Here is a 115,343-nt window from a genome sequence, read left to right as displayed (position 1 = left end):
CGCCGACCACCTTGCCGACCCCGCCCTGCACGGCCGCCCCGCCGATGAAGGCGGCGGCGATCGCGTCCAGCTCGAAGGTGTTGCCGGCGGTCGGTCCGGCCAGGTTGAGCCGGCCGGCGAAGATGATCCCGGCCAGCGCGGAGAGCACCCCCATGTTCACGAAGATCCAGAACACGACCGACTTGACCTTGACCCCGGACAGCACTGCGGCCTGCAGATTGCCACCGACCGCGTAGATCTGCCGACCGAACACCGACCGCTTGGTCAGCAGCGAGTAGCCGAGCACCAGCGCCGCCAGCAGCACCAGCACCCACGGCAGATTCTTGAACCGGGCCAGCTGCACGATCACGAACAGCACCGCCGCCGAGGCGCCGACGATCTTGAACAGGAAGACCGGCATCGGGTCCACCGCCTGGTCGTAGCCGAGCCGGGCCACCCGGGCCCGCCACTGGCTGACCGCGATACCGCCGACCGCGACCAGACCGACCAGCAGGCTGACCAGATCGGCGCCGCCGAGCGGGCCCAACCCGATGTTGCCCAGATAGCCCTCGGTGAAGCCGTTGGCGAGGGTACGCACCGGATCCGGGAACGGCCCGATGCCCTGGTTGCCGAGCACACTCAGGGTGAGTGCCCGGAACAGCAGCATCCCGGCCAGGGTGACAATGAACGCCGGGATGCCGAAGTACGCGATCCAGAAGCCCTGCCAGGCGCCGATCGCGGCACCGGCGATCAGGGTGATCAGCAGGGCCACCGGCCAGGGCAGGTCGTGCTCGACCATCAGTACGGCGGCGATCGCCCCGGTCGCGCCGACCACCGAGCCGACCGACAGGTCGATATGCCCGGCGATGATGACCAGGATCATGCCGATCGCCAGGATCAGCACGTACGAGTTCTGCACGATGATGTTGGACAGGTTCTGCGGCTGCAGCAGTGCCCCGTCGGTCAGCACCGCGAACAGCACGACGATCAGCCCGAACGCGATGTAGATGCCGCTCTCGCGGACGTTGATCCGGGCGACGCTCACCGGTCGGCCCCCGATCCCTGCTCCTGTCCCTGCACCATGTGCTGCATGAGTCGCTCCTGGGTGGCGTCGGCCCGCCGCACCTCGCCGGTGATCCGGCCGGCCGACAACGTGTAGATCCGGTCGCACAGCCCGATCAGCTCGGGCAGCTCAGAGGAGATGACCAGGACCGCCGTACCGTTGTCGGCGATCTGGTTGATGATCGAGTAGATCTCGTACTTGGCGCCGACGTCGATGCCCCGGGTCGGCTCGTCCAGGATCAGCACGTCCGGCTCAGTGAAGATCCACTTAGACAGCACGACCTTCTGCTGATTACCGCCGCTGAGCTTGCCGACGATGCTCGCCACGCTCGGCGCCTTGATGTTCATGCTGCGGCGGAACTCCTGCGCCGTCCGGTGCTCGGCGCCCTCGTTGACCCAGCCGCGGCGGGCCAGCCGGGTCAGCCCGGCCGCCGACACGTTGCGCTGGATGTCCTCGATCAGGTTCAGCCCGTACCGCTTGCGGTCCTCCGTGGCGTACGCGATGCCGTGGTCGATCGCCTCGCGGACCGAGCGCAGCTGGATCTGCCGGCCGTCCTTGTAGACCCGGCCGCTGATGTCCCGGCCGTACGCCCGGCCGAAGACGCTCATCGCGAGCTCGGTGCGGCCGGCTCCCATCAGCCCGGCCAGCCCGACGACCTCCCCACGGTGCAGGGTGAGGTTGGCGTCGGCGACGACCACCCGGTCGCCGTCCGGGGACCGCACCGTCCACTCCTCGATCCGCAGCGCCTCGGTGCCGATCCTCGGGGTGCGCGGCGGAAACCGGTGCTCCATCGACCGGCCCACCATGCCGGAGATCAGCCGGTCCTCGGTCACCTCGTCGGTCGCCAGGTCGAGCGTCTCGATCAGTTCGCCGTCGCGCAGGATGCTGATCGTGTCGGCGATGGCGAGGATCTCGTTCAGCTTGTGCGAGATGATCACACAGGTGATGCCGGTGTCCCGCAGCTCGCGGAGCAGGTCGAGCAGGTGCGCGGAGTCCTCGTCGTTGAGCGCGGCGGTGGGCTCGTCCAGGATCAGCAGCTTCACCTGCTTGGACAGCGCCTTGGCGATCTCGACCAGCTGCTGCTTGCCCACCCCGATCTCGGTGACCAGGGTGGTCGGATTCTCCGTCAACCCGACCCGGCGCAGCAGCTCGGCCGCCTGGTGGTTGGTGTGGTTCCAGTCGATCAGCCCACGGCGGGTCTGTTCGTTGCCGAGGAAGATGTTCTCGGCGATCGTCAGCTGCGGGCAGAGCGCCAGCTCCTGGTGGATGATCACGATGCCCCGGTGCTCGCTGTCCCGGATCCCGGCGAACCGGGCCGGCTGGCCGTCGAAGGTGGTCTCTCCGGCGTACGACCCGTGCGGGTAGACGCCGGAGAGCACCTTCATCAGGGTCGACTTGCCGGCCCCGTTCTCGCCGCAGATGGCGTGGATCTCGCCCCGGCGTACGGTCAGGTTGACGTCGTGCAGGGCACGCACGCCGGGGAACGTCTTGGTGATGCCCCGCATCTGCAGGATGGCGTCGGTCGGCATGATCGTGGACTCAGCCCAGCTGCTCGGCCGAGTAGTAGCCGCTGTCGATCAGCACTTCGTAGTTGCTCTTGTCGATGATTACCGGCTCGAGCAGGTAGGACGGGACGACCTTCTCCCCGTTGTCGTAGTCGGTGGTGTTGTTGACCTCCGGCTCGTCGCCGCTGAGGACGGCGTGCGCCATCTCGACGGTCTTCTTCGCCAGCTCGCGGGTGTCCTTGAAGATCGTCGAGTACTGCTCGTCGGCCAGGATCGACTTGACCGAGACCTCCTCGGCGTCCTGCCCGGTCACCACCGGGTAGGGCTGGCCGGCGGTGCCGTATCCGCTGCTCTTGAGCGCGGACAGGATGCCGATGGAGAGCCCGTCGTACGGCGAGAGCACCCCGTCGACGGTGACACCGCCCTGGTAGGTGCGGGTGAGCAGGTCCTCCATCCGCCGTTGTGCGGTCTCCGGGTCCCAACGCAGGATCGCGACGGTGTCGAAGTCGGTCTGGCTGCTGCGGACCACCAGCCTGCCCGAGTCGATGTGCGGCTGCAGCACCGACATCGCGCCGTCGAAGAAGAAGGTGGCGTTGTTGTCGTCCGGCGATCCGGCGAACAGCTCGATGTTGAACGGTCCGTCGGCCTCGCCGGCGGAGCCGTCCGCGTTGAGCATGCCGAGTCCGACCAGCAAGGACGTGGCCTGCTGTACGCCAACCTTGAAGTTGTCGAAGGTGGCGTAGTAGTCCACGTTCGGGCTGTTGCGGATGAGTCGGTCGTAGGCGATGACCGGGATGCCCTGGTCGGCGGCCTGCTGCAGCTGAGTGGTCAGCGCGGTGCCGTCGATCGAGGCGACGATCAGCAGCCGGGCGCCCCGGGTGATCTGGTTCTCGATCTGGTTGACCTGGGTCGGGATGTCGTTCTCCGCGTACTGCAGGTCGACCTCGTAACCCAGCTCCTCCAGCGCGGCCTGGACGTTGTCGCCGTCGCTGATCCAGCGTTCGGAGGACCTGGTGGGCATGGTGACACCGACCAGGGCACCCGTGTTGTCGCCGTCGCCGGTCTCCTGGTTGATGGTCTTCTCGCTGGAACCGCAGGCGGCCAGGCTGGTCGCCAGGGCAGCGGCCGCGCCGATCGTGGCCAGCCGTCGGATCATGGTGCTGGTGCGCAGTTGCACGGACGTCTCCCTCTTCTGGGATGGGCTGCGGGCGGTGGCGCCGCAGGCGGGAGGTTGTGGTGCCGTGGGCGATGAGGTGCCGGGCCGCTGGGCGGTGACCCGGTACGGCGGACGGCCACTGGCCGCGCGGCCCGTCACGCTGTCGGGTTGCTGCAACTATCGGTGGCTAAGTGAGTCGCAGTGTTATCGCTCACAAGATCGCTGTCAAGGGGCCCTACGCGATCCTTGGGAAACCGATGCGAAACATCCGACCGCCCGCGCCGGCGTCGCCCCGACGCCTCCGGTGCGGGACGTTTCCACAGCTCCAGGGCTGGATGTGGAGCGCCGCCGGCTCGGCTGGCGGGCCGGTTCAGCTGGGCGCGGCGACGCTGCGCCGGTGCACCAGGGTCGGCTCGATGGTGTGCCGCTCGTCGCTGCGCGCGCCCGACTCGATCTGTCGCAGCAGCAGCGCCAGACTGGCCTTGGCCACCGCGTCGAAGTCCGGCCGGACGGTGGTCAGCGGTGGGGTGAAGTAGGCGGCCTCCGGCACGTCGTCGAAGCCGACGATGCTGACCTCGTCCGGCACCCGCCGGCCCCGCTCGCTCAGGGCCCGCAGGATGCCCAGCGCGAGGTGGTCGTTGGCGGCGAAGATGGCGGTGACGTCGCGCATCCGGGCCAGCATCTGCCCGGCCCGGTAGCCGGACGCCGCGCTCCAGTCGGCCGGCACCAGTGGTGGGACCTCGGCGCCGGCGTCCCGCAGGGTCTGCTCCCAGCCGTGGATTCGCCCGGCGCTGTCGAACCAGTCGCCGGGCCCGGAGACGTGCCAGACGGTCGGGTGACCCGCGTCCAGCAGGCACCGGGTGGCGGCCCGGGCCCCGGCCGCCTGGTCGACGGTGACCAGCGCGGTGTTGCGCTGCGGGTCACCGTCGATGGTGACCAGTGGCACCCCGGCCGGCACCTGTTCCACGGCCTCGCCTGCGGAGACCACCGGTGCGATCACCACCAGGCCGGCGACCCGCTGGTCGAGGTGGCGGTCGACGACACCGGCGATGGACTGCCGGTCCAGGCTGCGGACGCTGCCCACGTTGACCGCGAACCCGGCGGCCCCGGCGGCCTGCTCGAACGCGGCGAGCAGGGACGCCGGGCCGTAGAGCGTCGAGTTCTGTGCCACCACTCCGATCACCTGTGACTTGCCGGTGACCAGGGCGCGGGCCGCTCGGTTCGGCCGGTAGCCCAGCTCGGCGATGGCGGCCCGGACCCGCAGCCGGGTCTGTTCGCGCACGTTGGGGTGACCGTTGAGCACCCGGGACACCGTCTGGTGGCTCACCCCGGCCAGCCTGGCCACATCCGTCATCGCTGGTTCCCGGACGCTTCTGCTGCTCACCGCTGCCCACCTCAAGTCCGGCCGGGACGTGCCGGCACTGCCGATGATCTGGAAACCCGGCGTGGTGCCAGGGCTGCGGAACTGGACCGGCCGGGTGGGCCGGGCTGTCTTCCGGTGCCCGTGCCAGCTCCGTCAACAGCGAGGTTAGCGGTCACCCGCCGGGAGCCGCCATGGGCTGGCGGCGAGCCGAGGGGAGAACCTGGCTCCACCGATCCGGCAGCGGTTGCCCACTGCGGGCACCGGACCGGATATCCTTGTCTGCGACCGTTGTCGATGTTATCGCTCATCTGAACGTCCAGCTCCACTCGGCGCTGCCGGGGAAAGTTGTCGCAACAGAGCGGTAACGGCCGCGATCCACCCCCTTGACGTGCTTGATGAGAACGGTAACACTCCTGAAACGCGGCGGTTGAGCCCCAGCCGCCGATGGCATCCCGACCAGTCTGGCCACCTGGGAAGGGTGTCGGTAGGTCGGAAGCTCGGCGCACACCGGGTGTTTGACCAGGCCACAAAGTTAACGCTAACAATCGGTCCACCGCATCCGTGGGCCGTTTCGACCGCCGGTCGTCCGGCCAACCGGCGGACGACATCAGCCTCAGCGGGAGGTAGGCAGTGTTCAGACGTTTTTCCGCCGTCATGATCGCGGCGATGATGGTGGCGACCACCGCCGCCTGTGGTGACTCGGGCGCGGAGGGGGGTGGCGGGGGCGACGACCAGATCGTCCTCGGCTTCTCCCAGGTCGGTGCCGAGAGTGGCTGGCGTACCGCGAACACCAAGTCGATCCAGGAGTCCGCGGCCGAGGCCGGGATCGACCTGAAGTTCGCCGACGCCCAGCAGAAGCAGGAGAACCAGATCAAGGCGATCCGCAACTTCATCGCCCAGCGGGTCGACGTGATCGCCTTCTCCCCGGTCGTGGAGTCCGGCTGGGACACGGTGCTCAAGGAGGCCAAGGACGCCGAGATCCCGGTGATCCTGACCGACCGGGCGGTGGACTCGCAGGACGAGACGCTCTACGAGACCTTCATCGGCTCCGACTTCGTCCTCGAGGGTCGGCTCTCCGGGGAGTGGCTGGTCGAGGAGTTCGCCGACGAGTCGGGACCGGTGCGGATCGTCGAGCTGCAGGGCACCACCGGCTCGGCCCCGGCCAACGACCGCAAGCAGGGCTTCGGCGAGGCGATCGCGGCCGACCCGAAGTTCGAGATCATCGCGTCGCAGACCGGTGAGTTCACCCGGGCCAAGGGCAAGGAGGTCATGGAGGCCTTCCTCCAGGCCCACGACGACATCGACGTGCTCTTCGCACACAACGACGACATGGGTCTCGGCGCGATCGAGGCGATCGAGGCCGCCGGTCTGGTGCCCGGCCAGGACATCACGATCATCACGATCGACGCGGTCCGCGACGGCATGCAGGCGCTCGCCGACGGCAAGATCAACTTCATCGCGGAGTGCAGCCCGCTGCTCGGGCCACAGCTGATGGAGCTGGTCGAGCAGGTGCACGCCGGTGAGTCGGTGCCCAAGCGGGTGGTCACCGAGGAGACCACCTTCACCCAGGAGCAGGCCAAGGAAGCGCTGCCCACCCGGGAGTACTGAGCCGATCCGTCGTCCTGCCCGGCCACCACGCCGGGCAGGACGACGGGGCAGGCGCCGGCCGCCGGCCCGGTCGGCCCCCGCAGGCGCCGACCGGGCCGGCGGTGGCCGGCCGCAGCGACAGCAGTGAGAGGTACGGATGACCGACGCGGCGCCGATCCTGGAGATGACCGGGATCGGCAAGACCTTCCCCGGCGTCGTCGCGCTCGACGACGTCGATTTCCGGATGTTCCCCGGCGAGGTGCACGCCCTGATGGGCGAGAACGGCGCCGGCAAGTCCACCCTGATCAAGGTTCTCACCGGGGTCTACGGGATCGACCGCGGCGAGATCCGGCTCGCCGGCCGGCAGGTGCGGTTCGCCGGTCCGCTGCAGGCCCAGCAGGCCGGCGTCAGCACCGTCTACCAGGAGGTGAACCTCTGCCCCAACCTGTCGGTGGCGGAGAACATCTTCATCGGGCGGGAGCCCCGTCGGTTCGGCGCGATCAGGTGGGTCACGATGCGGCGCCGCTCGGCCGAGCTGCTGCACCGGCTGCACCTCGACATCGACGTGACGGCGTCGCTGTCCAGCCACTCGCTCGCCGTACAGCAGATGGTCGCCATCGCCCGCGCGGTGGACATCTCGGCCAAGGTGCTCATCCTCGACGAGCCGACCTCCAGCCTGGACGCCTCCGAGGTGGAACAGCTGTTCGCGGTGATCCGCCAGCTCAAAGAGTCCGGCGTGGCGATCCTGTTCGTCTCGCACTTCCTTGACCAGGTCTACGAGATCGCCGACCGGATGACCGTGCTGCGCAACGGCCGGTTGATCGGTGAGTGGCCGGTCGCGCAGCTGAGCCAGCTGGAGCTGGTGGCCAAGATGATCGGCAAGGACCTCAGCGTGCTGGAGCAGCTCGACGGTGAGTCCAAGCCGGACCTGGCCACCCTGGAGGGCGGCCAGCCGGTGCTGGAGGCCACCGGACTCGGCCGGTCCGGGGCGATCGCCCCGTTCGACCTGACCATCCACGCCGGCGAGGTGGTCGGCTTCGCCGGGCTGCTCGGATCGGGGCGTACCGAGGCGGCCCGACTGCTGTTCGGCGCCGACCGCGCGGAGCGGGGCCGGGTGAGCATCGCCGGCAAGCCGACCGCGCTGCGCGGCCCGCGCGCCGGGATGGCCAACGGCATCGCCTTCTGCTCCGAGAACCGGCGGGCCGAGGGCGTCGTCGAGGACCTGACCGTACGGGAGAATCTGGTCCTCGCCATGCAGGCCGCCCGGGGGTGGGCCCGACCGATCCCGCGTCGCCGCCAGGACGAGCTGGTCGCCAAGTACATCGCCGCGCTGCAGATCCGCCCGGCCGACCCGGAGCTGCCGATCCGCAACCTGTCCGGCGGCAACCAGCAGAAGGTGCTGCTGGCCCGCTGGCTGATCACCGAGCCTAAGCTGCTCATCGTCGACGAACCGACCCGGGGGATCGACGTCGGTGCCAAGGCGGAGATCCAGCGCCTGGTGGTCGAGCTGGCCGGCGGCGGCATGGCGGTGCTGTTCATCAGCGCCGAGCTGGAGGAGGTCCTCCGGCTCAGCCACAAGATCGCGGTACTGCGGGACCGGCAGATGATCGACCAGCTCGCCAACGGCGCGGGCGTCGACGTGGACCGGATCATGCGGACCATCGCCGGGGAGGCGGCAGCATGAGCGACACGCATCGACGACTGACCGGCCTGGTCCGGCAGCGGCTGTTCTGGCCGGTGCTGATCCTGGTGCTGCTGCTGGTCAGCAACCTGTTCTTCACCCCGAGCTTCTTCTCCATCACGGTTCGCGACGGGCACCTGTACGGGTCGTTGATCGACATCCTGCGGGCCAGCACCCCGCTGGTCCTGGTCGCCGTCGGGATGACCGTGGTCATCGCCACCGGCGGCATCGACCTGTCCGTCGGCTCGGTGATGGCCATCTCCGGCGCGCTCGCCTGCCTGCACATCAGCGGTCTGGCCGACCAGAACAGCGTCGGCGGCGTACTGTTCGCCGTCGTCCTCGCGCTCGGGCTGTCGGTGCTGCTCGGCCTCTGGAACGGCACCCTGGTCGCCGCGATCGGCATCCAGCCGATCATCGCCACGTTGATCCTGATGGTTGCCGGCCGAGGGCTGGCCCAGCTGATCACCGACGGGCAGATCATCAACGTCAACTCGGCGCCGTACAAGGTGATCGGCGCCGGCTACGCGCTCACCCTGCCGGTGTCGGTGCTCATCGTCGTCGCAGTGGTCACCGCCGCGGCGCTGCTGATCCGGCGCAGCGCGCTCGGCATGCTGGTCGAGTCGGTCGGCGGCAACCCGACCGCCAGCCGACTGGCCGGCATCCGCGCCCGGCAACTCGTCATCCTGGCGTACGTCTTCGCCGGACTCTGCGCCGGCATCGCCGGTCTGATCTTCAGCTCCAACGTCTCCAGCGCCGACGGCAACAACGCCGGCAACCTGATCGAGCTCGACGCGATCCTCGCAGTCGTCATCGGCGGTACCGCGCTCACCGGCGGCCGGTTCTCCCTCGCCGGCAGCGTCCTCGGCGCGGTGATCATCAAGGCGCTGGACATCACCATCTACACCATCGGCATCCCCAGCGAGGCGACGCTGCTGTTCAAGGCGGTCGTGGTCATCGTGCTGTGCCTGGCCCAGTCGTCGGCGTTCCGCGCCCGGCTGGCCGGGATCACCCGCCGGGGCGGCCCGGACCGCCCACCCGGCTCCCCGCCCGGTTCGCCGTCCGGGAAGCGACCGGACGGCACCGGTGGCGGGCTGCCCCGGCAGGCCGGCCCGACGGCGCAGGCAGAGGCGGAGGTACGGGCATGATCGACGTCAGCGACCCCCGGCAGGCGACGGCCACCGCGCCGACGCCGACCGTCCGCCCCCGGCGGTACCTGCCGCAGCAACGGCACCTGCCGGTGCTCGCCACGCTCACCCTGCTCGCCACCATGTACGGCCTCGGCGCGCTCAACTACACCGGGTTCGCCCAGCCGCAGATCCTGCTGAACGTCTTCGTCGACAACGCCTTCCTGCTGGTCGTCGCGGTCGGGATGACCTTCGTGATCCTCACCGGCGGCATCGACCTGTCGGTCGGCGCGGTGGTCGCCCTGACCACCGTCTGCGCCGCCGTGCTGCTGCGCGAGGGCTGGCCGGCCGGTGTGGTACTGCCGCTGGTCCTGCTCATCGGCACCACGCTCGGGCTGCTGATGGGCCTGATCATCCACTTCTTCGACATCCAGCCGTTCATCGTGACCCTCGCCGGGATGTTCTTCGCCCGTGGGCTCTGCCACCTGATCACCAGCGACTCGATCCCGATCACCGACGCGTTCTGGACCGCGGCGGCGCAACACCGGATCCGCTTCGGCGACGGCTACTTCATCTCGATCAGCGTGGTCATCGCGCTCGTCGTCGTGCTGATCGCCGCCTTCGTGCTCGCGTACACGCCGTTCGGCCGCAACGTGTACGCGATCGGCGGCAACCCGCAGTCCGCGTTGCTGATGGGGCTGCCGGCCGGGCGGACCCGGATCGCCGTCTACACCGTCAGCGGGTTCTGCGCGGCCCTCGGCGGCGTGCTGCTCAGCTTCTACATGCTCTCCGGCTACAGCCTGCACGCCCAGGGAATGGAACTCGACGCGATCGCCGCGGTGGTGATCGGCGGCACGCTGCTGACCGGCGGATCGGGGTACCTGCTCGGCACCGTCCTCGGCGTCGGGGTGCTCGGTCTCATCCAGACGATCATCGCCTTCCAGGCGAATCTGAGTTCCTGGTGGACGAAGATCGTCATCGGGGTGCTGCTGTTCGCCTTCATCATTCTGCAACGCCTGGTCACCCGGCGGCGCAGATGACTCACCATAGTGGCCAGGCCAGAATCCACCACAGGGAGAACGGGTGAACACCGACCAGTACACCATCGGCATCGACTTCGGCACCCTGTCCGGGCGGGCCGTCGTGGTCCGGGTCGCCGACGGCGCCGAAGCCGGCTCGGCGGTGCACGAGTACCGCAACGCCGTCATCGACCGGGCCCTGCCCACCAGCGGCAAACCGCTGCCGCCGGACTGGGCGTTGCAGGACCCGGAGGACTACCGGGACGTGCTGCGGTACGCCGTACCGGCGGCGCTCGTCGAAGCGGGGGTGGATCCGACGCAGGTGATCGGCATCGCCACCGACTTCACCGCGTGCACCGTGCTGCCGACCCTGGCCGACGGCACCCCGCTGTGCCAGCTGCCCGAGCTGGCCGACCGGCCGCACGCCTGGCCGAAGCTGTGGAAGCACCACTCGGCGCAGCCGCAGGCCGACCGGATCAACGCCCTCGCCCACCAGCGCGGCGAGCCGTGGATCGGCCGGTACGGCGGCAAGATCTCCGCCGAGTGGCAGTTCGCCAAGGCGCTGCAGGTGCTGGAGGAGGACCCGGAGGTCTACACCCGTACCGAGCGGTGGATCGAAGCCGCCGACTGGATCATCTGGCAGCTGTGCGGCGCCGAGACCCGTAACGCCTGCACCGCCGGCTACAAGGGCATCCACCAGGACGGCCGGTATCCGGACCCGGCGTACCTGGCCGCGCTGCACCCCGACTTCGCCGACTTCGCGGTCACCCGGCTGGCGCATCCGATCCTGCCGCTGGGCGCCCGGGCGGGCGGGCTGACCGCCGAGGCCGCCGGCTGGACCGGGCTGCCGGTCGGCATCGCGGTCGCCGTCGGCAACGTCGACGCGCACGTCACCCCACCGGCCGCGCGGGCGGTCGCACCGGGCCAGCTGCTCGCCGTGATGGGCACCTCCACCTGCCACGTGATGAACGGCACCGACCTGGTCGAGGTCCCCGGCATCTGCGGCGTCGTCGACGGTGGCATCACCGCCGGGGCGTACGGCTACGAGGCCGGCCAGTCCGGCGTCGGCGACATCTTCGCCTGGTTCGTCGACAACGGCGTACCGCCGGCGGTGCACGACGAGGCGGCGCGTCTCGGACTCAGCGTGCACGACCTGCTCACCCGGCAGGCCGCCGAGCAGCCGGTCGGCGGGCACGGGCTGGTCGCCCTGGACTGGCACAGCGGCAACCGGTCGGTCCTGGTCGACCATCACCTGTCCGGGCTGATCGTCGGGCTGACCCTGGCCACCCGGCCGGACGAGATCTACCGGGCGCTGATCGAGGCGACCGCGTTCGGCACCCGCACCATTGTGGAGACGTTCGAACGGGCCGGGCTGCCGGTGACCGAGTTCGTCGTCGCCGGCGGGCTGAAACGAAACAAGCTGATCATGCAGATCTACGCCGACGTGCTGCGCCGGCCGGTCAGCGTGGCCAGCTCCGACCAGGCACCGGCGCTCGGTTCGGCGATCCACGCGGCGGTCGCCGCCGGGGCCTACCCGGACGTGGTCACTGCAGCAGGGGTGATGGGCGCGGTGGAGACCGCCGTCTACCGCCCCGACCCCGACGCCGCCGCCGGCTACGACCGGCTGTACGCCGAGTACCAGCTGCTGCACGACCACTTCGGCGCCGGTGCCGACAAGGCGATGCACCGGCTGCGGGACATCCGCAACGCCGCGCTCGCCCGCTCCGACCGGGAGGCTTCCGCGTAATGACGACGACAACCGCCATCCACTCCGCCGAACTCGCCGCCGAGATCACCCGACTGCGTGCCGAGGTGTGCCGGCTGCACGAGCACCTGACCCGCTGGGGGCTGGTCACCTGGACCAGCGGCAATGTCTCGGCCCGGGTACCCGGCGCCGACCTGCTGGTGATCAAGCCGTCCGGGGTCAGCTACGACGAGCTGACCCCGGCGCACATGGTCGTCACCGACTTGGACGGCACGCTGGTCGAGGGCGACTACGCGCCGTCGAGCGACACCGAGGCACACGCGTACGTCTACCGGCACATGCCGTCCGTCGGCGGGGTGGTGCACACGCACAGCCCGTACGCCACCGCTTGGTCGGCGCGCGGCGAACCGATCCCGTGCGCGGTGACCGCGATGGCCGACGAGTTCGGCGGCGAGATCCCGGTCGGGCCGTTCGCGTTGATCGGCTCCGACGCGATCGGCCGTGGCATCGTCGCGACGCTCACCGGACACCGCTCACCGGCGGTGCTGATGCGCCAGCACGGCCCGTTCACCATCGGCGCGACCGCGAAGGCGGCGGTGAAGGCGGCGGTGATGTGCGAGGACGTGGCCCGCACCATCCACCTGGCCCGCCAGCTCGGTCCGGTCGAGCCGCTGCCGCAGGCGGCGGTCGACGCGCTGTACGAGCGCTACCAGAACGTGTACGGCCAGCGGTGAACCGCAGCCGGCAGAGATTGTCTAGATGGGACCGAGAAGTGTGGCACAGGGGGGATCCGTGGTGATGGAGGCATCGATGCGGTCGGCGCAGGTGTGGTTTCTGACCGGCAGCCAGGGGCTGTACGGTCCGGAGACGTTGCAGCAGGTGGCTGAGCAGTCCCAGGAGATCGCCCGGCGGTTGGACGACGCCGACGGGCTGCCGGTCAAGATCGTCTGGCGGCCGGTGCTGACCAGCCCGGAGGAGATCCTGCGGGTCTGCCTCGCCGCCAACGCCGAACCCGGCGTGGTCGGGGTGGTCGCCTGGATGCACACGTTCTCCCCGGCGAAGATGTGGATCTCCGGTCTGGACGCGCTGCGCAAGCCGCTGCTGCACCTGCACACCCAGGCGAACGTGACGCTGCCGTGGGCCGAGATCGACATGGACTTCATGAACCTGAACCAGGCCGCGCACGGCGACCGCGAGTTCGGCTACGTGCAGACCCGGCTCGGGGTGGCCCGCAAGACCGTCGCCGGCCACGTCAGCGACCCCCGGGTCGTCGGTCGGATCGCCGGCTGGGCGAGGGCCGCGATCGGCCACACCGAGCTGCGGTCACTGAAGCTGGCCCGGTTCGGCGACAACATGCGCAACGTCGCGGTCACCGAAGGCGACAAGGTGGAGGCGCAGGTCCGGTTCGGCGTCTCGGTCAACACGTACGGTGTGAACGAGCTGGTCGAGGCGGTCGACGCGGTACCGGACCCCGACGTCAAGGTCCTCGTCGACGAGTACGAGCAGCGGTACCGGGTGGACCCGGCGCTGCGGGCCGGTGGCGACCGGCACGACTCGCTGCGCTACGCCGCCCGCATCGAGCTGGGTCTGCGCGGCTTCCTGACCGAGGGCGGCTTCCGGGCCTTCACCACCAACTTCGAGGACCTGGGCGGGCTGCGGCAGCTGCCCGGTCTTGCGGTGCAGCGGCTGATGGCCGACGGCTACGGCTTCGGTGGTGAGGGCGACTGGAAGACCGCCGTACTGGTGCGCACCCTCAAGACCATGTCCGTCGGCACCTCCGGTGGTACGTCGTTCATGGAGGACTACACCTACGATCTGACCCTTGGGCAGGAGCGGATCCTCGGGGCGCACATGCTGGAGGTCTGCCCGAGCATCGCCGCCGACACCCCGTCGTGTGAGATCCATCCGCTGAGCATCGGCGGCCGGGAGGACCCGGTGCGGTTGGTCTTCGATGCCGCACCCGGCCGGGCCGTCGTGCTCGGCATGGTCGACCTGGGCGAACGGTTCCGTCTGGTGGCCAACGAGATAGAGGTCGTGCCGCCGGCACAGCCGTTGCCGAAGCTGCCGGTGGCCCGGGCGGTGTGGCGCCCCGAGCCGGACCTGCCGACGTCGGCGGAGGCATGGCTGACCGCCGGCGGCCCGCACCACACCGTCCTCTCCCAGGCCGTCGGGGTGGACGAGTTGCACGACCTGGCCGAGATGACCGGCACCGAACTGGCGGTCATCGACGCCGACACCACGGTCCGGCGGTTCGCCGCCGAGCTGCGCTGGAGCCAGGCGTACCACCGGCTGGCCCGCGGCTTCTGACGCTGCCGGTCCCGCTGCCCGGGTGCTGGCGCCCCGGGCAGCGGGACCGGCAGCTCCACGGTCCGGGCCGTCGAGGGACCGTCATCGCCGTCAAATCGGCTCCAGGACAACCAGGTGGGTTCCCTCGCCGCCGGGCAAGGCTCAGCGGGCGGCCGGACGGCTCAGCGGCGGGCGCGGACACCGCGGCCGGCCCACCAGACGACGGCACCGACGGCGAAGACCGCCAGCCCGGCGAGCACCGCCGTGCCGGGCAGGGTGGCGGCCAGCAGCAGACAACCGGAGATCCCGACGACCGGCACCGGCTTCGGTAGCGCGCCCTCGTCACGGCGCAGGGTCAGCGCGGCGGCGTTGGCCACCGCGTAGTAGATCAGTACGCCGAACGACGAGAAGCCGATCGCCTCCCGCAGGTCGGCGACGCAGACCAGGGCGACCACCGCGACCCCGACCGCGATCTCCGCCCGGTGCGGCACCTGCCGACGTGGGTGTACGGCGTCCAGCCCGGCCGGCAGGTGCCGGCCCCGGGACATCGCGAACACTGTCCGGGACACCCCGAGGATCAACGCCAGCAGCGCGCCGAGCGCCGCCGTCGCCGCGCCGATCCGTACCACCGGGGTCAACCAGCCGGCGCCGGCCTGCGACACGGCGGCGGCCAGTGGCGCCGGTGCGCCGGCAAGTCCGGCCGGGCCCAGGGCCCGCAACGCGGCGATCGCGACCAGCGCGTACACCGTCAGGGCGATGCCCAGCGCGATCGGGATCGCCTGCGGGATGGTGCGCCGTGGGTCGCGGACCTCCTCGCCGAGGGTGGCGATCCGGGCGTAGCCGGCGAAGGCGAAGAAGAGCAGCCCGGCGCCCTGCAGCACCCCCCAACCGTCGACGGGTGCGCCGCCCGCCGCGCCGACGACCGGCCCGGTGCCGCCGAGCAGGCCGGCCACGACCACCGCCGCCAGCACCACCAGTACGACACCGATGATGATCCGGGTGGCCAGCGCCGACCGGTGTACGCCGAACAGGTTCAGCGCGGTGAGCGCGACCACCGCCGCGACGGCGACCGGCCGGGCGTACCCCGGTGCCAGGTAGCTGCCGACAGTGAGTGCCATCGCCGCGCACGAGGCGGTCTTGCCGACCACGAACCCCCAGCCGGCGAGGTGGCCCCAGAGGTCGCCGAGGCGTTGTCGGCCGTACACGTAGGTGCCGCCGGACTCCGGGTAACGGGCGGCCAGCCGCGCTGACGACATCGCGTTGCAGTAGGCCACCACGGCGGCGACGCCGAGCGCGGCGAGCAGCCAGCCGCCGGCGGCCGCCGCCGCCGGGGCGAACGCGGCGAACACCCCGGCGCCGATCATCGCGCCGAGACCGACGACCACCGCGTCGCCGGTGCCCAGCCGGCGGGCCAGGCCGCCGGGCGACGGGTCGGTCGGGCTCACCGCACGGTAGTCGGACGCCGGTCGACCGGGTCGGCATCGCCTCCGATGGCGTCGGCCCGGTCACCGTCACCGGCCGGCCGCCGCCGGTGGTGTGCCTCGCGCCGGGCCAGCCAGCCGAAACCGACCAGGGTCATCGCCGCGAAGATCCACCACTGGGCCACATAGCCGCCGTTCTGCCAGCTGTTCTCGTGCCGGATCGGTACGGCGACGAAGACCGGGTCGGCCGGCGGATCCTGCTCCTGCAGCAGCACGTAGCCGCCGTAGATCGGATAGGGCAACTCGGCGGCGAGCACCGGGGTGGCGATCCGCCGGGTCTGCAGCGTGCCATCCTGGCGGGTCACCGAGCCGGACATCGGCTCCGGCTGGCGCAGCAGCCCGGTCACCCTCACCTCGCCGGTCGGCGCCGGCGGCACCGGCGGCGCGACGGCGAGCCCGCTGTCGTCCGGCGGGATCCAGCCCCGGTCGACCAGCACCGCGGAACCGTCCGCCAGCACCAGCGGGGTGAGCACCTCGTAGCCGACCCGGCTGTTCACCGTACGGCTGCGGACCAGCACGTCGTTGTCGCTGTCGTAGTGTCCGACGGCGGTCACCCTGGTCCAGGTCGCCGACTCCGGCGGAGCGTCGCCGGCCTGGCCGGGTGCCGGGCCCGGGTGGCCGGCGGCCCGGGTCAGCTCGGCCGGGGTCTGCTGCCCGGCGGCGTCTATCCGGTCGTTGACCGCGCTGCGCTGGTGGTAGCGGTCGAGCTGCCAGTTTCCCAGCTGCACCATCACCGCGGCGGCGGCCAGCGCCACCACGAGGTAGCCCAGCCACCGGGGCGTCAGCAGGAACCGGTACACATGGCGGAGACTACCGGGTATCGTCTTGCGGCTGTTCCACCGATGCCGCCGGTGGCGGTCCGGCCGACCCCACCGGACGTCCGTCGGGCCCGGGACCGTCCGCCACCCGTACGTACAGAGGAGTCGTAGATGCCGTCCCTGCCCCGCCTGGTGGTGAGCGCCCCCGCATCCGGCCACGGCAAGTCGTCGGTGGCGATCGGCCTGCTGGCCGCGCTGCGGCACCGAGGGCTGAACACCGCCGGGCTGAAGGTCGGGCCGGACCACACCGACGCCGCGTACCTGGGTGCCGCCGCCGGGCGTCCGGGCCGCAACCTGGACCCGATGCTGGTCGGCTCCGGGCGGATCGGTCCGTTGCTGGCGCACGGTGCGGCCGGCGCCGACATCGCCGTGGTCGCCGGGGCGATGGGGCTGTTCGACGGTCTCGGCAGCCGACCGGACAGTCCGTCCACGGCCACTGTCGCCACCGCCGTGCGTGCCCCGGTGCTGCTGGTGGTGGACGCGGCGACGATGGGTCAGTCGGTGGGCGCGCTGGTGCACGGCTTCCGGGCGTACGACGAACTGCTCTGGCTCGGCGGGGTGATCCTCAACCGGGTCAGCTCGGCGCGGCACGAACAGGTGCTCCGTACCGCGTTGGACGAGATCGGCGTGCCGGTGCTCGGCGCGCTGCACCGGGGTGAACTGCCGGCGGGGATCCCGCGCCCGGCCGGGGTGGTGCCGGTCGCGCATCACAACATCGACACGGTACGGCTGATCCGTCGGCTCGGTGAGGCGGTGGACGCGGCCGTCGACCTGGACCTGGTGCTGGCGATGGCCCGGTCGGCGCCGCCGCTGCCGGTGCCGGAGTGGACCGCCGGCGACGCGTTGGCCGCCGAGGCCGAGGCGGCCGGGGTGCCGCCGGCGCCGCCGCCGGCCCGGCGTCCGGTGATCGCGGTCGCCGGCACCGCTGAGCTGATCTACGGCTACGCGGAGACCGTCGAACTGCTCACCGCCGCCGGTGCCGCGGTGGTGCCGGTGGACCCGCTGCGGGACGAGTCGTTGCCGGAGGCGACGGCGGCGCTGGTGCTGCCCGGCGGGCTGCCGGAGACCTACCTGCCGGAGTTGTCGGGGAACCGGGCGTTGACCCTCGCGGTGGCCGACCTGGCCCGGTCCGGCCGGCCGGTACTGGCCGAGGGGACCGGGCTGCTCTGGCTGGTCCGGGAGTGTGACGGGCGGCCGATGGGTGAGGTGTTCGACGCGGCGGCGTCGACCACCGACCGGATGATCGTCGGCTACCGGGAGGCGACGTCGCGGGCGGCCACTCCGGTCGCGCCGCTCGGTGGTCGACTGATCGGTTACAAGCAGCACCAGGCGGTGGTTTCCCCGCGTGCCGGCCACACCCCCGCGTGGACGTGGGGCAACGGGGTGCCGGAGGGTTTCGTCTGGCGTCGGGTGCACGCCTCCCAGTTGACGCTGCACTGGGCGGGGGCACCGGAGATCGCCCGGCGGCTGGTGGTCGCCGCCGCCGACGGCCGGCCGGGGGCGGGCGACGGCCGGGTCGGCCCGCCGCCCGGTGAGCCCGGCCCGCCGGTGCCGCCGGGGCCGGCCGCACCGCACCCGGCCGCACCGCACCCGGCCGGGCCGCGGCCGCCGTCGGTCGGCGACGACGAGGACACCGAGCCGGTGCTGGTGGCCTCAGCCGACGATCTCGGCTGACGGCGGGGTGAACTGGCGTGGCGGCTTGCCCTTGAGGGCGTTCTTCAACGTTCCGGCGGCCGAGTCCACCGGCTTCTGCGACTGCCAGTCGCCGACCGCGTTGAACGGGTTGTCCGGGTCGGCGATGAAGCTGGCCACGGCGAGTTCCGGGGTGTAGCCGGTGAACCAGGCGGACCGGGTGCTGTCGGTGGTACCGGTCTTGCCGGCAACCGGCCGCCCGACCGCCTTGGCGACCCCTTCGGCGGTGGCCCAGCCGCCACAGCCGCCAGCGGCCGGGCGGTCACCGACCGGGCAGCGGGCGGCGTCGGTGGCGGCTCGGGCCACGTCCGGCGAGAAGGCCGCCCGGCAGCGCGGGGTGGCCACCTCGACGTCGACCCCGGTCAACGCCCGGTAGGTGACCGGGGTGCCGTCCGGGTTCTCCACCGCCAACACCGGGGAGTCCTCGCAGTGGCTGCCGTCGGCGGCGATGGTGGCGTACGCGTTCGCCATTTCCAGCGGGGTCACGTCGGAGACGCCGAGGGTGAACGCACCCCACTTGCTGGCGTACTCGGGTGAGGCGTTGCGCCGGTCGACGTCGGTACGCCAACGCAGCCCGAGCCGCTCGGCCATCTGCACCGCCTTCTCCGCGCCGACCTGCTGCAGCAGCCAGACGAAGTAGGTGTTGACCGACTTACCGAACCCGGACCACATGTAGTGGAAGCCGGCCATCGACCCGTCGGCGTTGCTCGGGCACCACCGTCCGCCGCAACTGCTGCTGCCCTGGCCGCCGTCGTAGATGGAGTTGATCCGGTGCGGCGCGTTGAATCCGGAACGCAACGGCATTCCGGCGTCCAGCGCGGCCAGCATGGTGAACATCTTGAAGGTCGAGCCGGCCTGGTACCCGGGCAGGTCGCCGCCGCCGAGCAGCGGTGTCACCGTGTTCGGGTAGTTGCCTTTGACCTTCTCCCGCAGGTTGGGGTTGGAGTGCTGGCCGTTGCCGGTCTGGTCGAGCGAGTAGACCCGGTTCACCGCCATCGCCTTGACCTGTCCGGTGCCGGGTTCGACCGCCACCAGGCCGTGCGCGAACGGGCTGCCGATCGACTCCCGGGAAGTGACCTGTTCCTGGGCGACCTTCTGGATGCCGGGGTCGAGGCTGGTGACGATCCGGTACCCGCCGGTACGCAGGTTGGCCAGCCGCTCGGACGGGCTGTCGCCGAACGCCTTCTGGCTCATCCACCAGGACTTTAGGTAGTCGCAGAAGAAGCCCCAGTCGTTGTGCTCCTGCGGCACCGACACGCACTCGTTCGGCGGGGTGCTCAGGTTGAGTCGGATCGGTTCGGCCTTGGCCTGCTCGGCCGCGACCGGGGAGAGGTAGCCCAGGTCGGCCATCCGGTCGATGACGTAGTTGCGCCGCTCGGTGGCCGCGGCCTGGTCCGATGTCGCCGGATCGTACTCCGACGGTGCCTTGACCAGTCCGGCGATCAGCGCGGCCTCGCTGGCGGTCAGCGCCTTCGGGTGCTTGGAGAAGAAGATCTCCGCGGCGGCGTAGATGCCGTACGCCCGGTGACCGAAGTAGGCGGCGTTGAGGTACCGCTCCAGGATCTCCGGTTTGGACATCTGCTTCTCGAGCTCCATGGCGATCCGGATCTCCCGGATCTTGCGGCCGGGGGTCTGTGCCGTGGCCGCCTGCAGCTCCAGCGGGTTCTGGGCGGTCTGCTGCAGGGCGAGCCGGACGTACTGCATGGTCAGGGTGGAGCCGCCCTGGGACACCCCGCCGGCTTGCTGGTTGGCGACGAAGGCCCGCGCGACGCCCTTCGGGTCGACGCCGGAGTGCTGGTAGAACCGGTTGTCCTCGGAGGCGACGATGGCCTGCTGGATGAACGGCGACATCTCGGTCAGCGGTACGTACTTGCGGTGCTCCTCGTAGAACATCGTCACCAGGGTCTTGCCGTCGGCGGCGTAGACGTATGACGTCTGGGCGGGCTGGGCGTCGCGCAGCTCGCTGGGAATCTGGTCGATCGCCCTGGTGCTTGCGATGACGCCGAGACCGGCGACGGCGGCCATCGGGTACGCGGCGGCGGCGACCACGACACCGGCGATCAGACCGGCCCGGAGCAGTTGGACGAGGCGGCCACTGCGAGCGGGGTGGCGGGTGCGTTTCCTCACGGCCCAAAGCTAAGCTGGACAGCCACAAAAAGTGACCAAAAGGATTAAAACCATAAGACGAATCGTGTCACAAGCGTCACCCTTCGTCGATTCCATCCCGCTCGCCCGGCATGATCGCCACCATGCAGGAGTACGATCTCGGGCACCACGGCGACGTCGAGGCCACCCCCGGCCTGATCGACCTGGCGGTCAACGTCCGCGTCGGCGAACCGCCACGCTGGCTGACCGAACCGGTCTCTGCCAGCCTGCGCGATCTCGCCCGCTACCCCGACCAGCGGGCCGCCGTCACGGCCGTCGCCGACCGGCACCGCCGGCCCGCCTGCGAGGTGCTGCTCACCGCCGGCGCCGCCCAGGGCTTCGTCCTGATCGCCCAGGCGCTGCGCGACGCCCGCCGCCCGGTAGTGGTGCACCCGCAGTTCACCGAGCCGGAAGCCGCCCTGCGTAACGCCGGGCACCGGGTCGACCGGGTGTTGTTGTCCGCCGACACCGGGTTCACCCTCGACCCCGGCCTCGTCCCGGCCGACGCGGACCTGGTGCTCATCGGCAACCCGACCAACCCGACGTCGGTGCTGCACCCCGCCGAGACGGTCGCCGCGCTCACCCGACCGGGCCGGGTCGTCGTCGTCGACGAGGCGTTCGCCGACACCACCTGCGCCGCCGGCGTACCTGGTGAACCGCAGTCGCTGGCCGACCGGCGCGACCTGCCCGGACTCGTCGTGGTGCGCAGCCTGACCAAGACCTGGGGACTGGCCGGGTTGCGGATCGGCTACCTACTCGGCCCGGAGCCGCTGCTGCGCCGGCTCGCCACCGCGGCGCCGCTGTGGCCGGTCGCCACTCCGGCGCTGGTCGCCGCCGAGGTGTGCGCCAGCCGCCGGGCGGTGGGCGCCGAACGCCGGTTCGCCGCCGCGCTCGCCACCGAGCGCGCCCACCTGGTCCGACGGCTCGCCGAACTGCCCGGGGTCACCGTGGCCGGCACCCCGGCCAGCGCGTTCGTCCTGATCCACGTCGCCGGTGCGCAGCGGGTGCGGCACCGGCTGCGTGAGCGGGGCTACGCGGTACGCCGCGGCGACACCTTCCCCGGGCTGGGTGTCGACTGGCTGCGGATCGCCGTACGGGACACTGCCACCACCGACGCCTTCGTCTCCGTGTTGTCGACCACCCTGGAGGACTGATGCCCGACGGCTCTGGAGGTCCTGCGCCCGACGGCCCGACCGGCTCACTGGTCGAGGCGACCCTGGCGCGGATCCGGCCACCTGACGGTGACGCGATGACTCAGGCCCGCGCACTGCACGCCCGGCTGACCAAACCGGCCGGCTCACTCGGCGCGCTGGAGGAGCTCTCGGTACGGCTCGCCGGCCTCGCCGCGGCCTGCCCACCACCGCTGCCCGAGCCCGGCGCGGTGGCCGTCTTCGCCGCCGACCACGGGGTGCACCGGCAGCGGGTCACCCCCTGGCCGCAGGAGGTCACCGCGCAGATGGTGGCCAACTTCCTGGCCGGCGGCGCGGTGGTGAACGCCTTCGCCCGCCAGATGGGGGCCAGCGTCACCGTGGTAGACGTGGGTGTGGCCGCGCCGCTGGAGCCCGCCGACGGGCTCGTGTCGGCCCGGGTACGCCCCGGCACCGCCGACCTGTCCAGCGGGCCGGCGATGACCGTCGACGAGGCCCGTACCGCCGTCGAGGTGGGCATCCGGGTCGCCGGCGACCTGCACGACGGTGGCGCCGCCAGCCTGCTCACCGGGGACATGGGGATCGCCAACACCACCGCGGCGGCGGCCCTGATCGCCGGCTTCACCGGTGCGACGGCGGCTGACGTCACCGGCCGGGGCACCGGGGTCGACGAGCCGACGTACCAGCGGAAAGTGTCCGTGGTGGAGGCGGCGCTGCGTCGGCACCGGCCGGACCCGGCCGACCCGGTCGGTGTGCTGGCCGCGCTCGGCGGGCTGGAACACGCGGCGCTCTGCGGCTTCCTGCTCGGCGCCGCCGCCCGGCGGATCCCGGTGATCCTGGACGGGGTCAGCGCGGTGGCCGCCGCGCTGGCAGCGGCGGCCCTGGCCCCGCACTGCACCGCCGCGATGGTCGCCGGGCACCGCTCGGTGGAGCCGGGGGCTACCGTTGGGCTGCGCCAGCTCGGCCTGCATCCACTGGTCGACCTGGAGCTGCGCCTGGGAGAGGGCACCGGCGCCCTGCTCGCCTGGCCGATGGTGGCCAGTGCGGTCCGGGTCCTGCACGAGGTGGCCACCTTCGACGCGGCGGGAGTTTCCGAGAAGTGAACCTCTACCCACTGGGGCTGCGGCTGGACGGCCGGCGGGTGCTGGTGGTCGGCGGCGGCACGGTCGCCACCCGGCGGGTGCCGGCGTTGCTGGACGCCGGAGCCGACGTGCTCGTCGTGTCACCCGAGCTGACCCCGGCATTGCACGGCCTGGTCACCGCCGGTCGGCTGGGCTGGCGGCAGCGGCGGTTCCAGCCCGGTGACCTCGACGGGGCCTGGCTGGTCCAGGTCGCGGTCGACGACCCGGCGGCGGCGGCCGAAGTCAGCGCCGCCGCCGAGCCCCGGCGGGTGTTCTGCGTACGGGCCGACGACCGGACCGAGGCGACCGCCTGGACCCCGGCGGTGACCCGGCACGGCCCGGTGACCGTGGCGGTGCTCGGCGGCGGGGACCCGCAGCGGGCGGTCCGGGTCCGGGACGCGATCGACCAGCGGCTGTCCGACGGCACCATCCCGGTCGCCGGCACCGCCGGGGAGGCCCCGGCCACCGCCGGCCCCGGCCCGACCGGCCGGGTGGTCCTGGTCGGCGCCGGCCCCGGCGACCCGGAACTGATCACCGTGAAGGGCCGCCGCGCGCTCGCCGAAGCCGACGTGGTGGTCGCCGACCGGCTGGTGCCCGGGCTGCTGCTGGACGAGCTGCCCGCCAGGGTCGAGCTGGTCGACGCCGCGAAGATCCCGTACGGCCCGGCTGCCGCCCAGGAGGAGATCAACCGGATCCTGGTGGCCCGGGCCCGGGCCGGGTCCGTCGTGGTCCGGCTCAAGGGCGGTGACCCGTACGTCTTCGGCCGGGGCGGCGAGGAGCTGCTGGCCTGCGTCGAGGCGGGCGTACCGGTGTCGGTGGTGCCCGGCGTGAGCAGTTCGGTCGCGGCACCCGCTGCCGCCGGTATCCCGGTCACCCACCGGGGGGTGGCCCACGAGTTCACCGTGGTCTCCGGCCACCTGCCGCCGGGGCACCGGCTGTCGCTCGTCGACTGGCCGGCGCTCGCCCGGCTGCGCGGCACCCTGGTGGTGCTGATGGGGCTGAAGAACCTGCCGGCGATCGCCGAGACGCTGCTCGCCAACGGCCGTGACGCGGACACCCCGGCGGCGGTGGTGCAGGAGGCGACCACCGGTGCCCAGCGGGCGCTGACGTCGACCCTGGGTGCCGTGGCCGGCGAGGCCGCCGCCGCCGGACTGCGGCCGCCGGCCGTGGTTGTCTTCGGCGACGTGGTCGGCACGCTGGACGTGCCGGCCGATCGAGCCGACCGGCCGGCCGGCCGAGCCGCCCGGACCGAGGACTGACTGGTCCGGCGCGCCGGGGGAGCGGCGCGCCGGACCAGCCCCGGTTTCAGAGCTTGAGCATGTCGTCCAGCAGCAGCGCGCACCGGATCAGCCCCAGATGACTGTACGCCTGGGGATGGTTGCCCAGCCCGCGTTCGGCGAGCGGATCGTACTGCTCGGGCAGCAGACCGGTCGGGCCGGCGGTGTCGATCATCTGCTCGAACAGCTCCTCGGCGTCACCGCGCCGCCCGGTGCGCAGGTATGCCTCGATCAGCCAGGCGGTGCAGATGTGGAACCCGCCCTCCCGGCCTGGCAACCCGTCGTCCCATCGGTAGCGGTACACCACCGGGCCGCTGCGCAGGTCCGCCTCCACTTTGAGCACCGTGGCGAGGAACCGCGGGTCGTCGTCGGGCAGCAGCCCGGACAGCCCGATCCACAGCGAGGAGGCGTCCATCTCCTCGTCGCCGTAGGCGACCGTGTACGCGCCGGCCTTGGCGTGCCAGCCGTGTTCCAGCACGTTGCGGCCGATCCGGTCGCGCAGCTCGACCCAGTCCGGCCGTTCGCCGCCGCCGTGCCGGCCCGCCATCCGCAGCGCCCGGTCCACCGTCATCCAGCACATGACCTTGGAGAAGACATGGTGCCGGGGAGCGAGCCGGGCCTCCCACAGGCCGTGGTCCGGCTCGTGCCAGCGGCGTTCGACCGCCTGCACCATCGCCTCCAGCACCCGCCACTCGTCGTCGTGCACCGAACCACGGGCATCGGCGACCACCGCGAGCAGGTCGGCGATCGGCCCGAACACGTCGAGCTGCAGCTGGTGGTTGGCCAGGTTGCCGACCCGCACCGGGCGGGAGCCGGCGTAGCCGGGGAGGGTGTCGATGACCGCCTCCGCGCCCAGCTCCAGTCCCTCCACCGTGTAGAGCGGGTGCAACCGCTCCGGGTGGCCGCCGGTGCGCTCGACGCAGCCGTCCACCCAGCGCAGGAACGCCTCGGCCTCGGCCAGCGAGCCGAGGTCGACCAACGCCCGGGCGCTCATCGCCGCGTCCCGCAGCCAGCAGTACCGGTAGTCCCAGTTGCGTACCCCGCCGAGCTCCTCGGGCAGTGAGGTGGTTGCGGCGGCGAGGATCGAGCCGGTCGCCTCGTGGCACAGCCCCCGCAGGGTGAGCGCGCTGCGGGCGACCAGCTCCCGGCCGGTGTTCGGCAGCTTCAGCTGCCGGACCCACTCCCGCCACGGCTGTTCCGCGGTGGACTGGCGCTGCTGCACGGTGACGGTGTGGTGTTCCAGGCTGTGCGAGCCGAACCGCAGCTCCATGGTGAGCATGCCGTCGAGCGCTGCCAGGTCGACCAGGGCACGGGCGGTTTCCCGGCCGCCGTCGTCGACGACCTTCCACTCCACCCCGGGGGAGTAGAGCGCCACCGGCTCGTTGGACCCGAGCACCAGCAGCCCGTCACCGAGCGGCTGCAACTGCACGGCCACCTGGCCGAACTCTGGGCGCGGCGCGAACTCCAGCTGTGCCTGCCCGGTGCCGGTGAGCACCCGGACCAGGGTGGAGTCGGCGCCCGGTAGCACCGTGTCGCCGGCGGAGGACTCGGCCGGCGGATGGTCCAGCCAGTCGGTGACGGTCAGCCCCGACCAGCGGGTCTCCACGGTCATCGTGCCGGGCCGGTAGCGCTGGCCCAGCGGGAACCCGCCGCGGGCCGGTGCGACGGCGAAGTGCCCGGCCGGTGCGCCGCCGAGCAGATCGGCGAAGATCGCCGACGAGTCCGGCTTGGGATGGCAGAGCCAGGTCACCTTGGCGTCCGGGGTGAGCAGCGCGATGGTCCGGCCGTTGGCCAGCATCGAGTGGCGCTCGATCGGCACCGCGTGCTCGCCGTAGAGCCAGTTGCGCCGGGTCTCCAGCAGGACGCCGAGCACCCGCGCGGCGTCGATCGGTTCGGCGACCCGGAACGCTGCCCGGGTGTCGCCGTCGCCGATCTTGATACCGACGTCCGGGCCGTGCAGGTTGGCGAAGGCGCTCTCGTCGGTGATCGAGTCACCGATGAACAGCACGCCGCTGGCCGATGTCTGGGTGCGGATCTGGTCCAGGGCGGTGCCCTTGTCGGTGGCGACCACCGACAGTTCGACGACTTCCTTGCCCTGGGTGACGGTGACGTCGGGCCAGGCGGCCGGTCCAGTGTTGACCCCCGCGACGACCGCTTCGGCGACCGCCGGATCGGCGCCCCGGGTGTGCACCGCGACGCTGGCCGGCTTGACCTCCAGCCGTACCCCGGGCTGGTCTTTGATCAGCTGCCGTAGCTCCCGCTTGAGCTGGGAGTGCACCTGCAGTTGCTCGGGGGCCAGCCGTTCGACGAAGCCGATGTCGAACTCGGACCCGTGGCTGCCGACCAGATGGACCTCGCTGGGCAGTCGGGAGAGCGCGGCGAGGTCGCGCAGCGCCCGGCTGGAGACCACCGCGACGGTGGTCTGTGGAAGCGCGGCCAGCGCCCGCACCGCCGCGACCGACTCCGGTAGCGGCACGGCTCTGGTCGGGTCCTCGACGATCGGTGCGAGGGTGCCGTCGTAGTCGCAGGCCACCAGCAGTATCGGCATCCGGGCGATCCGCCCGATCGCCGCGCGCAGCTCGGGATCGATCTGATCCGCGGCCGCGCGTACGTCCCCGTCAAGGACGGACGTTCTCATTCATTCCTCCGTCTCGGGCACACCGAGTTCTGTGAGGAAGGAGCGGGCCCAGTGGCCGACGTCATGGGTCCGCAGATGGCGCTGCATGATCCGCATCCGCCGCCGGGCCTCGGAACTGTCGACGTGCACCGCCCGCAACAGGGCATCCTTGACGCCGTCCGGGTCGTGCGGGTTGCACAGGAACGCTTGACGCAGCTCCGTTGCCGCGCCGGCGAACTCACTGAGCACGAGGGCGCCGCCGGTGTCGGCGCGGGCCGCGACGTACTCCTTGGCCACCAGGTTCATTCCGTCTCGCAGTGGTGTCACCATCATCACATCGGCCGCGCGGTAGAGCGCGGCGAGTTCACTGCGACTGTACGACTGGTGCAGGTAGTGCACGGCGGGCACACCCACCCGGCCGAATTCACCATTAATCCGGCCAACTTCGCGCTCAACCTTGACCCGAAGTGCCTGGTAGTGCTCGACCCGCTCGCGGCTGGGGGTGGCAACTTGCACCATAACCGCGTCCGGAACTGTCAGCTTTCCGTCAGCAAGAAGTTCCCGGAACGCTTTCAGCCTGAGTTCGATCCCCTTCGTATAGTCGAGCCGGTCCACCCCGAGAATCACCGTCTTCGGATCCCCCAGCTCGGCGCGGATCTGCTTGGCCCGCGCCTCCACCGTCGCGTCGTGGGCCATCCGTTCCATCTCCGGAACGTCGATCGAGATCGGGAAGGCGCCCGCCTTGACCTTACGGCCGTCGACCTGGATCATCTGGCCCTCGTACCGCAGCCCGAGCAGGTGGCGGGCCAGCCGGACGAAGTTCTGCGCGGCCAGCCGCTGTTGGAAGCCGACCAGGTCGGCACCGAGCAGCCCGCGCAGGATCTCGGCGCGCTGCGGCATCTGCATGAACAGCTCGATCGGCGGGAACGGGATGTGCAGGAAGAAGCCGATCCGCAGGTCCGGGCGGATCTCCCGGAGCATGGCCGGCACCAGCTGCAGCTGGTAGTCCTGCACCCACACCGTCGCACCCTCGTCGGCGACCTCCGCTGCAGCCTCGGCGAACCGGGCGTTGACCACCCGGTACGCCTCCCGCCAGCGGCGCTTGAACGCCGGCGTCTCGACCGCGTCGTGGTACAGCGGCCAGATGGTGGCGTTGGACTGCCCTTCGTAGTACCGTTCCAGCTCTTCGGCGCTCAGCGGGACGGGGTGCAACCGGATGCCTTCGAGGTCGAAGGGTTCCGGTGCCGCACCGGCGCCACCCGCCCAGCCGACCCAGGTGCCCTGGTGCGCGGCGAGCACCGGGTGCAGGGCGGTCACCAGACCGCCGGGGCTGCGCCGCCACTGGCGACCTTCCGGCGTGGTCACCTCGTCCACCGGCAGGCGGTTGGCGACCACTACGAACGAGCTCCGAACCGTCACGTTCCGTACACCTCCGGTGATTACGGGACCGCCATGAGCGTACTGTGCGGGCCAGACGGGCGGACCCCCGTCCCCCTCTTGGTGCCCAGCTGATCAGGACATCGAAACCCGGCCGGGCGCAATGAGGCAGGTAACACTGGCGCGAAGATCCCGGTCGTTCGGTGGGGTGAGGTGCGGCCGGGGCGTCGGACCTGTCAGGATTGACAACGGCGTACGCACCGATCGGGATCGTCGTATTGCGCACGACCGCGTACCGCGTACCACCCGCAGCCGCTCCGGTCGGTGCCGGCGGCCGGTACGCGGGGTCGTGACCTGCCCGTACTGACGGGTCCCACGAGAGTTCTGGAGGTAGGCCGCACCGTGGCCCAGTTCATCTACGTCCTGGAAAAGGCGCGCAAGGCGCACGGCGACAAGGTCGTGCTGGACAACGTGACGCTCAACTTCCTGCCGGGTGCCAAGATCGGTGTGGTCGGCCCGAACGGCGCCGGCAAGTCCAGCCTGCTGAAGATCATGGCGGGCATGGACCGGCCGAGCAACGGCGATGCCCGGCTGATGCCCGGCTACACCGTCGGCATGCTCGCCCAGGAACCGCCGCTCAACGACGCGAAGACGGTGCTCGGCAACATCGAGGAGGCGGTCGCCGAGACCAAGGCGAAGCTGGAGCGGTTCAACAAGATCGCCGAGCAGATGGCCACCGACTACTCCGACGAGCTGATGACCGAGATGGGTCAGCTGCAGGAGGAGCTGGACCACGCGGACGCCTGGGACATCGACTCCAAGCTCGAACTCGCGATGGACGCGTTGCGCTGCCCGCCACCGGACGCCGAGGTGACCCAGCTCTCCGGCGGTGAACGGCGTCGCGTCGCGCTGTGCAAACTGCTGCTCGAGGCACCGGACCTGCTGCTGCTCGACGAGCCCACCAACCACCTGGACGCGGAGAGCGTGCACTGGCTGGAGCAGCACCTGGCCAAGTACGCCGGCACCGTCATGGCGATCACCCACGACCGCTACTTCCTGGACAACGTCGCCAACTGGATTCTCGAGCTGGACCGCGGCCGGACCTATCCGTACGAGGGCAACTACTCCACGTACCTGGAGAAGAAGGCCGCCCGGTTGGCGGTCGAGGGTCGTCGCGACGCAAAGCTGAAGAAGCGCCTCGGCGAGGAGCTGGAATGGGTCCGGTCCAACGCCAAGGCGCGCCAGACCAAGTCCCGGGCCCGGCTGGACCGCTACGAGGAGATGGCCAGCGAAGCGGAGAAGACCCGCAAGCTGGACTTTGAGGAGATCCAGATCCCGCCGGGGCCGCGGCTGGGTAACACCGTCATCGAGGCGGTGAGCCTGAAGAAGGGCTTCGGCGACCGGGTCCTCATCGACGACCTGAGCTTCTCGCTGCCGCGCAACGGCATCGTCGGCATCATCGGTCCGAACGGCGTCGGTAAGACCACGCTGTTCAAGACGATCGTCGGGCTGGAGCAGCCGGACAGCGGCCAGGTCCGGGTCGGCGAGACCGTGGAGCTGTCGTACGTCGACCAGAACCGCTCCGGCCTGGACAGCAGCAAGACGGTCTGGGAGGTGGTCTCCGACGGGCTGGACCACCTGATGGTCGGCAAGGTGGAGATGCCGTCCCGGGCGTACGTGGCCGCGTTCGGCTTCAAGGGACCGGATCAGCAGAAGCCGACAAAGGTGCTGTCCGGTGGTGAACGTAACCGGCTCAACCTGGCGCTCACCCTGAAGATCGGCGGCAACGTCATCCTGCTCGACGAGCCGACCAACGACCTCGACGTGGAGACGCTGTCCAGCCTGGAGAACGCGTTGCTGGAGTTCCCGGGGTGCGCCGTGGTCATCTCCCACGACCGGATGTTCCTGGACCGGGTCGCCACGCACATCCTGGCCTGGGAGGGCGACGACACCAACCCCGCGAAGTGGTTCTGGTTCGAGGGCAACTTCGAGGCGTACGAGAAAAACAAGATCGACCGGCTCGGCGCGGAAGCGGCCCGGCCGCACCGGGTGACCTACCGCAAGCTGACCCGTGACTGATGCGGCACTGGCCGGGGCCTCGCCGACGACCGGCGAGGTCCCGGCCGCCGGCGGTGGCCAGCGCTACACGTTCCACGCTGCGCTGCGCTGGTCCGACCTCGACGCGTACGGGCACGTCAACAACGCCCGGTTCCTGACGCTGTACGAGGAGGCCCGGGTGGCGTTGATGTTCTCCGGCGGGCGGGCCTGGGGAGTCGGTTCGTTCGCCGACGGGGTGCTGATCCACCGGCACGAGGTCGACTACCTGCGCCCGGTCGACTACCGGATGGGCCGGTCTACTGCCGACCAGGCACCGACCGTCCGGATCGAACTCTGGATCGAACAGGTCCGTCCGTCGCGGTTCACGGTCGCCTACGAGATGTTCGACGGCGACCTGCTGGTCAGCCGGGCCCGTTCGGTGCTGGTGCCGTTCGACCTGGAGCGGGGGCGGCCGCGTCGGCTGACCGAGGCGGAGCGGGCCTTCCTGCTGCCGTACGTCCGACCGGCCGACGCCGCCGAGGCATGATGGCCAGCCGTACACCCCGGGCTGACCCGGCGTCGGCCGGTCACCGGCTGACCGGGCTGACCGACGCCGGCGCGTTCCTGGCCCGGCTGGTCCGACTGGACCCCGACGCGCCGGTGCGGCTGCGGTCGGCCGGCCGGGACCGCACCGAGCTCTGGGCCCGCCTGCCGTGGGCGGTCCTGGTGCAGCGGACCGTGGCGGGGCCCGGCCCGGGGGACGCCACGGTGTCCGCCGCGGAGCTGCTGGCCCGGCTGACGGCGGTCTCCACCGGGTTGCCGCCGCGCCGGGACAGCGCGTGGCGGTGGCCGTTGCCGCCCGGCCCGGCGCGGGCCGTCGAGGTGGTGCCGGCGGCCGATCTGCGCCGGGTCGCGGTGGCGGCGGCCGGCACCCTGCGGGCCGCCGAGACGCAGGGCGTCGGTGGACGGGCGGTGGGCCAGCGGGCGGTACGGGACGCCCTGCTCGACCACGTGGCCGTGGTGGTGACCGACGACGGTCCGACCGGCGAGCGGATCGAGATCCGCCAAGGGCTGGTGCAGGCGGTGGCCCGGATGGGCTTCCTCGGCACGACTGTGGAGCCGGTCGGTCGGCCGGAGCCGGTCGACTGTCGGGACCGGACCGACCTGCCGGGCAGCCCCGTGGATCCACCTCAAGCGGTGGTACGGGTCAGGACAGTAGGCAATTGGGTAGCACTTGATGCGCCGTTCGGGGTTGCCTGGACACAAAGAGTTAACAATCTTGCACTCACGCCGACGATCACTCAGCCGAAAGTATGATGCTCCCTCATCCCTCTGGTTCGGGGGGTCCGTTGGGGGGGTGCCTAGGAACGGCTATCCGGGTACCGTCGGGCCTCGGATCCGACGCAACGTAGGCACCCGGATCCGCTGGGGAGTGAGGTGCGGATAATGCCATGGTGGTCGTGGCGCTCCGGTCACGCAGATGGTGGTGAGCCGGATACCCGAAGCAGGACCGGAGTGGACAGCGGTGTCCGGCTTGGCCCGCCCGCGCCACGAACGCCGGAGCAGACGCCCCGGTCGTCGACCGAACTCGGGCCGACCAGATCTGCGGGGCCGTCCTGCCCGATGCCGTCGCCGGCCGCGGCGGCGGGCAAGGAATTATCGCCGCAGGTGGTGCCGGTGACCCTCCGCCGGATCGGCACCGCACTGGACATGTTGGACATCCGGTATCTCGCGGACGGCGACGGCAGCCTGCTGGCGATGTGGGAGCGGCACGCTGTCCTGTTCACCCTCGAAGGGCCGGAGGACGAGATCCTGGTGGTCCGCGCCCGACCGCACTCCACCGTGCCGCCCGACTGGGCCGACCGTGCCTACCGGGTGGTCAACGAGTGGAACCACACCAGACGGTTCTGCAAGGCGTACGTCGGCGACCCCACCGACCGTGGCCAGTTGCCCATCTACGCCGAGCTGCAGGTCCCACTCGCCGCCGGAGCCAACGACGCGCTGCTGGTCGAGCTGCTGGACTGCGGAGCGGCCGTGGCGACCAGTTTCGTCGACTGGCTGCACGACGAGGGCGCCCTGCTCTGACGGCCGGTCAGCCGCCGGCCAGGTCGCGCCGGGGCGGATCGGACGGGTCCAGCTCGTTCACCATGAAGTAGGCGGCCCGCTCCAGGTAGTCCCAGAGCATCCCGGCGAGCTCCGGATGCAGGTCCAGCCGGTCGACCGCCCGGCGCATGTGGGTCAACCAGGCGTCCCGCTCCGCCGGACCGATCCGGAACGGTGCGTGCCGCATCCGCAGCCGGGGGTGCCCACGCTGCTCGGAGTACGTGCCGGGGCCGCCCCAGTACTGCATCAGGAACAGTGTCAGTCGCTCCGTAGCCGGCCCCAGATCCTGCTCCGGATACATCGGGCGGAGCAGCGGATCAGTGGCGACGCCGGCATAGAACTCGTCAACGAGCTGGCGGAAGGCAGGCTCGCCGCCGATGGCGGCGAAGAAGGTCGGGGCGGGACCGCCGGCCGCGGGCGTCGCGCCGGCCGGGCCGTTGGCAGGATCTGACGCTGTCACCACTCCATCCTGCCAGCCGGTCCGCGCCCGGCGGTCCCCGGTGCGGCACGGTGCGGGCATGATGTGCGCCAGCGCGCGCTCAGGCGCTGCCGACCTCGTCGGCCTGCTGCGCGTCACGGGCCTGCGGTACAGGGTTGCCGTTACTGGCCGCACCACCATCGGTCGCGGCACCGGGAGCGGCTGCGACGGCGGCGATCGCCGCGTCGAAGCGCTCCTCGGCCGGCCACCGCAGCAGCGCCAGGGAGATCACCACCGCACCGGTCAGGCTCCACAACCCGACCACGGTCGGGATGTCGAACCGGTCGGCGAGCAAACCGGTGACCAGCACGGCGGCTCCCTGGCCGACCTGGATGCCGGTAGCGATCACGCCGAACGCGCGGGCCCGGTAACCGTGCGGCAACGCCTGGACGAACAGCCCGTTGGTCACCGGCAGCAGACCGGCCACCGCGAAGCCGCAGATCCCGGCGAGCACCGCCACCACCGGCGGAGACGGGTCGAGCAGAGTGGGGACCAGCGCCAGCGGGGCGACCACCGCGAACGGTCGGATCAGTCTGCGTCGGCGGCCTGGACGGACCAGCCGGCCGATCAGCAGCCCGCCGACGATGTAGCCGGTCGGACTCGCCGCCATGATCATCGCCTGGGCGAGACCCCGCTCGGAGTCGGACACCCCCGGCTCGGCCGCCCAAGCGGCGGCCAACCCCTCCGGCACGATGGCGAACAGCGGGACCGTCCAGACCAGGATCGCGATGGCCCGCAGCACGTCGGTACGCCACACCAGCTGGAAGCCCTCGGCGGTCTCGCGGAGCAGGTGTTGACGGCGGTCCGGGGTGGTGGCCGCCGGCCGGGCCCGGACCCCGAGCCGGATCACCAGGGCCGAGACGGCGAAGGTGGTCGCGTTCAACAGCAACGCCGCCCGTGGGTTGACGGAGGCGATCGCCGCGCCGGCGATGTAGCCGCCGACCTGGGCGAGCTGGCCGGTGCTGGCGATCAGCGACAGCCCCACGATCAGCCGGTCACCGGTCAGCACGGTGGGCATCAGCGCGGACCGGGCGGCCTGGTTCGGCGGATTCGCCAGGGTGGTGCAGAACAGCAGGCTGATCATCGCCCAGACCGGCAGGCCGGGGATGGCGACCACGGCGATCAGGGCCATCCGGATCAGATCGGTGGTGATCATCACCCGGTGGTACGGGTGCCGCTCGGCGACCGTGGTGAGCAGCGGGCCGCCGATCAACCAGGGCAGGAAGCTGACCGCGAAGGCGGCGGCCGACAGGGCCACCGACTCCGTCTCCCGGTAGACCAGGACGGTGACCGCTGCCTTCGCGATGTAGTCGCCGATCCAGGACAGCGCCACCGAGACAAAAAGAAAGCGGAACTCATCCGCCGCGAAGACCTCGCGGAAGGTCGCCGGACTCCCGGCGGTTTGTGCCTCGTCGGACACGGACGGCGCCTCCATCGTTCTCGGCGGCACCCGCTCGTGGCGGGTGCTACCGGGGAACGTCCCGGACGTACGGCTGAGCGAAGTGGTGGTGACACTCCGATGACACTCGTCCCGGATCATGCCCGATCGGGTGACATCTGGCTAGTGTGAACGGCTGGTTTGTCGTCACTCCGACTAAACATTCGGATGACAACCACTTCGCCATACGGTGCATAGTCCCTGCTAGTCGGCCGAGGTGGACACGTCGTCCCGGTACTCGGACACGCCGTCCCGGTGACCGGTCAAGTCGTTCCGCCCTGGCCGGGCTCCTCCTGCCCACCTCCCGACCCACGGGTGACGAACATCCGCCCGGCCACGATCTGTGCCGAGATCCCGGAGGTGTGCAGTGCCGCGGCCAGTTGACGGCGCAACTCGCGGCCCACCACGAACTGCCCCTCGGCGGTGGTCTTGGCGACGGTACGGATCACCGCGCCGTCGACCGTGACCTGCTCGACGCCGAGCACATCCGGCGGCTCCACGAAGTGACCGGCCATCTCCTCGTCGGCGGCCACCCTCAGGGCGGCGGTACGCAGCACCGCGGTGGCCTGCTCGGTGTCGGCGAAGCCGATCGGCATGTCGACCACCACCATGGCCCAGCCCTGGCTCTTGTTGCCGACCCGGATGATCTCCCCGTTGCGGATGTACCAGAGCACGCCCCGGGCGTCCCGTACCGTGGTGATCCGCAGACCCACCGCCTCGACCACGCCGGTGGCCTCGCCCAGGTCGACGATGTCGCCGACGCCGTACTGATCCTCCAGCAGCATGAACAGCCCGGCGAGCAAGTCCTTCACCAGGGTCTGCGCCCCGAAACCCAGCGCGATGCCGGCGATGCCGGCGCTGGCCAGCAGCGGTGCCAGGTTGAAGCTCAGTTCGCCAAGCACCAGCAGCACGGCGATCCCGAACACGGTCGCGCTCACCGTGCTGCGCAGCACCGAGCCGATCGCCTCGGCGCGTTGCCGCCGCCGTTCCGGCATCACCAATGTCCCAGCCGGCGGTGTCCGTTCCCGCAACGGCCGCAGGATGGTCGGCCCGGCGACCGTCGAGGTACTGGTCACCAGCCGGTGGATGGCCCGGTGCAGCAGGTACCGCAGCACCACCGCCACCACGATGATCAGCACGATCCGCAGGGGTTTGACCAGTAGCCAGAAGCTCCCCTCCGCCAGCCACGGCAGCCCGGTCCAGTCGAGCACCTGGCTGCAGACCGGGTCGTCGTCGGGGCACACCGGGCTCACCGAGGGCTGCGGCTCCGGTTGGGCCCACTGGTACGGCGGGTCGGTCGCCGCTGCCCCGGTCGCCGGGTCGGGAGGCTCGGTGTCAGCGCGGGCGGGCGATCGTGCGGTCACCGTCAATTCGTACCGTACCGCCCTGCCCGGTCGGCGGCCGACCCACACTGTCGGCCTGACCAGGCGGAACAGGCCAGCGACCAGCCCTCGGCCGAACGCCCGAGGGGTCAGGCCCGAATAGTACGTGCATTTAGGTCATCTATCGGGGACTATTGGCGCACGGGCGCTGGCGATTCGCCAGCGCCGGTCGCGGTCCGACCGTCGGTCCGCGTCGAGTCGTAGTCGGCACTAGGAGCGGGTGGGAACACAACCGAGAGGGTGAGCGGGATGCCTGACATACGACCCACGGTGGGCTCCGGTTCGTTGGTGCTCAACGCGACGTATGAGCCGCTGTGTGTCGTATCCGTACGCCGGGCCGCGATCCTGGTCCTGTCCGCCAAGGCGGTCTGCGTCGCCGACGGCGAGGGCATGCTGCACAGTGCCCGGCACTGCCTGCCGGTGCCGTCGGTGGTGCGGCTCACCCGCTACGTACGGGTGCCCTACCGGACGCACGTCGGCCTCTCCCGCCGGGCGATCTTCGCCCGCGACGGCTGGCGGTGTGCGTACTGCCGGGGCCCGGCGGAGACCATCGACCATGTCTTTCCCCGCAGCCGTGGAGGCCGGCACATCTGGGAGAACGTCGTCGCGGCGTGCGCCCGCTGCAACCACAGCAAGGGCGATCGGACCCCGGCCGAGCTGGGCTGGCGGCTGCCGTCCCCGCCGGCCGCCCCGAAGGGCACCGCCTGGCGGGTGCTCGGGCACCGTGCGCCGGATCCGCGCTGGGCCGACTGGCTCGACCTGTCCGAATCCGAAGCCGCCGCCTGAGCCGGCTAGGCGCTGTCCTGAGCAGGCCGGTCCTCCGCCCGAGCCGGCTGCGGAGGTCAGCCGTGCTCGGCTCCGACCAGTGATGCGAAGACGACGACGTTGTCCGCGTACCCGGTGGAACCACCGACCCACTGACCACCGCAGGTGATCAGGCGCAGCCCGGGGTGACTGAAGTCGTCGTACACCCGGTCCACCGGCAGGGACGACTTGTCGAACTGCTCTACCGAGGTGACCTCGAACAGCGCCACCGACCGGTCCATCCGGCGGACCTGGATCTGCGCGCCCGAGTGCAGCGTGGCGGCCCGGTGGAACACCGACGGACCGGTACTGGTGTCGACGTGGCCGACGATGACCGCCGGGCCGTTCTCACCCGGCGTCGGGCTGGCCACGTACCAGCCGGCCTCGTTGTGCCGGTTCAGTTCCGGAACCGCGATCGTGCCGTCCTCGGTCAACCCGACGTCGTGCACCGCGGCCTGCAGGTGCAACGCCGGGATTGCGAGGCTGACCGGGTCGCTGGCACCCAACGGCGGGTGTGTCTCGGGCGTCGCGCGGTGTGCTCCGGGCAGCCACTGCCCGAGCGGGGTGCCGGTCACCCGTTCGAAGCCGAACCCGGCGACGAAGACGCCCGACACGATCAGCACCAGCGCGACCGGACTCCACCGTGACGGCGCGTCCGGACGTCCCCGGTAGCCACCCACCGCCGCCCGTTGAGCGGCAGCCGTCTCGGCCCGGCGTCGACCCGGGCGCAGCGACCCGAACCCGGGCCAGCCCCGCCGTTGCCGGGGTGGGCCGTGCGGTGCACGACGGTTGGCGGCGGGCCCGTTGACGCCGCGGTGACCGGCGGCACCCGGCACCGCGGCCACCCCACGCAGCGGGGCACGGGCCACCCCGCGGGCCGTGCCGGGGATCGCCGGGTACGCCGCCCCGACCGTCGGCTGATCCGCCAACCCGTCGGCCGGCGGATCCCCCACTTCGTCCGTCGGCCGATCTGGCGGTGTCGGCCTCGGCTGACCGTAGGTCGAGACCCGGGGCGCCACCGTGTGCGCCGTGGTACCCGCCGCCGTTACCTGGGTCAGGAACGGCAGTACCCAGCCGCCCGGGCGGCCGCCAGCCGGGGTAGGACGGACCATCTGGCCGCCCGCTGGCTACGCGCCGGAGCCGGCGCGTCGACGGCGCATCGCGAACAGCCCGATCCCGGCGCCCAGTCCGATCGCGGCGATACCGCCGACCAGCAAGGCCGAGCCGCCGGAGCCGGCGCTGGCCGACGCGGTGCCGCCGCCTCCGGCGTCCGGGCCTCTGGTCGGGTGCGCAGTGCCGGTCACGGTCAGAGTGGTTGTCGCCGTGTTCCCGTTCTGACACTGCAGGTCCACCGGGTAGCGCCCGGGACGCTTGCTGCCGGGCACCGTCACCTGGCCGGTCAGCACATCCTGGTCCGGCATCACGATCACCCGCCCGAACGCGTCCGACTCGACCGTCGCCTGGCTGGTGTTGTCATCCCCGCAGCTGGCCCGGATGGTCACCCGGCCACCGGCGTTCACGGTGCTCGGATCGGCCTCCACGTAGGTGCTGCCCGCGTACGCCGGCGACGCGTCGACCCCGGCCGCCACCGTGCCGATCAGCACGGCGGCGGCGAGCCCGGCCAGCGTGCGGACCGGATGGCTCACTCCTGGCATGATCTCCCCCCGACTACGCTCCGGCCGGCCGGTATGCCGGCTGCGTCGGCGGCGACCGGTGTGCCGTGCCGACGGCCGGAGTCCGCTGGTCCGACTTCCCGTCCCGGCGCCGGCTATGCCTCCCTCTCCCGGGTGAACCAGCGCCCGGTCAGGTCGCCCGTACCTGGCCGCTGCGGCCAACGGGCGACCTGCCAGGATCGGTCAATGTCGCAGATCCATGATCTGACCGCGTTGGAGCAGGCCGCCGCGATCCGCCGGGGCGAGCTGAGCGGCACCGAGATCGTCGAGCACTACCTGGCCCGGATCGACGCCCACTCGGACACCGTCGGGGCATTCGTCACGGTCACCGCCGACCACGCCCGGGAGCAGGCCCACGCCCTCGACCGGGTCCCGTCGGGCACCCGGACCCGGCAGCACCCCGGCCCGCTGTACGGCGTACCGGTGGCGATCAAGGACCTCACTCTCACCGCCGGGGTCCGGACCACCTTCGGCTCGGCGGCGTTCGCCGACTACGTGCCGAGCGTCGACGCGGACGTGGTCCGCCTGCTGCGTGCCGCCGGCACCGTCAGCCTCGGCAAGACCACCGCCGCCGAGCTGGGCTGCTCGCTCTACACCGAAGGGGAGGTGGCACCGCCGGCGCGTAACCCGTGGGACCTGGCCTGCACCGCCGGCGGCTCCAGCGGGGGAGCGGCGGCGGCGGTGGCCGCCGGGCTGGTGCCGTTCGCGCAGGGCTCGGACGGCGGCGGTTCGTGCCGGATCCCGGCCGCCCTCTGCGGCCTGGTCGGCTACAAGCCCACCCGGGGGGTCGTCTCCGGCGGCCCGCTCGGTGCCGGCGGGTTCGGTCTGCCCAGCCACGGACCGATCGCCCGGACCGTCGCCGATGCGGCCGCGATGCTCGACGCGATCGCGGTGCCGGTGCCCGGTGAGCCGTACCTGGCACCGCCACCGCCGCCCGGCGGCTATCTGGCGGCGGCCCGTCGCGCGGACCCCGGCCGGCTGCGGATCGGCCGGTTCACCACCCCGATGCTCGCCGACGAACCGGTGCATCCGGACTGCCTGGCAGCGGTGGACACGGCGGCCGCGCTGCTCGCCGACGCCGGCCACGAGGTGGTCGACGTCCCGGCGCCGCTCGGCCCGGACCTGTGGCCGCTGTTCGAGACCGTCTGGTACGTGCTCGCGCTGGCCCCGGTGCCACCGGAACGAGAGGCGCGGCTGCTGCCGTTGACCCGGCTGCTGCGTCGCCGGGGCAACGCGGTCAGCGCCGCGACGCTGGTCGCCACCCTGGCCGAGCTGCAGGTCCAGGTACGCCGGGCGATGCACGCGGTGGTCGGGCTGGATCTGCTGCTGTGCCCGACGTTGAGCGCTCCGCAGGCCCCGGTCGGCTGGTTCACCGAAACGGGTGACCCGGCCGAGGACTTCGACCGGCAGCGGCGCTTCTCGCCGTACTGTGCGGTGTTCAACGTCACTGGGCAACCGTCGGTGTCCGTCCCGGTGGCGCAGAGTACGGCCGGGCAGCCGGTGGGGGTTCTGCTGACCGGCTGCGGTGGCGCGGACGCCACCGTGCTGGCCGCGGCCGCTCAGCTGGAGGAGCGGACCGGCTGGCCCGGTCGGCACCCGGAGATCTGGCGGGCCGGGCCCTCCGCTACCGTGAAGGCGTCTGAGCCGGAACGGGCTGGCGGTGTGGCCAGGTCCACCACTCCAGACATCCGCTGAGTCCCTTGAACCGATGCCGGGGGGCGTTGAGATTGTCTGTTACCAACACGGTGCTCTTCTTCGTCGTGATCCCGGCGGTCATCGTGCTCGTGGTAGCCGGTCTGGCGATGATCGGCGGGCGTGGCGGCGCGGACCGCCGCTACCGGCCCGGCCGGCAGTTCGACTTCAGCCCGGTCTGGTACGTCTCGTCCGGCGACCGGTCGACCGGGACCCCGGCGGCGGCGCTGCCGGCCGGCACCGAGCCGACGGCGATCGAGTCGGCCGACCTCGGCGGCGGGCAGCCGCGTCCGGGCGCGACGGGAGGCGCAAGTGACCGTTGGTGAGCAGGCCCACGAGCAGTCCAGCGAGTCCACCCGGACGAGCGCTACCCTGCCGGGGCCGTTCGGCACCCGGCAGCTGCTCCGGCTCGACGAGGCGTTGCGGCTGGCCGACTCGGCCACCGGACTGGCGTTCAGCATCTACGTCGGCGAGCTGGAGGAGCCGACCCGGGAGTACGCGGTGACGCTGCACCGGCAGCTCACCGACCCGGACGACGCGGTGCTCATCGCCGTGTCGCCGAATCAGCGGGTGCTGGAGGTCGTCACCGGCGCCGAGGCCCGTAAGCGGATCCCGGACCGGGACGCGAAGCTCGCCGCGCTGTCCATGGTGGCGTCTTTCGGCGGCGGTGACCTGGCCGGCGGCCTGGTCAGCGGGATCGACCAGCTGGCGTCCCGGGCCGGCCGCGCCTGACAGATCCAGCCTTACCGGATCTCCCAGTCACCGTCGCCTGGTCAGGGGACCAGCACGGCGCGGCCGTGGATCTTCCCGTCCCGCAACTGCTGGTACGCCTGCACCGCCTCGGCCAGCGGAAAGGTCTGCACCTCGGCGCGGAGCAGACCCTGGCGACCGAGGGCGATCACCTCGGCCAGCTCGGCGCGGGTGCCCCAGAACGGGATGACCGCGCTGGTCTCCATCGGCACCGGCGGCGGGCCTTCGACGGTCGCCGCGATCCGCAGCGTGCCGCCGCCCAGGCCGACCATCGTCAGGTGACCGCCGGTGGACACCACCTGCCGGGCGGTGTCCAGGGTGGCGTCCACGCAGACGAAGTCGAGCACCACGTCGGCGCCGTCCGGGGCCGGGCCGGTGAGCTCACGGATCTGGTCGACCGCCGCCGGACCGGCCGGCACGGTGTGGTGCGCGCCCATCCGTTTGGCCAGCCGCAGCGCGGCGTCGCTGGTGTCCACCGCGATGATCGTGACGGCGGTGGTCACCGCCAGGATCTGCACCGCCATGTGGCCGAGGCCGCCGACGCCGATCACCACCGCGTGGGTGCCGGGCCGCAGCGCATCGCGGCTGAGGGAGATCGCATGGTACGGGGTGAGCCCGGCGTCGGTCAGCGGTGCCGCCTGTACCGGGTCGAGCCCGCCGAGCGGCAGCAGCCGGTCCGCCGGCACCACCACGTGGTCGGCGAGTCCGCCGTCGCGGCTGATGCCGACCCCGCCGACCGGTACGGTGCGGCACTGGTTCTCCAGCCCGCGCAGGCAGGCCCGGCAGCGCCCGCAGCCGATGATCCCGTACACCGCCGCGGTGTCCCCTTCGGCCCATCCGGTGACCCCCGGACCGAGCTGGGCGACCCGGCCGGCGATCTCGTGGCCGATGGTCATCGGGGTCGGGAAGACCCCGGCGGGCGCGTCGAGGATGTGCAGGTCCGAGTGGCAGGCGCCGACCGCCACCGTGGCCAGCAGGATCTCGCCCGGGCCGGGCTTCGGTGTCGGCACGTCGACGAGTTCGAGGGTGCCGGGCGCGGTGAGTTGGATGGCACGCATGCCCACAGCGTCGGCCAGGTCCGCGCATCGCGTCCGCCGAACCGCCCCGGATCACCCCCTGCGGCTGAACCGCCGCATGCGGAGGCCCGGCCGGCAGCCAGCGACGTGCTCGGGCTTGCTTCGGGGAACCTGATGGCGCTCCGGGGACGTGATGCCGCAGGTGCATCTTGATGCATCTCTGGCATCAAGCTCGACCGGTACTCCCCGCCAGGCGGGGTGACATTGCGTCTAAGCTTCCTCGCTTCTGGTGGTCGCCGCTGCATGCAGCCCGGCCCACGCCCGGCCCGCGGGGTAGGTCAGTCACGGCGGGCACCAGGAGGCCAGATGACTGTTACCGGGATGCCGTTGGTTTCGGCGTAGGCGACGACGTCGGCGGTGCCGCCGTATCCTCGGGCGGGCATGCCGTCCCATACGGCGAAGAGCCGATCCGAGTTGTCGACCATCAACCTGCTGGCCGCCATGTGGGCGTCCGAGTCGGAGGTGCGGTAGTCGCAGCGGTGGACCGTCGCGGCTTGACTGATCAGCTTGTCGTACGTGGCGTGGGCGGTCTCGGGCAGGCCGTCGCGGTACTCCCGGGCGGGTACGACGACTTCAAGCCGACCGCCGTGCCGGAGCACCGCCTCAGCGAAGAGTTGATCCGCCCCGTCAGCGAGGCAGGTGACGCCGACGATTTCCCCCTGAACCAGGGACAACTTGTCGTCGATAGCTTTGATGACCTTGGCTGTTACTTTGTCGTTGAGCCCGCGATGCCCGGTGATAGCGATCCGCAACTTATCGATCCTCCTGGTATCTGCTGTAAAGTCGCTCATCGAGACTGAGTGTCAGTTTCCCTGTCTGTCCTCCTAGGTTTTTGCGGAATCGAGCTACTGATTGGAGGATCTTCTCTGACTCGTATTTCTTGCCTGCGTCGAAAGCCTGGCAGGCGATGTTACAAGCCTCGTCGAGGTGTCCGGACTTTGCCAGGATCTCTGCTTGAAGGACGTCGGAAAGGGCCTTTGCTTTCGGGCTCTGAGCTGGACCACTGGCTGCAATGGAAAGCGCTTGGCTGGCGGCGCTTGGCTGATTCAATTTGCTTGCGACCTGCGCTCGAAACGATGCTAGTTTTTGGTGATCGAAGCGGAAAATCCAAGGCCAGATGGGTTCATCGTTCCGAGACTTCGCTAGCCGATCATCGGCCTGGCCTAACAGGAAAATTGCCTTCTTGTCGCCGGCCTCGGCGAGTGCAAGCGACTCGATCGCGTCTATCCAAATCGTGGAGATAGTGGGAGCTGAGCGAGGTAGGGCATGCCTGGCGGAGGCAACAAGCCGGATTGCGTCGTGTGCGTCGCCGCAGTTTGCCGCAAACTGGCCCAGGCTGGCCCGCATGTACGCAAGTAGCAGTGGGTGTCCTGACCGCTCCGCCGCATGGACCGCCAGCTTGTAGTGGCGGCGGGCACCGGCTTGATCGTCGACATCGACGTACAACCAGGCGGTCAGCCCCGCGGTTTCGCTGAGCACCGAGTAAAGCTGACGGGTATGTGCAGGTGAGCGTTCATTCCGCGATGCGAGTTGGCGGGTGAGCGCGAGGTGCGCGCTGACAGGTGGAAGGAGGCTGCGTGCAGGCAGTCGCTGCTCCAACCTGCGGTAGGTGGTCGAGGGGATAGTCAGCAGTTGTTCGTCGTCGCGTGATTCGAGGGGAACATCTCCTGCGGCAGTGCCGATCAGCGTAACCCCTGTGGCCGCTGCCGCTGCGGCGACGAATTGGCGGCGGTTCGTGTCATCCTCCTGTTCACTTAGCAAGCCGGCCAGGGATCGAGGTATCCCCAAACCATCGCAGAGCGCCCGTACGGTGCGAAGCCCTGGATCTCGGCTCCGTCCGCTGAGCAGCCGAGAGACATGGGGCTGCGATATGCCGACAGCTTGCGCAATCTCCGTCTGCGACACCCGAGCTTCTGCCGTGACGACCTGCAGGACGGTCGCCCAGTCGCCGGCTCTCAACGCCTGGCGAACATCTGCGCGATCCAGGACCTCGGGCGGCAGTTTGATCATCTGCTTATGCCTGCGCAGCTTGGCGTTGAACCAGTTCTTGCATCTACGGCCCTCCGTGCCTGCTGGGCATCCGTCCAGCCCGGGGAGCGAACTGGACCCCTCTACTATGCCGTCTCGTCGTCCCAGGCGTATGCCTGGAGGTATAGATCTTGGCCCCTATGCCGGCGTGAGTGGCGCTGACTATCCGTGATCGCAAAGCTGCGGGTCGTCGCGTTTCGTGACAGGAATTACCCAAACGCTCAAGAGCGCGCCGGGCGGAGCACGACTACATCGGCGTGGATGGGAGGACCAGGAGTGTTGACCTTGGTGGGAGTCGTGTTGGCGGCGCTGGGTGGGTTGTGCGTCGGCTTCTTCACGTTCCGGTTGAAGCAGCGGTGGTGTCTGAGTGGTCGAGCGGATGACCGGGGCGGCGTTCGACCTGCCCGACGTCACGGCGGCGGAGTTGTTCGACCGGTTCCTGCTGTGGACGTGGCGGCCATGCTGACCGTACGGCCGGCCACGGCCGCCGACGTCGAACCCCTGGCCGAGTTGTTGGCGCAGTCGTGTGTGCTGGATCCGGTGGTGGCCTGGCTGATCAATGATCACGCACTGCGCTACCTGACGATGCACCAGTTCTTCACCGCCGAGCTGGAGTTCGGCGTCCGGCATGGCATCGTCGACGTGGTCGGGCACTGCGACGGGGTCGCGATCTGGTACCCGCACCCGTTCGATCGGCTGCTCGGGGCGGAGTATCAGCGGCGGCGGTTGCGGGCCTGCGGTGACCGGCACGGCCCGTACGCGCACTACACCTTCACCGCCGGCCGGCTGGAAGCGACTGGCCGGCATCATCATCTGGCGTTCCTGGCCGCCGCACCCTGGCTGAGACGCCAGGGCATCGGATCGGCGCTACTCGCCGCGCATCACGCCCGGCTGGACCGGATCGGCATGCCGGCGGTGGTCGAGGCGAGTAGCCCACGCTCCCAGGCGTTCCACCTGCGCAACGGCTACCGGATCGTCCGGGTGGCGTACCTGCCGGCCGGTGGCCCGCCGCTGTGGGCGATGCGCCGGGGCGGCGCACCACCAGACCAACCACCCATGACCGCCGCACTGCGCGTCGGCTGACCAGGTGACCGGAGAGCCGCATCGAGGTGAGGCTGATATACCTCGAATCTGCGTCGTAAGGTGTCTCAGCCTCACCTCGATGATGCCCGGGACGGGAGTCGCTCAGCGGGCGGCGGCCGTGTCGGTGGCCCGCGCGGTCAACGCCCGGACCACCCCGTCGCGGCCCTCAGCGACCAGCCGGCGCAGCGGAGCCGGGTGACCCTCGCCGGCCAGCCACTCGTCCGTCGCGTCGACCGTCTCCTGGGAGACCAGGTACGCCGGGTAGGCCAGCATGACGAACTCCTGCGCCGGCTCGCTGTCCCGGGTGGCCCAGATCCGGCCCAACACGTCGAAGTACGCCGTCCGGTACGGCTCGGTCAGCTCCACCTGCGTCGAGTGCTGGAAACCCTGCAGCAACGCCCGGTGCTGCCAGTTCGGCAGGCTGTCCGGCCCGGTCAGCTTGGCCCAGACGGCGGCCTTGTTGGCCGGGTCCGGCAGCAGGGCGCGGGCCAGGGCTGCCTCCCGCTCACCGCTGGCGGTCCGGTCCCGGGCCAGCTCCGCGTCGATCTGCTCGCCGGTGGCGGCGCCGTTGGCGGCCAACGACTGCAGCACCGTCCAGCGCAGCTCGGTGTCGATGGTCAGCCCCGGCACCACGTCTGCCCCGTTGAGCCAGCCACGCAGCACCGCCAGGTCGCCGTCGGAGCGGGCCGCCATGGCGTAGCTGCGCGCCCAGGCCAGCTGGAAACCGCTGCCCGGCTCCGCCGCCTGCAGCGCCGCCCGGGCCGTCCGGGCCAGGTCGGCCCAGCCCTGCGCCGCCCAGCCCGGCTCGGCGTAGAAGGTCAGTGTGTTGGTGGCCTGCCGCAGGGTCGCGGTCACCAGGTTGATGTCGGTCTCGTTGGGCAGCCCGGTGAGCACCAGGGCGACGTAGTCGCGGGCGGCGAGCTCCCCGTCCCGGACCATGTCCCAGGCCGCCGCCCAGCACAGCGCCCGCGCCAGCGACGACTCGAACGCGCTGATGTGCTGCACCACGTTGGCCATCGACGCCGGGTCGAGCCGCAGCTTGGTGTAGCTCAGATCGTCGTCGTTGAGCAGCAGCACGTCGGCGGCGGGCAGCCCGACCAGGCCGACCAGCTCGGCGCGCTCGCCGCTGATGTCGACCTCGGCCCGGTGCCGGCGGACCAGCCGACCGTCGATCAGGTCGTAGAGGCCGACCCCGATCCGGTGGGTACGCAGTGTCGGGTGCCCGGCCGGTGCCTCCTGAAGCACCGCGACCTGCTGGTAGGTGCCGTCCGGGCCGACCGACAGCTCCGGCCGCAGCGTGTTGACCTGGGCGGTCTCCAACCACTGGGCGGCGAACTTGCGCAGCTCCCGGCCGGAGGCGGCCTCCAGCTCGGAGAGCAGGTCGTCGAAGGTGGCGTTGCCCCAGGCGTGCCGCTGGAAGTAGGTGCGCAGACCGGCGAGAAAGGGTTCCAGACCCACGTACGCGACGAGCTGCTTGAGCACGCTGGCGCCCTTGGCGTACGTGATGCCGTCGAAGTTGACCTCGACCGCCTCCAGGTCCGGCATCTCGCAGTAGACCGGATGGGTGGAGGAGAGCTGGTCCTGCCGGTAGCCCCAGTTCTTGCGGACCGACAGGAAGGTGGTCCAGGCGTCGGTGAACCGGGTCGCCTCCGAGTTGCACCAGTGACTGGCCCATTCGGCGAACGACTCGTTCAGCCACAGGTCGTTCCACCAGCGCATGGTCACCAGGTTGCCGAACCACATGTGGGCAAGCTCGTGCAGCACGGTGTTGGCCCGCTGCTCGTACTCGAAGTCGGTGACCTGGGAACGGAAGATGTAGTGCGCCTCGGCGTGGGTGACCGCGCCGAAGTTCTCCATCGCGCCGGCGTTGAAGTCCGGCACCCAGATCTGGTCGTACTTGGGCAGCGGGTAGCGGACCCCGAACTGGGCCTGGAAGAAGTCGAAACCCTGTGCGGTGATCAAATGCAGGTCGTCGACGTCGAGGTGCTCGGCCATGCTGGCCCGGCAGAAGTAGCCCAGGTCGACGCCGTCGTGGCTGCGTCGCACCTCGTGGTACGGGCCGGCGCACAGCGCGGTGATGTAGGTGCTCATCCGGGCCGACTCGGCGAAGTGGACGGTCTTGGTGTCCGGCCCGGCCGGCTCCTCGGCGGCCACCGGCATGTTCGAGATGACCCGCCAGTGGGCCGGTACGACGGCGTGCCAGGTGTAGACGCTCTTCAGGTCCGGCTGGTCGAAGCAGGCGTACACCCGCTGCGCGTCGGCGGTCTCGAACTGACTGTACAGGTAGGTCTCTCCGTCGACCGGGTCGACGCTGCGGTGCAGCCCCTGCCCGCTGGCCGAGTAGATGAAGTCGGCCTCGACGACCAGCGTGTTCTCCGCAGCCAGGTCCGGCAGGGCCAGCCCGGACTCGGCCGACCAGCCGGACGGGTCGAGTCGCTGGCCGTTCAGCGTCGCCGAGTGCAGCTGGTCCGCCGCCACCTCGATGAACGTGCTGGCTCCGGGCTCGGCGCAACGGAAGGTGACCGTTGTCGTCGAGCGGAACACCCGGTTGTCCGTTGCGCTGCCGGCGGCGGACAGGTCGAGGTGGATGTCATACCCGGTCACGTCGAGCAGGCGGGCGCGTTCGGCCGCCTCGACCTGGGTCAGATTGCGCACTCCAGCCACCGTGTGCCTCCGTCCAATCGTTCAACCGCCGACGTCGACGTCGGCGGCGTCGGGGACAGCTGGGAATGACCCCGTTCGGCCAAGTCTTTCACGTCGTGGGGGCCTGGCGAGGCCGGCCCAGATCCTGGACTTGGTGGGTTGGGGCGGTATCTGACGAGGTGACCCGGACAATGGCGGCGGAAAGCCGCCGGACAAAAAGAAGGAGAGTCTGATGTCGGACCGTCAGACCGTGGACATGTACTTCGATCCGTTGTGCCCGTGGGCCTGGATCACCTCACGTTGGTTGTTGGAGGTCGAACAGATCCGGCCGGTCGACGTGCGGTTCCGGGTGATGAGCCTGGCCGTGCTCAACGAGGGCCGTGACCTGCCGGACAGCTACCGGAAGCTGCTCGACGGGGCCTGGGGGGCGGTCCGGGTCGCCGTCGCGGTCCAGCAGGACCACGACGACGCTGCGGTACGAGCGCTCTACACCGCGCTGGGCAACCGGATCCACCTGGAGAAGCAGCCGACCGGACCGGAGCTCTACACCGCCGCGTTGACCGAGGCCGGGCTGGACCCGGCGCTGGCCGCCGCCGCCGACGATCCGGCCTGGGACGGCCCGCTGCGGGCCAGCCACGCCGCCGGGATGGCCCCGGTCGGGATGGACGTCGGTACGCCGGTGATCCACGCCCCGGGTCCGGAGGGTGCCGGCCAGGTCGCGTTCTTCGGCCCGGTGATCACCCCGGTGCCGCGCGGGGAGGCCGCAGGGCGGCTCTGGGACGGTGTGCTGCTGGTCGCCGGGACGCCGGGATTCTACGAGCTGAAGCGGTCCCGCGAGGTGGATCCCACGTTCGACTGACCAATTCGTCGGCGTCGGGGACGAGTTCGACGTCGCCCGGCGTGTCGCTGCGCGGCGCACGTGACGCGTCCCAGGCCACGTCGTTGCCCAGGATGTTCACCCCGCCGGCCCGGTAGGAGACCGGGCCACACCGACGCATCGGAGGTCAACATGCTGGTCGACATCGACTCCGACTACTGGGATCTGCCCGTGCTGCGCGAGGCGATCGCCGCCCAGGTCTGGGGCGCGCCGAGTGACGGCAGCCGGCACCGGCGGGAACCGTCGGTCCACGAGGTGGAGCGGGTGCCCGTCGCCGTACCGTCGGGGCTGCCGGCGGCGACGGTCGGCGCGGTCCCGGCGGCCCGGTCCGGCGGTGGCCGGCACCGGCGCCCGACCCCGGTCGGGTGATCCGGTCCGGCCGGTCACTGCGACCACCGCCGTCGACAGCGGCCCGGGCGACCGGGCCGCTGTCCGTTTCACCTGCCCGGGCGACCGGGCCCGCGTCCGTCGGGCTGGTCCGGCGACCAGGTCGGCGTCCATCCGGTGGACACGGCCGATGTATCGGTCGTCACAGCGGACCCCGCCGGTAGCGTCCGCGCCATGACGGTCGTTCACCCGATTCCCCGCGCCTGGATCACCACCGGTGAGACCGGTGCGCAGAACTACGACGAGTTCGCCGACGACGCCGAGATCACCGCGATCATCGAGGCGAATCCCCGTAGCGCGCTGGCGGTGGAGATGCCGCACCGGGCGCCGGACAGCCTCGGCCGGTCGTTTCTCGATTGCCTGCCGGCGGCCGCCCGTCGGCTCGCCGAGGCCCGCGCCGACGGTAGCTACACGCCGGCCGAGCAGGTCGCCGTGCTCTACCGGATCACCGAGCCGGCTAGCGACGCGGCTGCGTACGGCCTGTTCGTGATGGTCGACACTGACCAGATCTCCACCAGCGCCGACGAACCGGGCCTGGTGATCCGCAATGAGGACGTGTTCATCGCCAAGGTCCGGGAGCGGGTAGCGCTCGCCGAGGCGGTCGGCCATCTGCTCTCCCCGGTACTGCTGCTGCAGACCGGGCGCGGCGACGATCTGCACGCCGCGCTCGCCGAGGCAGCGGAGGCCGCCGGCGCGCCGGCGGCGACCGACCTGGACCAGGCCGGCCGTACCCATGCGATCTGGCCGGTCGGTCCGGGAGAGCTGCAGCAGCGGCTCTGTGCCCTGGCCGGTGGCGGTGAGCTGGTCGTCGCCGACGGCAACCACCGCAGTCTGGCCGCGCAGACCGGCGGCCTGTCCCGGTTCCTGGCAGTGGTCACCACTCCCGCGTCGGTGGCCATCCAGCCGTACAACCGGCTGGTCAGCGAGCTGACCCTGAGCCCGGACGAGACGCTGGCCGGGCTGCGGGCCGCCGGTGCGGCGGTGACCGCGCTCGACGGCGCGCCGACAGTTCCGGCTGCCGGCGGCGAGGTACGGCTCTACCTGGCCGGACGCGGCTACCAGGTCACCCTGCCGACCGGCGGCGGTGACCGGGTGGACAACCTCGACCACGCCCTGGTGGAGCGGGTGCTGCTGCGTGGTGTGCTCGGCCTCGACCCGGGCGACAAGCGGATCACCTACGTCGGCGGCGACTACCCGGCCAGCTGGCTCACCGGGGAGGTCGACGCCGGTCGGGCCGAGCTGGCTGTGCTGATCGCCCCGGTCACCGTCGACGATTTCGTCGCGGTGAACCTGGCCCGGCAGAAGCTGCCCCGCAAGAGCACCTGGTTCACCCCGAAGGCGCGCGGCGGCCTGGTGCTGGCCGAGATCGGCTGAGCCGTTACGCAGGACCGGCTGACCCGGCTGTACGGCCTGCCTGCCGGCGCTGAGAGACTGCAGGTATGCGCGTCTACCTGGCAGCCGACCACGCCGGCTACGAGCTCAAGGTGCATCTGGTCAACCACCTCGCCAAGCAGGGGTACGAGGTGACCGACGTCGGGCCGCACGAGTTCGACCCGGACGACGACTACCCGGCGTTCTGTCTGCACGCCGGGACCCGGGTGGTCGCCGACCCGGGCAGCCTCGCAGTGGTGATCGGCGGCTCCGGCAACGGCGAGCAGATCGCCGCCAACAAGGTGCCCGGGGTGCGGGCGGCCCTGGCCTGGAATTTGGAGACCGCGCAGCTGGCGCGCACCCACAACGACGCCAACGTCGTTGCGATCGGCGCCCGCCAGCACACCCTCGACGAGGCGACCACGCTGGTGGAGGCGTTCCTGGCCACCGGCTTCTCCGGCAACGACCGGCACGCCCGCCGGATCGCCCAGGTCGCCGCGTACGAGGTCGACCGGGAGTTGCCCGCGCTGCCCTGACCAGGGACGCCACGGCGCTGCGTTCCGGCGTTCGGTGGTTCGCGGGGAACCGGCCGGTTCACCGCTCCCGGCGGGGCAGTTCCTCCCGGGGTACCCAGTGCCGGCGGACGATGGTCAGGGTCTCCTCGGCCCAGGCGAGGTCGTCCTCACTGGGGCGGGACGCGTCCCGCGCCCGCAGCGCGGCCGAGGTGCTGACCTGCGAGGTGCCGGAACCGACCAGCCCGCGCAGGCCACGGTCGGCTTCCCGGTCGTCGCCGCCGCCCCCGCCGCCGGCGGAACGGCCCGACGTCTGCCGGCGCTGACGGTGCGTCGGCGGTGGCTCCGGGACGCGCTGCGACGGCTCCGGAGCACGCGGTCCCAGTGACTGCGGACGTGGCCCCGGCCCTGGTATTGGCCTGCCGTCCGGCTCCGGAGTGCGCGGAGTGCTGTCCGGCTCCGGATCGTGCACCTCAGCGGTGCTGGCGCTGGCCGGTCCGCTGTCGGGGCGTTGCGGCGGGGCACCGTGCCGGTGCCGTCGCCTGCGCCGTTCGAAGTCCGCCATCCGTCGACCGTACCGCGACCGGCTCAGAAGATCTCGATGCCGGCGGGGGCGCGGTCCCAGCCGAACGCGGTGTTGGCCTCGGCCACCGCACCGTGACGCAGCTCGCGTACCCGACCGGCGTCGGCCAGCGACCGCAGCGCCGGGCCGCCCAGGTACACCGCCGCCAGATCGGCCACCCCGCAGGCGAGGTCCGCCGGTTCGTCGGTGGGTACGCAGCAGGCCTGTTCCCGGTCGCCGGTCAGCCGCCAGCGGCCGGAGTTCTCCGGCAGCAGCGGATCGGAGACATCAACGACCACGTCGACCCCGGTGGCGTACCGGCGGGCGGACAGCGCCGCCGCGACGTCGACCAGCCGCACCCAGAGGCTGTCGGCGAGCGCTGCACCGAGTTGCCGGGGCTCGTCGACCAGCTGGAACAGCGGCTCGTCCAGCGCCGCGAACCGGAAGGAGAGCGCCCGGCTGAGGTCGATGCCGGTGAGGAACCGCCACAGGGCCCGGTATCCGTCGACGCTGCCGGCGACCGCCTCGGTCACCCGTACCCGGCCCTTCGGCCCACGGGCGTCCCAGCCGCCCACCGTGCGCCACAGGGCGTAGCCGTCCGGGCCGGTCGGACCGTCGTGCAGCACCACCCGCAGCGCGGTCTGGCCGGACTGGCGGGCCGGGCTGTCGGCCAGCACGTTCCGCCACCACCGGTCGTCCCGGCCGGACCAGCCGGGACGGCCGGGGCGCAGCCGTTCGTACACCGCCGCCAGCTCGGGCCGCAGCTGCCCGGGGTCGCCGACGCGCAGCGACCCGACGCCAGGGCCAGCGGACGGGTCGGCGCCCGCGCCCGCGCCCGGGCCGGCCGGGTCGAGCACCCGGGTCTCCCGTAGGTCGACATCCAGTTCCAGCCGCTGCGCGGCCATCCCGTAGCCGTACCGCGGGTAGATGCGGCCCTCGCTGGCCCACAGCACCGCGACCGATTCGCCGCCGTCGCGTAGCTCGCGCAGCTGGCGGTGCATCAGCCGGGTAAGCAGCCCGCGCCGACGGTCGGTCGGGGCGACCACGACCATGGAGACGTGGGCGGCGGGCAGCACCGCGCCGGGCACGGTCAACTCCCTGGTGTACGCCCCCGCGTGCCCGACCACCCGGTCGCCGTCGGTGACCACCAGCGACCGGTCCGGCTCGAAGACGCCCCGCTCGACGTCGTGCAGGTCCGGGTCCGGGTTCTGATGAAAGGCCGCGAGCAGCAACTCCATCACCGGGTCGAAGTCCTGCGGCATGCCAGCCCGGATCGGAAACGGTGCATCCATCTGCTCTGTCTAACCGATCGGTGGCGGGGTCGGCGACCCATTTGCCGGCTCGCTACTCTCGGATGTGAGCGTCTAAATGGTACGGGGGTCCGCCCGCACCCGTGGGGAGGAAAGATGGCAGATCGGCATACACCCTGGGCCGAGCGGACCGTGGAGGTGCCGCCGCAGCGCACGGCTCCCGGCGCAGCGGACGCGGACCAGCCGACGGCACCGGACGCGGACCAGCCGACGGCACCGGGTGTCGCCGGCCTTTTCCGGCGCGGGGTGGCGCAGGTCGGCCGGGGCGGGCCGCCGCCGACCGCCGAGTTCACCGCGCCGCACGAGCCGACCGGCACGGGCTGGCCGTCGGAGGTCGGGCCGGGCTGGTCGGACGGCCGGATCCGACCGCCCCGGCCACCGCTGAGTCAGCAGCTCGCCCAGCTGCGTCGCGGTGGCGAGTGGAGCGTGCTGGGTGGCCTGTTCGCCTTCGTCTGTTGGGGGGTCTGGGCCATCTCCGCCAGGGGGAACCTGGCCAGCCCGGTGCTGACCTTCGTGTTGACGATGCTGGTCGGGGCGGGTCTGTTCGCGCTGTGCCGGGTGATCGGCCGGGTGGTGCTGGAACGCCAGCTGGGTCGGGTCCGACACGGTGCCCGTGCCGCGCACATGGTGACCGGGGCGTACCTGATCGTTGTCGGGTTCGCCTACCTGCGGCAGACCGAATGGGTGGTCAGCGTCTGGAACTGGTTCGCTGGTTGGTTCTGACGTGCTGAGATTCCGGGTTCCCACGTCGTGACCGGGCGCGGGACGTTCTGACCGAGCGCGGGAGCCGGGCCGGGCGGCTACCGTGACGGCATGCGCAGTCGCGGCGCGGTGCTCCTGGGCGTCTGGTGCCTTCTGCTGGCCGCCGGCCAGACCGCGGCCTTCGGCGTGGTCTGGTGGGTCTTCGTGCGGACCTGGCGCGGCCAGTGGCTGGACACCATCGCGCTGACCGGCAACTCGATCGGCCAGGACGAGGCGTACGGGCCGGCGAACACCGTGCTCGGTGTGGTCTCGGTGGCCTCGCTCGCCCTGGCCACCGGGGTGATCGGGTTCATCGCGCTGATCCGGGGCCGGGTCCTGCTGGCGGTGGTCGCCACCGGGGTGATCGCCGGCTCCAACCTGACCACCCAGTGGGTCAAGTACGCCGTCGCCCGGCCGTCGTTCGGGGTCGACCCGGTCGACGCGAACCTGGCCAACAGCCTGCCCAGCGGGCACACCACGGTTGCCGCCTCGGTCGCGGTGGCGCTGGTCCTGGTGCTGCCAGCGGCACTGCGCGGCATCGGCGCCCTCGCTGGTGCCGGTTACGCGGCGGCCGCCGGGGTCGCCACCCTGTCCGCCGGCTGGCACCGGCCCAGCGACGCGGTGGCGGCGCTGCTGGTCGTCGGGGCGTGGGCGGCGGCCGGGATGCTCGCGCTCACGCTGGCCCGGTCGCCGGACGACGAGCTGCGCCCTAGCGAACACCACCCGATGTCGCTGGCGCTGCTGCTGCTCGCCGGGGTCGGACTGCTGGCGGCGGCCGGGGCCGCGATGGCGGTGACCGACCAGGTGACCGGGCTGCCGCTGGAGGCGCTGAGCCGTCGGCGGCTGTTCGTGGCGTACGCGGGCAGCGCGGCGGGGATCGCCGGAACGGCAGCGGTCACCCTGGCCCTGGTGCTGGGGACGGCCGGCTACACCGTACCGGCCCCGGCGTCCACCAACCCGGATCCGGCGGGTGGGAACTGAACCGGTTGGGGTGGAACCGATCGGGATCGAGCGACGTCTCAGCAGACATGACGATTTTTCGAGGCGTACGGGCGGCGGCCACCGCCGCCTCCCTGTTGCTGCTCACCGCCGCGTGCGGACAGAACCCGGGCACCGACTCGTCCACCGACGGCGCCGCCGGCGGGTCGTCGCTGCCGGCCGACACGCTGGTCCTGCGGGTGGACCACACCGGCGGCTTCACCATGCCGGCGGCGTTGCTGACCCGGCTACCGGTGGTCAGCGTGTACGCCGACGGCCGAGTGATCACCCAGGGCCCCACCATCCTGGTCTACCCCGGTCCGGCCATGCCGAACCTGCAGGTGCAGACGATCAGCGCGGAGCAGGTCGACGAGCTGGTCAAGCAGGCGCTGGCCGCCGGGGTCGGCACCGAGCAGGACCTGGGCCGGCCGCCGGTGGCCGACGCGACGTCGACCCGGTTCACCGTGCTGACCGACAACGGCGTCGAACAACTCGAGGTCTACGCGTTGTCCGACGACGCCTCCGGTGACGCCGGGCTGACCGAGGAGCAGGTCGCCGCCCGGGACAAGCTGCGGGACTTCGCCGACTCGCTCACCGAGCTGTCCGGCGGTGTCGGCGCGGCACCGGAGGACTCCGAGCCGTACGTCGCGCACGCGATCGCCGCGGTCGCCGAGCCGTGGGTGGCGGTCGACGAGTCCGTCGACGCCAGCCAGCCGGAGGTGGCCTGGCCCGGCCCGGAACTGCCCGGCGAAGCGCTGTCCGAGACGCTCGATCTCGGCTGCGTGACGGTCACCGGGGAGGCGTTGGAGAAGTTGCGGTCCGCAGCGGCGGACGCGACCACCGCCACCCCGTGGACGTCGGCGGGTAAGCGGTGGACGGTGACCCTGCGCCCGCTGCTGCCGGACGAGACGGACTGCTCGGACCTCACCGCCGCGGGCTGATTCCTCCCCAGCCCGCGCTGTGCGGACTCAGTCGGTCTCGTAGCCGAGGTTGGGGCGCAGCCAGCGCTCCACCTCGGCGAGCGGCATCCCACGCCGGGCCGCGTAGTCCTCGGCCTGGTCCCGGCCGATGCGTCCGACAGTGAAGTACCGCGACGCCGGGTGGGCGAAGAGCAGACCGCTGACGCTGGCTGCCGGGGTCATCGCCCCGGACTCGGTCAGCTCGATGCCGGCCCGCCCGGCGCCCAGCAGGTCGAACAACTGCCACTTCTCACTGTGGTCCGGGCTGGCCGGGTAGCCCAGCGCCGGTCGGATGCCGCGGAACCGCTCGGCGTGCAGGTCGGCCACGTCCGGGTCGGCGTCCGGCTCGTACCAGTCCCGTCGGGCCCGCAGGTGCAGGTGCTCGGCGAACGCCTCGGCCAGCCGGTCCGCCAACGCCTTCACCATGATCGCCCGGTAGTCGTCCTGAGCGGCCTCGTATCCGGCGGCCAGCTCCTCCGCGCCGTGCACGGCCACCGCGAAACCACCGAGATGGTCCCCGGCCGGTGCCACGTAGTCGGCGAGGCAGCGGTTCGGCCGCCCGGCGGGTTTGGTGGTCTGCTGGCGCAGCATCGGGATCCGTACCGGCCGGTCGGTGTCGGTGCCGCCGCCCGGCGGGTCGGCCTGTCCGGCGGCGACAACCAGGTCGTCGCCCTCGGAGTGGGCCGGCCAGAAGCCGTAGACGCCGTGGGCCCGCAACGATCCGTCGGCGATGATCTGGTCGAGCATCGTGTTGGCGTCGTCGAACAGTTCGCGGGCGACCGGCTGCTCCAGAATTGCCGGGTACTTGCCCTTGAGCTCCCAGGCGAGGAAGAGAAACTGCCAGTCGATCATCGGTCGCAGCTCGTCGAGGCCGGGCTCGACGTACCGTACGCCGGTGAACGCCGGTACCGGCAGATCCTCGAAGGACACCGGCTCCGCGTTGGCCCGGGCCTGGGCGAGGGTGAGCAGCGGCTGCCGCCGGTTGGTGTGCTGCTCGCGCAGCCGGTCCTGCTCGGCCCGGTTGTCGCTGTCGAACTGCTCCACCCGGTCGGCGCTGAGCAGGTCGGAGACCACCCCGACCACCCGGGACGCGTCGAGCACGTGCACGGTGCTCCCGTCGTACGCCGGTGCGATCCGCACCGCGGTGTGCTGCCGGGAGGTGGTGGCCCCGCCGATCAGCAGCGGTAGTTTCAGCCCACGCCGCTGCATCTCGCCGGCGACGGTGACCATCTCGTCCAGCGACGGGGTGATCAGGCCGGACAGCCCGACCGCGTCGGCGTTCTCAGCGACCGCGGTGTCCAGGATCTTCGCGGCCGGCACCATCACTCCCAGGTCGATGACCCGGTAGTTGTTGCAGCCCAGCACCACCCCGACGATGTTCTTGCCGATGTCGTGCACGTCGCCCTTGACGGTGGCCAGCACCACGGTGCCCGGTCCGCGTTCCCCACCGCCCTCGGCGGCGGTCTCCTGCCCGGCCGGTGCGTTGGCGGCGTCCTGCCGGGCCTGTTCCTTCTCCGCTTCCAGGAACGGCTCCAGGTAGGCCACCGACCGTTTCATCACCCGGGCGCTCTTGACCACCTGCGGCAGGAACATCTTGCCCGAGCCGAACAGGTCGCCGACGACCTTCATGCCGTCCATCAACGGCCCCTCGATCACGTCGAGCGGCCGGGCCGCCAGTTGGCGGGCCTCCTCGGTGTCTGCCTCGATGAAGTCGACGATGCCGTGCACCAGCGCGTGCGACAGCCGGTCGGCGACCGGGGCGTCCCGCCAGGACAGGTCGACGGCGCGCTTCGTGCCGGAGCCGGAGACGGTGCCGGCGAAGGTCACCAGCCGGTCGGTGGCGTCCGGGCGGCGGTCGAACAGTACGTCCTCGACCAGCTCCAGCAGGTCGGCCGGGATGTCCTGGTAGACGGCGAGCTGCCCGGCGTTGACGATGCCCATGTCCAGCCCGGCCCGCACGGCGTGCAGCAGGAACGCCGAGTGCATCGCCTCGCGGACCACGTCGTTGCCCCGGAACGAGAACGACAGGTTGGAGATGCCGCCGCTGGTGCGGGCACCCGGGCAGCGCTGCTTGATCAGCGGCAGCGCGTCGATGAACGCCTTGGCGTACCCGTTGTGTTCGCTGATCCCGGTGGCGACGGCCAGCACGTTCGGGTCGAAGATGATGTCGGTGGGGTCGAACCCGGCTTCCCCGGTGAGCAGGTCGTACGCGCGGGCACAGATGTCGACCTTGCGTTCGGTGGTGTCCGCCTGGCCCAGCTCGTCGAAGGCCATCACCACCACCCCGGCCCCGTACTCGCGGATCTTGCGGGCCTGGTCGAGGAAGACCTCCTCGCCCTCCTTCAGGCTGATCGAGTTGACCACGGCCTTGCCCTGTACGCACTTGAGGCCGGCCTCCAGCACGCTCCACCGCGAGCTGTCGATCATGATCGGGATCCGGGCCACCTCGGGCTCGGTCGCGATCAGATTGAGGAAGGTCACCATCGCCTGCTCGCTGTCGAGCAGGTCGGCGTCCATGTTGACGTCGAGCAGGTTCGCCCCGCCCCGGACCTGGTCCAGCGCCACGTCCACGGCGGCCTGGAAGTCGCCGGCCTCGATCAGCCGGCGGAACTTCGCCGACCCGGTCACGTTGGTCCGCTCACCGATCATCACGAACCCGGTGTCCGGGCCGATCTCGAACGGCTCCAGCCCGCTGAACCGGCTGGTCCGCGCCGGCTGCGGCACCGGCCGCGGCGCCTTCCCGGCGACCGCCTCGGCGATTCGGGTGATGTGCGCCGGCGTGGTGCCGCAGCACCCGCCGACCAGGTTGACCATCCCGCTGTCGGCGAAGTCGGCCAGCATCGCGCCGGTCTCGTCGGGGGTCTGGTCGTAGCCGCCGAACGCGTTCGGTAGACCGGCGTTCGGGTGGGAGGCGACATAGCTGTCCGAGATGCGGGCCAACTCGGCCACGTGCGGGCGCATCTCCTCCGCGCCGAGCGAGCAGTTCACCCCGACGACCAGCGGCCGGGCGTGTTCGACGGAGCGCCAGAACGCCTCGACGGTCTGCCCGGACAGGGTCCGCCCGGACAGGTCGACGATGGTCACCGAAATCCACAGCGGCAGCTGCGGCACCACCTCGCGGGCCGCCGCGATCGCCGCCTTCGCGTTCAACGTGTCGAAGATCGTCTCGATGAGCAGCAGGTCGACGCCGCCCTCGGCGAGCGCCGTCAGCTGCTCGGCGTACGTCGCCTTCACCCGGTCGAAGGTGACGGCGCGGTAGGCCGGATCCTCCACCCGGGGCGACAACGACAGCGTGACGTTGAGCGGGCCGACCGAGCCGGCCACGAACCGGCCGCCGAACTCGTCGGCTGCCTGCCGGGCCAGCTGCGCGCCGCGCAGGTTCATCTCCGGCACGTACGCCTCCAGACCGTAGTCGGCCTGGGCGATGCTGGTCGCGGTGAACGTGTTGGTGGTGGTGATGTCCGCGCCGGCGGCCAGATACTGCCGGTGCACGTCGAGGATTACGTCCGGGCGGGTCAGGTTGAGCAGGTCCGGGTCGCCGGTGACGTCGCGGGGGTGGTCGCCGAACCGGTCGCCACGGTAGTCGGCCGGGGTGAGACCGGCACCCTGCAACATGGTGCCCCAGGCACCGTCGAGCACCGCGATCCGCTGACTAAGCAACTCCCGCAGCGCCCGCTCGCTGTCGCTGGCGCGTGACAAATGCTTCACCTGACACCTCCGCTGGTAGCTCGGAGGCGCCCTTGTCTGGTGGTCACGCCCGATCAGGGGCCGTGATCGTGGCCGAGCGTGGCGGGCTTCTCGCGGCCCGTCGCAGCGCCTCTCGACCTCGTGGTGATCCTACCCGTGGCCCGGTCCGGGCACCCGGATGATTCTAGCCGGCCCGGTCGGACACACCAGTGACCCGGCTGTTGCGGTCTTCGCACACCTGTCGGGTAGCTTCGGTGACCGGCTCCGCCGCCAGCGGACGCCCGGCAGCCATCCGGACCGACGGGAGATCTATCGACATGGGCAGGAAGACGGTGTACGTCTCCGATTTCAGCGGTGCCGTGCTGGACTCGGCGGACGAGCTGGTGCGGATCGTCGTCCTCGAACATCCCGACCTGGTCGCCGGTCCGGTGCGGCTGGAGGCCCGGCCGGACGAGGTGGAGAGCATCGACGACGCGGCGCTCGACGTCGCCGTCGTGGAGATCCACGACGGACAGGGCGATGGCGAACCACGTCGGGTGGTACTGACCGCCAGCGAGTTCGACTCGCTCGCCACCGACGTGCCGATGGCCCAGCTGCTGCGTACCGCCGAGCGGGTCAAACCGGCCAAGGCCAGCCGCAAGGCCGCCGAGCGGGTCGACTACGCGACCCTGGAGCACGCCGGCAAACCGCACCGCGGCAAGACCACCGACGATGAGGCCAGGCTGGTCCGCGACCACCTCGACGAAATCAATAAGCGGTTGGCCGACGAAGGGCTGCGCCAGATCGATCCGGCCGATCCCGACCACGCCGAGCGGTACGGCTTCGCCCGCACGGCCGATCCCGGCTGACGTCGAGCTCGCCACCCCAGCTGACCTGACCTGAATTGTCGGTCCGCCTCGGCATACTCCGGTTCGGGCCGGCGACGTCGCCGGCCGGTGACCAGAGGTGACCAGGAGGGATCGATGGGGACACCGCACACCGGGGCGCTGCTCGCGATCGGCACGGAGAAGGGTCTGTTCCTCGCGACCAGCACCGACGACCGGCGCGGCTGGCAGGTCAGCGGCCCGCACTTCCCGATGACCGCGGTGTACGCGGTGGCGATCGACAAACGCCGGGCGGCGCCCCGGCTGCTCGCCTCGGTGGCCAGCTCGCACTACGGGCCCAGCGTCGCGACCAGCGACGACCTCGGGCACACCTGGTCCGAGCCGGAGCAGCCGCCGGTCGCCTTCCCGGCCGACACCGGGGCCACCCTGGAGCGGGTCTGGCAGCTCACGCCGGCGTCGGCCGCCGAACCCGACGTGGTGTACGCCGGCAGCCAGCCCTCGGCGCTGTTCCGGTCGACCGACGGTGGGGCCAGCTTCGAGCTGGTCCGGCCGTTGTGGGAGCACCCGCACCGGCCGCAGTGGGAGGCCGGCTTCGGCGGCCAGGCGATCCACACCGTCCTGCCCGACCCGCGGGACCCGGCGGCCATGCTGGTCGCCATGTCCACCGGCGGCGTCTACCGGTCCGCCGACGCCGGGGCGAGCTGGGCACCCGGCAACACCGGCATCCGCGCGTACTTCCTGCCCGACGAGTGGCCCGAGTTCGGCCAGTGTGTGCACAAGGTGGCCCGGGACGCCGTCGACCCGGACCGGCTGTACGCGCAGAACCACCACGGCGTCTACCGCTCCGACGACGCCGGGGCCACCTGGTCGTCGATCGCCGACGGCCTGCCCAGCGACTTCGGCTTCCCGATCGCCACCCACCCGCACCGGTCCGGGGTGATCTACACGTTCCCGCTGGTCGCCGACTCGCGGCGGTTCCCGGTCGACGACCGGTGCCGGGTGTTCCGGTCCGCCGACGCCGGTGCCACCTGGCAGCCGCTGACCGCCGGACTGCCGCAGCACCCGTACTATCCGGCGGTGCTGCGTGACGCGCTGACCACCGATGACGCGTCGACCGCCGGGGTCTACTTCGGCACCCGCAGCGGGGACGTGTTCGCCAGCCGTGACGAGGGCGATTCCTGGCAGCCGGTCGCCACCGGCCTGCCGGACGTGCTCTGTGTCCGGGCCGCGGTGGTGTGAGGTGGTGACGCTGCTGGTGCCGGGCGCGCTGCGGGCGGACAGCGGTGGGCAGGCCCGGCTCTGCGTCGACGCCGACGGCACGCTGCGGGCGGTCCTCGACGAGGTGACCCGCCGCTGGCCACGACTCGCCCGCCGGATCCGCGACGAGCAGGGCCAGATCCGGCGGTACGTGAATGTCTACGTCGACGGTGCCGACCACCGGCACAGCGGCGGTCTGGACACCCCGGTCCCGGCCGGTGCCCAGGTGCAGGTGATCCCGTCGGTCGCTGGCGGGTGACCCGGCACACGTCATTCCGGGCGGTGGCGCGGGGCATGATCCGATGGTGCCCAGTCTCCTGATCGACCTCGGCCCGTTGCGGGCCAGCGCGCCGTACCGCCGGATGTGGCTCGGCGCCTCGCTGTCCGGCATCGGCACCAGCCTGACCACGGTGGCGGTCGGTCTGCAGGTCTACGCTCTCACCGGTTCCACATTCAACGTCGGCCTGGTCGGGTTCTTCGCGCTGGTGCCGCTGGTGGCGCTGGGCCTGTACGGCGGTGCGGTGGTCGACGCGTACGACCGGCGGCGGGTGGTGGTTGCCACCTCCACCGGCCTGTTGCTGGTCGGGGTGGGTTTCACCGGGCAGGCGCTGTTCGACGTCGGCAGCGTCGGGCTGCTGTACGGCCTGGTCGCGGCGCAGAACGGGCTGTTCGCGATCAACAATCCGGCCCGTACCGCGATCGTGCCGAGGCTGCTGCCGATCGGCCTGCTGCCGGCGGCGAACGCCCTGTCCAACCTGTCCATGGGTGTGGCCTACACGGCCGGGTCGTTGCTGGCCGGGGTGCTGGTCGGCTGGTGGGGCTACCCCGGGACCTACCTGATCGAGGTGGCGTTGGTGGCGGTGGCCCTGGCCACCCTGGTGGCGTTGCCGTCGATCCCACCGGAAGGCGAGGTCCGCCGGGCCGGGCTCGCCTCGGTCTGGGAAGGCCTGCGGTTCCTCGGCACCCGGCCGAACGTGCGGATGACGTTCCTGGTCGACCTGGCGGCGATGGTGCTGGCCATGCCCCGGGTGCTGTTCCCGGCGATCGGCGCGACCGCGCTCGGCGGCGGGGCCACCACGGTGGGGCTGCTCACTGCCGGCATCGCCGGCGGCACCCTGGCGGCGAGCCTGCTCTCCGGGCCGCTGGGTGCGGTGCGCCGGCAGGGCCTGGCGGTGCTGGTGTCGGTGGCCGGCTGGGCGGTGGCGATCACCGTGTTCGGGCTGATCGTCGTTGCGGCGCCGGGGCCGGCACCGGGCGGTGGTGCGCATCCGCTGCTGTGGGCGGCGGTGGCGGTGCTGCTGCTGGCCGGCGCGGCAGACGCGGTCAGTTCGGTGTTCCGGATGACGATCCTGCAGGCGGCGACGCCGGACGCGCTGCGCGGTCGGCTGCAGGGGGTGTTCATCGTGGTGGTCGCCGGTGGCCCGCAGCTGGGCCAGTTGGTGCTCGGCGCCACCGCGCAGTTGACCGGTGAGGCGGTCGCGGCGGTCGCCGGTGGCCTGGCCTGCCTGGTGGTGCTGGCGGCGCTGGCCCGCCACCAGCCGACGTTCGCTCACTACGACGCCCGGGATCCCACTCCGTGAGCGACCGTCCGGCACCGGGCACAATGGTCTGCGCCGACCCGAGGGTCCGCACCGGCGAACACCCCCCGCCGGTTCACCCCAGCGCCGAAGGAGCCGCTTCGATGGACAGATTCGCCGACCGGGTCGCCCTGGTCACCGGAGCCGCGCAGGGTATCGGGGCAGCCACCGCCCGGCGGTTGGCCGCCGAGGGTGCCACGGTGGCGGTGGTCGACCTGACCGCCGAGCGGGCCGGTCCGGTGGTCGACGAGATCGTCGCGGCCGGCGGCAGCGCGGTCGCGGTCGGCTGTGACGTGACCGACCCGGTCGCCGTCGACGCGATGGTCGACCAGACAGTCGACGCGCACGGGCGGCTCGACATCCTGGTCAACAACGCCGGGATCACCCGGGACAACCTGCTGTTCCGGATGCCGGCCGACGACTGGGACGCGGTGCTGCGCACCAACCTGTCCAGCATGTTCCACTGCTGCCGGGCGGCGCAGCGGCACATGGTGCCGGCCCGCTACGGCAAGATCGTCAACCTGAGCAGCCGGTCGGCGCTGGGCAACCGTGGTCAGGTCAACTACGCCGCCGCCAAGGCCGGCGTGCAGGGGCTCACCGCCACCCTGGCGATCGAACTGGGGCCGTACGGGATCAACGTGAACGCGGTCGCACCCGGCTTCGTGGCGACGTCGATGACTGCGGCGGTGGCCGCCCGGATCGGGGTCGACCCGGACGAGCACCGCCGGCAGGTCGCGGAGCAGACGCCGCTGCGCCGAGTCGGCCAGCCGGCTGAAATCGCCTCGGTGATCGCCTTCCTGGCCAGCGAGGACGCGTCCTACGTCAGCGGGCAGACGCTGTACGTCAACGGTGGTGCCCGGTAACCCGGCCCGCCGCTCACAGCTCCCGGTAGGTGGCGTGGTCGAAGTCGGCGTACCCGCCGTCGTTGCCGATGTCCTGCACCCACAGTCCGACGAAGGCGCCGGTGAAGCCCCAGGCCTCCGGCTCGCCGTCGGTCATCCGGGCGGCGTACTCGTCGGACAGGATGGTGGCGTCCAGCTCGACCGGCAGCTCGCGCCAGTGGTCGCCCCGGTGGTAGCCGAACCTCAGCACCGGGCCGTCGAACACCACCCGCAGCCCGAGCCGTGCGACGTCGGTGACGTCGACGCTGGCCTGCGGGTGGGACTGTCGGCGGCCGCTGTCGCAGCTGAGCAGCTGCAGCTCCTGGCGCCCGTCGTCGGTGCGGGTCAGATAGGCGTAGTGCCAGTTCTCGGTGTTGTAGTAGCCGGTGACCCCGGCGAGCTGGCGGGGGGTGGCCGCGCGGAACTCGACGAGCGTCTCGAGGACGCAGTTCGGTGCGGTCACCCGGCGGGCGACCAGGCTGGGGCGTTGCCGTCCGACCGGAGACTGGCCGCCGACGATGCGCAGGTGTGAGGGGCGGCTGGTCAGGTCGGTCCAGTCCGGCCCGGCCGGTCGGCGCAGGGTCGACCAGCGCGGGCCGAGGGTCGCGGCGTCGAAGTGGTCGGTGGACGGCTCGGCGGGCCAGGGGTGCGCCGGCAGGTCGGGGGCGGGCACCTGCTCGGCCGGGATCTGGCCGGCGACCCGCGGCCAGCCGTCGGCGGACCAGTCGACCCGCTGGATCGCGGTTTCCCGGCCGAGGACGCACCGCCCGAGTGGGCTGTAGGGCCGACCGACCAGGTGGGCGAGGTACCACTCGCCGCGCTGGGTCTGCACCAGGCTGCCGTGCCCGGCCTTCTGCAGGGCCAGCTCGGGGCGGCCGACGGAGGTGAGCATCGGTCCGGCCGGGTCGGCCTCGTACGGCCCGAGCAGGGCGCGGGACCGCGCGACGGTCACCTGGTGCTCCCAGCTGGTGCCGCCCTCCGCGGTGACCAGGTAGTACCACCCGTCGTGCCGGTAGATGTGCGGGCCTTCGGTGAGCCCGGTCGGCGTACCGGTGAAGATGGTGACCGGGTCGCCGACCAGCCGCCGGGCGTCGCGGTCGTAGCGCTGGATCTCGATGCCGCCGAACCGGTCGCGCCCCGGCCGCCAGTCGGCGGTCATCGCCAGCAGCCAGGTGCTGCCATCGTCGTCGTGGAACAGCGACGCGTCGAAGCCGTGGGCGTGCAGCGGCACCGGGTCGGACCACGGGCCGTCGATCGACGGGGCGGTGATCAGGTAGTTCTGCGGGTCCCAGTAGCCGCTGGCGAAGCTGGCGACGTCGCTGTAGACCAGGTGGAACAGTCCGTGTGCGTACGTCAGGTCGGGTGCCCACACCCCGCACGAGTCCCCGGCACCGGTCAGGTCCAGCAGCCGTCGTTCGGTGAGGATCCCGTCGAGCGGGCGCCAGTGCACCAGGTCCCGAGAGTGGTGCAGGGTCACCCCCGGGTACCACTCGAAGGTCGACGTGGCCAGGTAGTAGTCGTCGCCGACGCGCAGCACCGACGGGTCGGGGTAGAACCCGCGCAGCACGGGGTTGGTGATGACCCGGGCCGAGGTGGCCACGTCGGTCGTGTCGGTCGGCATCGGTGGTCCTCCGGGCTTGGCTGGCGAAATCTTCGGCAGTTTTCCGGAAAGTATGCCACTCGAGGAGGCTTCTGCGGCCCGTTGACGACGGTCGTTGTGTGGAAACCGGGTCTTGACCGGGCGGTAACGCCGCCGTAGCGTGCGCAACGTCACCAATTCATGGCGTTCCGCAGGTGAAATTTTCGGTGACACCGGTCGATTGCTCGGCATTCAGCGGTGGGTGGGACCACGCTCGCCGCTTACCTGAGGGGACGGCACATGGCGACACCGATCCACTTCTCCCGCCGTACGCTGCTGAGCCTCGCCGGCCTCGGAGCCGGCGCGGTCGCGCTCGGCGGGTGCGGCGACTCCGGAAGCGACAGTGCGGGCATCGAGTGGTGGCACATCCAGAACACCGACCCGATGCTGCCCGTCTGGGCGGCGTTCGCGGAGGAGTTCCAGGCGCAGAACGAAGGCGTCGGCATCACCATCACCCCGCTGGAGAACGAGGCGTTCAAGGCCAGGCTGACCACGGTCACCCAGGCCGGCGACCCGCCGGACATCTACCACACCTGGGGCGGCGGCGTGCTCCGGCAGCAGGTCGAGGCCGGGCTGTGCCAGGACATCACCGACGCGGTCGCCCCCTGGCGGGACATCCTGCAGCCGGCCTCGACGCTGCCGTACGAGATCGACGGACGGCTTTACGGCGTACCGTTCGACATCGGCATGGTCGGTTTCTGGTACAACAAGGCGCTGTTCGCCGACGCTGGCATCACCGCACCGCCGCGGACCTGGGCCGAGTACCTCGAGGTCGTCGGCCGACTCAAGTCAGCCGGGATCACACCGATCGCGCTGGCCGGCGGCGAGAAGTGGCCCGGCCACTACTACTGGGCCTACCTCGCGATGCGCATCGGCGGCGTCGAGGCGCTGAGCCAGGCCGGCGAGGACAACAACTTCACCACCCCGGCGTTCATCGGCGCCGGCGAACGGCTCGCCGAGCTGGTCGCCCTCGAACCGTTCCAGGAGGGCTTCCTCGGCGCGTCGTACGGTGAACCCGACGGCCAGGCCGCGGCGATGGGCAACGGTGACGCGGCGATGGAGCTGATGGGCCAGTGGGCCCCGGCTGTCCAGGAGGAGGCGTCCGGCGTCGAGGGCGGGATCGGCACCGACCTCGGCTTCTTCCCGTTCCCGGCGGTCGACGGCGGTCAGGGATCGGCCTCCGACGCGTTCGGCGGTGGCGGCGGGTTCGCCATCGGCCGCGACGCCTCGCCGGTCGCGATCCGGTTCCTGGAGTTCATCAGCCAGGTGGACAAGCAGCGCCGGGCCGCCGCAACCGGCGCGTTCCTGCCGGTCACCATCGGCGCCGAGGACGCGATCGAGGACCCCAACCTCGCCGCCGTCGCCGAGACCCTGGCCGACGCCAGCAACTTCCAGCTCTACCTGGACCAGGCGTACGCACCGGCGGTCGGCCAGGAGGTCAACGACCGGGTCGCCGAACTGATCGCCGGGCAGATGACCCCGGAGCAGGTCGCCGAGGCCGTCACCGTCGTCGCTCAGCGCTGACCGGCGACGATGGACCGCAACCTGAGACGTCGCCGGATCAGCGACCGGATCACCATCGGCCTGTTCCTGCTGCCGGCGCTGGTGCTGTTCGGCGTGCTGGTCGTCGTCCCGATCCTGGTCGCGGCGTACACCAGTCTGTTCCGCTGGAACGGGTTCGGCGGCCTACCGACCGACTTCATCGGCCTGGACAACTTCGTCCGGCTGCTCGACGACCCGGTCTTCATCGGCGACCTGCGACGCGGGGCCCTGCTGGTGGTGCTGTCGGTCACCGTCCAGCTGCCGCTCGCGTTGGGGCTGGCCCTGCTGCTGAACCAGAAGCTGCGCGGCCGGGCGGTCTACCGGGTGCTGTTCTTCGCCCCGTACGTGCTGTCCGAGGTCATCACCGCGGTCCTGTTCACCATGGTCTTCAGCCCGAACCGGGGCCTGGCCAACCACGTGCTGGGCCTGGTCGGCCTGGAGAGCCTGAGCTCGACCTGGCTGTCCGACCCGGCGACCGTGCTGTACTCGGTGTTCCTGGTGATGACCTGGAAGTACTTCGGCTTCCACATGATCCTGCTGCTCGCCGGCAGACAGAACATCCCCCGGGAACTGCACGAGGCGGCGGCGACCGACGGCGCCGGCGGCTGGCAGATCTTCCGGCACGTCACGCTGCCGCTGCTGGCCCCGACCATCCGGATCTCGATGTTCCTGGCCGTGATCGGCAGCATCCAGCTGTTCGACCTGGTCTGGGTACTCACCGGCGGTGGTCCGCTGAACGCGTCGGAGACCATGGCGGTGACCATGTTCCAGTACGGGTTCCGGCGCTTCGAGGTGGGTTACGCCAGCGCGATCAGCATCGCGATGTTCCTGATCAGCCTGACCTTCGCCGTGCTGTACCAACGCTTCATCCTGCGCCGCGACCTCGAAGGAGCGATGACCACCATGGGGGACCAGCGATGAGCGCCCCGACCCGTACCGCACGGCCCCGGCCGCAGCGGGCCGACCGGGTTGCCGGCCGGGTGTCGCGGCTGCCCGGCCCGGCCCGGTCCCTGTCGTTGCACACCGTCTCGATCATCGTCGGGCTGATCATCGTCGTCCCGATCGCCTTCGCGCTGCTCGGCGGGTTCAAGGACAACCGCCAACTGTCCAACGATCCGTTCGGTCTGCCATCGCCGTGGATACCGGAGAACTACCTCGAGATCCTCGGCTCCGGATCGTTCTGGCGGCAGCTGTTCAACAGCACGCTGATCGCGCTGGCCACCGCGGTGATCGTGGTCGGGGTGGCGGCACTGGCGTCGTTCGTCTTCGCCCGGTACGCGTTCCGGGGGCGGGAACTGCTGTTCCTGTTCTTCACGATCGGGCTGATGTTCCCGTTCGCGGTCGCCATCCTGCCGCTGTTCATCCTGCTGCGCACCATGGGTCTGCTGGACAACCCGCTCGGGGTGATCCTGCCGCAGGCCGCGTTCGGCCTGCCGGTGACGATCATCATCCTGCGGTCCTTCTTCCGGGCCATACCGGGGGAGCTGGAGGAGTCGGCGATCCTCGACGGCTGTACGCCGTTCGGCTTCTTCTGGCGGATCCTGCTGCCGATGGCCCGGCCGGCGATCGCCACCGTGTCGGTGCTCGCCATCGTGGCCAGCTGGAACAACTTCATGCTTCCGCTGGTGGTGTTCAACGACCCGAACTGGTGGACCATCCCGGTGGGCGTGCAGGAGTTCCAGGGCCAGTACGCCGACGACAGCGCCAAGGTGCTGGCGTACGTCGTGCTGGCGATGGTCCCGGCGCTGGCCTTCTACTCGATCGCCGAACGTCAGCTGATCGGCGGGCTCACCGCCGGTGCCACCAAGGGCTGAGCTGGTGCCACCAGGGTTGACCGGGCGACCAAGGGCTGACCGGGCGACCCGGATGAGCGTCGCGCGGTGACGACAGTCCCGCCGAGCTGGCCGGTCGGCGGGACAAGCCGGCCCGGGGGTGGTTGTTCCGGCCGCCGGCGGTTGGTGAGACTGCGTGATCATGAGTCGTCGCAGTCTCGTGGCCGCCGTGGCCACCGTCCTCGCCGTGGCGGTCACCATCACCCTGGTGGTGCTGCACCGCCCCGGCGAGCCACTGACCGCGAGCGACCCGGCGGCCGGGGTGACCGTCCGGGTGGACGGCTCGTCGGTCGACGGCCGCGGCGCCCGCCTGCGGGTCGGCGTCGCCGACGACGCGCCGGGCTTCCCGGAGCCGAGCATGATCACCCCGCTCGGTGAGGTGACCAAGGTCGAACTCGACGGCGGCGAACTGACCGGGCCGGCCACCATCACCTTCGACTACCCGGCGGACGCACCGGTCGACGACATGTTCATCGCCGTCTACGTCGACGACTGGGGGCAGTGGCTGCCGCTCGGCGGCGACATCGACGCCGACGCCGGCACGATCACCACCCAGACCCGGCACTTCTCCCACTGGGTGCTCGCCGCGTGGGACGAGGAGGAGACCGCCGCGCAGGCGGCCCTGGCGCTGCAACGCGAGATCAACGCTAATCGTTACGTCGCCGGAATCGCCGGCATCCTGTCCGTACCGCCGCCGTCGGAGTGCCGCTACCAGGCCCTGCCGGTCCGGGTGGAGCTGGACAACTTCGTCCCCGGCCTGGACACCTGCGTGACCTTCCACCCCGACCGCGACGGCACCTACCAGTTCAGCATCGGCAACACCGTCGGCTACCCGCTGCTGCTGGATTTCCCACCGGCGTTGACCGTCGAGACGGCCCCCGACTCGGGCACCGGACCGACCGGGCGGGACAACATCTACACCGCGCTGATCGAGGACGTCCGGACGCTGATGGGCGACACGGCCGTGGTGCTCAGCTCCGGCACCCGGGTCACCTTCCGGCTCGACCCGGCCAAGCTGCCCGAGTCCGGCACGATCACCCTCAGCGCCCGGCTCGACTACGGCCACGTCCTGCTGGACGCCTCCGGTCTGCTGCTGCAGTTGCTGCTGCCGTTGAGCCCGGACAGCAGGGCGCTGCAGATGTGGCGGCAGTCCGAGAAGTACCTGCAGACGGCCGAGTGCATCCTCACCGAGAGCATCAAGCTCGGTCGGATCATCGGCAACCCGACCGGCAACGACATCACCGGTTGGGTGCTGTCCGCCGCGAACGCCTACTACGAAGGCGTGGTGCGGTGTGCCGAGCAGATTGTCGACTTCGTACTGAGATTCATGGAGAAGCCGGCGGAAACGTACGTCGAGGGGATCTTCAACGCGATCAGCAACAGCCTCGGTGGTCTGGTCAAGCGGCGGTTCGACGCGGTGCTGGCCGTCTGGCGTAACGCCGGGGCGATCCGGGAGCTGCTCTCCGGCACGGTGGAGCTGGCCCGGCAGAGCTTCACCGGCGACAGCGGCCGCCGGTCGGCGCGGCTGACCGTCACCGATCCGCCGCTGGACCGGCTGCACGAGGTGGTGCCGAGGCCGGGTGACGGCAACTACCGGGCCGGCACCGGACCGACCGACTTCGTGGTGACGCAGGAGAGCCAGTTTGCTCCGTTCGGCCCGTTCCGCGGCTGCCCGGGGGACCCGCAGTGGCAATTGGACTGGAGCTCGACCCCGCACGGTGTCGGCTACCTGTACCTCGGCGGGGCCAGCGACCTGATCAGCGCCCAGGTGCAGGTGTCGCACGTCCCGGCCGGGCAGCGGGCCGCCGTCGAGGCCTACCTGCGGCAGCTGGGGTCGGCCCAGTGCCGTGCCGAGCGCGCCGCCGCCGACTACACCGACTACGGGCCGGTGGTGACGGCCAAGGACTACCCGGCGGTCACCCTGGTCTGGAACGCGCTGGAACAGACCCCGGACTACCAGGCGGCCGGCAGCATCTGGTGGGGCTTTGACCCGCGTACCGGTTATCTGCTCAAGTTGCAGACCCAGCCGTTCGACAATCTTGAGATGCCGATCGGTGAGGTGACCGAGCACAGCGAGACCGCCTGGTACTACCTGGTGAAACGGGCCGAGGCGATGCTCGGGACCGGGCTGGCGCCGGCATCCTGACCGGTCAGGTCCCCTGTGGAGGGGTGGTGTCCACGGTAGTCTCGGCGGGGTGACGAGCATCCTGGTGCCCTACCATCTCGACGAGTACCTGCCCGAGCTGGACGTTCCGGGGTCGGCGGAGACGACTGTGATGCCGTCGCTGCCCGACGGCACCCGGTGGGCGCGGATGGCCTGGCTGTACGGGGCGGTCGCGGTGACCGTCGCCGGTACGGTGTCCGCCGGGCACCGCCCGCTGGTCCTCTCCGGCGACTGCACCACCGCCCTCGGGGTGGTGGCCGGTCTGCAACGGGCCGGCGTCGACCCGACGGTGGTCTGGTTCGACGCCCACGGCGACCTGCAGACCCCGGAGACGACCAGCAGCGGCTACCTGGGCGGCATGCCGCTGCGGCTGCTGACCGGCCACCGCCGCGACCTGATCGCGACGGCACTGGACCTGCGGCCGGTCGCGGAGGCCGACGTCGTGCTCTCCGACGGCCGGGACCTCGACCCGCCGGAGGTCGACCATCTGCGGCGGGCGGCGATCCGGCACCGCCGGGTCGGCGATGTCGCCGACGCGGTCGGCCAATTGCCGGACCGGCCGATCTACCTGCACCTGGACGCCGACGTCGTCGACCCGGTCGACCTGCCCGGGCTGCGCTTCCCGGCGCCGGGCGGCCCGCACCTGACTGAGGTCGCCGACGCGGTGACCGCCGTGCTGGACACCGGGCGGGTGGCCGCCGTCGGCGTCGCCTGTACCTGGGATCCGGGCCACGGGGCCGCCGCCCGGCTCGGCCCGCTGGTCAAGGAGATCCTGCGCCGGTTGGCCTGACCGCCGGCGGGTTCGGCAGGCCGGCGAGGGCGGCCCGACAGCAGTGCCGTGGTGCTGTCCACCGGCCCCGCCACGGCGGTCACGACGACGGCCTTGTCTCGACGGCCATCATCCGGGTCAGGGCCTGCGCGGCCCGTTGCTCGACGACAGCGACGGATTCCCCCAGATGCATCGTGAATTCCCGGTGTGCGGTGTCGAGGTCGCCACCGAGGACGGCCTCCAGGATGCCGAGGTGCTGCGTGATCGTCCGGTCGATCCGCTCGGCGGAGAGGAAGTCGTGCATTCGTACCACCCGGATGCGTTCGTTGACCACGCCGAGCATCCCGGCGAGGGCGTTGTTGCCGGCGGCCTCGGCCAACCGGACGTGGAAGCTCTCGTCGAGCAGCACGAAGCCGGGATCCGGCTCCGGGGTGTCGCGGCGCAGCGCCAGCCAGTCGTCGCGCAGCGGCTCGACGACCGACAGGTCGTGCGGTTCACCAGTCTCGGCCGGCCGGTGCAGCGCGGCCAGCTCCAGCGCGCGGCGCACCTCGTACAGCTGCCGGACCTCGACCAGGTTGGACGCCGCCGGCACGTAACCGCCGTCCGGCAGGCGTTCGACGAGCCGCTCGGCGTGCAACCGGGCCAGGGCCTGGCGGACCGGGGTACGCGACACCGACAGCAGGGTGGCCAGCCGCTCCTCGCCGAGCCGGATCCGCAGCGGGAAGTGACCGACCGACAGCCGCCGCTTCAGCTCGGTGTAGGCATGCTCACCGGCCTGTGCTCGCGGAGGTGTGTCCAGTCCTGTATCCAACGCCGGATCCATGCACGGACCGTAGGGGCGTCGTGCTTCTGCGGTGTTTCACGGCGGTAACCAGCCCGACGCGACAGCGGGCAAACCCGATCGATCCCGTGCATGGCCGCGCCTCGGTGGCCGGTGGCCCTGCTGATGGTCGCGGTGCGGGTGGCATCAGCCAATCTCTCCGTCGCGCCGGATGAGCAGCACGTTGTCGGTGACCATCGCGGTCTGACCGGCCGGCCCGGTGTCCCGCCGGTGCGGTCTCGACGAGCAGTGAATTGGTCGGTCGGTCCGAGGCGGTCAGGCTGCGTTGCAGCCCCTCCCAGAACGACTCGGGGTCGGCGCCCAGCTGTGGGCCCTGCGCCGGGCACGGGCCGGCCTGGCCGCCGAGACCAGTCTGACCACGAGCACGCTGTCCCGCCTGGAGAACGGCAAACTCCGCCCGACGTTGGAGCAGCTGCTGCCGCTGGCGCGGGCCCACGGCGTACCGCTCGACGACCTGGTTGCGGCCCCACCCACCGGCGACCCGCGGATCCACCTGCGGCCGATCCGACGCTCCGGGCTGACCATCGTGCCGCTGACCCGGCGGGCCGGCGGCGTCCAGGCATACAAGGTGGTCTACCCGTCGGCTGGCCGGTCACCCACCGTGAGACAGCAGACCCACGACGGGTACGAATGGTTCTACGTGCTCAACGGGCGGGTCCGGTTCGTCCTCGGCGACCAGGAGTTCCAGCTCGACCCGGGTGAGGCCGCCGATTTCGACACCCGTACGCCGCACTGGATCGGCAGTGCCGACTGACATCAGGGTCATCGAAGGCGCATCGGGTTGCCGCCCAGCGCAGCGGCACTGGTCTCATCGTCGGGCTCGATCAACTCGCGCGGGACGCCCGCGCCCGCTTCCATCTCTGCGATCCGGCGGCGTAGCTCACGACCGTTGGCACCCCGGGACAGGTACTCCGTCTCGCACCAATCGTCATCGTTCGGCGTGAACAGCGTCAACAGCCGATCGACGTTGAGGTACGTGGTGATGCCGGCGACCTGGCCGTCCAGCACGTCCAGCAGGACCAGGGCGAACGGTACGTGCCCGGCCGGGCCAGGACGGGTCTGCCAGAACGCCGGCGAGCCGTTCGCGGCGGTCGGCAGCAGCCGCGCGCCGGCACAGCCCGCCCGTGGGTCGAGCAACGCGGCCCGGATGTGCTCGCGACCCCGCAGCGACCACCGGAACGGCGGCATGGTCATCGTGGCGTCCTCGCGCAGCAGCGCGACGAGGGCCGAGACGTCGTGCTGCTCGAACGCAGAGCAGTAGCGGGTGAGCAGGTCGCGTTGCCGGCTGTCGGCCGGCCGTAGCGGTTCCCCCGGATCGGGCGCGGCGGTACGCAGCGTGGCCCGCGCCCGTTGCAGCGCGCTGGTCACCGACGCGACGCTGCTGTCCAGCAGCTGCGCGACCTCGTCGGCCCGCCAGCAGAGCACGTCGCGCAAGATCAGCACCGCCCGCTGCCGGGGCGGCAGGTGCTGCAGCGCGGCGACGAACGCCAGCCGCAGCGACTCACGCTGCAGCACCACGCTCTCCGGGGACGCGTCGACCGGCACGACCAGGCTGTCCGGGACCGGCAGCACCCAGGCCCGTTCCGGTACCGGCGGGCCGAGGCCGCCACCGGCCTGCGCCGCCGAATCGAGATCCATGGTCAACGCCCGCCGCTGCGCGCTGCGCAGCATGTCGACGCAGACGTTGGTCGCGATCGAGTAGAGCCAGGTGCGCAGCGAGGCGCGCCGTCCGTCGTACCGGTCGAACGAACGCCAGGCGCGGACCATCGTCTCCTGGACCGCGTCCTCGGCCTCGAAACCGGAGCCGAGCAGCCGGTAGCAGTAGCCGGTCAACTCGACGCGGAACGGCTCCAGCCGCTCCGCGTCGCTGGTCGAGGTCGGTGCCACCCGCCCGACGATACGGGCCGCCGCCAGGCCGGGCAGATCCGGCGACGACCGATGAGTTCCGCCGGCCCGCGCCGTACACCCTCCCGGAGGGCGCGATCGTCGCGTCGGTCACGGAGGGACGGATCATGGAATACACCGACGAGGTACGGGCAGCGGTCGTCGCGCACCGCCGCGACCTGGTGACGCTGCTCGCCGAACTTGACCCGGGTCAGTGGGACGGGCCGACCCTGTGCGCCGGCTGGCGGGTACGTGAGGTGGTCGCCCACATCACCATGGCCTTCCGTACCTCACCGGGCCGGCTGATGCTGGACCTGGTCCGCGCCGGTGGCCGGTTCGACCGGATGGCCGACCGCAGCGCCCGACGCGACGCCGCCGCCATGTCGCACGAGCAGTTGCTGGCCGCGCTGCGGGACAACATCACCCACCCGTGGACACCGCCCGGTGGCGGCCCGGCCGGGGCGCTCGCCCACGAGGTCATCCACGGTCTGGACGTCACCGTCGGACTCGGGCTCGGCCACCGGGTGCCGCTCGACCGGCTGTCCCTGGTGCTGGTCGGGCTGCGGCCCCGCAACATCGCCTACTTCGGCGCCGACCTGACCGGCGTCCAGTTGCAGGCCACCGATCTCGACTGGCGGCACGGCACCGGGACGCCGCTGCGCGCGACGGCGCAGGACCTGCTGCTGGTCCTGTCCGGCCGCCGCCTCCCGCCGGGCCGGCTCGTCGGAGACGCCGCCGACCGGTTCACCGACCGGTCGGCGGACCGGCGCTGACCGGGTAGGAATCAGGGGCGTCGGGGCCCCGGAACGCGGACCGATCCGGGTTCAGGTCCGCGCCCCGGGGAGCTTCAGGTCCGCGTCCAGCGGTGCGGGTAGTGCTCGCGGTTGCGGCGGGCCAGCTCCACCAAGCCGGGGTACGGGCCCGGCGGCTGGCCTCTGGCGACGACGCCGGGGCGGCGTAGCGCCTCCTTGAACACGCGGGCGCTGACCGGCATGCCGTCCCGGTCAGGGCGGTCGCTGGCTTCGGCGCCGACAATGAGGATCCAGTCGCACCAGGGCATGTCGGGGTTGACCTTGGCCACGTCGATGGTGAGCGGCCGGCGTCCACCCAGGTGGTCGGTCGGGGCGAGGGTCACCCGGTCGCCGGCGCGGACCAGCGGCTCCGACTCCGGTTCAGGCACCGTCGGGTGACTGGTCCGGTCGGGTGGCTACACCGTCGTCGGCGTCGGGCTCGTGTTCGTCGTCGTCATCGGCCTCGTGGCCGTCACCGGTGGGCCACAAGCCGGACAGCTGCAGGACGGCGCGGATCCGTCGGGCGCTGGACGGGTCCCAGCGGTCGAGGATGGCCATGGCCCGGAGGAACGGTCGGCAGGGTGCGACGATGCCGCCGCACCGGTGGCATTCCCCGGTGGTGCGGTTGGGGATGTGGGTGCGGGCGGTCGAGTTCGCGTCGTGGACCGCCCGGGACAGCTCAGGGGAGCGGGCTGGGCCGTCGTAGGTAGGACCGTTGCGGGCACCGGCCGGGGCCGGGGCGGTGGCGCGGGCTCCGGTGAGCTGGAAGCGCTGGTCCTGATGGTGAGCTGGAAGCGCTGGTCCTGATCCGGGTCGGTCTCGCCGGGGTTCCGCTTCGGCAGCGGCGGCCGGTTCGGCGTCGGGTCGACGTCGTACCGTGCCCCGTCGCGCGGTGTGCCGATAGATGTGTACCGGGCGAGGCGAGGTGTTCCGCCGATCCCATCGTTCCTGATCACTGATCCCCCTCGAATGGAGAGTTGCCGAGGTATTCGTAGAACTCCACCCTGGACTGCCAAGCCGTGTTGGCGGAAGATGAAAAACAACCCGGGGTGACGTGGTGGTCACCGATATCTGCCCAGAGTGGGGTTGAGGAGAGAACCACACGGCGGTGTGGTGTCGCGTATTGAGATGGGGGACGTGAAAGGCTATGAGTGGAAGCGAGTATCTGGTAGAGGAACTTCGTCGATTGCGGAACATCGTCGGCCTCACGCAAGAGGCGTGGGGCGAGCGCATCCACTTCTCGGCGAGCCATGTCGGCGCCGTCGAGCGTGGTGAGCGACCAGTGCTGCCGGACTATCTGAAGGCAGTAGATCGTGTCTTCGGGACCGCCCTGGTGAAGTTCTACCGCGAGTTCGTCGTGGGCGAGCTCGCTCCTACATGGCTACGACCCTGGTTGGAGTACGAGGAGCGGGCGAGTGCGCTTCGGCTGTACCAGCCTCTGATCGTGCCAGGGCTGCTACAGACCGAGGACTATGCGCGAATGGTTCTGTCCAGCGGCGGCCTGCTCGCGAACGAGGTTGAGCGGCAGGTGCAGCTTCGGTTGGGTCGTCAACTGGCCCTCGCCAGGGAGACGCCGCCCCGGGTCGTGGCGATCTTCGACGAGTTGGCACTGCGTCGAGGCGAAGCGGAGGTGATGGCGCCGCAGCTGGAGCATCTGATCTCGCTCGCGCAGCGGCCGATGATCATCATTCGCGTGGTGCCAGCAGACGCTCCACCGCACCTCGGATGGGGTGGCCCGGTGGATATCGCTAGCTTCGACGACGCGGAGGATGTTGGATACCTTGACAACCACCTCCAAGGGCAAGTGGCCATCGGGCCGGGGCCAATGACCACGCTCCAGGCGGTCTGGGACTCTGTCAGCGCTGTAGCGCTCCCCGCTCATCAGTCCGTAGCCCTCATGAAGGAAGTGACAAAGAGATGGACATCCTGATGCCACAATGGCGCAAGAGCAGCCGGTCCACGCCCAACGGTGGGTCTTGCGTCGAGGTGGCGGACAACCTTCCTGGGCGGGTCCTGGTCCGGGACACGAAGGACCGCGACGGTGGGACGTTGACCTTCGGTTCGGCGGCCTGGTCGGCGTTCGTCGAGCTGGCGAAGGCCCGCTGACCCGACCATCACCGCGACGGCCCCGTACCGGACGCGGTGCGGGGCTCGTCGCTGAGCGACGTGCCTCGGTGCCGGCTCCCGGGGTACCTAGTGCCGTCGACGGCTTGATGCCAGAGGTGCATCTTGATGCACCTCTGGCATCAGACTCGACCGGCAGCCCTGATCCGGCAAGGTGATGCTGGTGCGTGAAATATTACTCAACGTCACCGATGACCATGTGCTGGACGTCTGCGCTGGGCGGCCGTCGGCTGATCATCTGATTGCAGTGGCGAGGCGACGGATGGCCTCGTCCATCTGGTCGGGCGGGGCGGCGGCGTAGGTCAGGCGCAGGTGCGGTGCCGGTGGTTCGGCCGCGTACCAGGGACGGCCGGGGAAGACGACCACGCCCTCGGCTGCGGCTGCGGCAGCCAGTGCGACATCGTCGGTGCCGGCGGGCAGCGCCACCCACAGGTGCAGCCCGCCACCGGGCACTGTGGTCGGAACGAGCTCGGGTAGATGCCGGCGCAGCGCGGCCAGCAGCGCGTCCCGCCGGGCCCGCAGGGCGGTACGTAGCGCGCGCAGGTGCCGTGGCCAGGCCGGGGCGGTCACCAGCTCCACAGTGGCCTGCTGCAGTGGGCCGGTGACGAAGAGGTCGTCGAGCAGTCGGGCGACCCGCAGCCGGGCACCGGCCGGGCCGCGCGCGCCGAGCGCGGCCACCCGCAGGCCGGGCGCGGCCGACTTGGTCAGCGACCGCAGGTAGACCACGTGCCCGTCGGCGTCGTCGGCGGCCAGCGGCGGCGGGGCTTCGCCGTCGATGGTGAGGTCGCGGGCGTAGTCGTCCTCGATCAGGAACGCTCCGGCGTCGCGTACCGCCGCCATGACCGCCGCCCGGCGGTGCGCGGCCAGCGTCGCTCCCGTCGGGTTGGCGTGCAGCGGCTGGCAGTAGAACAGCCGCGCGCCGGTCCGGGCGAACGCGGCGGCGAGCTGATCCGGGCGTACGCCATCGGGGTCGGCCGGCACCGGCACCACCCGCAGCCCGTTCGTGCGCGCGGCGGCCAACGCTCCCAGGTAGGTCGGGGATTCGACGAGCAGCGTGTCACCGGGCGCGGCGAGCGCTCGCAACGCGGTGGAGAGCGCGGCCTGCCCGCCCGAACAGATGATCATGTCGTCGGCGTGCAGCCGGGCGCCGGCCGCCCCGGCGAACCAGGCACGCAGGTCCTCCCGCCCCTCGACCGGGCCGCGTTGCCAGGCGGCGGGCTGGCGGGCGGCCCGCGCGAGTGCCGCGCCGAGCGCCGCCGCCGGCTGCAACTGCGCGTCCAGGTAGCCGCCGGTCAGCGCGATCGCACCCGGCCTCGGCAACGCCAGCAGCGCATGCATCTCGTCCTCACCCGGTCGGCGGGCGCCGAGTGCCACGGTCTGCCAGGCCAGGTCGGGTGCCGTCGCCGGTGAGGGCCGGTCGTCGGGGCGGGCGGCGACGAAGGTGCCTCTGCCGGGGCGCGCCTCGATCAGCCCACGCGCCACCAGCCGCCGGACCGCCTCTGCGACGGTCACCGGTGAGGCTCCGTGCCGGGCGGTCAGCTCGCGTACCGAAGGCAGTTGCGTCCCAGGGGTCGCCCCGGCGACCAACCGGAGCAGATCTTGGATAACGCGATCGGCTGCGTTACCGTCATTCATGAAAGTCAAGAGTAGCGTTACTGTAGCCCGGCCGGTAACGGCGGACCGGCTCACCGGGCTCATCCTCGGCGCGCTGGGGGTGCTCGCGTTCAGCATGTCGCTGCCGGCCACCAGGGTCGCCGTGCAACAACTCGACCCGTGGTGCGTCGCCTTCGGTCGGGCCGTCGGCGCGGCGCTGCTCGCCTGGGCGTACCTCGGATTCACCCGCGCCCCGCGCCCCACCCGCAGCCAGTGGCGGCGACTGTCGGTCGTCGCCCTCGGCGTCGTCGTCGGGTTCCCGCTGTTCACCTCGCTGGCGTTGACCACCCAGCCGTCGGCGCACGGCGCGGTCGTCATCGCCGTACTGCCGGCGGTCACCGCCGTGTTCGCGGTGGTACGTGCGGGTGAACGCCCACCTGCGCTGTTCTGGGCCGCCGCGGGCGGCGGGCTGCTCGCGGTGCTCGGCTTCCTCGCCGCCGGCGGCGCGGTACGCGGCGCGCTGACCGCCGCCGACCTGTTCCTGCTCGTCGCGGTCGTCCTGTGTGGTCTCGGGTACGCCGAGGGCGGCGCGCTCGCCCGCGAACTCGGTGGTGCCCGGACGATCTGTTGGGCGCTGCTGCTGTCGCTTCCCGCCACGGTGGCCGTGACGCTGGCGGTCTGCGTCGTCCGGCCGCCGCGCGCCGACGCGCTCACCTGGTCGGCGTTCGGCTACCTCACCGTGGTCTCCATGTTCCTGGGCTTCTTCGCCTGGTACGCCGGGCTGGCCCGGGGTGGCGTCGCCCGGGTCGGTCAGGTCCAACTGGCCCAGCCGGTGCTCACCCTGCTCTGGTCCGCCGCGCTGCTCGGCGAGACGGTCGGCTCCACCTCGATCATGACCGCGCTGGGCGTGCTGGCCTGCGTGGTACTGACCCAGTACCAGCGGGGCCGCGTCGGCTGAACCCCGGCGACTGCCGTTGGTTGCGGTGCGTTCGGATCACGCTGCGTCGGCGTGGCCCTCGCCGGTGCGTTCGGTGACGATGCGGCGGAGCACGTCGAGGGCCTGCTCGGCCTCCTGCTGGCCGACGGGTGCGGTGCGGGCGGCCACGTATCCCGTCAGGGCCTCGCGGATGACGTCGGACCGGCGGGTCGTTGACTCCTCGGCGATGCGGTCGAGCTGCTCGACGAGTGCGACGGGCAGCCGGATGCTCACCAGCATCATCGGCGCCTCTGGCGCGGGACCGGTTGCTTGCGCAGGGGTGATCGATCTAATCACCGGTGCCAGGCTGTCGGTGTTCTGGAACCAGGTGATGACCTCGTCCTTGGTCATCCGGTCGAAGTCCGGGTCGCTCATAGGATCCGCCTCCTCCACTCGTCCAGGTCCGCGCCGCCCAAGGCACGCACTCCCATGATGTTGTACGTCCGCGTGCCACCGATCCGGTCACACAACACAGCGATAACACGCCCGCTGCCGGCCATACCCATGACGATGAGCATCAGGTCCCCGATCACCCGTTCGTAGCGCAGGCCGGATGGGGCGTACAGCGCCTGGGTCGCCTCGTCGACACCGACGTCGTTGCGGCGAGCGTTGGCCAGGCCCTCGTCGGTCCACACGTACTCCCGTTCCCCCACCGAGCGACCGTAACACATCGTAATACGCCGCACTGGCAGGGTCCAGCAGCCGGTGGCACCGGACTTGTCAGGGCCTGCTGGTACGCCGCGCGACCGTGGCGATCTCGGATACCGACTCGCTGGACAGGCACCGAGAGCTGACAGCCGACCTGCTCCGCCGCAACTGGGTCGACGCGCGCTGCCCTGGACAGTGACGGACGTCGCTCTCGTTCCCGAATTCGCCGCCGTGGCGGTCCACCAGACCGCGGTCATGCTGCTGAAAGTAGTGGTGGCGGACGCTGATCGGCTCCGCCGTCCCGGCGACCTGACGGTACGCCCGCGTGGTGGCCCTCGACGAGGCCGGCGGCTGCTGGTCAGGTGTTGCGACAATGCGTCCATGGGCGACGGTTCACGCGGGCTGGCGATCGTACGTGCCGTTGCATGGTGGACGGTGCTGCGGCTGGTGATCGTCCTGCTGTGGCTGGTCGCGGCGGCGACCGCCTGGTGGACGGCCCCCCGGCAGCACGACTACGACCAGGCAAGGGCGGACGTGGCGGCGGGTCGGGTGGTGGCGTACCAGTGGGGTGACGGCTGGGACCGCAGCCGACGCGGATGGTTCGACGTCGCCGAGCTGCGCTCGTCCGGTCAACTCGGCCCGCTGTTCGGCTGGCGTACCGCCGACGGCAGGGTGCGGTGGACCAACACCGCGACCTTCGGTGCGGTGACCGCTGCCGCCGCCGACGGCGGCGGCAGCTACGCAGGACCGGGCGCGGCCGCCCTGGCCCGTGACCTGCGCGCCGCCGGCCTGGAAGAGCGGGTCGGCGGCGTGCAGTCCGTCGTGCGGGTCGGTACCCAGATCGGTTTCGTGCTGCTGGTGACCTTCTTGGTGGTGCTGGTCGGTGGGCCGGCTCCGGCGCTGGGCACCCGGTGGTACTGGTTTTGGCTGGTCTACCTGACCCCGTTAGGGCTCGGCCTGCTGTGGTGGCTGGGTCTGGAGCGTCCGTGGTCCGGCAAGGCGGCGGCGTTGCCTGGCGTGGTCGGCGTCGACCAGCGTCGGTACACCGGCCTGCTCGGCTTCGCGTTCGGGTTGCTTGCGGCCCTCGGGATCAGCCTGCTGACCATGGTGCTGCACATTGTGCTCGGCGGCTGGTGGGTGCCTCAGCCCGGCGGTTAGCGGCGGTACGCGCGTTCGCAGGTGGACGGTCAGGGAGTCAGGACGACCTTGCCGGCGATGGTGCCGGACTCAGAAAGCCGCAGCGCCTCGGCGACGCGGGTGAGTGGCAGTTCGGCGGCGATCTGGGCGGTGACGTCGCCGCGCCGCAGCGCGGCGAGGACCTGAGTCAGGTCGGCCCGCAGCCGGGCCCGGAACCGCTCCTTGGCCAGTGCCCGGCCGGCCCAGATGTTGTAGAAGTAGGCGTGCCGGCGGTTCGGCAGCGCGTTCCACAGCCGCACCCGGCCGAACAGCTTCAGCACCGGCCACTGCTTGTTGCCGGTGTCGTCGCGGGTCGACGCGCTGCCGTACGCCACGAGGGTGCCGCCGGGGGCGACCAGGCTCCACGACCCGACGATGCCCGGCCCGCCGACATGGTCGAAGACGGCGTCCACGCCGTCGGGGGCGATCTCGCGGACCCGGGCGACCAGGTCCGGGGTGCGGTAGTCGATCGGGATGACGCCGCGCTGGCGCAGGGCGTCGTGGTGGCGGGCGGACGCGGTGCCGATCACCGTCGCGCCGGCGCCGGCGGCGAGCTGCACCAGGATCGAGCCGACGCCGCCGTTGGCGCCGTGCACCAGGACGGTCTGTCCGGCCCGGATCCGTGCCTTGCGGTGCAGCATCTGCCAGGTGGCGATCCCGTTGAGGACGACGGTCTCCGCTTCGGTGGCGCTGATCCCGTCGGGCACCGGCACCAGGCGCCGGCCCGGTCGACGACGACGTGGCTGGCCCAGCCGCCGGTATTGACCAGCGCGGCGACCCGGGTCCTGGTCAGCGACTGTTCGACACCGGGCCTGACCGTGTGGACCGTGCCGACCAGGTCGTAGCCGGGGACGAACGGGAACGGCGGCTGGTCGAAGTACCGGCCCCGGCACATCTGCTGCTCGGCGAAGGAGACCCCGGTCGCCTCCATCTGAACGACGACCTGACGCGTACCGCAGCCTCGCCGACACGTTCCGCGCGGCGGCCGACGCCGGCGCCGATCTGGCCGCGCTGGCGCACACCCTGCGCGGCTGGGCGCTCGTCGACCCGCACCGCTACCTGCTGATGTACGGTACCCCGGTGCCGGGGTACCACGCACCCGATGGAATCACCGGGATCGCCGCCGAGATCATGGCGGTCCTGCTCGATGCCAGCGCCGCGGTCCCGTCCGACGGTATGGGGACTCCGCTGGAGGCCCACCTGGCCGACCATCGGCAGTGGGCCGGCGAGCATCCGGCTCCACCAGCTGCGATGCGGCGAGCATTGGCGTTCTGGACCCGGCTACACGGGGTGCTCTCGCTGGAACTCGCCGGCCACTTCGACGGGATGGGCATTGACCCGGCGCAACTTTTCGCCGCCGAGGTGGACGAAGTTCTGGCGCTGTGACGGCGCACCATCCGGAGGCAGTGACGTAACCAGCGGTGTTGCGATGGGCTGGCATAGTGGTCGCACGATGGTAGTCGACGACTCTCGATGGGAAACTGGTGGACGTAGATCCGTTCCTCGAACGCGTATCATGGATCTCCGCAGCCATCGGCGTCGTCCCGGTCGGGATTCTGGTGACCTCGCTGATTCGGAAACGGACGCGATCGTCGGCTAGAGAGCTCGTCGAGCCCGGACCGGACTGGGCCGCGTCGCCGGGTGCCTCGCTGGCGGCACCGATCGGCAGTTTGCCTGTCAGGGTGCGTGGCCGTAGCGAAGTGCTGCGGTCGTTGCGTAGTTGGCTACGGCGGCCGCCGGGTCGGGTGCAGGTCCTGGCCGGACCAGGGGGTGTGGGTAAATCGACAGTCGCGCTGGAAACGTTCCGGTGGGCGACTGAGAACCGACGCAATAATTCGGCATGGTGGGTGCGGGCACATGATGCACGGAGCCTCAGCGATGGATTAGTCAGCCTGGCCCGGGTTCTCGGGGCGAACGATGTTGACGTGGCGGCGATTCGAGCCGGCACAGGGGCTGCAAAGGATCGGCTATGGGATCTTCTGGAACGGGCTGATCCGGGTTGGCTGCTCGTGTTCGACAATGTCGACGACCCGTGCCTGCTATTAGGCGGCGTTGCCGATGAGCCGGGGTGGTTGCGATCCAGCAAGAGAGGGTTGGTGCTGGTAACCAGCAGATGTCGCAGTCGGCGCCGATGGGGCCGAATCGTAGATGTGCGGCAGATCGATCTGTTGACTGCATCCGACGCGGTTGACGTGCTGATCGACGCGGCACCTGATGCGGGTTCGAGGGAAGACGCTGACCTGCTGGCCGACAGGCTCGGGCACCTGCCGCTGGCCTTGCGCCTGGCTGGCGCGAACATCAGTTCCAGGTTCGCCCGATGGCAATCTTTCAAGGCCTTCACCCGAGAACTTGACAGGACGGGTGCCGTGGGTGCACTCGACCGGGACAAGCTTTACGGTGACTACGAACGGGTGGTCGTAGCGCGGACCTGGGAGTTGTCACTGGATCTGCTGACCGATGAGGGCGTGCCACAGGCTCGGGACATGTTGCGGCTTCTGTCCCGGTATGCAGCTGGAGTGCCGATACCAGTCGACCTGCTCCGGCTGCGGCCGATCGAGTCTCTGCGGGTCGGCAGGCCGATGTGCGTCGCTGAGGTGAATGCCGTCGAGGTGAGCCAGACGCTCCGAGGGCTCGCTGAGCTCTGCCTTGTAGATGAGTGTTCAACAGGTGTCGGCGGTGATCCGGAGTCGAGTCAGGCGCTGGTGGTGCACCCGGTCGTCGCAGAGACGAACCGTACGCTTCTCGACGAGGTAGGCCAGGAATCGCCGGGATCCGGGACCGACGAGATTCGGCGAACCGCAGTGAACTTGATTCATTCCGGGGTTAATTCTCTGCGGTTTGATGACAACCGGGAATGGTCGTGGTTCGAGCAATTGGCTCCGCACGTGCGGGAGTTACTTGCAACCACAGCGCGGCATCTTGACGATGAGTACCTGAGGCGGCTACTAGAGGCCGCCGCACATGTTGCTGCCTTCCTCGTCTGGAGCGGTCACGAAACAAAGGGTGAAAAACTCGCGGACGAGGCACTCTCCTTTGCGGCCCGGCTGAGTGCGGACGATGGGGCCTGTCTGCGGTTGCGCCATGAACGTGCCTGGGCCATCGGTAGGAATGGGCGGTGGGACGAAGCAGCCGAGGAGTTGAGACCGGTGTTGATTGCTCGAAATCGAACACTGGGGGTCGACCACCCGGATACTCTCGATACCCGGCACAAGCTCGCCTGGGCACGCGGCAAGCTGGGTGACTGGCCGGCCACAGAAGCCGAGTTGCGTGCCGTCCGCGAGGTTCGCATCCGGGTTCTCGGTGACGAGCATCCCGATACGCTGCATACGCTCTGCTGTCTCGCGTGGGCGATCGCCAGCCAGGCTCGGATGGCGGAGGCCGAGGCCGCGTACCACCACGTCATCGAGGTGCGTGCGCGAGTACTGGGTGAAGGTCACGTCGAGACATGGGACGCGCGCCATTCACTGGCTGAAGCGTTCGTGCTGCATGGGCGATACGCCGATGCGGAGTTCCTGCTCCGCGAGCTCATCGCAGCCCGTACCCGGATGCTCAACCTGGAGCACCCAGAGACCCTGGACGTCCGGCCACGCTACTGGCTTGCTCTCGCGCTGCGGGGACAGGGTAAGCGCCGGGCAGCCAAAAAGGAGTTGGAACGGCTCCTTGACGACCAGTCGCGAGCGCTCGGCGTCAGTCATCCGGCTACCCAGGACACTCTCCGACAACTGTCACCAAGCTTCTTTCGGTGAGGAACTCCGCCGCAGCACGCAGTGCGCTGTCGTGCGTGGGGTACTGCGCTCGATGCCGGGATGCTGGCCGAGGCGTCGGGTGTCCAGCGCGCCGGAGCGGCGGTCGCCGCCGGCGTGAGTGACCTCGCGGTACGACGGGGCGGATGCGCTGATCATCGGCGGAAACAGGGGGATGCTGCATCTATCGCTCTGCCGACATCTGTGCCAGGATTGGATCCAATGCACGCTGGATCGGATGCCTAGCTGGGAGGGGTGCCATGCTGCGGCGCGAGGAGAACGAGCGGATCACCCGCTCCGGGCCGGGCACGCCGCTCGGTCGGCTGATGCGCGCGTACTGGCAACCGGCGGCGCTGGTGTCGGAGCTGGACCCGCAGCGGCCGGTCAAACCCGTCCGGTTGCTCGGCGAGGACCTGGTGCTGTTCCAGCAGGCCGACGGTGGCTGGGCGCTGGTCGGGCGGTTCTGTGCGCACCGGGGCGTCGACCTGGCGTACGGCCGGCACGAGGACGGCGGGCTGCGCTGCCTCTACCACGGCTGGCTGTACGGGCCGGACGGGCGCTGCCTGGAGCAGCCGGCCGAGCCGCCGCACAGCACCTTCGCCAGCAAGGTGCGCATCCCCAGCTACCCGTGCGTCGAGCGTAACGGGATCATCTTCGCCTACCTCGGCGAGGGCGACCCGCCGCCGATGCCGCACTACGACTGCTTCCAGGCCCCCGACGAGTACACCTTCGCCTTCAAAGGGCTGTGGGAGTGCAACTGGCTGCAGGGCGTCGAGGGCGGCATCGACCCCAGCCACGTCTCGTTCCTGCACCGGTTCATCGACGAGGATCCGCGCGACGTCTACGGCCAGCAGTTCAGCGAGGAGGTCGCCGGCACCGGGCAGAAGCTGTCCAAGCTGGTCGGCGACGCCTACCGGCCGGACATCGAGGTTGAGCAGGCCGAGCACGGCCTGCGGGTGTACGCGCTGCGCCAGCTCACCGACGAGATCCGGCACGTACGCATCACAAACCTGGTCTTCCCCAACGCGTTCGTGGTCCCGTTCGGCAACGACAAGGTCTTCTGCCAGTGGCACGTGCCGATCGACGACTACCACCACTACTGGTACATGATCTTCTACGACTTCGCCGAGCCGACCGACAAGCAGACCCTGCTCGCCCAGCGGCTCGACGAGGTCTCCCTGCCGGACTACCGGCCGCTGCGCAACCGGGCCAACAACTGGGGCTTCGACCCGGCCGAGCAGCGGGACCTGACCTACACCGGGATGGGCCTGGACATCAACGTCCACGACCAGTGGGCGGTGGAGAGCATGGGCCCGATCCAGGACCGCACCGTGGAGCGCCTCGGCGTCTCCGACCGGGCGGTCACCGCCAACCGCCGGCTGCTGCTGCGCGCCATCGACGCCTTCGAGGCCGGCAACCCGGTCCCGGCCCGCCCCGCCGACGAGGCCGCCGCCGCCGAGCTGACCGGCCCGCTCGCCGTCGACACCGTCGCCCCGACCGACGGCTGGGAACAGACCTGGCGCGAGCGCGAGGCGCAGCGGCGGGCCGGCTCACCGTGGGCCGGCGCCCCGGCGCGGTCGGCGGTCGACGGTCCGGCGCGGTCGGCGGCCAGCGATGCGTAGCCTCGACGAACGGCCCGTCGCCGACGGTGGGGACGGCCGCCGCGCCGTGCCGATGCTCGCCGCCGACCGGGGCGGCTTCATCGACCGCCACCAACTGTGGACCGACGCCCAGTACGCCGCCGCCGGCCAGCTGCGCCGGGTCGTCGACGAGCTCGGCATCGAGCTGATCCGGTTCTCCTTCGCCGACCAGCACGGCGTGCTGCGCGGCAAGACGTTGACCCGCGAAGCGGCCGCCACGGCACTGCGGTCCGGGGTGACCGCGCCGTCGTCGCTGCTGCTCAAGGACCCGTCCGGCGCGTCGGTCTTCCCGGTCTTCGCCGCCGACACCGGCGTCGGGGTGGCCGGGTTCGCCGGCGCCGGGGACATCGTGCTGGTGCCCGACCCGACCACGTTCCGGGTGCTGCCGTGGGCGCCACGGACCGGCTGGGTGCTGTGCGACCTGCGGTTCCCCGACGGCGGCGCGGTGCCGTTCTGCACCCGTGGCCTGCTGCGCGCGCAGCTCGACCGGCTGGCCGCCGCCGGGTACGCGATGACCGTCGGCGCCGAGCTGGAGTTCCACGTCTTCGCCACCGACGGTCCCACCGACGGCGGGCTCGACGACGACCAGGTGGGCCGGCCCGGCGCGCCCGGCCGGGCCAGTGGCACCCGGCCGCTGAGCCGGGGCGCGCAACTGCTGCACGAGGACGGGCTGGACCGTGCCGACGAGGTCGTCCAACTGCTGCACCACGGGCTGACCCGGCTCGACCTGCCGCTGCGTTCCCTGGAGCTGGAGTTCGGCCCGAGCCAGTTCGAGATCACCATGACCGCCGGGGACGCGGCGGTCGCCGCCGACCAGGTGCTGCTGGCCCGCTCGGCGATCCGCCAGCTCTGCCGCCGGCACGGCTACCACGCCACGTTCATGTCCCGCCCGGCCGGCGCCCAGACCGCGTCCACCGGCTGGCACCTGCACCAGTCGCTGCGTGAGCTGGCCACCGGCACGGCGGCGTTCGACCCGGTCACGCCGGGGGAGGCGCTCTCCCCGGTCGCCGGGCACTACCTCGCCGGTCTGCTGGAGCACGCCGGTGCGGCGGCCGCGTTCGCCACCCCCACGGTCAACGGCTACAAGCGCTACCTGCCGTTCTCGCTCGCCCCGGACCGGGTGGCCTGGGGGGTCGACAACAAGGGAGCCATGGTCCGAGCCGTCGGCGCCGGCTCCGACACCGGCGTACGGCTGGAGAACCGGTGCGGCGAGCCCGCCGCCAACCCGTACCTCTACATCGCGTCACAGCTGGTCAGCGGCCTGGACGGGATCGACCGGCGGCTCGCCCCGCCGCCGGCGGTGCAGGATCCGTACGCCGCCGACGCGCCCCGGCTGCCGGCCTCGCTGGCCGAGGCGCTGACCGCTCTGGAGGCCGATCCGGCGTTCACCGCCGCGCTCGGCGCCCCGGTGATCTCCTGGTACGCGACGCTCAAGCGCCGCGAGTTCGCCCGCTACCTCGCGCACGTCTCCGACTGGGAGCAGCGCGAGTACTTCGACCTGATCTGAGGGAGTAGCCCGATGACGTCGTCTGTCGCCCCGCTGGCCGACCTGGAGCCGTTCCACGTCGATGGCGAGTGGATCGCCCCGGGTGGGCGCGCGCTGATCGAGGTGCGTGACCCGTCCACCGGTGCGGTGATCAGCCGGGTCGCCCAAGCCACCGCCGACGACGTGGACGCGGCGGTGGCCGCCGCCACGCGGGCGTACGCCGACCGGCGGTGGAGCGGGCTGGCTCCACTGGAGCGCACCCGGGTGTTGCACCGGCTCGCCGACCTGATCGAGGCGCACCTCGAGGAGTTGGCGGTGCTGGAGACCCGGGACAACGGCAAGCCGATCGAACGTTCCCGGGCCGACACCGGTGCGGCGGCGCGGGCGTTCCGGCACTTCGCCGGGGCGACCAGCCGGCTGACCGGCACTGTGGTGCCGATCGACGGCGGCGGCCACCACGTCTACACGGTGCTGGAGCCGGTCGGCGTGGCGGCGCTGATTCTGCCGTGGAACTTCCCGATCATGACCGGCTGCTTCAAGATCGCCCCGGCGTTGGCCGCCGGCTGCCCGGTGGTGGTCAAGCCGGCCGAGCAGACCCCGCTGACCATGTTGCGGGTGGCGGCCCTGGCCGCCGAGGCCGGCGTACCGCCGGGGGTGTTCAACGTGCTCACCGGCGACGGCGAGGTCGGTGCTGCGCTGGTCGCCCACCCGGGCGTGGCGAAGGTGTCGTTCACCGGCTCCACTGAGGTGGGCCGATCGGTGATGGCCGGCGCGGCGGCGACGACGAAACGGCTCACCCTGGAGTTGGGTGGGAAGAGCCCGAACATTGTCTTCGCCGACGCCGACCTGGACGCTGCGGTGCTGACCGCGATGCGGGCATCGTTCGGCCACTCCGGGCAGATGTGCACCGCCGGCAGCCGGCTGCTGGTGCAGCGGTCGATCCTGGACGAGATGACCGAGCGGCTGGCGGCGGCGACCCGCCGGGTGCCGGTCGGCAACGGACTGGACGGCGGGGTGACCGTCGGCCCGCTGGTCTCCGAGGAGCAGCGACAGCAGGTGCTGTCGTACATCGAGACCGGCATCCGGGAGGGAGCCACGGTCGCGGTCGGCGGCGGGGTGCCGGACCGGCCGGGCTACTTCGTCGAACCGACCCTGTTCACCGGGGTGCGCAACGACATGGTGATCGCCCGGGAGGAGATCTTCGGGCCGGTGACCGGGGTGATCGCCTTCGACGACGAGGACGATGCGGTCGCGATCGGCAACGACACGTCGTACGGGCTGGCCGCCGGGGTGTGGACCCGGGACCTGTCCCGGGCCCACCGGATGGCTGCCGCGCTGCGGGTCGGCACGGTCTGGGTGAACACGTACAACATCTTCGACCCGGCGCTGTCCTTCGGCGGGGTCGGGGACTCCGGTCTGGGCCGGGACCTGGGCGACGAAGCCCTGCATTCGTACTGCGAGCGCAAGGGCGTCGTCGTCGCGCTCTGACCGGCGGTGCCCGGTCCGGTCGGTGGCACCTCGCCGAACCGGGCACCGCCCCGATCACCGATGGGATCCACCTTGAACGACACTGCATCCCAGACCGGATCAGCGGGCGCGGTCGCGGAGCCCGCCGACCTGGCGCCCTTGCCCCTGGACCCGGTGGCACTGCGGGCCGCCACTCCCGGCGCGACCCTGGCCCACCACCTCAACGCCGCCGGCGCCGCACTGCCCAGCCTCGCCGTCCTCGACACGGTCATCGATCACCTGCGGCTCGAATCGCGGCTCGGCGGCTACGAGGCGGCCGAGGCCGCAGCCGACCGGACCGCCGACGTCTACCACCTGGCCGGCCGGCTGATCGGCGCGACCGGGGAGGACGTCGCCCTGGTGGAAAGCGCGACCGTGGCGTGGCACCGGGCGATCGACGCGCTGCGTCTCGGCCCCGGCGACCGGATCCTCGCCTCCGCGTCCAGCTACGTCAGCTCGGCGCTGCACCTGCTCGAGCTGCGCCGCACCCGGGGCATCAGCGTCGAGGTGCTGCCCACCGACGGCTCGGGCGGCGTCGACCTGGACCAGTTGGAGCAGGCACTGCGGCAGCCGGCCGCGCTGGTCACCGTCGCCCACGTACCGACCTCGTCGGCGCTGATCGAACCGGTCGCACAGATCGGCGCCCGGGTCGCCGCGGCCGGCGCGCCGCTGCTGGTCGACGCCACCCAGTCGGTCGGCCAACTGCCCGTCGACGTCGGCGCGATGCGCGCCGACATCCTGGTCGCCACCGGCCGCAAGTTCCTGCGTGGACCGCGCGGCACCGGCCTGCTCTACCTCGACCCGGCGCTGCGTGAACGCGCCCGCCCATTGACCCCGGACGTGCGTGGGGCCCGGTGGACCGGAGACGAGGAGTACGACCTGCTGCCCGGCGCCCGCCGGTACGAGACCTGGGAGGCGTCGCACGCGCTGCGGCTCGGCCTGGGCGCCGCGCTTACCGAGGCGCTCGCCCTCGGCGTCGACGCCATTTCGGCGTACGTCAGCGGCCTGGCCGCCCGGTTGCGGGCCGGGCTGGCCGAGCTGCCCGGAGTGACCGTGGTCGACCCGCCGGCGGCCGGCGGCGGCATCGTCACCTTCGTCCGCGACGGCGAGGAGCCGACCATCACGGTACGCACGTTGCGCGCCGCCGGCCTGCACCTGGTCGCCGTGCCGGCCAGCCACGGCCAGTGGGACCTGGGCCGGCGCGGCCTGCCGGCGGTGGTCCGCGCCTCGGTGCACGTCTACAACGACGACACCGAAGTGGACGCGCTGCTCGCCCGACTGGCCCGTCCGACGGCCACCGGCGTGCCGACCCCACCGACCCCACCGGCCGTGCCGGCGCCGGCTCCCGCGTTGCTGACCGGTGCCGACCGCCGGGCCGAAGTGATCGTTGTCGGCGCCGGCGTTCACGGTCGCAGCGCGGCTTGGGCGCTCGCCGCGCGCGGTGTCCGGGTGATCCAGCTCGACCGGCTGCCGGCCGGGCACACCGAAGGATCGTCACACGGACGGACCCGGATGATTCGCCGCGCCTACCCGTCGCCGGTCTGGGACGACCTGGTGGACCGCGCGTACACCGGTTGGCGCGAGCTGGAGCAGGCCGCTGGTCGCCGGTTGGTCAGCACCGTCGGCGGCCTGTACGCGCGACCGGCCCGGACCAGCAGCACCCTGCGCGGGCCGGACTGTGTCCTGGTTGACGCCAACCAGGCCGCCGGCATAGCGCCGGGCCTGGTGCTCGGGGCCGACATGGTGGCCGTACATGATCCGGCGGCCGGCGTGATCGACGCCGCCGCCGCGATGGACTCGCTGGCCGGGCTCGGCCGGGCCGCCGGGGTGCACCGCCGCGATGGCTGCCGGGTGACCGGTTGGCATCCGGACGGTGCCGGGGTCCGGGTGCACACCGACGGCGGTGACTTCCTCGCCGACCGGCTGGTCATCTGCGCCGGACCGTGGACCGCCGACCTGGTGCCGGAGTTCGCCGGCCGGCTGACCACCGTGCGGATCGTCAACATCCACATCGGCTCGTCGACCCCGGCGCTGCTGGCCCCACCGGCGCTCGGCCCGTTCTCGGTCGACGTCCCCGGCGTCGGTCTGCTCTACGGCATCCCGGCGTACGGTCCGGACGCCGTCAAGGTGGGATTCGACCACGGGCCGGTCGACGACCTGAGCCGGCCACCCGGGCCGGTGACCGCCACCGAGCGGGCCGAGCTGCTCTCCGTCGCCCGGCGGTTCCTGCCGGCCGCCGACGGCCCGGTCACCGCCGAGCTGGCCTGCCGCTACACCATGGCACCAGGCAACCGGTTCGCGGTCGGTGCGCTGCCGGCGCATCCACAGGCGCTGGTCGCGGCGGCCTGCTCCGGGCACGGGTTCAAGTTCGGGCCGGCGATCGGGGCCGCGTTGGCCGACCTGGCGACCGGGGTGCCCCGGCCGGACCTGGAGTTTCTCGCTCCGGCGGCGATGGGGGTCGACGGGGTGCCACCCGGGGACTGGGCCGCCGACCGGGTCAACCCCGAAACACCGTCGCCGATCGCCGCTCGTACCAGCGAGCCAACTGCTCACCGGCGCTGATCACATGGGCCTGCATCTCACGCCGAGCACGTTCGCCGTCCTCCGCGGTGAGCGCGGCGATGATCCGTTCGTGCTCGTGGAAGTTGTCGTCGCGGTGCCGCGGATTGTCCTGCAGCACCAGCGCCGAGACGTTGCGCGGGAACGCCTCGTTGATCTCCTTGATCACCCTGGCCAGCCAGTCGTTGCCGGCCACCTGGTGGATGAGGGTGTGGAAGCGGTCGTTGGCGGCGTTGGTGGAGCCGGCCAGGGCTACCCGGGCGCGGGCGACTCCCGGGTCGTCGTCGACCCGTCGCTGCGGGATGCTGCCCCGGGCGGCCTGCTCGGTACGCCGCAGCAGCGAGTTGGCCTCCCGCAGCTCGTGCAGGACGTCGTCGGTGATCCGGCTGACCGCCCGTTCGCAGGCCAGCGCCTCCAGCTCCGCACGGACCTCGTAGGCTTCCCGGACCTCCCACGGCGCCGGGACCCGGACCACCGCCCCACGGTGCGGCACCACCTCGATCAGCCCGCCGGTCTGCAGCTGCCGCAGCGCCTCCCGGACCGGGGTGCGGCTGACTCCGAGCAGCTTGGCCAACTCGGCCTGGCGCAGTTGGGCGCCGATCGGGATCTCACCGGACATGATCTTGGCGCGGATCTTGGCCGCGGTGGCGTCGACGAGGGCACTGCTGGTGGTTTCCGTCGAGCTGACTGGCATGCCCGGTGCCCCTGTCTGATCGGTGTGCGGCCCAGCCGGCCGGGCTCCGGCCCGGCTGCCATCGTCTCCACAGTGGTGCGATGTGAGTGTCACGATAGCAAGCCGGCCGGCGACCCTGCGGGTCCCGTACATTTCGCTTTGGATCCCGGTTTTGGATCCAAAGATCCTACGGTAGTATCCGAGACTACCTTGGCCAGGGAGTTCTTAGGAAGCACCGGCCCGCCGCAGCCACCACGACGCGACGCAGACCGACCCCAGACGAGCCGGACCGCATCGGAACGACTCCCGCGACGGCGACAGGAGCAATCGTGAGCGCGTGCCACCCCAGCCCGGACGGGCGCAACCACCGCAACCATCCGCTCGACCCACCCAGCCCGGCGGAGATCGCCCGGGCCGTCGCCGTCGCCCGCGCCGACGGTCGGCTCGGCGAGCGGACCCGGTTCTGGGGGGCCACGCTGGACGAGGCACACGCCCGGGCCGTCCTGGCCGGCGCGGCCGCGGCCGGGGAGGTCCGACTCGGACTGGTGGCCATGGACCACGCCGCCGGCACCGCCTGGGAGATCGACGTCGCGCTGGCCGCCGGGAGCCGGGCCGACGGTGCGGCATCGAACCACGCTGGAGGCGACGGTGCCGGCGACCGCTGCCTCGACTGGCGTCCGCTCGACCCGCGTCGGCCCGGCATCACCTCCGAGGAGGCCCGCGCGGCCGCCCAGGCCTGCCGGCAGAGCCCGGTGTTCCGCGAGGTGCTCGCCAAGCGGGGCATCCACGACGTCTCCCTGGTGATGGTCGACGCCGAGTCGATGGGCGGCTTCGAGCCGAAGCGGTACGCCGACCGGCGGCTCACCTGGGGGACCGTCTGGCACCGCGTCGACGAGGGCGACAACGGTTACGTGCGCCCGGTGCAGGGCGTGGTGCCGATCATCGACATGGCGACCATGGAGGTCCTGGAGGTCGAGGACCACGGCGTGGTGCCGATCTCGGGCGAGGCCGGCCCGCTGGAGGCCGAGGCCTGGCCGACCCGGCCCGGGCTGCGGCCGTTGGACGTCGTGCAGCCCGACGGTCCGAGTTTCGACGTCGACGGCTGGCAGGTCAGCTGGCAGGGCTGGCAGTTACGGGTCGGCTTCACCCACCGCGAGGGCCTGGTCCTGTACGACCTGGAGTTCCAGGGCCGGCCGGTGGTCAAGCGGGCCGCCTGCAACGAGATGTACGTGCCGTACCTCGACCCCAACTCCACCCAGTACCGCAAGAACTTCTTCGACTGGGGCGAGTACGGGGCCGGGCCGTTGACCAACTCGCTCGCCCTCGGCTGCGACTGCCTCGGCGTCATCTACTACTTCGACACCGCCTACCTCGGCGGCGACGGCGATCCGGTGACCATCCCGAACGCGATCTGCATGCACGAGGAGGACCACAGCATCCTCTGGAAGCACAACGACCTGCGGCGCGGGGTCAGCCAGGTGCGCCGCTCGCGTCGGTTGGTCATCTCCAACTTCCAGACCGTGGCCAACTACGACTACGGCTTCTACTGGTCGCTCTACCAGGACGGCAGGATCGAGCTGGAGGTGAAGCTGACCGGGATGCTCTCCGCCTCCGGCATCGCCGACGGCGACGAGGTGCGCTACGGCCGGGTCGTCGCACCGAACGTGCAGACCCCGACCCACCAGCACTACTTCGGGCTACGCCTGGACATGGCGGTGGACGGTCCGCGCAACCGGCTGGTCGAGGAGCACGCCGAGGGCGAGACCGACCCCGCGCTCGACCCGTACGGCAACGCGGTACGCAACGTGCGTACCCCGCTGCTGCGTGAGTCGCAGGCGGCGCGCCGCACCGATCCGTCGTCGGCCCGCCGCTGGCGGGTGGAGAGCACCACCCGGACCAACCGGTATGGTGAACCGACGGCCTACCGGCTGCTGCTGCCGAACACCACCCGGTCGTTCGCCCGGCCGGACTCGGTGATGGCCCGCCGCGCACCGTTCATCCACCAGCACCTGTGGGCCACCCCGTACGACCCGCAGGAGCAGTTCCTCGGTGGCCGCTATCCCAACCACGCCGAGCCGGGCGACGACGGTGTGCAGGTCTGGCAGCGCCAGGACCGGTCGATCGACGGTGCGGAGCTGGTGCTGTGGCCGGTGCTCGGCACCCACCATTTCCCGCGTCCCGAGCAGTGGCCGGTGATGCCGGTGGACGCGATCCACATGATCCTCGAACCGGACGGCTTCTTCGACCGCAATCCGGCGATGGACGTTCCGGATCCGGCCACTGCCCGCGGCGCGGGCAGTGCCTGCTGCTCCACCGGAACAGACGGAACAGACGTGGTGCCGGCCGACTGACCCGGCCGGTGCGTCGGCCACCGCGCCGGCCATGGGGGACCCTGTCCATTCTCGACATCCCGACACCAGACGTTCACAATCGCGATACGGACCCGAATCGGGTACCGCAGATGATGGTTTTGGATCCAATCCAAATGAAATTTCATCCATCTTCGTCCCATACCCTGCCGAGGAGCGCACTATGTCGGACGATCCCCGCAACCTCCCGCAGAACCTGATAACCCGCCGCGCGATGCTGCGTGGCACCGGACTGCTCGGCCTCGGCTTCGGCGCCAGCAGCCTGCTCGCCGCCTGCGGCGTCGCCTCCGACGGCAGCGAAGACGGCGACGACGGCACCAGCAGCGGCGGCACCCTCACGCTCGGCATCGACGCCACCAGCGCCGTCCACGACCCGGCCTTCTACACCTCACTGGGCGACTGGATGGCGGTCGACTGCATCTGCCGTGGGCTGACCTTCATCTCCTTCGAGACCAACGAGCCGCAGGCCGACCTCGCCGAGAGCTGGGAAATCTCCGACGACGGGCTGACCTACACCTTCACCCTCCGCCAGGGCGTCACCTTCCACGACGGCACCACCTTCACCTCGGCGGACGTGCTGGCCAGCCTCGGTCGGCAGTTCAACGAGGACGACCCGACGCTGCCCGAGGGGTCGTCCCGGCCGCTGCGCAGCCTCGGTGCCAACGTCGCCTCGCTGGACGCCCCCGACGAGTACACCGTGGTGATGGTGCTCAACAGTCCGGACGCCACCGTGCTCAACCGGCTCTCCGACATCGGCGGCCGGATCATCTCCTCCGCCGCACTCGCCGAGTACGGCGCCGACATCGGCAAGAACCTGGTCGGCACCGGCCCGTTCCAGTTCTCCTCGGCCACCGCCGGGCAGCAGGTGGTGCTGACCGCTTTCGAGGACTACCGCACCGGCCGGCCCAAGGTCGACCGGCTGGTGATGCAACAGGTCCAGGACCCCTCGACCATCGTCAGCTCGCTGCTCAGCGGCGACCTGTCCGCCACCCAGTTCACCCCGTACTCGGCGGTCGAGCAGCTCAAGGCCGACGACGCGGTGACCTTCCACGAGACGCCGTACAGCTTCGACGCGATGATGATGATCGACGCCCGGCGGATCCCGGAGCTGGAGGTGCGCCAGGCGATAAACCTGGCAGTCGACCGCGAGGCGATCATCGCCCAGGCGTTCTTCGGGATCGGCGCGCCACCCGACGGCTACACGATCCCACCGTCGCAGGACGGCCACGACCCGAGCCTGGCTGACCTGAGCCGGTTCGATCCGGACGAGGCCCGGCGGCTGATCGAGTCGGCCGGTGCCAGCGGCCGGCAGGTGGCGTTGATGGCGGCCAGCGACTCCTGGCACCCGCGGGCGGCGCAGATCGTCGCGCAGAACCTCACCGACATCGGGCTGACGGTCGTCACTGACTCGGTCGACCCGGCGACCTACTTCAGCCGGCTGCTCGACCCGGACGACGAGTTCCACGAGCTGATGATCTGGGAGCGCAACTCCTACATCCCGGACCCGGACAACATGATCGGGGCGATGGGCCTGCCATCCGGGGTGTACGGCGACTTCACCTCCGGATTCAACACGCTGCCCGGATCCGAGGCGTTCGCTGACGACCTGGCCGCCGCGAAGAACCTGCCCAACGGTCCCGAGCGCACCGCCGCGTACAGCGACATCCAGCGCCGGTTCGCCGAGCAGTACATGGTGCTGTCGATGCTGTGCTACTCGGCGAACCCGGTGGTGACCGGGGCGAACGTCGAGGGCGCCAACGTCGCCGCGCTCGGCAACCACCGCTGCTTCATGGAGAACGCCAGTGTCTGATCCGATCCGCACGGCCCGGCCGGGGGACCGGTGACGGTCGCCGGGGCGCGGCCGGTCGGGCGATGGAGAGCCGCCTTCGCGCGGCGCTCCATCGCCCGGTCCTGGCTGGCCACCGTCTCCTGGCTGGTGGTCGTCGGTTTCGTGCTGATGGCGACGATCGGGCCGCTGATGATCGGCGCCGACCCGGAGCGGCAGTCCAACGTCACCCTCGCCGGGTTCGGCACCGCCGGGCACCCGCTCGGCACCGACGATCTCGGCCGTGACTTCCTGGCCCGGCTGGTGTACGGCGCCCAACCACTGCTGCTGGTCGCGTTCCTCGCCACCGTCCTGGCCGCGCTCATCGGCACCACCGTCGGCATGCTCGCCGGCTACCTCGGCGGCTGGGGTGAGCAGATCCTGATGCGGGTCACCGACGTCGGGCTGGCCTTCCCGTCGATGCTATTGATCATCCTGGTGGTGGCGGCCAGCGGACCCGGCGTACGCAGTCTGGTGGTCGGGGTCGGGGTCGCGCTGTCACCCGGCCTGGCCCGGCTGGCCCGGGCGTTGACCGCCCGGGAGGCCGCCCGCGACTACGTGCTCGCCGCCCGGCTCGGCGGCACCCGGTCGCCCCGGATCATGATCCAGGAGATCCTGCCGAACATCGCCGGCCCGCTGCTCGCCCAGATCGTGATGACCCTGTCGGTGGCCGCCGGATTTGCCGCCGGCCTGTCCTACCTGGGCCTGGGCATCCAGCCGCCCACCCCGGACTGGGGCTACATGGTGCAGGCCGGCCAGGAGTTCATCTACTCGGCACCCCGGATGGCGGTGCTGCCCGCAGCGTTGACGCTGGTCTTCGTGGTCGCCAGCAACTTCGTAGGCGACGACCTGCGCGACGCGCTGGACCCGAGGAGCCGCCGATGATCCGGCTGCTGCGCGGCAGGTCACTGCCGATGCTCACGGTCCGCCGGCTGGCCAGCGTGCCGGTGGTGCTGTTCGTCCTGGCCTCCCTGGTGTTCCTGGCCATCCGCCAGCTGCCCGGCTCACCGTCGTCGACCCTCGCGGCCAGCGGCACCCAGGGCCTCAGCGCCGAGCAGATCTCGGCCAACGAAGCCCGGATCAACGAGGCACTCGGCCTGGACCGGCCGATCTGGGAGCAGTACCTGCGCTACCTCGGCGATCTGTTCGGGCTGGATCTCGGGCGTTCCTTCTACGGCGGCAACAGCGTGCTGGACCTGCTGGGTGGTGCGTTGCCGGCGACGATCGAGTTGACCGTCGCGGCGATGCTGATCGCCATCCTCATCGGGGTCGTCACCGGGGTGATCGCCGCGCTGCGCAAGGACACCTGGGTGGACACCGCCACCCGGTCCATCGCCACGGTCAGTTTCTCGCTGCCCTGGTTCGCCCTCGGCGTACTGAGCATCGTGGTCTTCGGCGTGTGGCTGCGCTGGATGCCGGTGATCGGTCGGCTGCCCAGCCAGCTCGACTACCAGCCCACCACCAACTTCGTACTCCTCGACGCGATCCTGCAGGACCGGCCCGAACTGGTCGGGCCGTGGCTGCATTACCTGATCCTGCCGGCGACCACCCTCGCGTTGGCGATGGCCGGCTTCATCACCCGGATCGTGCGGGCCTCGGTGCTGGAGGTGCTCAGCGACGACTTCGTGCGGACCGCCCGGATGAAAGGGCTGCGGGAGCGGACCATCCTGCGCCGGCACGTGCTGCGCAACGCCGGCCTGCCCATCGTGACCGTGCTCGGTCTGCAATTCGGTTCGCTGCTCGGTGGCTCGGTGATCACCGAGACAGTCTTCTCGTACCCGGGCGTCGGCAACCTGCTGGTCAGCTCGGTGCTGCAACGCGACTACCCGGTGGTGCAGGGCGCCGCGCTGGCGATCGCGCTGCTCTTCGTGCTGGTCAACGCCGTAGTCGATCTGTTCTACCTGGTCCTGGACCCGCGCCTACGGAGAGGATGAATCCATCATGGATATCGTGCTGGTGCACGGTGCTGGCGGCACCCCGAGCACCTGGGCCCACGTGGCACCGTTGCTGCGCGCCGCCGGACACCGGGTACACCTGGTCACCAATCCGATGAACTCGCTCGTCGAGGACGTCGCCAACACCACCGCCGTGCTTGCCGACTGCACCGCACCGGTGCTGCTGGCCGGTCACTCCTACGGCGGGGCGGTGATCACCAACGTCGGCCGGGACGATCGGGTCGCGGGGCTCGTCTACGTCTGCGCCTTCGCCCCCGACGAGGACGAGTCGATCCAGGACATCATCGGCCGCTACCCGCCCGCCGAGGTCAGCCGGCACATGCGACGCGGTCCGAACGGCGAGTGGGCCTCGGAGCACAGCCCCGAGTACTGGGCGGAGATCGGCTGGGACGTGCCGGAAGCCGAACGGGACAACTTCGACGCCGACTCGCGCCCCAGCGCCGACGCCATCTTCGCGCAGCCCACCGGGGTGCCCGCCTGGCGCGACAAGCCGTCCTGGTACCTGGTCGCGGCACAGGACAAGACGCTGCGCCCGGACACCCAACGGGACATGGCGGCCCGCGCCGGCGCTGCCGTAGCCGAGATCACCGGCAGTCACTTCACCCCCCGGGTGTGGCCCCGTGAAGTGGCCGACCTGGTGGAGCAGGCCGCCGCCAGCATCACCGGAGCGCCCCGGTGACCTCCGCCTCGACCGGTTCGGCCTCGGCGAACCCGGCCCCGGCCGGCCCGGCGGCGCCGGTGCTGTCCGTGCGCGGGCTGCGGGTCGAGTTCGACGTACCGGCCGGCCGGTTGCCGGCCGTCGCCGGCGTCGACCTCGACCTGCACGCCGGTGAGATCCTCGCCCTGGTCGGCGAGTCCGGCTCCGGCAAGTCCGCCCTGGCGATGAGCCTGGTCGGGCTCAACCGGGCACCCGGCACGCACATCACCGGCCGGGTGGAGTTCGACGGGCGGGACCTGACCACCGCCAGCGAGGCCGACCTGCGCCGGGTCCGGGGCCGGGACATCTCGGTGGTGTTCCAGGACGCCCTCGCCGCGCTCAACCCGTTGCAGCGAGCCGGGGCCCAGGTCGCCGAGATGATCCGTACCCATCAACGGATCAGCCGGGCGCGGGCCTGGCAGCGGGCCGAGGAGCTGCTCGCCGACGTCGGCATCGCCAATCCGGCCCGCAACGCCCGCGCCTACCCTCACCAGCTCTCCGGCGGCATGCGGCAACGCGTCATGATCGCGATAGGGCTGGCGAACGACCCGACCGTACTGATCGCCGACGAGCCGACCACCGCCCTGGACGTCACCATCCAGGCCCAGGTACTGGCCACCCTCAAACGACTGCAGGCCGAGCACGGCACCTCCATCGTCCTGATCACCCACGACCTCGGGGTGGTCGCCGAGGTCGCCGACCGGGTCGCCGTCATGTACGGCGGCCGCATCGTCGAGCAGGGCACCCGCGACCAGGTGCTCTACTCGCCCCAGCACCCGTACACGATGGGGCTGCTCGACTCGGTGCCCCGGGTCGACGGGCCGGTCGCCGACCGGCTGCCGGCCATCCCCGGCAGCCCGCTCACCGGCGTCGACCGACCACCCGGCTGCGGCTTCGCCCCACGCTGCGCGTTCGCCCACGCCGACTGCGACACCGCGCCACCCGAGCTTGTCGACCGGTACGGCGAACCCGGCCACGTCGACGCCTGCCTGCTCGACGCGTCGGCCCGGCACACCGCCCGCACCCCGGCAGCGGTCGGAGGTCGACCGTGACCAGCGTGCCACTGATCCAGCTGACCGGCCTGCGGGTGGAGTACCCGGGGCGCGGTGGTGATCCGGTCCGCGCCGTGCGCGACGTCGACCTGGAGATCCGTGAGGGTGAGACCCTCGGCCTGGTCGGCGAGTCCGGTTGCGGCAAGTCCACCCTCGGCCGGGCCATCCTGCGGATCACCGAACCCACCGCCGGCAGCATCCGACTACTCGGCCGGGAGATCACCGGCCTGCGCGGGACCGTGTTCCGGCAGATCCGCGCCGACCTGCAGATGGTCTTCCAGGACCCGTTCAGCTCGCTCAACCCGCGGCGGCGGATCGCCGACAGCGTCGCCGAGCCGCTGTTGCGCGGCCGGGGGGCCAGCCGGGCCGACGCCAGCCAAGCCGTCGACGAACTGCTCGACCTCGTCGGGCTCGGCCGCGACGCCGGCCGACGCCGGCCGCACGAGTTCTCCGGCGGCCAGCGGCAGCGCATCGGCATCGCCCGGGCGCTCGCCCCGTCGCCCCGGTTCATCGTCGCCGACGAGCCGGTCTCCGCGCTCGACGTCTCCATCCAGGCCCAGGTGGTGAACCTGCTCGCCGACCTGACCCGGGAGCGCGGGCTGACCATGCTGTTCATCTCGCACGACCTCGGCGTGGTACGGCACATCGCCGACCGAATCGCCGTCATGTACCTCGGCCAGCTCATCGAGGTCGCCGACCGGGACACCTTCTTCGGCGGGCCGGCACACCCGTACAGCGAGGCGCTGCTCTCCGCCGTGCCCACCCTGGACCAGGAGTCCGACCGGGAACGGATCGTGCTCGCCGGCGAACTGCCCGACCCCGCCCACCCACCGGCCGGATGTCTGTTCCACACCCGCTGTCGGTACGCCGTCGACCGCTGCCGCGACGAAGCGCCGGCGCTGCGACCGATCCAACCGGGCCGCACGGTCCGTTGCCACCTGCCCCTGGTGCCGCAGGACATCCCGGCACCGTCGACCGTCACCACCGGAGGCACAGCACAGTGATCATCGACGCGTACAACACCACTCAGGACGTGCGGGGCCGGTCCGACTACCTCACCGGCGCCCGTCCCGGGCAGGCACCGCCGCCGTACACGCCGTTCGACCCGCGGCGGATCCTGGACCGGATGGACGCCGCCGGGGTCGACATGGCGATGGTCTGCTCCCTGGCCCAGCGGATCGAGAACGATTTCATCATCGGCCTGACCAATGCCCACCCGGACCGGCTGTTCGGCTTCGGGCAGGTCCGCCCGGCCGACGACGACGCGCTCGACGAGATCGCCCGGATCGCCGACGCCGGCCTCAAAGGGCTCAAACTGCACCCCAGCCTGCACGGCTACCACGTCGCCGACCACGGACTGCTCGACCCGGTCTTCGCCGCCTGCGCCGAACACGGCCTGATGGTGTTGATCAACGCCCTCGATGACGCGTTCTGCGCGCCGCTGGCGATCGAGGAGATCGCCAAGGGCCACCCGCAGGTACCGACGATCATCGCCCACATGGGAGCGGTCTGGAACGTTCCCGAGGCGATCATCGTCGCCGAACGGAACCCGCACATCTACCTGGAGACCTCAGCCACCCTGATCAGCGACGTCAAGCGGGCGTACGCCCGGCTCGGCCCGGAGCAGATCCTGCTGGGCAGCGAGTGGCCCGGCTCCGACTTCGACCTGGAACGGATGAAGATCGCCAAGGCGATCCCGGACGCCGCGGACCGGGCACTCGTCGAGGGCGGCAACATGGCCAGGCTGCTCGGGATCACCGCATGATAACCGAGGATGTCGCTCCGGTGCCGGCACCGGCCGGGATGACCCCGGGCGAGGTCGAGCTGCTCGACGTCGCCCAGCGGCTGCTGTCGAAGGTCTGGGTCGCCGGCCGGCACGAGGTCGCCACCGCGCTGCGCACCCCGGACGGCATCATCCACACCGGCGTCCACCTGGAAGGGTCCTGCCGGCGCAGCTCGATCTGTGCCGAAGGTGTCGCCCTCGGCGCGGCCCGCGCCGCGTTGCCCGCCGGGACGCCGCTCGGCGTCGACAGCGTGGTCTCGGTGCAGATCAAGCCGGCCGGCCGGTTCCGGGTCATCGCCCCGTGTGGGGTGTGCCGCGAGCTGATCAGCGACTACAGCCCGCAGGCCCGGGTCTGGATCACCACCGTCGACGGTGCCGTCACCGCGATGGAGGCCATCGACCTGCTGCCGGAGAAGACTCGCCGGGTTTGGTGACCCGCCCCGTCCACGTACCGCGCCGTGCCCGACTCCGTCCACGTACCGAGAGGAACATCGTGTCTGAACCGTCCCGCACCGACCTAGACCGGGCGGCGCTCGCCGCCGAGCTCGGCGGCCCCGGCACGCCGGTCGCCTGGGCCGACCTGACCTGGCCGGAGGCCGGCCAGACGGCGACCGCCGTCGACTCGGTGATCATCCCGGTCGGCGCCACCGAACAGCACGGCCCGCACCTGCCGCTCGCTGTCGACACGCTGATCTGCGACGCGGTCGCCCGCGACGTCTCCGCGCTCACCGGCGTGCCGGTGGTGCCCCCCATCGGGTACGGCGTCTCCGCCTCACACGGCGACTTCGCCGGCACCATCGCGCTGCGCCCGGAGACCCTGATCGCCGTCGTCGCAGACGTCATCGACTCACTGCACGCCAGCGGCGTACGGCAATTCGTCCTCCTCAATGGGCATATTTGGAACAACGGCTCGCTCGACGTCTCCGCCGAGAAGCTACGGGTACGCCACCGCGACTCACGGGTACGGGCGTTGGCCTACGTGACCATGTACCCCGGACCGGAGGTCGACGGCCACGTCTACCACGGGCGCGGGTTGATGCACGCCAACTACTTCGAGACCTCGGTGATGCTGCACCTGTATCCGGACCTGGTCCGGATGGACAAGGCCACCTCGCACCGCGACGTCGACTCGTTCTGGGACTACCGGATGGATCAGGTCAGCGACACCGGCGTGTGGGGCCGCGACGTCGCCGACGCCACCGCCGAGCACGGCCGGGCCGAGTTCGACCGCTGTGTCGCCACCACCGCCCGCGCCGTCGCTGCCGCCGTACGCGAACCCTGGCCCGACCCCACCCACCGGCCCTGACCGTCCCGCCACGCCCCCACCCGGAGGACCCGCGTGAAGATCTACGACATCACCCTGCCGATCCACCCGAGGATGCTGCACTGGGGCCGCAAACCCGAGGTGGAGATCGTCGAGTCGCTGGCCAACGGCGACGCCTCCAACGTCACCCGGTGGCGGCTCGGCGCGCACACCGGCACCCACGTCGACGCACCGGCACACTTCGTCGACGGTGCCACTCCGATCGACGAGGTGGCGCTGGAGACCCTGGTCGGCCCGGCCGTGGTCGCCGACCTGACCGCCGTCGACGGGGACGTGACCGTCGCCGACCTGGTCGCCGCCGGAGTTGCCGGTGCCACCCGGGTGCTGCTGAAGACCAGCAACTCGGCCGGCCCGTTGCGCGAGACCGAACGCGCCGAATCCTGGGTCGGGCTCTCCCCGGAGGCCGCCCGCTGGCTGATCGACCAGCAGGTCGCGCTGATCGGTATCGACTACCTGACCATCGAGAGCCACCGGCGCACCGACACCTGGGACGCCCACCATGCGCTGCTCGGCTGCGGCGTGATCATCCTGGAGAACGCCGACCTGGACGCTGTGCCGCCAGGGGAGTACGAACTGGTCTGCCTGCCGACGAAGCTCGTCGGCGCCGACGGGGCGTTCGCCCGTACCATCCTGATCCAGCGCGACTGACCCGGCGAGACTGACCTACATGTCGATCGAGATCGCGCTCGCCGCACCACATCCGTCCGCGTTGGACGCCGCCGCCGACATCGTGGCGGCCGGCGGTGGCGTCGTCGACGCAGCCCTCGCCGCCGCCGCCGCGCTCACCGTCGCCTACCCGCACCAGTGCTCGGCCGGCGGTGATCTGATCGCTCTGGTCCGCACCCCCGACGACCGAGTCCGGGCGGTGCTGTCGGTCGGCGCGGCCGCCGCCGGCGTCGACGTCGCGGCGCTGCGCGCAGCCGCCGACCGGATGCCGCCCGGCGGTCCGCTGACGGTCACCGTGCCCGGTGTCGTCGCCGGCTGGGCCGCGCTAGCCGATCTCGGTGGTCGGCTGCCGCTGGCCCGGGTGCTGGCACCCGCCGTCGAGTTGGCCGCCGGCGGCGTCCCGGTCAGCCCCGGCCTGGCCGCGGCGATCCTGCGCCGGCTCGACGTGGTCCGCGCCGATCCCGGCCTGGCCGCGCTGCTGCTCGACGGCGACGGTACGCCGCTGCCGGCCGGAGCGGTGCTGCGCCAGCCGGCGCTGGCCCGCACCCTCGGCACCATCGGCGCCGACTGGCGCGACTACTACCAGGGCGAACTCGCCGAGACGCTGGCCGCCGGACTGGCCGCACTCGGCAGCCCGCTGACCACCGCCGACCTGGCCGGGCACTCGGCCGAGGTCACCGATCCACTGCGGTACGCCGCTGCCGGCTCCGAGGTGACCTGGTCGGTCGCGCCGCCGCCCAGCCAGGGCGCCACCCTGCTGGCCATGCTCGCCGCCGCCGGCCGCACCGCCGCCGGCCGCACCGCCGCCGGCCGCACCGCCGCCGGCGACCCGGCCGCCAGCCGTGCCACCAACGTTTGGCCCGCTGACGCGGCCGCCGCCCTGGCCACCGCCCGGACCGCCGAACAGCGCCGCGACACCTTGCTCGGTGATCCCCGGATCGGCCCGGTCGACCTCGACGGGCTGCTGCTGCGCACCGACCCGCCGGCCGGGCCGCTGCCACCGCCCGGCCCGAAACCGGCCGGCGACACCGTGGCGGTCACCGCCGTCGGCAACGACGGCACCACCGTCACCCTGATCCAGAGCGTCTTCCAGACGTTCGGCGCCGGTATCTGCGAACCCGGCACCGGCCTGGTGCTGCACAACCGGGGGTCGGTGTTCAGCCTCGATCCGGCCCACCCCGGCCGGCTGCGCCCCGGTGCCCGGCCACCGCACACCCTCTGCCCGGCGATCGCCACCGGCCCGGCCCGGGTCGTCGCGCTCGGCTGCCAGGGCGGCCGGGCCCAGCCGTGGATCCTGGCCCAGGTCGCCGCCGACGCGCTGACCACCGCCGACCCGGCCGGCCTGCTGGCCCGCCCCCGCTGGGTGATCGGTGCCCGCGACGTCGGCCAGGACCGGCCCAGCCTGCTGCTCGAACCCGACACCCCGGCCACCGACACGCTGCGGGCCGCCGCCACCGATCTCAACCTGCGGGTGGTGCAGCTGCCACAGCGCCACGACGACGCCGGGCACGTCCAACTGGCCCGGCTCACCCCCGCAGGCCTCGACGCGGCCAGCGACCCCCGCGCCGACGGCGCCGCCCGGGTGCTGCGGGGCCACTGATGGACCCCGCCGAAGCGGCCACGCTGCTCGCCGACCCGTACCGGCTCGGGCCGGTCACGCTGCGGTCCCGGATCGTCAAGGCACCCACCTCGACCGGTGCGGCCGACGCCGGCGGCTACGCCCAGCCGTGGCACCGGGACCACTATGCGCGGGTCGGCCGGGGGAGCGCGTTGACCATCGTCGAGTTCACCGCGATCGACGACGGGGCCGCCCTCGGCTTCCCCGGCCATCTCGGCATCGCCAGCGATGACCACGCCGCCGCGTTGGCCCCGGTCGCCGAGCGGATCCGGGCCGACGGTCGCGTCGCCGGGCTGCAGATCGCCCACGCCGGACGGCAGCGCACCCTGCCGGGGGAGGCGCTTGCCGCGTCGGCGGTGCCCTGGCCCGCCATCGAACGCCGACTCGGGCTGCGGCCCCGCGCCATCACCGTCGACGAGATCGCCGTGGTCGTCGACGGGTTCGGCCGGGCCGCCCGCCGCGCGGCCCAGGCCGGCTTCCAGGTGGTGGAGATCCAGGCGGCCAACGGCTACCTGCTCGCCGGGTTCCTCTCCCCACACACCAACCGGCGCGACGACGACTACGGCGGCGATCCGGCCCGGCGACGTCGCGTCCTGCTGGAGGTCGTCGCCCGCTGCCGGGCCGCGCTGCCGGCCGAGGTGGCGCTCACCGTACGGCTGTCCGACCGCGACCACGAACCTGGTGGGCAGGAGCTGGCCGAGACCACCGGGCTGGTCGCGGCCCTGGCCGCCACCGGCCAGGTCGACGCGGTACACGTGTCGTCCGGCAACCACGCCACGCGGGTACGCCAGGTGCCGCCGGCCGCCGTACCACCGGGCGCCGTCTGGCGATCGGCCCGGACCCTGCGGGCCGCCGGTCTGCCCACCATTGCCTGCGGCGGGATCACCGAACCGGCGCAGGCCGCCACGCTGCTCCGCGACGGCACCGCCGACCTGGTCGCGCTCGGCCGGGCCTTCCTCGCCGACCCGGACTGGGCAGAGAAGGCGCTCACCGGCGCCGCCAAGCGGATCCGCCCCTGCGTACGCGGCAACGACGGCTGCCACGCCCGCGCCGCCCTGATCGCCCGGCCGGTCGCCTGCACCGTCAACCCGTCGCTGAGCCTGCCGCCGGCCTCAGCGTCGTCCGGCCTGGTGCGACCGGCCTCGTCGTCCGGCCCGGTGCGGCCGGCCAACCGGTCGCCTGGCCTGGCGCCGTCGGATGCGCCGGTGCTCGTCGCCGGGGCCGGTCCGGCCGGCCTGGAAGCCGCGCACCGGCTCACCGAGCACGGACACCGGGTCCGGCTGTACACCGGTGGCCGGCCCGGCGGTGCCCTGCGGGACGCGGTGGACAGCGGGGTGCACGACAGCTTCGCCCCGTACCTGCGCTGGTTGACCGACCGGCTCGCGGCCAGCGCCGTCGAGGTGGTCGACGCCCCGCTGCACCCGGCGGACCTCGGTGGAGAGTGGGCCGGGCTGCTGGTCGCCACCGGCGGCGTGGCGCGGTCGCTGTCCGGCGCGGTGCCCGCCCTCGACGTGCTGCGCGGGCTGGTGCCGCTGCCCGCCGACGGTCCGGTGCTGGTGATCGGCGCCGGCCGGACCGGCACCAGCACTGCCGCCGCGCTGGCCCGGCGCGGTGCCGACGTCACGCTACTCGGCGACACCACCCAGGTGCTCGACGACGAACCCCCCGACGACCCACCGACCTGGACCGACCTGCTCGCCTCGGTCGGGGCGCGGACCGTGCTCGGCCACCGGGCCAGGGTCACCAACGACCAGGAGGTGCAGGTGGACGGAACGGTACTGCGGGCCGGGCTGATCGTCGCGGCGGTCGGTCGCGAACCTCACCACGACCTGTACGAGGCCGCCGCCGAGGTGGCCGCCGGTCGGCCGGTGCTGCGCTGCGGCGACGCGCTGCGCCCGGGACGGCTGCACGACGCGGTGCACGCCGGGGCGCGGGCGGCCCGGACCATGCACGAGGCCCTCGCCTTCCGGCAGGTGACCCGGTGACCGGCGGTGATCTGCTCGTTGTCGGCGACGTACAGACGATGGACCCGGCCGGCCCGCGGGCCGAAGCGGTCGCCGTGCGCGCCGGGCGGATAGCCGCCGTCGGCGACCTGCGCGCCGCCCGCGCCGCCGTCCCCACCGGTACGCCGGAGCTCGCCCCGCCCGGCGCGGTGGTGCTGCCCGGCTTCGTCGACAGCCATGTCCATCTGATCTGGGCCGGCCGGGCCGCCGCCCGGGTCGGGCTGGACGACGCGGTCAGCGTCCGCGACATCTGCGACCGGATCAGTGGGTACGCCCGCCGGCATCCCACCCGCCGGTGGATCGAGGCCGACGCCGGCTTCGACCCCGGTGACCTGGCCGAACGCCGGCTACCTAGCGCCGCCGAGCTGGAGGCCGCCGCTCCTGGCCGGCCGGTGCTGCTGGACCGTAAGGGCCACGACGGCATCGCCAATCTGACCGCGCTGCGGCTGGCCGGGATCTCCGCCGGCACCCCGGACCCGCCCGGCGGGCGGATCGACCGGTACGCCGACGGCACCCCGACCGGGCTGCTCGTCGAACATCCGGCGGTCGCCCTGGTCCGTGCGGTGGTCCCGGAGCCGGACCAGCAGACGAGGATCGACTGGATCACCGCCGGGCAGGCGGCGCTGCTCGCCCATGGCATCACCACCGCCGTCGACCCGGCGGTGCCGGCCGCCGAACTGGCCGCGTACGCGGCGGCCGGCCGGGCCGGTGCGCTGCGGCTGCGTACCGTCGCGATGCCGCTCGGCGGCGACGACGTCGACGACGCGCAGCTTCGACGTACCCTCGAGGATTGTGATCTTGACCGGGCCGCGCCCGGCCTGCTGCGCGCCGGGCCGACGAAGCTGTTCCTCGACGGCGGCGGCTCGCTCGGCACCGCGCTGCTGTCGGCACCGTGGCCGGGCAGCGACGGCTACCACGGCAACCAGAGCCTGCGCACCGACACGGTGCGGGCGCACTGCGCGGCAGCGGCGGCGTACGGGCGGGGCGTCGGCGTGCACGCGGTCGGCGACGCCGCGATCGACCTCACCCTGTCGGTCTTCGCCGAGGTCGCGGCCGGTACGCCGATCGCTGGACTGGGTTTCCACCTGATCCACGCCTACCTCGGCCCTGGGCCGCAGGCGATGGCAACCGCCCGTTGGCTCGGTGTGCCGGTGTCGGCGCATCCGGCGCTGCAGTGGGCGTTCGGGCTCAACCTGATCGACCGGCTCGGTGAGCCGGCGGCTGCCGCCGCGAACCCGTTGCGGTCCTGGTTGGACGCCGGGGTGACGGTCGGTGGCGGCTCGGACGGGCCGGGGCCGCCGATGTCGGTGCTGCACGGCATCTGGCAGGCCCGGACCCGTCGGGTACGGGGCCGCGACGAGCCGCTCGGGCCGGACCAGGCGATCACCGCGCCTGAGGCGCTGGCGCTGTTCACCACCGGCGCTGCCGAGGTGGCCGGCAATCGGCGGGCCGGCTGGGGCAGCGGGGTGCTGCGGGTCGGCGAGCCGGCGGACCTGACCGTGCTCGACGTCGATCCACTCACCCCGGACGCCGACGCGCTGCTCGCCGGCACCGTCCTGGCCACCGTGGTCGCCGGCGAGGTCCGGTACGCCGCCGGCTGAGGGCCCCTTGCACTGACCTGCCGTGGAACAACTGCTGGCCTTGCCCGGCCCGCCGGGACTTCGCTTCCGAAGGGATACGACGACCGCTCGAACGCGTGGCCGGTGACGGAACCTCAAACCCCGGGGGGTGGTCCACGTGGCAAACACCGCGTCGAGGACGTCGCCGTCGGTGTCGGTGCAAACCTCGTTGGCCGCCCATCAGCACAGGCCTCGACCCGCGTGTACAGGCCGTCGAGAATCTTGGTGGGTACGTCGGCTCCCCAGCCGCTGATGGCGGTGTAGCCCTTGAGCCCGGCTACGGTGGCCACCGCGACCAGCGCGGGTACGACCGCGACCGGATGATCATGGCTCTGATCGGACCGGCCGCCGGAGACAGCGAGCAATAACTCCAGCAGGCCATGACACGCAGGCGTGAACGACACGCCCTCGGACCGCGGCGCGGACGTCGTTGCTCACCGCCACTATTGATCATGAAACGGCCGTGTCGAATTGCCTGCCTGAAGATCGTTGATCTACTCTTGCTGGGAAGCCCAGCGACTCGCCCTGCACATATCTACCATTTCTAGCAGAACTCGGGCGCTAACTCCTCTACGGGGCGAAGGCGTGGAAGTCAATCAACGCTGCGATACAGGATGCAATTTCTGACAATCCGTGACACCCGATGTGGCCGCCCCTCGTCCACCCTAGACTCCTGAGCTTGCAAGATGTGAATGTTCCTCCATGGATACTTGACGTGTCGTCGTCGCGATCGCTAGCGTCCCGAACTGTGAGGTTCCTCGGTCGGAGGATCCAATGGAGGGATTGCGGGATGCGGACAAATACATCTACTGACCTCGCGGGCCGTGTCGAGACTTTGCGAGCGCAACTCTTGTCTTCGAAGGCGGGTAGTGAGGCGTTGTCAAGTCTTTCTGCTTCAGGTGATGTTGAAGCCGATCGGGGTCTCGACGCGACATGGGAGCAGTCGTGGCCTCAGTCATGGGAGCAGTCGTGGGAGCAGTCGTGGTAGCGAGGAGTCAATTCAGCTAGGGTGGGACAATCATGGTAGACGCCGTTTCGCTACCCGAGAAATCTAAAGAATTTGGCCGTTCCGGTTACGCAGGATTCACAGCTGCCTCGTCGACCCTTCCTTGGCTAGATGAGAGCTGATATGTAAGTATTCGAGAGCTATCCTCCGCAAAAGGCGTGCTGGCGGTCGGTGTCTAGGTTTATTCATGAGTCGGGCCGGCGGCTCGAGGAACTCCGGTGGAGTCCTGGTGCAGATCGAAGTTGCGGTGGGCGTTTCGGATGGCGTTCCATTCCTGCGTGCAGGTCTCGGTTTTTGGATGCTCTTCTATGCACCTCTGTTGAGCGTCTGGCCGCTACCGGCGCTCCTCAGCTGAGACGCGCAGGCTTGCCCCGGCGATGCTAGGCGCAGCAGCCATTTTCTTGGTGTTCACGGCACATCTCCTAGCAGAGAGCGGGTGTGAATTCATGGTCGATGGCATATCCCACGCCGCACACCGACCCCTTGTGGTGCTGCAGCCGACGACTTTCTGCAATATCGATTGCCAGTACTGCTACCTTCCTGACCGCGCCAACTCCAAACAGATGCCGATGGAGCTGGTTCGTCGCATAGCGGTCGAGGTGTTCGGCGCGCGATTGTTTAGTGGTGAGGTTACCTTCCTCTGGCACTTGGGAGAACCGTTGTCGGTGCGTCCTGAGTTCTATGAAAAAGCGTTCTCGGAAATTGCGCGTGCCAACGAGGTGCACGGGAGAGGCTATCGGCACGTTTTCCAAACCAACGCGACATTGATGAATGAGAAGTGGATTAATTTGATTCAAGAGCACCGGGTGCGTGTTGGCGTGAGCCTCGATGGGCCGGATTTCATTCACGACCGTCAGCGGATTACCCGAAGGGGTAAGGGGACGCATGCCGCCGTACTCGACGGAGTGCGGCTGATGCAAGCGCACGAAATTCCCTTCGGTGTTATAGCGGTTCTAACTGACTACACACTGGACTACCCTGATGAATTCTTCAACTTCTTCCGGATGCATGGAATTGCTCGGGTGGGATTCAATATCGACGAGATCGAAGGGGTCCATACCTCGACGTCATTTTTGAATGAGAATGTCGTAGCGCGATACAAGCGGTTCCTGATGCGCATCATTCAACTTTCAGATATCAGTAATGGTGCGGTTAGATTTAGGGAGGTGTGGTCCAACTTGCGCTCAATTGCTTCGGGGGTTGAGCCATACCGCCTGGCCAACAAACCTTTTCGTATTATGAATTTTGACGTGGATGGAAACTTCAGCACCTACTGCCCGGAGCTTGTTGCGGCAAAGAGCGACAAATATAGTGATTTCGTGATGGGGAACATCTTGAGGGACTCGCTGGACGATCTGCCGAACAGTCCAGTCTTCCAGCTAGTCAACCGTGAGGTCGAAGAAGGGCTTTCGCTATGCGAGCGAACGTGTTCCTATTGGAATCACTGTGGCGGAGGGGAGCCTTCCAGTAAATTCTTCCAATATGGCCGATTTGACGTCTCCGAGACCACCACCTGCCGAATTCACCGGCAGGCAACGGTTGATACCCTGGTCGATTACCTCGAGAGAAGGATGGCGGATGGAGTGGTTGGATGAGGGATCTTGAGAAGGGCTACGATCTCCTCCTTGAGCTTATGGTGCGTCTTAGCTACAAGCCTGGGTATGAGTTCGCGCTCGAGAGGATTAACGATGACCGAGTGCGTGTTTCTCTAACTTGTCACGCCCTGCCCGACGCGTATGGGTCGAGCAACTTGGTTGGGTTGACAATAGTTAACGTAATTTCATTGAGGTCGATTGTTGTGCCGGCTGATGCTCTCCGGGTATTCGCTCAGGTGGTAGCCCGCTTTGAGCTTCACGAAGCGGCAGAATTCTTCAAATGCGATGGAAGTAGCGTATTCCTTCCTCATGGCAGGGGGGATACTGCTGGTGACTTTGCGTGGTCGGACTTTGTCAATCTCGGTGGTCTATATCTGAGGGCAGTCGCGGAATCATTGCATGGAAAAGAAGGGTAGGCGTTCATCCTTCGGGTCCACCGAGTAGTCGGGTTGCTGTTGGATGCGGTGCCGATAAAGTCGGTGGAACGTTGGTGCGCGCCTCGGCGTGTCGGCGTACCGCCGGCTGCACCGGCAAGTGCGCTGCCACCGACGTTGCGCTCAGGCCGGGAGCAGCGGAAGCAGGTGTTCGTCCGCCAGGCAGAGGCCGGCCGGCGGGTCGGTGAAGTGCTCCGACTAGCTACGTAGGAAGGCCCTGAGGTGCTTCTGAAATCTGTCATGCCGCAGGCGCATTTTGATCCATCTCTGGTGTCAAGCGCGCGAACGGCGCTCCCGACCGATCGGGCGCGAGTCGGTCGCCGGCGGGTCACCGGTCGGAGGTGGCGAGAAAGGCGGCGATGTCGGCGGCGATCCGGTCCGGGTACTCGCCGTTGACGGCGTGCGAGGCGTCCGGGTAGACGATCACGGTCGCCTCGGGTAGTGCCCGCTCGGCGACCTCGGCCGCTTCGGCCGTGTCGTGCATCCGGGACTCGCCGGCGAGCAGTGCCAGCGTCGGTGTCCCTACCCCGGCCAGATTCTCAGGCGTGATCCGGTGTGGGGCGGAGAGCTTCAGCGCGTACGTCTGCATGCCGGCCTCGATCATCCGGGCCACCGGTACGTCCTCGACCGGGGCGCCGTTGGCGGTCCAGCTGGCGAAGTCGTCCCGCCAGGACCTGGGAAACCAGCGGACACTGGCCGGGATCGACCGGAGGATCGCCTGCCAGGACAAGTCGGCGAAGACCAGGACCGGGTCGAGCAGGGTGACACTGGCGACCTTCTCCGGTCGGTGCACCGCCAGGTTCATCGCGGTCCAACCGCCGATCGAGAGCCCGACCAGGTGGATGGCCGGCTCCGGCAACTCGATCAACACCTCGTGCAGCCACTGGGCGTGGTCGGTGGGGGTCTCGATCGGCCGCTGCTGGATGCTCATCCCCGGCTCGCCGAGCAGGTCGATGGTGTAGACGCTGCGCAGTCGCAGCAGTGCGGGCAGGTTGTCGGCCCAGACCGGCGAGGCCGCGGCTCGACCCGGCAACAGCAGCAGTGGATCGGCGTCCGGCTCGGCGCCGGCGAAGTGGTAGAGCCGTACCACGCCGTAGCTGGTCCGTACGTCCAAGGTCCGGTCGGCGCTCGGCAGGTCCGCCATGGCCCGGTCGTACGCGGCGAGAAAGCGGTCTGCGGCGGCGGCCGAGGTGAAGTGGCCGACCGGCGTGGGGGTGCGGACAGCGAGGCAGCCGGTCAGTAGCGCGATGGTGGCGATCAGGGCGGCGATGCCGACGACAAGCCAGCGTCGGCGGCGCAGGCGGGGGAGTAGGCGGCGCATCTGGGCTCCTTTCCGGGCGTGCGCTCCGGCTGTCGTCGATCTACCGTACGGTCAGAAGTCTAACCACGCGGTAGAATTTCTGCCCAACAGGTAGGCTTGGACTCATGTCATCGACCGGCCCGGACCTGGCAGGCAAGCCGTTGACGATCACCGAGCGGGCGCGGCGGGCGCAGTTCGTCCAGGTGACCATCGATCTCGTTGCCGAGCACGGGTACCGAGGGGCCTCGCTGGCCCGGATCGCCGAGGCCGCCGAGGTCTCCAAGGCGGCCGTGCTCTACCACTTCCCGACCAAGGACGCCGTGCTCCGGGCCGCCTACCAGACGGTGATCGACGCGCTCACCACTGCGGTCGGCGCGGCCGTCGCCGACCAGTCGGGTGCCGCCGCGCTGTACGCGTACATCCGGGCGCTGGTCGGCCACCTCGACGCCCGTCCTGATCACGCTCGCATGATCATCGAGGCGATCACCGCCGACGCCGGGATCACCGACAGCCCGGACGACGAGGGTCGCCGGGCGGCGGTCGCGGGGTTGATCGACGCGGCGACGGCGGCCGGCGACTACCGCGCCGACGTCGATTCCCGTGGTACGGCCGTCATCGTCAACGGGGCGATCGACGCGATCGTGGCGCAGCGCCTCGCCGACCCCGGCTTCGACGCGGCCGGGGCCGCCGACACGCTTGTCGACCTGCTCGACCGGGCGCTCCGTTAGTCGGTACCCCTACCGAGAGCCCTCGGGAATGATCGTATTGCGAGACGGCGTCTCTGTTGACGGTCGACTTGTGCTGGCCTAGGCTGGACGGCACGACCACCCAGCCGCAGGAGAACGCCATGATCCGAGTTCCGCAAGGCTCTGGATTGCTGGTGCGCGGTTACGAGGAGCCGCTGCGGGTCCACCCGCCGCGCGAGGGCATGCGCCCCGGGACCGCTGCCGGGGACCCGCAGACCCCGTTCTGATTGTCGAGTACGCCCGACCGTCGCACCCCGGCACCTGACATGCCGGGCGACGCGGCGGGCTCGCCACACCTGTCCTGACCGATCCGGTCCGCGTACGCCACCGCGCGTCGCGCCCGGGACACCGGCCGACTCTTCCATCAGAACCGACGACCCTCGGAGCGCATCATCATGACGACCGCAATCGACCTGGCCCCGATCTCCGGCCCGTCCGCCTGGCGCGGCGACGAGCTGAGCAAGTCCACCGAATGGATCTACCACCTCAGTGACGCCGAGCGGACCGAGCT

97 protein-coding genes and 3 pseudogenes (2 of these 100 cut by a window edge) are annotated in these 115,343 nt (G+C 71.1%); 67 read left to right on the top strand and 33 right to left on the bottom strand.

Annotation, left to right across the window (positions count from 1 at the left end; genetic code table 11):
• The 4 genes from mmsB to O7621_RS27945 form a co-directional block, all read right to left on the bottom strand.
• A protein-coding gene (gene mmsB / locus O7621_RS27960) for a multiple monosaccharide ABC transporter permease (protein WP_282231965.1) crosses the window boundary here: on the bottom strand, positions 1-1,024 show its 5' portion. The gene continues 158 nt to the left of window position 1, outside the view; 1,024 of the gene's 1,182 nt are visible here — the first part of the coding sequence; it begins with the start codon at positions 1,022-1,024; the stop codon falls past the left edge of the window.
• Positions 1,021-2,571, bottom strand: coding sequence for a multiple monosaccharide ABC transporter ATP-binding protein (mmsA, locus tag O7621_RS27955; protein WP_282231964.1), 1,551 nt, complete (start codon positions 2,569-2,571; stop codon positions 1,021-1,023). The genes mmsB and mmsA overlap by 4 nt, the downstream gene beginning before the upstream one ends.
• Positions 2,572-2,581: 10 nt before the next feature.
• On the bottom strand, positions 2,582-3,724 hold the full coding sequence (gene chvE, locus O7621_RS27950) for a multiple monosaccharide ABC transporter substrate-binding protein (protein WP_348775267.1): 1,143 nt from the start codon (positions 3,722-3,724) through the stop codon (positions 2,582-2,584).
• Between the two features lie 349 nt (positions 3,725-4,073).
• Positions 4,074-5,057 carry a LacI family DNA-binding transcriptional regulator gene (locus O7621_RS27945; RefSeq protein WP_123604956.1) on the bottom strand — a complete coding sequence of 328 codons (984 nt, stop codon included), beginning with the start codon at positions 5,055-5,057 and terminating at the stop codon, positions 4,074-4,076.
• A gap of 663 nt (positions 5,058-5,720) precedes the next feature.
• On the opposite strand from O7621_RS27945, the gene O7621_RS27940 reads away from it, so the two are divergent.
• From O7621_RS27940 to araA, 7 genes are all read left to right on the top strand, one after another.
• Entirely contained in the window at positions 5,721-6,674 is a 954-nt protein-coding gene (locus tag O7621_RS27940; RefSeq protein ID WP_282234768.1) for an ABC transporter substrate-binding protein, read from the top strand.
• A 136-nt stretch (positions 6,675-6,810) separates the two neighbouring features.
• A complete protein-coding gene (locus O7621_RS27935; RefSeq protein ID WP_282231963.1) occupies positions 6,811-8,337 on the top strand; it encodes a sugar ABC transporter ATP-binding protein in 1,527 nt (508 codons plus the stop codon).
• Entirely contained in the window at positions 8,334-9,479 is a 1,146-nt protein-coding gene (locus tag O7621_RS27930) for an ABC transporter permease (protein WP_282231962.1), read from the top strand. Before O7621_RS27935 ends, O7621_RS27930 begins: the two co-directional genes overlap by 4 nt.
• Positions 9,476-10,498, top strand: coding sequence for a galactofuranose ABC transporter, permease protein YjfF (gene yjfF / locus O7621_RS27925; RefSeq protein ID WP_282231961.1), 1,023 nt, complete (start codon positions 9,476-9,478; stop codon positions 10,496-10,498). Before O7621_RS27930 ends, yjfF begins: the two co-directional genes overlap by 4 nt.
• A gap of 43 nt (positions 10,499-10,541) precedes the next feature.
• Entirely contained in the window at positions 10,542-12,224 is a 1,683-nt protein-coding gene (araB, locus tag O7621_RS27920; RefSeq protein WP_282231960.1) for a ribulokinase, read from the top strand.
• Entirely contained in the window at positions 12,224-12,916 is a 693-nt protein-coding gene (locus tag O7621_RS27915; RefSeq protein WP_282231959.1) for an L-ribulose-5-phosphate 4-epimerase, read from the top strand. Before araB ends, O7621_RS27915 begins: the two co-directional genes overlap by 1 nt.
• 76 nt (positions 12,917-12,992) lie before the next feature.
• Positions 12,993-14,489 carry an L-arabinose isomerase gene (gene araA / locus O7621_RS27910; RefSeq protein WP_282231958.1) on the top strand — a complete coding sequence of 499 codons (1,497 nt, stop codon included), beginning with the start codon at positions 12,993-12,995 and terminating at the stop codon, positions 14,487-14,489.
• A 161-nt stretch (positions 14,490-14,650) separates the two neighbouring features.
• Here the strand turns inward: araA and O7621_RS27905 are convergent, their stop codons facing one another.
• Positions 14,651-15,913, bottom strand: coding sequence for an APC family permease (locus O7621_RS27905; protein ID WP_282231957.1), 1,263 nt, complete (start codon positions 15,911-15,913; stop codon positions 14,651-14,653).
• Positions 15,910-16,749 carry an SURF1 family protein gene (locus tag O7621_RS27900; protein ID WP_282231956.1) on the bottom strand — a complete coding sequence of 280 codons (840 nt, stop codon included), beginning with the start codon at positions 16,747-16,749 and terminating at the stop codon, positions 15,910-15,912. The genes O7621_RS27905 and O7621_RS27900 overlap by 4 nt, the downstream gene beginning before the upstream one ends.
• Positions 16,750-16,878: 129 nt before the next feature.
• Between O7621_RS27900 and O7621_RS27895 the strand changes: the two genes are divergently transcribed.
• The gene (locus tag O7621_RS27895; protein ID WP_282231955.1) at positions 16,879-18,441 is read left to right on the top strand and encodes a cobyrinate a,c-diamide synthase; all 1,563 of its coding nucleotides are present in this window, start codon (positions 16,879-16,881) and stop codon (positions 18,439-18,441) included.
• Here O7621_RS27895 and O7621_RS27890 read toward each other — a convergent pair.
• Complete coding sequence (locus tag O7621_RS27890; RefSeq protein WP_282234767.1) at positions 18,421-20,484, bottom strand: transglycosylase domain-containing protein; 2,064 nt, start codon at positions 20,482-20,484, stop codon at positions 18,421-18,423. The genes O7621_RS27895 and O7621_RS27890 overlap by 21 nt on opposite strands.
• 182 nt (positions 20,485-20,666) lie before the next feature.
• Here O7621_RS27890 and cobC point away from each other — a divergent pair.
• From cobC to cobA, 3 genes and pseudogenes are all read left to right on the top strand, one after another.
• Positions 20,667-21,758: pseudogene (cobC, locus tag O7621_RS27885) on the top strand (Rv2231c family pyridoxal phosphate-dependent protein CobC); the annotation flags it as partial.
• A 47-nt stretch (positions 21,759-21,805) separates the two neighbouring features.
• The gene (gene cobT, locus O7621_RS27880; RefSeq protein WP_282234766.1) at positions 21,806-22,855 is read left to right on the top strand and encodes a nicotinate-nucleotide--dimethylbenzimidazole phosphoribosyltransferase; all 1,050 of its coding nucleotides are present in this window, start codon (positions 21,806-21,808) and stop codon (positions 22,853-22,855) included.
• Positions 22,852-24,132 (top strand): uroporphyrinogen-III C-methyltransferase, encoded by a 1,281-nt coding sequence (gene cobA, locus O7621_RS27875; RefSeq protein ID WP_282231954.1) that lies wholly within the window; start codon positions 22,852-22,854, stop codon positions 24,130-24,132. Before cobT ends, cobA begins: the two co-directional genes overlap by 4 nt.
• A 46-nt stretch (positions 24,133-24,178) precedes the next feature.
• On the opposite strand, the gene otsB is transcribed toward cobA, so the two are convergent.
• Together otsB and O7621_RS27865 are read right to left on the bottom strand one after the other, a co-directional pair.
• Positions 24,179-26,788, bottom strand: a complete 2,610-nt coding sequence (gene otsB, locus O7621_RS27870; RefSeq protein ID WP_282231953.1) for a trehalose-phosphatase — start codon at positions 26,786-26,788, stop codon at positions 24,179-24,181.
• Positions 26,789-28,186, bottom strand: coding sequence for a trehalose-6-phosphate synthase (locus tag O7621_RS27865; protein WP_123603184.1), 1,398 nt, complete (start codon positions 28,184-28,186; stop codon positions 26,789-26,791). It abuts the gene before it with no gap.
• A gap of 360 nt (positions 28,187-28,546) precedes the next feature.
• Here O7621_RS27865 and ettA point away from each other — a divergent pair, with 360 nt between their 5' ends.
• The 4 genes from ettA (at position 28,547) to O7621_RS27845 (ending at position 32,266) form a co-directional block, all read left to right on the top strand.
• Entirely contained in the window at positions 28,547-30,223 is a 1,677-nt protein-coding gene (gene ettA, locus O7621_RS27860; RefSeq protein WP_282231952.1) for an energy-dependent translational throttle protein EttA, read from the top strand.
• Positions 30,224-30,305: 82 nt separating this feature from the next.
• Positions 30,306-30,728 carry a thioesterase family protein gene (locus O7621_RS27855; RefSeq protein WP_282234765.1) on the top strand — a complete coding sequence of 141 codons (423 nt, stop codon included), beginning with the start codon at positions 30,306-30,308 and terminating at the stop codon, positions 30,726-30,728.
• Entirely contained in the window at positions 30,728-31,498 is a 771-nt protein-coding gene (locus tag O7621_RS27850; protein WP_282231951.1) for a hypothetical protein, read from the top strand. The genes O7621_RS27855 and O7621_RS27850 overlap by 1 nt, the downstream gene beginning before the upstream one ends.
• A gap of 129 nt (positions 31,499-31,627) precedes the next feature.
• On the top strand, positions 31,628-32,266 hold the full coding sequence (locus tag O7621_RS27845) for a YbjN domain-containing protein (RefSeq protein WP_282231950.1): 639 nt from the start codon (positions 31,628-31,630) through the stop codon (positions 32,264-32,266).
• Between the two features lie 7 nt (positions 32,267-32,273).
• Here the strand turns inward: O7621_RS27845 and O7621_RS27840 are convergent, their stop codons facing one another.
• From O7621_RS27840 to O7621_RS27830, 3 genes are all read right to left on the bottom strand, one after another.
• The gene (locus tag O7621_RS27840) at positions 32,274-32,804 is read right to left on the bottom strand and encodes a globin (RefSeq protein ID WP_282231949.1); all 531 of its coding nucleotides are present in this window, start codon (positions 32,802-32,804) and stop codon (positions 32,274-32,276) included.
• Between the two features lie 19 nt (positions 32,805-32,823).
• A complete protein-coding gene (locus tag O7621_RS27835; RefSeq protein ID WP_282231948.1) occupies positions 32,824-34,197 on the bottom strand; it encodes an MFS transporter in 1,374 nt (457 codons plus the stop codon).
• Positions 34,198-34,463: 266 nt separating this feature from the next.
• Positions 34,464-35,444, bottom strand: coding sequence for a mechanosensitive ion channel family protein (locus O7621_RS27830; protein ID WP_282234764.1), 981 nt, complete (start codon positions 35,442-35,444; stop codon positions 34,464-34,466).
• A gap of 387 nt (positions 35,445-35,831) precedes the next feature.
• Here O7621_RS27830 and O7621_RS27825 point away from each other — a divergent pair, with 387 nt between their 5' ends.
• A complete protein-coding gene (locus O7621_RS27825; protein WP_278170929.1) occupies positions 35,832-36,368 on the top strand; it encodes an HNH endonuclease in 537 nt (178 codons plus the stop codon).
• Positions 36,369-36,424: 56 nt separating this feature from the next.
• Here the strand turns inward: O7621_RS27825 and O7621_RS27820 are convergent, their stop codons facing one another.
• Together O7621_RS27820 and O7621_RS27815 are read right to left on the bottom strand one after the other, a co-directional pair.
• Positions 36,425-37,498, bottom strand: a complete 1,074-nt coding sequence (locus O7621_RS27820; protein WP_282231947.1) for a class F sortase — start codon at positions 37,496-37,498, stop codon at positions 36,425-36,427.
• Between the two features lie 15 nt (positions 37,499-37,513).
• Complete coding sequence (locus O7621_RS27815) at positions 37,514-38,041, bottom strand: hypothetical protein (RefSeq protein WP_282231946.1); 528 nt, start codon at positions 38,039-38,041, stop codon at positions 37,514-37,516.
• Positions 38,042-38,245: 204 nt separating this feature from the next.
• On the opposite strand from O7621_RS27815, the gene O7621_RS27810 reads away from it, so the two are divergent.
• The 3 genes from O7621_RS27810 to O7621_RS27800 are packed head-to-tail and all read left to right on the top strand — an operon-like array spanning position 38,246 to position 40,483.
• Positions 38,246-39,754, top strand: coding sequence for an amidase (locus O7621_RS27810; protein ID WP_282231945.1), 1,509 nt, complete (start codon positions 38,246-38,248; stop codon positions 39,752-39,754).
• A gap of 32 nt (positions 39,755-39,786) precedes the next feature.
• Entirely contained in the window at positions 39,787-40,077 is a 291-nt protein-coding gene (locus tag O7621_RS27805) for a hypothetical protein (protein ID WP_282231944.1), read from the top strand.
• Positions 40,064-40,483, top strand: coding sequence for a DUF5130 family protein (locus O7621_RS27800; RefSeq protein ID WP_278170924.1), 420 nt, complete (start codon positions 40,064-40,066; stop codon positions 40,481-40,483). Before O7621_RS27805 ends, O7621_RS27800 begins: the two co-directional genes overlap by 14 nt.
• Positions 40,484-40,524: 41 nt before the next feature.
• On the opposite strand, the gene O7621_RS27795 is transcribed toward O7621_RS27800, so the two are convergent.
• From O7621_RS27795 to O7621_RS27785, 3 genes are all read right to left on the bottom strand, one after another.
• Positions 40,525-41,559 (bottom strand): NAD(P)-dependent alcohol dehydrogenase, encoded by a 1,035-nt coding sequence (locus tag O7621_RS27795; protein WP_282231943.1) that lies wholly within the window; start codon positions 41,557-41,559, stop codon positions 40,525-40,527.
• A 296-nt stretch (positions 41,560-41,855) separates the two neighbouring features.
• Entirely contained in the window at positions 41,856-42,329 is a 474-nt protein-coding gene (locus tag O7621_RS27790) for a hypothetical protein (protein WP_282231942.1), read from the bottom strand.
• A 1-nt stretch (position 42,330) separates the two neighbouring features.
• A complete protein-coding gene (locus tag O7621_RS27785) occupies positions 42,331-43,587 on the bottom strand; it encodes a helix-turn-helix transcriptional regulator (protein WP_282231941.1) in 1,257 nt (418 codons plus the stop codon).
• 477 nt (positions 43,588-44,064) lie between these two features.
• On the opposite strand from O7621_RS27785, the gene O7621_RS27780 reads away from it, so the two are divergent.
• Positions 44,065-44,688: a GNAT family N-acetyltransferase gene (locus O7621_RS27780; protein ID WP_282231940.1), complete on the top strand. Its 624-nt coding sequence runs from the start codon at positions 44,065-44,067 to the stop codon at positions 44,686-44,688.
• A gap of 102 nt (positions 44,689-44,790) precedes the next feature.
• Here the strand turns inward: O7621_RS27780 and pepN are convergent, their stop codons facing one another.
• The gene (gene pepN / locus O7621_RS27775) at positions 44,791-47,343 is read right to left on the bottom strand and encodes an aminopeptidase N (RefSeq protein ID WP_282231939.1); all 2,553 of its coding nucleotides are present in this window, start codon (positions 47,341-47,343) and stop codon (positions 44,791-44,793) included.
• Positions 47,344-47,563: 220 nt separating this feature from the next.
• Here pepN and O7621_RS27770 point away from each other — a divergent pair, with 220 nt between their 5' ends.
• The 4 genes from O7621_RS27770 to O7621_RS27755 all read left to right on the top strand — a co-directional run bounded on the left by O7621_RS27770 (position 47,564) and on the right by O7621_RS27755 (position 50,502).
• A complete protein-coding gene (locus tag O7621_RS27770; RefSeq protein WP_282231938.1) occupies positions 47,564-48,190 on the top strand; it encodes a DsbA family protein in 627 nt (208 codons plus the stop codon).
• A 150-nt stretch (positions 48,191-48,340) separates the two neighbouring features.
• A complete protein-coding gene (locus tag O7621_RS27765) occupies positions 48,341-48,577 on the top strand; it encodes a hypothetical protein (protein ID WP_282231937.1) in 237 nt (78 codons plus the stop codon).
• Positions 48,578-48,769: 192 nt separating this feature from the next.
• Positions 48,770-49,969 (top strand): DUF1015 family protein, encoded by a 1,200-nt coding sequence (locus O7621_RS27760; protein ID WP_282231936.1) that lies wholly within the window; start codon positions 48,770-48,772, stop codon positions 49,967-49,969.
• Positions 49,970-50,034: 65 nt separating this feature from the next.
• On the top strand, positions 50,035-50,502 hold the full coding sequence (locus O7621_RS27755) for a ribose-5-phosphate isomerase (RefSeq protein WP_123603168.1): 468 nt from the start codon (positions 50,035-50,037) through the stop codon (positions 50,500-50,502).
• A 58-nt stretch (positions 50,503-50,560) separates the two neighbouring features.
• On the opposite strand, the pseudogene O7621_RS27750 reads toward O7621_RS27755, so the two are convergent.
• Both O7621_RS27750 and O7621_RS27745 read right to left on the bottom strand, forming a co-directional pair.
• Positions 50,561-50,746, bottom strand: a pseudogene (locus tag O7621_RS27750) (hypothetical protein); the annotation flags it as partial.
• 320 nt (positions 50,747-51,066) lie between these two features.
• A complete protein-coding gene (locus O7621_RS27745; RefSeq protein WP_282231935.1) occupies positions 51,067-52,332 on the bottom strand; it encodes a GNAT family N-acetyltransferase in 1,266 nt (421 codons plus the stop codon).
• 114 nt (positions 52,333-52,446) lie between these two features.
• On the opposite strand from O7621_RS27745, the gene O7621_RS27740 reads away from it, so the two are divergent.
• From O7621_RS27740 to O7621_RS27730, 3 genes are all read left to right on the top strand, one after another.
• Positions 52,447-53,073: a hypothetical protein gene (locus O7621_RS27740; protein ID WP_282231934.1), complete on the top strand. Its 627-nt coding sequence runs from the start codon at positions 52,447-52,449 to the stop codon at positions 53,071-53,073.
• Positions 53,074-53,163: 90 nt separating this feature from the next.
• A complete protein-coding gene (locus tag O7621_RS27735) occupies positions 53,164-54,072 on the top strand; it encodes a phosphatase PAP2 family protein (RefSeq protein ID WP_282231933.1) in 909 nt (302 codons plus the stop codon).
• A gap of 47 nt (positions 54,073-54,119) precedes the next feature.
• A complete protein-coding gene (locus O7621_RS27730) occupies positions 54,120-55,010 on the top strand; it encodes a hypothetical protein (RefSeq protein ID WP_282231932.1) in 891 nt (296 codons plus the stop codon).
• 27 nt (positions 55,011-55,037) lie between these two features.
• On the opposite strand, the gene metH is transcribed toward O7621_RS27730, so the two are convergent.
• Complete coding sequence (gene metH, locus O7621_RS27725) at positions 55,038-58,727, bottom strand: methionine synthase (RefSeq protein ID WP_282234763.1); 3,690 nt, start codon at positions 58,725-58,727, stop codon at positions 55,038-55,040.
• A 305-nt stretch (positions 58,728-59,032) separates the two neighbouring features.
• Here metH and O7621_RS27720 point away from each other — a divergent pair, with 305 nt between their 5' ends.
• From O7621_RS27720 to O7621_RS27700, 5 genes are all read left to right on the top strand, one after another.
• A complete protein-coding gene (locus O7621_RS27720) occupies positions 59,033-59,563 on the top strand; it encodes a hypothetical protein (protein WP_282231931.1) in 531 nt (176 codons plus the stop codon).
• A 114-nt stretch (positions 59,564-59,677) separates the two neighbouring features.
• Positions 59,678-60,778, top strand: a complete 1,101-nt coding sequence (locus tag O7621_RS27715; RefSeq protein WP_282231930.1) for a sialidase family protein — start codon at positions 59,678-59,680, stop codon at positions 60,776-60,778.
• A gap of 1 nt (position 60,779) precedes the next feature.
• Positions 60,780-61,055, top strand: coding sequence for a ubiquitin-like small modifier protein 1 (locus O7621_RS27710; protein ID WP_282231929.1), 276 nt, complete (start codon positions 60,780-60,782; stop codon positions 61,053-61,055).
• A 46-nt stretch (positions 61,056-61,101) separates the two neighbouring features.
• The gene (locus tag O7621_RS27705) at positions 61,102-62,376 is read left to right on the top strand and encodes an MFS transporter (protein WP_282231928.1); all 1,275 of its coding nucleotides are present in this window, start codon (positions 61,102-61,104) and stop codon (positions 62,374-62,376) included.
• 101 nt (positions 62,377-62,477) lie between these two features.
• Positions 62,478-63,236: a beta-ketoacyl-ACP reductase gene (locus O7621_RS27700; RefSeq protein WP_282231927.1), complete on the top strand. Its 759-nt coding sequence runs from the start codon at positions 62,478-62,480 to the stop codon at positions 63,234-63,236.
• A 13-nt stretch (positions 63,237-63,249) separates the two neighbouring features.
• On the opposite strand, the gene O7621_RS27695 is transcribed toward O7621_RS27700, so the two are convergent.
• A complete protein-coding gene (locus tag O7621_RS27695; protein ID WP_282231926.1) occupies positions 63,250-64,875 on the bottom strand; it encodes a glycoside hydrolase family 43 protein in 1,626 nt (541 codons plus the stop codon).
• Between the two features lie 258 nt (positions 64,876-65,133).
• On the opposite strand from O7621_RS27695, the gene O7621_RS27690 reads away from it, so the two are divergent.
• The 5 genes from O7621_RS27690 (at position 65,134) to O7621_RS27670 (ending at position 71,221) form a co-directional block, all read left to right on the top strand.
• The gene (locus O7621_RS27690) at positions 65,134-66,417 is read left to right on the top strand and encodes an extracellular solute-binding protein (protein WP_282231925.1); all 1,284 of its coding nucleotides are present in this window, start codon (positions 65,134-65,136) and stop codon (positions 66,415-66,417) included.
• A gap of 9 nt (positions 66,418-66,426) precedes the next feature.
• Positions 66,427-67,356, top strand: a complete 930-nt coding sequence (locus tag O7621_RS27685; protein WP_282231924.1) for a sugar ABC transporter permease — start codon at positions 66,427-66,429, stop codon at positions 67,354-67,356.
• Positions 67,353-68,249, top strand: a complete 897-nt coding sequence (locus O7621_RS27680; protein ID WP_282231923.1) for a carbohydrate ABC transporter permease — start codon at positions 67,353-67,355, stop codon at positions 68,247-68,249. The genes O7621_RS27685 and O7621_RS27680 overlap by 4 nt, the downstream gene beginning before the upstream one ends.
• Before the next feature lie 160 nt (positions 68,250-68,409).
• On the top strand, positions 68,410-70,413 hold the full coding sequence (locus tag O7621_RS27675; protein ID WP_282231922.1) for a hypothetical protein: 2,004 nt from the start codon (positions 68,410-68,412) through the stop codon (positions 70,411-70,413).
• A 49-nt stretch (positions 70,414-70,462) separates the two neighbouring features.
• Positions 70,463-71,221, top strand: a complete 759-nt coding sequence (locus O7621_RS27670; RefSeq protein WP_282231921.1) for an arginase family protein — start codon at positions 70,463-70,465, stop codon at positions 71,219-71,221.
• A 79-nt stretch (positions 71,222-71,300) separates the two neighbouring features.
• Here the strand turns inward: O7621_RS27670 and O7621_RS27665 are convergent, their stop codons facing one another.
• On the bottom strand, positions 71,301-72,023 hold the full coding sequence (locus O7621_RS27665; RefSeq protein WP_282231920.1) for a GntR family transcriptional regulator: 723 nt from the start codon (positions 72,021-72,023) through the stop codon (positions 71,301-71,303).
• 283 nt (positions 72,024-72,306) lie between these two features.
• Here O7621_RS27665 and O7621_RS27660 point away from each other — a divergent pair.
• A pseudogene (locus tag O7621_RS27660) lies at positions 72,307-72,792 on the top strand (XRE family transcriptional regulator); the annotation flags it as partial.
• Between the two features lie 11 nt (positions 72,793-72,803).
• Here the strand turns inward: O7621_RS27660 and O7621_RS27655 are convergent.
• A complete protein-coding gene (locus O7621_RS27655) occupies positions 72,804-73,928 on the bottom strand; it encodes a sigma-70 family RNA polymerase sigma factor (RefSeq protein ID WP_282231919.1) in 1,125 nt (374 codons plus the stop codon).
• 125 nt (positions 73,929-74,053) lie between these two features.
• Between O7621_RS27655 and O7621_RS27650 the strand changes: the two genes are divergently transcribed.
• Complete coding sequence (locus O7621_RS27650; protein WP_282231918.1) at positions 74,054-74,698, top strand: maleylpyruvate isomerase family mycothiol-dependent enzyme; 645 nt, start codon at positions 74,054-74,056, stop codon at positions 74,696-74,698.
• 74 nt (positions 74,699-74,772) lie between these two features.
• On the opposite strand, the gene O7621_RS27645 is transcribed toward O7621_RS27650, so the two are convergent.
• On the bottom strand, positions 74,773-75,105 hold the full coding sequence (locus O7621_RS27645; RefSeq protein ID WP_282231917.1) for a hypothetical protein: 333 nt from the start codon (positions 75,103-75,105) through the stop codon (positions 74,773-74,775).
• The gene (locus tag O7621_RS27640; protein ID WP_282231916.1) at positions 75,098-75,274 is read right to left on the bottom strand and encodes a hypothetical protein; all 177 of its coding nucleotides are present in this window, start codon (positions 75,272-75,274) and stop codon (positions 75,098-75,100) included. The genes O7621_RS27645 and O7621_RS27640 overlap by 8 nt, the downstream gene beginning before the upstream one ends.
• A 589-nt stretch (positions 75,275-75,863) precedes the next feature.
• Here O7621_RS27640 and O7621_RS27635 point away from each other — a divergent pair.
• Both O7621_RS27635 and O7621_RS27630 read left to right on the top strand, forming a co-directional pair.
• A complete protein-coding gene (locus O7621_RS27635; RefSeq protein ID WP_282231915.1) occupies positions 75,864-76,646 on the top strand; it encodes a helix-turn-helix transcriptional regulator in 783 nt (260 codons plus the stop codon).
• Positions 76,634-76,822 (top strand): DUF397 domain-containing protein, encoded by a 189-nt coding sequence (locus O7621_RS27630; protein ID WP_282231914.1) that lies wholly within the window; start codon positions 76,634-76,636, stop codon positions 76,820-76,822. The genes O7621_RS27635 and O7621_RS27630 overlap by 13 nt, the downstream gene beginning before the upstream one ends.
• 252 nt (positions 76,823-77,074) lie before the next feature.
• Here O7621_RS27630 and O7621_RS27625 read toward each other — a convergent pair whose 3' ends face one another.
• Positions 77,075-78,475, bottom strand: a complete 1,401-nt coding sequence (locus tag O7621_RS27625) for a PLP-dependent aminotransferase family protein (RefSeq protein WP_282231913.1) — start codon at positions 78,473-78,475, stop codon at positions 77,075-77,077.
• Between O7621_RS27625 and O7621_RS27620 the strand changes: the two genes are divergently transcribed.
• Positions 78,474-79,391, top strand: coding sequence for a DMT family transporter (locus tag O7621_RS27620; RefSeq protein ID WP_282231912.1), 918 nt, complete (start codon positions 78,474-78,476; stop codon positions 79,389-79,391). The genes O7621_RS27625 and O7621_RS27620 overlap by 2 nt on opposite strands.
• A gap of 36 nt (positions 79,392-79,427) precedes the next feature.
• On the opposite strand, the gene O7621_RS27615 is transcribed toward O7621_RS27620, so the two are convergent.
• Both O7621_RS27615 and O7621_RS27610 read right to left on the bottom strand, forming a co-directional pair.
• Complete coding sequence (locus O7621_RS27615; protein WP_282231911.1) at positions 79,428-79,760, bottom strand: ribbon-helix-helix domain-containing protein; 333 nt, start codon at positions 79,758-79,760, stop codon at positions 79,428-79,430.
• Between the two features lie 20 nt (positions 79,761-79,780).
• On the bottom strand, positions 79,781-80,062 hold the full coding sequence (locus O7621_RS27610; RefSeq protein WP_282231910.1) for a hypothetical protein: 282 nt from the start codon (positions 80,060-80,062) through the stop codon (positions 79,781-79,783).
• 376 nt (positions 80,063-80,438) lie between these two features.
• Here O7621_RS27610 and O7621_RS27605 point away from each other — a divergent pair, with 376 nt between their 5' ends.
• Positions 80,439-81,215 carry a hypothetical protein gene (locus tag O7621_RS27605; protein ID WP_282231909.1) on the top strand — a complete coding sequence of 259 codons (777 nt, stop codon included), beginning with the start codon at positions 80,439-80,441 and terminating at the stop codon, positions 81,213-81,215.
• Between the two features lie 29 nt (positions 81,216-81,244).
• On the opposite strand, the gene O7621_RS27600 is transcribed toward O7621_RS27605, so the two are convergent.
• Positions 81,245-81,940, bottom strand: coding sequence for a zinc-binding dehydrogenase (locus tag O7621_RS27600; protein WP_282231908.1), 696 nt, complete (start codon positions 81,938-81,940; stop codon positions 81,245-81,247).
• A gap of 295 nt (positions 81,941-82,235) precedes the next feature.
• On the opposite strand from O7621_RS27600, the gene O7621_RS27595 reads away from it, so the two are divergent.
• The 6 genes from O7621_RS27595 (at position 82,236) to O7621_RS27570 (ending at position 92,170) form a co-directional block, all read left to right on the top strand.
• On the top strand, positions 82,236-82,619 hold the full coding sequence (locus O7621_RS27595) for a TetR-like C-terminal domain-containing protein (RefSeq protein ID WP_348775334.1): 384 nt from the start codon (positions 82,236-82,238) through the stop codon (positions 82,617-82,619).
• 98 nt (positions 82,620-82,717) lie between these two features.
• The gene (locus tag O7621_RS27590) at positions 82,718-84,979 is read left to right on the top strand and encodes a tetratricopeptide repeat protein (protein ID WP_348775266.1); all 2,262 of its coding nucleotides are present in this window, start codon (positions 82,718-82,720) and stop codon (positions 84,977-84,979) included.
• A gap of 257 nt (positions 84,980-85,236) precedes the next feature.
• Positions 85,237-86,598, top strand: coding sequence for an aromatic ring-hydroxylating dioxygenase subunit alpha (locus tag O7621_RS27585; RefSeq protein WP_282231906.1), 1,362 nt, complete (start codon positions 85,237-85,239; stop codon positions 86,596-86,598).
• Complete coding sequence (locus tag O7621_RS27580) at positions 86,591-88,123, top strand: glutamine synthetase family protein (RefSeq protein WP_282231905.1); 1,533 nt, start codon at positions 86,591-86,593, stop codon at positions 88,121-88,123. Before O7621_RS27585 ends, O7621_RS27580 begins: the two co-directional genes overlap by 8 nt.
• 12 nt (positions 88,124-88,135) lie before the next feature.
• Positions 88,136-89,590 carry an aldehyde dehydrogenase family protein gene (locus O7621_RS27575; RefSeq protein WP_282231904.1) on the top strand — a complete coding sequence of 485 codons (1,455 nt, stop codon included), beginning with the start codon at positions 88,136-88,138 and terminating at the stop codon, positions 89,588-89,590.
• Between the two features lie 72 nt (positions 89,591-89,662).
• Positions 89,663-92,170, top strand: a complete 2,508-nt coding sequence (locus tag O7621_RS27570; RefSeq protein WP_282231903.1) for an aminotransferase class V-fold PLP-dependent enzyme — start codon at positions 89,663-89,665, stop codon at positions 92,168-92,170.
• On the opposite strand, the gene O7621_RS27565 is transcribed toward O7621_RS27570, so the two are convergent.
• A complete protein-coding gene (locus tag O7621_RS27565) occupies positions 92,106-92,861 on the bottom strand; it encodes a GntR family transcriptional regulator (RefSeq protein WP_282231902.1) in 756 nt (251 codons plus the stop codon). The genes O7621_RS27570 and O7621_RS27565 overlap by 65 nt on opposite strands.
• A 308-nt stretch (positions 92,862-93,169) precedes the next feature.
• On the opposite strand from O7621_RS27565, the gene O7621_RS27560 reads away from it, so the two are divergent.
• From O7621_RS27560 to grrM, 15 genes are all read left to right on the top strand, one after another.
• Positions 93,170-95,191: a primary-amine oxidase gene (locus O7621_RS27560; protein WP_282231901.1), complete on the top strand. Its 2,022-nt coding sequence runs from the start codon at positions 93,170-93,172 to the stop codon at positions 95,189-95,191.
• A 181-nt stretch (positions 95,192-95,372) separates the two neighbouring features.
• Complete coding sequence (locus O7621_RS27555; RefSeq protein ID WP_282231900.1) at positions 95,373-97,019, top strand: ABC transporter substrate-binding protein; 1,647 nt, start codon at positions 95,373-95,375, stop codon at positions 97,017-97,019.
• Between the two features lie 30 nt (positions 97,020-97,049).
• The gene (locus O7621_RS27550; RefSeq protein WP_281551125.1) at positions 97,050-97,919 is read left to right on the top strand and encodes an ABC transporter permease; all 870 of its coding nucleotides are present in this window, start codon (positions 97,050-97,052) and stop codon (positions 97,917-97,919) included.
• On the top strand, positions 97,916-98,968 hold the full coding sequence (locus O7621_RS27545; protein WP_282231899.1) for an ABC transporter permease: 1,053 nt from the start codon (positions 97,916-97,918) through the stop codon (positions 98,966-98,968). The genes O7621_RS27550 and O7621_RS27545 overlap by 4 nt, the downstream gene beginning before the upstream one ends.
• Positions 98,969-98,975: 7 nt before the next feature.
• Positions 98,976-99,668, top strand: coding sequence for an alpha/beta hydrolase (locus tag O7621_RS27540; RefSeq protein ID WP_282231898.1), 693 nt, complete (start codon positions 98,976-98,978; stop codon positions 99,666-99,668).
• On the top strand, positions 99,665-100,738 hold the full coding sequence (locus tag O7621_RS27535; protein ID WP_282231897.1) for an ABC transporter ATP-binding protein: 1,074 nt from the start codon (positions 99,665-99,667) through the stop codon (positions 100,736-100,738). Before O7621_RS27540 ends, O7621_RS27535 begins: the two co-directional genes overlap by 4 nt.
• Complete coding sequence (locus O7621_RS27530; protein WP_282231896.1) at positions 100,735-101,742, top strand: oligopeptide/dipeptide ABC transporter ATP-binding protein; 1,008 nt, start codon at positions 100,735-100,737, stop codon at positions 101,740-101,742. The genes O7621_RS27535 and O7621_RS27530 overlap by 4 nt, the downstream gene beginning before the upstream one ends.
• Positions 101,739-102,503: an amidohydrolase family protein gene (locus tag O7621_RS27525; RefSeq protein WP_282231895.1), complete on the top strand. Its 765-nt coding sequence runs from the start codon at positions 101,739-101,741 to the stop codon at positions 102,501-102,503. The genes O7621_RS27530 and O7621_RS27525 overlap by 4 nt, the downstream gene beginning before the upstream one ends.
• Positions 102,500-102,955, top strand: coding sequence for a hypothetical protein (locus O7621_RS27520; protein WP_282231894.1), 456 nt, complete (start codon positions 102,500-102,502; stop codon positions 102,953-102,955). The genes O7621_RS27525 and O7621_RS27520 overlap by 4 nt, the downstream gene beginning before the upstream one ends.
• 59 nt (positions 102,956-103,014) lie before the next feature.
• Positions 103,015-103,827, top strand: a complete 813-nt coding sequence (locus O7621_RS27515) for a creatininase family protein (RefSeq protein ID WP_282231893.1) — start codon at positions 103,015-103,017, stop codon at positions 103,825-103,827.
• 33 nt (positions 103,828-103,860) lie between these two features.
• Positions 103,861-104,493 carry a cyclase family protein gene (locus O7621_RS27510; protein ID WP_282231892.1) on the top strand — a complete coding sequence of 211 codons (633 nt, stop codon included), beginning with the start codon at positions 103,861-103,863 and terminating at the stop codon, positions 104,491-104,493.
• A 19-nt stretch (positions 104,494-104,512) separates the two neighbouring features.
• Positions 104,513-106,111: a gamma-glutamyltransferase gene (locus O7621_RS27505; protein ID WP_282231891.1), complete on the top strand. Its 1,599-nt coding sequence runs from the start codon at positions 104,513-104,515 to the stop codon at positions 106,109-106,111.
• Complete coding sequence (locus tag O7621_RS27500) at positions 106,111-108,114, top strand: FAD-dependent oxidoreductase (RefSeq protein ID WP_282231890.1); 2,004 nt, start codon at positions 106,111-106,113, stop codon at positions 108,112-108,114. Before O7621_RS27505 ends, O7621_RS27500 begins: the two co-directional genes overlap by 1 nt.
• The gene (locus O7621_RS27495) at positions 108,111-109,733 is read left to right on the top strand and encodes an amidohydrolase family protein (protein ID WP_282231889.1); all 1,623 of its coding nucleotides are present in this window, start codon (positions 108,111-108,113) and stop codon (positions 109,731-109,733) included. The genes O7621_RS27500 and O7621_RS27495 overlap by 4 nt, the downstream gene beginning before the upstream one ends.
• Before the next feature lie 1,509 nt (positions 109,734-111,242).
• Positions 111,243-112,352 (top strand): cyclophane-forming radical SAM/SPASM peptide maturase GrrM/OscB, encoded by a 1,110-nt coding sequence (gene grrM / locus O7621_RS27490; protein WP_282231888.1) that lies wholly within the window; start codon positions 111,243-111,245, stop codon positions 112,350-112,352.
• 185 nt (positions 112,353-112,537) lie between these two features.
• On the opposite strand, the gene O7621_RS27485 is transcribed toward grrM, so the two are convergent.
• Together O7621_RS27485 and O7621_RS27480 are read right to left on the bottom strand one after the other, a co-directional pair.
• The gene (locus tag O7621_RS27485; RefSeq protein WP_282231887.1) at positions 112,538-112,663 is read right to left on the bottom strand and encodes a hypothetical protein; all 126 of its coding nucleotides are present in this window, start codon (positions 112,661-112,663) and stop codon (positions 112,538-112,540) included.
• Between the two features lie 451 nt (positions 112,664-113,114).
• Positions 113,115-114,107 (bottom strand): alpha/beta hydrolase, encoded by a 993-nt coding sequence (locus O7621_RS27480; protein ID WP_282231886.1) that lies wholly within the window; start codon positions 114,105-114,107, stop codon positions 113,115-113,117.
• A 104-nt stretch (positions 114,108-114,211) separates the two neighbouring features.
• On the opposite strand from O7621_RS27480, the gene O7621_RS27475 reads away from it, so the two are divergent.
• The 3 genes from O7621_RS27475 to O7621_RS27465 form a co-directional block, all read left to right on the top strand.
• Positions 114,212-114,814, top strand: a complete 603-nt coding sequence (locus tag O7621_RS27475; protein ID WP_282231885.1) for a TetR/AcrR family transcriptional regulator — start codon at positions 114,212-114,214, stop codon at positions 114,812-114,814.
• A gap of 119 nt (positions 114,815-114,933) precedes the next feature.
• Positions 114,934-115,059 carry a hypothetical protein gene (locus tag O7621_RS27470; RefSeq protein ID WP_255554102.1) on the top strand — a complete coding sequence of 42 codons (126 nt, stop codon included), beginning with the start codon at positions 114,934-114,936 and terminating at the stop codon, positions 115,057-115,059.
• A 168-nt stretch (positions 115,060-115,227) separates the two neighbouring features.
• Positions 115,228-115,343 carry the beginning of a TauD/TfdA family dioxygenase gene (locus tag O7621_RS27465; protein ID WP_282231884.1) on the top strand. The gene runs 955 nt beyond the window's last position, so only the first 116 of its 1,071 coding nucleotides appear in the window; the start codon lies at positions 115,228-115,230; the stop codon falls past the right edge of the window.

The sequence above is a fragment of the Solwaraspora sp. WMMD937 genome, assembly GCF_029581175.1.
GTDB lineage: Bacteria > Actinomycetota > Actinomycetes > Mycobacteriales > Micromonosporaceae > Micromonospora_E.
This window is presented reverse-complemented; position numbering and strand designations above follow the sequence as displayed.

Bases quoted from the DNA above. Each gene is read 5' to 3' on its own strand.
- mmsA (WP_282231964.1), bottom strand. From the start codon at position 2,571: ATGCCGACCGACGCCATCCTGCAGATGCGGGGCATCACCAAGACGTTC.
- O7621_RS27945 (WP_123604956.1), bottom strand. From the start codon at position 5,057: ATGACGGATGTGGCCAGGCTGGCCGGGGTGAGCCACCAGACGGTGTCC.
- O7621_RS27940 (WP_282234768.1), top strand. From the start codon at position 5,721: ATGATCGCGGCGATGATGGTGGCGACCACCGCCGCCTGTGGTGACTCG.
- O7621_RS27935 (WP_282231963.1), top strand. From the start codon at position 6,811: ATGACCGACGCGGCGCCGATCCTGGAGATGACCGGGATCGGCAAGACC.
- O7621_RS27930 (WP_282231962.1), top strand. From the start codon at position 8,334: ATGAGCGACACGCATCGACGACTGACCGGCCTGGTCCGGCAGCGGCTG.
- yjfF (WP_282231961.1), top strand. From the start codon at position 9,476: ATGATCGACGTCAGCGACCCCCGGCAGGCGACGGCCACCGCGCCGACG.
- O7621_RS27915 (WP_282231959.1), top strand. From the start codon at position 12,224: ATGACGACGACAACCGCCATCCACTCCGCCGAACTCGCCGCCGAGATC.
- araA (WP_282231958.1), top strand. From the start codon at position 12,993: ATGCGGTCGGCGCAGGTGTGGTTTCTGACCGGCAGCCAGGGGCTGTAC.
- O7621_RS27895 (WP_282231955.1), top strand. From the start codon at position 16,879: ATGCCGTCCCTGCCCCGCCTGGTGGTGAGCGCCCCCGCATCCGGCCAC.
- O7621_RS27890 (WP_282234767.1), bottom strand. From the start codon at position 20,484: ATGGCCGCCGTCGCCGGTCTCGGCGTCATCGCAAGCACCAGGGCGATC.
- otsB (WP_282231953.1), bottom strand. From the start codon at position 26,788: ATGAGAACGTCCGTCCTTGACGGGGACGTACGCGCGGCCGCGGATCAG.
- O7621_RS27850 (WP_282231951.1), top strand. From the start codon at position 30,728: ATGGCCAGCCGTACACCCCGGGCTGACCCGGCGTCGGCCGGTCACCGG.
- O7621_RS27845 (WP_282231950.1), top strand. From the start codon at position 31,628: ATGCCATGGTGGTCGTGGCGCTCCGGTCACGCAGATGGTGGTGAGCCG.
- O7621_RS27840 (WP_282231949.1), bottom strand. From the start codon at position 32,804: ATGCCCGCACCGTGCCGCACCGGGGACCGCCGGGCGCGGACCGGCTGG.
- O7621_RS27835 (WP_282231948.1), bottom strand. From the start codon at position 34,197: ATGGAGGCGCCGTCCGTGTCCGACGAGGCACAAACCGCCGGGAGTCCG.
- O7621_RS27825 (WP_278170929.1), top strand. From the start codon at position 35,832: ATGCCTGACATACGACCCACGGTGGGCTCCGGTTCGTTGGTGCTCAAC.
- O7621_RS27820 (WP_282231947.1), bottom strand. From the start codon at position 37,498: ATGGTCCGTCCTACCCCGGCTGGCGGCCGCCCGGGCGGCTGGGTACTG.
- O7621_RS27815 (WP_282231946.1), bottom strand. From the start codon at position 38,041: ATGCCAGGAGTGAGCCATCCGGTCCGCACGCTGGCCGGGCTCGCCGCC.
- O7621_RS27810 (WP_282231945.1), top strand. From the start codon at position 38,246: ATGTCGCAGATCCATGATCTGACCGCGTTGGAGCAGGCCGCCGCGATC.
- O7621_RS27795 (WP_282231943.1), bottom strand. From the start codon at position 41,559: ATGCGTGCCATCCAACTCACCGCGCCCGGCACCCTCGAACTCGTCGAC.
- O7621_RS27785 (WP_282231941.1), bottom strand. From the start codon at position 43,587: ATGATCAAACTGCCGCCCGAGGTCCTGGATCGCGCAGATGTTCGCCAG.
- O7621_RS27780 (WP_282231940.1), top strand. From the start codon at position 44,065: ATGCTGACCGTACGGCCGGCCACGGCCGCCGACGTCGAACCCCTGGCC.
- O7621_RS27770 (WP_282231938.1), top strand. From the start codon at position 47,564: ATGTCGGACCGTCAGACCGTGGACATGTACTTCGATCCGTTGTGCCCG.
- O7621_RS27765 (WP_282231937.1), top strand. From the start codon at position 48,341: ATGCTGGTCGACATCGACTCCGACTACTGGGATCTGCCCGTGCTGCGC.
- O7621_RS27760 (WP_282231936.1), top strand. From the start codon at position 48,770: ATGACGGTCGTTCACCCGATTCCCCGCGCCTGGATCACCACCGGTGAG.
- O7621_RS27755 (WP_123603168.1), top strand. From the start codon at position 50,035: ATGCGCGTCTACCTGGCAGCCGACCACGCCGGCTACGAGCTCAAGGTG.
- O7621_RS27745 (WP_282231935.1), bottom strand. From the start codon at position 52,332: ATGGATGCACCGTTTCCGATCCGGGCTGGCATGCCGCAGGACTTCGAC.
- O7621_RS27740 (WP_282231934.1), top strand. From the start codon at position 52,447: ATGGCAGATCGGCATACACCCTGGGCCGAGCGGACCGTGGAGGTGCCG.
- O7621_RS27735 (WP_282231933.1), top strand. From the start codon at position 53,164: ATGCGCAGTCGCGGCGCGGTGCTCCTGGGCGTCTGGTGCCTTCTGCTG.
- O7621_RS27730 (WP_282231932.1), top strand. From the start codon at position 54,120: ATGACGATTTTTCGAGGCGTACGGGCGGCGGCCACCGCCGCCTCCCTG.
- O7621_RS27720 (WP_282231931.1), top strand. From the start codon at position 59,033: ATGGGCAGGAAGACGGTGTACGTCTCCGATTTCAGCGGTGCCGTGCTG.
- O7621_RS27715 (WP_282231930.1), top strand. From the start codon at position 59,678: ATGGGGACACCGCACACCGGGGCGCTGCTCGCGATCGGCACGGAGAAG.
- O7621_RS27700 (WP_282231927.1), top strand. From the start codon at position 62,478: ATGGACAGATTCGCCGACCGGGTCGCCCTGGTCACCGGAGCCGCGCAG.
- O7621_RS27695 (WP_282231926.1), bottom strand. From the start codon at position 64,875: ATGCCGACCGACACGACCGACGTGGCCACCTCGGCCCGGGTCATCACC.
- O7621_RS27690 (WP_282231925.1), top strand. From the start codon at position 65,134: ATGGCGACACCGATCCACTTCTCCCGCCGTACGCTGCTGAGCCTCGCC.
- O7621_RS27685 (WP_282231924.1), top strand. From the start codon at position 66,427: ATGGACCGCAACCTGAGACGTCGCCGGATCAGCGACCGGATCACCATC.
- O7621_RS27680 (WP_282231923.1), top strand. From the start codon at position 67,353: ATGAGCGCCCCGACCCGTACCGCACGGCCCCGGCCGCAGCGGGCCGAC.
- O7621_RS27675 (WP_282231922.1), top strand. From the start codon at position 68,410: ATGAGTCGTCGCAGTCTCGTGGCCGCCGTGGCCACCGTCCTCGCCGTG.
- O7621_RS27665 (WP_282231920.1), bottom strand. From the start codon at position 72,023: ATGGATCCGGCGTTGGATACAGGACTGGACACACCTCCGCGAGCACAG.
- O7621_RS27650 (WP_282231918.1), top strand. From the start codon at position 74,054: ATGGAATACACCGACGAGGTACGGGCAGCGGTCGTCGCGCACCGCCGC.
- O7621_RS27640 (WP_282231916.1), bottom strand. From the start codon at position 75,274: ATGGCCATCCTCGACCGCTGGGACCCGTCCAGCGCCCGACGGATCCGC.
- O7621_RS27635 (WP_282231915.1), top strand. From the start codon at position 75,864: ATGAGTGGAAGCGAGTATCTGGTAGAGGAACTTCGTCGATTGCGGAAC.
- O7621_RS27630 (WP_282231914.1), top strand. From the start codon at position 76,634: ATGGACATCCTGATGCCACAATGGCGCAAGAGCAGCCGGTCCACGCCC.
- O7621_RS27620 (WP_282231912.1), top strand. From the start codon at position 78,474: ATGAAAGTCAAGAGTAGCGTTACTGTAGCCCGGCCGGTAACGGCGGAC.
- O7621_RS27625 (WP_282231913.1), bottom strand. From the start codon at position 78,475: ATGAATGACGGTAACGCAGCCGATCGCGTTATCCAAGATCTGCTCCGG.
- O7621_RS27615 (WP_282231911.1), bottom strand. From the start codon at position 79,760: ATGACCAAGGACGAGGTCATCACCTGGTTCCAGAACACCGACAGCCTG.
- O7621_RS27605 (WP_282231909.1), top strand. From the start codon at position 80,439: ATGGGCGACGGTTCACGCGGGCTGGCGATCGTACGTGCCGTTGCATGG.
- O7621_RS27585 (WP_282231906.1), top strand. From the start codon at position 85,237: ATGCTGCGGCGCGAGGAGAACGAGCGGATCACCCGCTCCGGGCCGGGC.
- O7621_RS27580 (WP_282231905.1), top strand. From the start codon at position 86,591: ATGCGTAGCCTCGACGAACGGCCCGTCGCCGACGGTGGGGACGGCCGC.
- O7621_RS27575 (WP_282231904.1), top strand. From the start codon at position 88,136: ATGACGTCGTCTGTCGCCCCGCTGGCCGACCTGGAGCCGTTCCACGTC.
- O7621_RS27565 (WP_282231902.1), bottom strand. From the start codon at position 92,861: ATGCCAGTCAGCTCGACGGAAACCACCAGCAGTGCCCTCGTCGACGCC.
- O7621_RS27555 (WP_282231900.1), top strand. From the start codon at position 95,373: ATGTCGGACGATCCCCGCAACCTCCCGCAGAACCTGATAACCCGCCGC.
- O7621_RS27545 (WP_282231899.1), top strand. From the start codon at position 97,916: ATGATCCGGCTGCTGCGCGGCAGGTCACTGCCGATGCTCACGGTCCGC.
- O7621_RS27540 (WP_282231898.1), top strand. From the start codon at position 98,976: ATGGATATCGTGCTGGTGCACGGTGCTGGCGGCACCCCGAGCACCTGG.
- O7621_RS27520 (WP_282231894.1), top strand. From the start codon at position 102,500: ATGATAACCGAGGATGTCGCTCCGGTGCCGGCACCGGCCGGGATGACC.
- O7621_RS27505 (WP_282231891.1), top strand. From the start codon at position 104,513: ATGTCGATCGAGATCGCGCTCGCCGCACCACATCCGTCCGCGTTGGAC.
- O7621_RS27500 (WP_282231890.1), top strand. From the start codon at position 106,111: ATGGACCCCGCCGAAGCGGCCACGCTGCTCGCCGACCCGTACCGGCTC.
- O7621_RS27485 (WP_282231887.1), bottom strand. From the start codon at position 112,663: ATGAGGAAGGAATACGCTACTTCCATCGCATTTGAAGAATTCTGCCGC.
- O7621_RS27480 (WP_282231886.1), bottom strand. From the start codon at position 114,107: ATGCGCCGCCTACTCCCCCGCCTGCGCCGCCGACGCTGGCTTGTCGTC.
- O7621_RS27475 (WP_282231885.1), top strand. From the start codon at position 114,212: ATGTCATCGACCGGCCCGGACCTGGCAGGCAAGCCGTTGACGATCACC.
- O7621_RS27470 (WP_255554102.1), top strand. From the start codon at position 114,934: ATGATCCGAGTTCCGCAAGGCTCTGGATTGCTGGTGCGCGGTTACGAG.